The sequence below is a fragment of the Terasakiella sediminum genome (assembly GCF_033100395.1).
GTDB lineage: Bacteria > Pseudomonadota > Alphaproteobacteria > Rhodospirillales > Terasakiellaceae > Terasakiella.
The window spans coordinates 1-91,736 of record NZ_JAWLVJ010000019.1; the positions used below are offsets into that span (position 1 = coordinate 1).

General features: G+C 48.2%; 84 protein-coding genes. 59 read left to right on the forward strand and 25 right to left on the reverse strand.

Features of this window, described 5'->3' with window-relative positions; translation table 11 throughout:
* Positions 1-27: 27 nt before the first annotated feature.
* The 17 genes from RYZ26_RS14400 to RYZ26_RS14480 form a co-directional block, all read right to left on the reverse strand.
* Positions 28-930 carry a class I SAM-dependent methyltransferase gene (locus tag RYZ26_RS14400; protein ID WP_317683928.1) on the reverse strand — a complete coding sequence of 301 codons (903 nt, stop codon included), beginning with the start codon at positions 928-930 and terminating at the stop codon, positions 28-30.
* 46 nt (positions 931-976) lie between these two features.
* Positions 977-2,749, reverse strand: coding sequence for an LIC12162 family transferase (locus tag RYZ26_RS14405; RefSeq protein WP_317683929.1), 1,773 nt, complete (start codon positions 2,747-2,749; stop codon positions 977-979).
* Positions 2,743-3,567 (reverse strand): SDR family oxidoreductase, encoded by an 825-nt coding sequence (locus RYZ26_RS14410; RefSeq protein ID WP_317683930.1) that lies wholly within the window; start codon positions 3,565-3,567, stop codon positions 2,743-2,745. The genes RYZ26_RS14405 and RYZ26_RS14410 overlap by 7 nt, the downstream gene beginning before the upstream one ends.
* Positions 3,568-3,588: 21 nt before the next feature.
* The gene (locus tag RYZ26_RS14415; protein WP_317683931.1) at positions 3,589-4,344 is read right to left on the reverse strand and encodes an SDR family NAD(P)-dependent oxidoreductase; all 756 of its coding nucleotides are present in this window, start codon (positions 4,342-4,344) and stop codon (positions 3,589-3,591) included.
* On the reverse strand, positions 4,334-5,155 hold the full coding sequence (locus tag RYZ26_RS14420) for a sugar phosphate isomerase/epimerase family protein (RefSeq protein WP_317683932.1): 822 nt from the start codon (positions 5,153-5,155) through the stop codon (positions 4,334-4,336). Before RYZ26_RS14420 ends, RYZ26_RS14415 begins: the two co-directional genes overlap by 11 nt.
* A gap of 29 nt (positions 5,156-5,184) precedes the next feature.
* On the reverse strand, positions 5,185-6,024 hold the full coding sequence (locus RYZ26_RS14425) for an N-acetylneuraminate synthase family protein (protein ID WP_317683933.1): 840 nt from the start codon (positions 6,022-6,024) through the stop codon (positions 5,185-5,187).
* Positions 6,002-6,529 carry a KdsC family phosphatase gene (locus RYZ26_RS14430; RefSeq protein ID WP_317683934.1) on the reverse strand — a complete coding sequence of 176 codons (528 nt, stop codon included), beginning with the start codon at positions 6,527-6,529 and terminating at the stop codon, positions 6,002-6,004. Before RYZ26_RS14430 ends, RYZ26_RS14425 begins: the two co-directional genes overlap by 23 nt.
* Positions 6,530-6,551: 22 nt before the next feature.
* Entirely contained in the window at positions 6,552-7,130 is a 579-nt protein-coding gene (locus RYZ26_RS14435; protein WP_317683935.1) for a D-sedoheptulose-7-phosphate isomerase, read from the reverse strand.
* A 47-nt stretch (positions 7,131-7,177) separates the two neighbouring features.
* Complete coding sequence (locus tag RYZ26_RS14440; RefSeq protein ID WP_317683936.1) at positions 7,178-7,957, reverse strand: SDR family oxidoreductase; 780 nt, start codon at positions 7,955-7,957, stop codon at positions 7,178-7,180.
* Complete coding sequence (locus RYZ26_RS14445) at positions 7,941-8,633, reverse strand: acylneuraminate cytidylyltransferase family protein (RefSeq protein ID WP_317683937.1); 693 nt, start codon at positions 8,631-8,633, stop codon at positions 7,941-7,943. The genes RYZ26_RS14440 and RYZ26_RS14445 overlap by 17 nt, the downstream gene beginning before the upstream one ends.
* Positions 8,634-8,655: 22 nt before the next feature.
* On the reverse strand, positions 8,656-9,648 hold the full coding sequence (locus tag RYZ26_RS14450) for a class I SAM-dependent methyltransferase (protein WP_317683938.1): 993 nt from the start codon (positions 9,646-9,648) through the stop codon (positions 8,656-8,658).
* A gap of 56 nt (positions 9,649-9,704) precedes the next feature.
* The gene (locus tag RYZ26_RS14455; RefSeq protein WP_317683939.1) at positions 9,705-10,733 is read right to left on the reverse strand and encodes a radical SAM/SPASM domain-containing protein; all 1,029 of its coding nucleotides are present in this window, start codon (positions 10,731-10,733) and stop codon (positions 9,705-9,707) included.
* A gap of 272 nt (positions 10,734-11,005) precedes the next feature.
* The gene (locus RYZ26_RS14460; RefSeq protein ID WP_317683940.1) at positions 11,006-12,784 is read right to left on the reverse strand and encodes an ABC transporter ATP-binding protein; all 1,779 of its coding nucleotides are present in this window, start codon (positions 12,782-12,784) and stop codon (positions 11,006-11,008) included.
* A 194-nt stretch (positions 12,785-12,978) separates the two neighbouring features.
* Positions 12,979-13,665, reverse strand: coding sequence for an acylneuraminate cytidylyltransferase family protein (locus RYZ26_RS14465; RefSeq protein WP_317683941.1), 687 nt, complete (start codon positions 13,663-13,665; stop codon positions 12,979-12,981).
* Positions 13,666-13,677: 12 nt separating this feature from the next.
* On the reverse strand, positions 13,678-14,823 hold the full coding sequence (locus tag RYZ26_RS14470; protein ID WP_317683942.1) for an aminotransferase class I/II-fold pyridoxal phosphate-dependent enzyme: 1,146 nt from the start codon (positions 14,821-14,823) through the stop codon (positions 13,678-13,680).
* 4 nt (positions 14,824-14,827) lie between these two features.
* Positions 14,828-15,811 (reverse strand): SDR family NAD(P)-dependent oxidoreductase, encoded by a 984-nt coding sequence (locus tag RYZ26_RS14475; RefSeq protein ID WP_317683943.1) that lies wholly within the window; start codon positions 15,809-15,811, stop codon positions 14,828-14,830.
* A 1-nt stretch (position 15,812) separates the two neighbouring features.
* Positions 15,813-16,880, reverse strand: a complete 1,068-nt coding sequence (locus tag RYZ26_RS14480) for a nucleotidyltransferase family protein (RefSeq protein WP_317683944.1) — start codon at positions 16,878-16,880, stop codon at positions 15,813-15,815.
* A 424-nt stretch (positions 16,881-17,304) separates the two neighbouring features.
* Here RYZ26_RS14480 and RYZ26_RS14485 point away from each other — a divergent pair, with 424 nt between their 5' ends.
* The 23 genes from RYZ26_RS14485 to RYZ26_RS14595 all read left to right on the forward strand — a co-directional run bounded on the left by RYZ26_RS14485 (position 17,305) and on the right by RYZ26_RS14595 (position 44,159).
* Positions 17,305-18,297, forward strand: coding sequence for a phosphoglycerate dehydrogenase (locus tag RYZ26_RS14485; protein ID WP_317683945.1), 993 nt, complete (start codon positions 17,305-17,307; stop codon positions 18,295-18,297).
* 10 nt (positions 18,298-18,307) lie between these two features.
* A complete protein-coding gene (locus RYZ26_RS14490) occupies positions 18,308-19,210 on the forward strand; it encodes an NAD-dependent epimerase/dehydratase family protein (protein ID WP_317683946.1) in 903 nt (300 codons plus the stop codon).
* Between the two features lie 11 nt (positions 19,211-19,221).
* Positions 19,222-20,085 (forward strand): FkbM family methyltransferase, encoded by an 864-nt coding sequence (locus tag RYZ26_RS14495; protein WP_317683947.1) that lies wholly within the window; start codon positions 19,222-19,224, stop codon positions 20,083-20,085.
* A 294-nt stretch (positions 20,086-20,379) separates the two neighbouring features.
* Complete coding sequence (locus RYZ26_RS14500) at positions 20,380-21,114, forward strand: acylneuraminate cytidylyltransferase family protein (protein WP_317683948.1); 735 nt, start codon at positions 20,380-20,382, stop codon at positions 21,112-21,114.
* 75 nt (positions 21,115-21,189) lie between these two features.
* A complete protein-coding gene (locus RYZ26_RS14505) occupies positions 21,190-22,275 on the forward strand; it encodes a pyridoxal phosphate-dependent aminotransferase (protein ID WP_317683949.1) in 1,086 nt (361 codons plus the stop codon).
* 192 nt (positions 22,276-22,467) lie between these two features.
* Complete coding sequence (locus RYZ26_RS14510) at positions 22,468-23,877, forward strand: B12-binding domain-containing radical SAM protein (protein ID WP_411576874.1); 1,410 nt, start codon at positions 22,468-22,470, stop codon at positions 23,875-23,877.
* Positions 23,878-23,885: 8 nt separating this feature from the next.
* On the forward strand, positions 23,886-25,031 hold the full coding sequence (locus RYZ26_RS14515; RefSeq protein ID WP_317683950.1) for a radical SAM/SPASM domain-containing protein: 1,146 nt from the start codon (positions 23,886-23,888) through the stop codon (positions 25,029-25,031).
* Positions 25,032-25,035: 4 nt separating this feature from the next.
* Positions 25,036-26,877: a hypothetical protein gene (locus tag RYZ26_RS14520; protein WP_317683951.1), complete on the forward strand. Its 1,842-nt coding sequence runs from the start codon at positions 25,036-25,038 to the stop codon at positions 26,875-26,877.
* On the forward strand, positions 26,858-27,790 hold the full coding sequence (locus RYZ26_RS14525; protein WP_317683952.1) for a glycosyltransferase family 2 protein: 933 nt from the start codon (positions 26,858-26,860) through the stop codon (positions 27,788-27,790). Before RYZ26_RS14520 ends, RYZ26_RS14525 begins: the two co-directional genes overlap by 20 nt.
* Positions 27,791-27,868: 78 nt before the next feature.
* Complete coding sequence (locus RYZ26_RS14530) at positions 27,869-28,654, forward strand: glucose-1-phosphate cytidylyltransferase (protein ID WP_317683953.1); 786 nt, start codon at positions 27,869-27,871, stop codon at positions 28,652-28,654.
* Between the two features lie 8 nt (positions 28,655-28,662).
* On the forward strand, positions 28,663-29,724 hold the full coding sequence (gene rfbG / locus RYZ26_RS14535; protein ID WP_317683954.1) for a CDP-glucose 4,6-dehydratase: 1,062 nt from the start codon (positions 28,663-28,665) through the stop codon (positions 29,722-29,724).
* A complete protein-coding gene (locus RYZ26_RS14540; protein ID WP_317683955.1) occupies positions 29,721-30,149 on the forward strand; it encodes a dTDP-4-dehydrorhamnose 3,5-epimerase family protein in 429 nt (142 codons plus the stop codon). The genes rfbG and RYZ26_RS14540 overlap by 4 nt, the downstream gene beginning before the upstream one ends.
* Positions 30,150-30,155: 6 nt before the next feature.
* Positions 30,156-31,088, forward strand: a complete 933-nt coding sequence (locus RYZ26_RS14545) for an NAD-dependent epimerase/dehydratase family protein (protein WP_317683956.1) — start codon at positions 30,156-30,158, stop codon at positions 31,086-31,088.
* Entirely contained in the window at positions 31,081-31,965 is an 885-nt protein-coding gene (locus RYZ26_RS14550) for an NAD-dependent epimerase/dehydratase family protein (protein WP_317683957.1), read from the forward strand. Before RYZ26_RS14545 ends, RYZ26_RS14550 begins: the two co-directional genes overlap by 8 nt.
* Positions 31,966-33,894, forward strand: a complete 1,929-nt coding sequence (gene asnB, locus RYZ26_RS14555; RefSeq protein WP_317683958.1) for an asparagine synthase (glutamine-hydrolyzing) — start codon at positions 31,966-31,968, stop codon at positions 33,892-33,894.
* 3 nt (positions 33,895-33,897) lie between these two features.
* A complete protein-coding gene (locus RYZ26_RS14560) occupies positions 33,898-35,019 on the forward strand; it encodes a glycosyltransferase family 4 protein (protein ID WP_317683959.1) in 1,122 nt (373 codons plus the stop codon).
* Positions 35,020-35,109: 90 nt separating this feature from the next.
* The gene (gene asnB, locus RYZ26_RS14565) at positions 35,110-37,047 is read left to right on the forward strand and encodes an asparagine synthase (glutamine-hydrolyzing) (RefSeq protein WP_317683960.1); all 1,938 of its coding nucleotides are present in this window, start codon (positions 35,110-35,112) and stop codon (positions 37,045-37,047) included.
* Positions 37,044-38,147, forward strand: a complete 1,104-nt coding sequence (locus RYZ26_RS14570) for a glycosyltransferase family 4 protein (RefSeq protein WP_317683961.1) — start codon at positions 37,044-37,046, stop codon at positions 38,145-38,147. The genes asnB (RYZ26_RS14565) and RYZ26_RS14570 overlap by 4 nt, the downstream gene beginning before the upstream one ends.
* On the forward strand, positions 38,148-39,089 hold the full coding sequence (locus RYZ26_RS14575) for a Gfo/Idh/MocA family oxidoreductase (protein ID WP_317683962.1): 942 nt from the start codon (positions 38,148-38,150) through the stop codon (positions 39,087-39,089).
* A gap of 3 nt (positions 39,090-39,092) precedes the next feature.
* Positions 39,093-39,674, forward strand: coding sequence for an acyltransferase (locus RYZ26_RS14580; RefSeq protein ID WP_317683963.1), 582 nt, complete (start codon positions 39,093-39,095; stop codon positions 39,672-39,674).
* 4 nt (positions 39,675-39,678) lie between these two features.
* The gene (locus RYZ26_RS14585) at positions 39,679-40,797 is read left to right on the forward strand and encodes a DegT/DnrJ/EryC1/StrS family aminotransferase (RefSeq protein WP_317683964.1); all 1,119 of its coding nucleotides are present in this window, start codon (positions 39,679-39,681) and stop codon (positions 40,795-40,797) included.
* Positions 40,798-40,809: 12 nt separating this feature from the next.
* The gene (gene asnB / locus RYZ26_RS14590) at positions 40,810-42,681 is read left to right on the forward strand and encodes an asparagine synthase (glutamine-hydrolyzing) (RefSeq protein WP_317683965.1); all 1,872 of its coding nucleotides are present in this window, start codon (positions 40,810-40,812) and stop codon (positions 42,679-42,681) included.
* Positions 42,678-44,159 carry a hypothetical protein gene (locus RYZ26_RS14595; RefSeq protein WP_317683966.1) on the forward strand — a complete coding sequence of 494 codons (1,482 nt, stop codon included), beginning with the start codon at positions 42,678-42,680 and terminating at the stop codon, positions 44,157-44,159. The genes asnB (RYZ26_RS14590) and RYZ26_RS14595 overlap by 4 nt, the downstream gene beginning before the upstream one ends.
* Here the strand turns inward: RYZ26_RS14595 and RYZ26_RS14600 are convergent.
* Positions 44,110-44,481, reverse strand: a complete 372-nt coding sequence (locus tag RYZ26_RS14600; protein ID WP_317683967.1) for a GtrA family protein — start codon at positions 44,479-44,481, stop codon at positions 44,110-44,112. The genes RYZ26_RS14595 and RYZ26_RS14600 overlap by 50 nt on opposite strands.
* A gap of 99 nt (positions 44,482-44,580) precedes the next feature.
* On the opposite strand from RYZ26_RS14600, the gene RYZ26_RS14605 reads away from it, so the two are divergent.
* The 16 genes from RYZ26_RS14605 (at position 44,581) to purH (ending at position 62,763) form a co-directional block, all read left to right on the forward strand.
* Positions 44,581-46,059, forward strand: coding sequence for a hypothetical protein (locus RYZ26_RS14605; RefSeq protein WP_317683968.1), 1,479 nt, complete (start codon positions 44,581-44,583; stop codon positions 46,057-46,059).
* Between the two features lies 1 nt (position 46,060).
* Entirely contained in the window at positions 46,061-47,038 is a 978-nt protein-coding gene (locus RYZ26_RS14610) for a glycosyltransferase (RefSeq protein ID WP_317683969.1), read from the forward strand.
* Positions 47,039-47,047: 9 nt separating this feature from the next.
* The gene (asnB, locus tag RYZ26_RS14615) at positions 47,048-48,898 is read left to right on the forward strand and encodes an asparagine synthase (glutamine-hydrolyzing) (protein WP_317683970.1); all 1,851 of its coding nucleotides are present in this window, start codon (positions 47,048-47,050) and stop codon (positions 48,896-48,898) included.
* Positions 48,899-48,902: 4 nt separating this feature from the next.
* Positions 48,903-50,114 carry an SGNH/GDSL hydrolase family protein gene (locus RYZ26_RS14620; protein WP_317683971.1) on the forward strand — a complete coding sequence of 404 codons (1,212 nt, stop codon included), beginning with the start codon at positions 48,903-48,905 and terminating at the stop codon, positions 50,112-50,114.
* A 1-nt stretch (position 50,115) separates the two neighbouring features.
* Entirely contained in the window at positions 50,116-51,354 is a 1,239-nt protein-coding gene (locus RYZ26_RS14625) for a GDSL-type esterase/lipase family protein (RefSeq protein WP_317683972.1), read from the forward strand.
* A gap of 56 nt (positions 51,355-51,410) precedes the next feature.
* On the forward strand, positions 51,411-51,836 hold the full coding sequence (locus tag RYZ26_RS14630; protein ID WP_317683973.1) for an SxtJ family membrane protein: 426 nt from the start codon (positions 51,411-51,413) through the stop codon (positions 51,834-51,836).
* 15 nt (positions 51,837-51,851) lie between these two features.
* Positions 51,852-52,001 (forward strand): DUF5989 family protein, encoded by a 150-nt coding sequence (locus RYZ26_RS14635; RefSeq protein WP_317683974.1) that lies wholly within the window; start codon positions 51,852-51,854, stop codon positions 51,999-52,001.
* Between the two features lie 6 nt (positions 52,002-52,007).
* Positions 52,008-53,849 carry a carbamoyltransferase family protein gene (locus RYZ26_RS14640; protein WP_317683975.1) on the forward strand — a complete coding sequence of 614 codons (1,842 nt, stop codon included), beginning with the start codon at positions 52,008-52,010 and terminating at the stop codon, positions 53,847-53,849.
* Complete coding sequence (locus RYZ26_RS14645) at positions 53,849-54,304, forward strand: NUDIX domain-containing protein (protein ID WP_317683976.1); 456 nt, start codon at positions 53,849-53,851, stop codon at positions 54,302-54,304. The genes RYZ26_RS14640 and RYZ26_RS14645 overlap by 1 nt, the downstream gene beginning before the upstream one ends.
* Positions 54,305-54,383: 79 nt before the next feature.
* Positions 54,384-55,373, forward strand: coding sequence for an NAD(P)H-dependent glycerol-3-phosphate dehydrogenase (locus tag RYZ26_RS14650; protein WP_317683977.1), 990 nt, complete (start codon positions 54,384-54,386; stop codon positions 55,371-55,373).
* On the forward strand, positions 55,373-55,654 hold the full coding sequence (locus RYZ26_RS14655; RefSeq protein ID WP_317683978.1) for a YciI family protein: 282 nt from the start codon (positions 55,373-55,375) through the stop codon (positions 55,652-55,654). The genes RYZ26_RS14650 and RYZ26_RS14655 overlap by 1 nt, the downstream gene beginning before the upstream one ends.
* Positions 55,655-55,766: 112 nt before the next feature.
* Complete coding sequence (locus tag RYZ26_RS14660) at positions 55,767-56,180, forward strand: EVE domain-containing protein (protein ID WP_317683979.1); 414 nt, start codon at positions 55,767-55,769, stop codon at positions 56,178-56,180.
* Positions 56,177-56,518, forward strand: a complete 342-nt coding sequence (locus tag RYZ26_RS14665; RefSeq protein ID WP_317683980.1) for a Rieske (2Fe-2S) protein — start codon at positions 56,177-56,179, stop codon at positions 56,516-56,518. Before RYZ26_RS14660 ends, RYZ26_RS14665 begins: the two co-directional genes overlap by 4 nt.
* Positions 56,519-56,753: 235 nt before the next feature.
* Positions 56,754-58,688, forward strand: a complete 1,935-nt coding sequence (gene acs / locus RYZ26_RS14670; protein ID WP_317683981.1) for an acetate--CoA ligase — start codon at positions 56,754-56,756, stop codon at positions 58,686-58,688.
* A gap of 443 nt (positions 58,689-59,131) precedes the next feature.
* Positions 59,132-61,099, forward strand: a complete 1,968-nt coding sequence (locus RYZ26_RS14675; RefSeq protein ID WP_317683982.1) for a hybrid sensor histidine kinase/response regulator — start codon at positions 59,132-59,134, stop codon at positions 61,097-61,099.
* A 92-nt stretch (positions 61,100-61,191) separates the two neighbouring features.
* The gene (gene purH, locus RYZ26_RS14680) at positions 61,192-62,763 is read left to right on the forward strand and encodes a bifunctional phosphoribosylaminoimidazolecarboxamide formyltransferase/IMP cyclohydrolase (protein WP_317683983.1); all 1,572 of its coding nucleotides are present in this window, start codon (positions 61,192-61,194) and stop codon (positions 62,761-62,763) included.
* 89 nt (positions 62,764-62,852) lie between these two features.
* On the opposite strand, the gene RYZ26_RS14685 is transcribed toward purH, so the two are convergent.
* A complete protein-coding gene (locus tag RYZ26_RS14685; protein WP_317683984.1) occupies positions 62,853-65,543 on the reverse strand; it encodes a KGGVGR-motif variant AAA ATPase in 2,691 nt (896 codons plus the stop codon).
* Positions 65,540-65,959, reverse strand: a complete 420-nt coding sequence (locus tag RYZ26_RS14690; RefSeq protein ID WP_317683985.1) for a hypothetical protein — start codon at positions 65,957-65,959, stop codon at positions 65,540-65,542. The genes RYZ26_RS14685 and RYZ26_RS14690 overlap by 4 nt, the downstream gene beginning before the upstream one ends.
* A 178-nt stretch (positions 65,960-66,137) precedes the next feature.
* Here RYZ26_RS14690 and RYZ26_RS14695 point away from each other — a divergent pair, with 178 nt between their 5' ends.
* On the forward strand, positions 66,138-66,458 hold the full coding sequence (locus RYZ26_RS14695; RefSeq protein ID WP_317683986.1) for a heavy metal-binding domain-containing protein: 321 nt from the start codon (positions 66,138-66,140) through the stop codon (positions 66,456-66,458).
* 123 nt (positions 66,459-66,581) lie between these two features.
* On the opposite strand, the gene RYZ26_RS14700 is transcribed toward RYZ26_RS14695, so the two are convergent.
* Positions 66,582-67,802, reverse strand: coding sequence for an RsmB/NOP family class I SAM-dependent RNA methyltransferase (locus RYZ26_RS14700; protein WP_317683987.1), 1,221 nt, complete (start codon positions 67,800-67,802; stop codon positions 66,582-66,584).
* Positions 67,803-67,879: 77 nt separating this feature from the next.
* Positions 67,880-68,800: a zinc metalloprotease HtpX gene (gene htpX / locus RYZ26_RS14705; protein ID WP_317683988.1), complete on the reverse strand. Its 921-nt coding sequence runs from the start codon at positions 68,798-68,800 to the stop codon at positions 67,880-67,882.
* Positions 68,801-68,888: 88 nt separating this feature from the next.
* Here htpX and RYZ26_RS14710 point away from each other — a divergent pair, with 88 nt between their 5' ends.
* A complete protein-coding gene (locus RYZ26_RS14710) occupies positions 68,889-69,080 on the forward strand; it encodes a DUF1674 domain-containing protein (protein WP_317683989.1) in 192 nt (63 codons plus the stop codon).
* Positions 69,081-69,249: 169 nt separating this feature from the next.
* Positions 69,250-70,632 carry a hypothetical protein gene (locus RYZ26_RS14715; protein ID WP_317683990.1) on the forward strand — a complete coding sequence of 461 codons (1,383 nt, stop codon included), beginning with the start codon at positions 69,250-69,252 and terminating at the stop codon, positions 70,630-70,632.
* Here RYZ26_RS14715 and RYZ26_RS14720 read toward each other — a convergent pair.
* Both RYZ26_RS14720 and tsaD read right to left on the reverse strand, forming a co-directional pair.
* Entirely contained in the window at positions 70,624-71,283 is a 660-nt protein-coding gene (locus RYZ26_RS14720; protein ID WP_317683991.1) for an HAD family hydrolase, read from the reverse strand. The genes RYZ26_RS14715 and RYZ26_RS14720 overlap by 9 nt on opposite strands.
* On the reverse strand, positions 71,283-72,359 hold the full coding sequence (tsaD, locus tag RYZ26_RS14725; protein WP_317683992.1) for a tRNA (adenosine(37)-N6)-threonylcarbamoyltransferase complex transferase subunit TsaD: 1,077 nt from the start codon (positions 72,357-72,359) through the stop codon (positions 71,283-71,285). Before tsaD ends, RYZ26_RS14720 begins: the two co-directional genes overlap by 1 nt.
* An 82-nt stretch (positions 72,360-72,441) precedes the next feature.
* Here tsaD and hemC point away from each other — a divergent pair, with 82 nt between their 5' ends.
* The 15 genes from hemC (at position 72,442) to RYZ26_RS14800 (ending at position 89,675) form a co-directional block, all read left to right on the forward strand.
* Positions 72,442-73,386, forward strand: a complete 945-nt coding sequence (gene hemC / locus RYZ26_RS14730) for a hydroxymethylbilane synthase (protein WP_317683993.1) — start codon at positions 72,442-72,444, stop codon at positions 73,384-73,386.
* Between the two features lie 42 nt (positions 73,387-73,428).
* A complete protein-coding gene (locus RYZ26_RS14735; RefSeq protein WP_317683994.1) occupies positions 73,429-75,324 on the forward strand; it encodes a uroporphyrinogen-III synthase in 1,896 nt (631 codons plus the stop codon).
* Positions 75,324-76,691 carry a heme biosynthesis protein HemY gene (locus RYZ26_RS14740; protein ID WP_317683995.1) on the forward strand — a complete coding sequence of 456 codons (1,368 nt, stop codon included), beginning with the start codon at positions 75,324-75,326 and terminating at the stop codon, positions 76,689-76,691. Before RYZ26_RS14735 ends, RYZ26_RS14740 begins: the two co-directional genes overlap by 1 nt.
* A gap of 87 nt (positions 76,692-76,778) precedes the next feature.
* Positions 76,779-77,729, forward strand: coding sequence for a tRNA dihydrouridine synthase (locus tag RYZ26_RS14745; RefSeq protein ID WP_317683996.1), 951 nt, complete (start codon positions 76,779-76,781; stop codon positions 77,727-77,729).
* Positions 77,720-79,249, forward strand: a complete 1,530-nt coding sequence (locus RYZ26_RS14750; RefSeq protein ID WP_317683997.1) for an ABC transporter ATP-binding protein — start codon at positions 77,720-77,722, stop codon at positions 79,247-79,249. Before RYZ26_RS14745 ends, RYZ26_RS14750 begins: the two co-directional genes overlap by 10 nt.
* Entirely contained in the window at positions 79,246-80,316 is a 1,071-nt protein-coding gene (locus RYZ26_RS14755; RefSeq protein WP_317683998.1) for an ABC transporter permease, read from the forward strand. The genes RYZ26_RS14750 and RYZ26_RS14755 overlap by 4 nt, the downstream gene beginning before the upstream one ends.
* The gene (locus RYZ26_RS14760; RefSeq protein WP_317683999.1) at positions 80,313-81,248 is read left to right on the forward strand and encodes an ABC transporter permease; all 936 of its coding nucleotides are present in this window, start codon (positions 80,313-80,315) and stop codon (positions 81,246-81,248) included. The genes RYZ26_RS14755 and RYZ26_RS14760 overlap by 4 nt, the downstream gene beginning before the upstream one ends.
* Positions 81,249-81,295: 47 nt before the next feature.
* Positions 81,296-82,453: a BMP family ABC transporter substrate-binding protein gene (locus RYZ26_RS14765; RefSeq protein WP_317684000.1), complete on the forward strand. Its 1,158-nt coding sequence runs from the start codon at positions 81,296-81,298 to the stop codon at positions 82,451-82,453.
* Positions 82,454-82,533: 80 nt separating this feature from the next.
* On the forward strand, positions 82,534-83,415 hold the full coding sequence (locus RYZ26_RS14770) for an NAD-dependent epimerase/dehydratase family protein (RefSeq protein ID WP_317684001.1): 882 nt from the start codon (positions 82,534-82,536) through the stop codon (positions 83,413-83,415).
* Positions 83,412-84,896: a hypothetical protein gene (locus RYZ26_RS14775; protein ID WP_317684002.1), complete on the forward strand. Its 1,485-nt coding sequence runs from the start codon at positions 83,412-83,414 to the stop codon at positions 84,894-84,896. The genes RYZ26_RS14770 and RYZ26_RS14775 overlap by 4 nt, the downstream gene beginning before the upstream one ends.
* A 103-nt stretch (positions 84,897-84,999) precedes the next feature.
* On the forward strand, positions 85,000-85,191 hold the full coding sequence (locus RYZ26_RS14780; RefSeq protein WP_317684003.1) for a hypothetical protein: 192 nt from the start codon (positions 85,000-85,002) through the stop codon (positions 85,189-85,191).
* Between the two features lie 99 nt (positions 85,192-85,290).
* Positions 85,291-87,024 carry a tetratricopeptide repeat-containing sulfotransferase family protein gene (locus RYZ26_RS14785; protein ID WP_317684004.1) on the forward strand — a complete coding sequence of 578 codons (1,734 nt, stop codon included), beginning with the start codon at positions 85,291-85,293 and terminating at the stop codon, positions 87,022-87,024.
* Between the two features lie 87 nt (positions 87,025-87,111).
* Positions 87,112-87,318, forward strand: a complete 207-nt coding sequence (locus RYZ26_RS14790) for a hypothetical protein (protein ID WP_317684005.1) — start codon at positions 87,112-87,114, stop codon at positions 87,316-87,318.
* Between the two features lie 479 nt (positions 87,319-87,797).
* A complete protein-coding gene (locus RYZ26_RS14795) occupies positions 87,798-88,625 on the forward strand; it encodes a J domain-containing protein (protein WP_317684006.1) in 828 nt (275 codons plus the stop codon).
* A 96-nt stretch (positions 88,626-88,721) separates the two neighbouring features.
* Entirely contained in the window at positions 88,722-89,675 is a 954-nt protein-coding gene (locus RYZ26_RS14800) for a 2-hydroxyacid dehydrogenase (RefSeq protein WP_317684007.1), read from the forward strand.
* Positions 89,676-89,753: 78 nt separating this feature from the next.
* Here the strand turns inward: RYZ26_RS14800 and RYZ26_RS14805 are convergent, their stop codons facing one another.
* Positions 89,754-90,470 (reverse strand): Bax inhibitor-1/YccA family protein, encoded by a 717-nt coding sequence (locus tag RYZ26_RS14805; RefSeq protein WP_317684008.1) that lies wholly within the window; start codon positions 90,468-90,470, stop codon positions 89,754-89,756.
* 335 nt (positions 90,471-90,805) lie between these two features.
* Between RYZ26_RS14805 and RYZ26_RS14810 the strand changes: the two genes are divergently transcribed.
* A complete protein-coding gene (locus tag RYZ26_RS14810; protein ID WP_317684009.1) occupies positions 90,806-91,228 on the forward strand; it encodes a globin family protein in 423 nt (140 codons plus the stop codon).
* A gap of 130 nt (positions 91,229-91,358) precedes the next feature.
* Positions 91,359-91,688 carry a DUF2628 domain-containing protein gene (locus RYZ26_RS14815; RefSeq protein ID WP_317684010.1) on the forward strand — a complete coding sequence of 110 codons (330 nt, stop codon included), beginning with the start codon at positions 91,359-91,361 and terminating at the stop codon, positions 91,686-91,688.
* The last annotated feature ends 48 nt before the right edge of the window (positions 91,689-91,736 follow it).

Sequence of the window (91,736 nt, forward strand, 5' to 3'; positions counted from 1 at the left end):
ATAACGCCAAAACAGAAATTGCTGCAGTCAATCCAAAGGGCTGCATAACTGTCTACTTCTGAAGCCCCCTAAAAATGGGGGTATTACCCTAACGCGAGCATCGCTGACCATACAGATGGAGCGAATGAAGTCGTCGTTTTTAACGGCCTTAAGACCATTTTGATGCAGCAGTCGTTTAAAACTGTCTACGGAATAGTGATTCACATGCGAATTTTGAAAATAATTTAGAAAATCAAAATTATAGGCCCCTTGAGATACAGAATTAAGGGACGGAATTTCGATGTAGATATAGCCTTTGGGCTTGAGAATTTTCTTAATGTCTTGCAAGAATTTGGATGGGGTGACGATGTGTTCCAAAACATGTGAGACAATGACCAAGTTAAATTTTTCATCTTCTTTGATCATTTCAATACCGCCTTTACGGATATCCACCCCTTGAGAACGTCCATATTCGATATAACGATCATCAAAATCCAGACCAAGGGCGGTGTAGCCTGCCTCGTCTTGGAAAATTTTGGGAATGCCGCCTGCACCTGTACCAATTTCAAGAATGCGTGCGTCTTTTGGCAAAAATTCTTTACTAAATTCTAGGATATTGCGCCCTTTGACGACTTGGCCGTCAAAACATTCTATCGGTGTTTGGTCAGAATAGACATCACGAAAATAGCTGGAATAAAATAAAGCTAAGGATTCGTCATCATAATATTTGATCTGTTGCACATTACCGCATTTCGTACAGATGCCTGTGGGGTAATAAAACCCGTAACGGTCAACCTGGCCAATTTCCTCAAAGTCAGTATGATCGCAGACGAGGCAATTCAGCTTGATCATTTCATTGCGTTTTTGTTCAAATTCATCTCTTTGCTTGAGAGAATGCTCGCTCATCGGAAAGTGAGTTTGCTGACAAGGGAATGTATATCTTGTGTGCATTTTAATACTCCAGAATGACCTTTTATATCTCATCAATGGCAAAGATTTAAGGGGCAATTTTTGTGAAAGCTGTTTTTAGGCTATTCAGCAAGTCTTCTGGTAGATGACTATATTGATCGCTGAATTTTTTGATGACTTGGCGGACGTCTGGTGATGACCACCATTGATCTACATCATCCCAGATTTGGCTGACGTGTTCACTGGCGGATTGTGGGGAATGATGCATGATGCCGACACGGACAAGATCATCGAAAAAGGGGATGGCTTCTTGTCTTAATTCCCAATGTTTTGGATTCCAAAACATGACGGTGGGAACATCCATTGTAAATGTTTCCAGATAGGACGTGGCATTATAGGTGGTGACCACAACACGGCTGCTGGCGATGCGCTGGTCGATGGGAACAGTGCCAAAATCAAGATTGATATCGTCAAATTTGTCGCGCCATCGACGTTCTTGGCCCCAACCATAGTCATCACTATAGAGCCGCACTAAAAATGCTTGTCTGATTGGTTCTGGAAGATCGCCAATAAAAGCCAGCTGATCGTCAAAATAATCTAGCCATTGTCCGGCAATAATCATGCTGCGCAAAAAATAACTATAACGCGGAATCGCACATGTAATGAGCAAGCCATGGGGCTGTTGGGCATGATTAACCCCTAAGGGGCGCTTGTTTTTTAGTTGCCCGATGGGAACTGTTTGGGATCCTTTGGGCACATTATTCTTGGTCCATCCCCAGGTGAGATAGGCATCAGAAATTTTAATTTCATGTTCTTCCAGCGTCAAAATATCGGCAACCCCGTAAAGGCCACCATGTTGCCCGATCACAAGTTTGCTTTCTTTTTCTACAGCCTCTGCAACCCAAACTTTGAAAATTTCATCGTTGTTATGGGACATGCTGGTCCAGATGAACTTCGCTTTTTGCGGCCAGCCTAGTGCATGGGCCTGACGAACAATTTGTTTGTGGCCTTCTAAATAGGCGGTGGGGATAAAGCCCGGTATTAGAGCACTAAGCAGCGTTTCAAAGTCAGTGTCAGCCGGACCTAAATCCCAGTCACGCATGTGTTTTTCTTGGGGGAAAAAGTTCAACGTGCCTGTGTGCCAGATTTGTGGAATTTGCCCAAGCTTTAGCTGTAATTTCTTATCATCCCAAAATGATAAATAGCTATTGAAGATAATAGCCTTTTTATCAGACGAGAGAGCGCTGACAATAGCCCGATATATGTTTATAATTTTGCTTTTTAAAGAGCGTTTAACAGCGGGCTTTTGCAGACTGTTGAAAGCCGGAACTGGGGTTGAACGTTGCACGCTTGTCCAGTCAAAGAGACCAGATTTCTTAACGATCTCACCATATAAATATTCATTGCCCCAGTCACTTAGAATCAAATCGGTAAAATGGGGCATGCTTTGTGCGGTGACATGCGAAATGTCTGCATTGATGATGTTAACGTGGGTGATGTCATATAAGGACTTGGCTCGTTTCAGGCTTTCAAATCGATCAAAGCTTGTTTGAATAAAGCAGTTCAACCACGGACCAGCAATGATCCGCCAATAGCGCAAACCGTGACGGGCGCCATGAATGTCATTGAGTTTTTCGGCTAATTTGGGCAGGAAAGATTCATAGACCGATTGTAAATAGACATAGTCTTGTGAAATCTTTTGCCGATCATCCCAATGATAAGGAACCATTTCGCTATCACGTTGGTCCCATTGTTCTGATCGGTCGTATTTTGTGCACCATTTGCCAAGGAAAAGGACGGGGTCTTTGTTGTCGGGCCAAGTTTCTTCAAGGGCTGTTGTGACCAAACAACGGCTTACCATGTTGATCGTCCACCATCCATAACAATATTTTGACCATTCAGATAACGGGAGGCATCGGAACAAAGGAATTGAATAGCCCCATGATATTCATCTTTATCGGCCATACGACCTTGCGGGATCAAATTGGTCAGGCGGGTGACAAATTCATCTCCTTGACCATTAAAGACACCGCCGGGGGATAAGGCGTTGGAACGTACGCCCTTATCGGCCCAATAAGTTGCAAGATATCGTGTTAACCCTACAAGCCCGGCTTTAATTACAGAATAGGTGACAGGCTTGACCGGTTGAAGATGTTCTTCGACGCCTTCTTTACGATAGAGCCGTTGGTCGGGTGCAAAAACGGATAGGTCTGATGCGATATTCAAGATCACACCGCGGCCCATAGCGGCCATTTTTCTGCCAAAGACCTGACTACATAAAAAAGCCCCACTTAAACCGACCGAGACTTGTAAATCCCATTGTTCCAGCGGAAAATTTTCCAGACGCGAGGTTTCTTCAACGCCTTGGTCACCTTTGACCTTGGGATCGATTGCTGCGTTATTGACCAAGATATCGACGTTTAAACCGTCTTTATCCAGCTGATTGCTAACCGATTCAATGGAAGTTTTGCTTGAAACATCCATTTCGTAGGTATGAAGACGTGCGTTATCATATTCAGATGAAAGTTCACCAAGGGCGTCGGCTAACGCATGTGGGTTAAAGTCCGTTAAAACGACAGTGGCCCCTGCTGCCAATAAGGCTTTGGCATGTTCTTTTCCCAAAAGGCCAGCCGCACCTGTGATCAAGGCGGTTGAGCCTGTTAAATCAAATGTCTTCATTGTAATCCCCAGTTCATCTGATCAAGATCGCGTTTGACCGCCATCTAATGTCCAAATTTGTCCTGTTGCAAAAGAGGCTGTGTCAGAAGCCAAAAAGGCAACAAGGTCTGCCACTTCTTCTGGCGTGCCTAATCGCTTCAAGGCGACTTCTTTTTCCAGCATGGTTTCAACAGCTTGGCTATCTTCTTTTAATTTGCGTGCCCAGACCGATGTCTCAAACAAGATGTTGCCCGGTGCGACTGCATTAATGCGAATAGCCTGATCACCTAAAGGTCTGGCGATGGATTTGACATAGGCGTTTAATCCCGCCTTGGCGATGCTATAGGTTATGGGGGCACCGGGAATGGTTTCATTGCCACAGATCGATGAAATACAAACAATCGATCCTTTTTGTTCTGCCAAAGCCGAACGGGCAGCTTCCACCATATTGGTTGTGCTCCAAAGATTAAGGCCAAACACGCGTTGCCATTCGTCATATGTTTCTTGACCGGGAGGGACAGATGCACCGCTGCCGACATTGCAGACCAATAAATCCAAGCGGCCAAAGTGTGATAGGGTTTGGCTTATGACCGATTGTGCGCCTTTGGGTGTACTGACATCAGCTAAGGCAGCTTTGGCCCCGGCGATTTCTGTACATGCATCGTCTAAGCTAGCTTGTGTACGCCCGTTTAGCACAAGATCATAGCCAAGGCTTGAAAGCTTTTGTGCAATCGAAAAACCAATCCCCCTTGATCCACCTGTGACCAGAGCAACTTTTCTTGGCTCGTTAGGCCCCATGGCTTTCGATCCAGTTGGATGTCATGTCAAAGAATTTGGATAAAACACCTGCGTGATCATCATCTTCAGCACGGGCTGTTTGCAGGATGTAATTATTTTTATAGTTTTCATGTGCCAAGGCTTTAAAGACCGCATCAAAATCCGTGCTCCCGGTGCCCAACGCAACGGTGGTTCCGCCAAGAACACGGTCTTTGATATGTACGTTGATGATGCGTGAGCCGTATGTGGAAATTTCTTCTTCCGGGTTAAAGCCAAGGGCGGCGCTGTTTCCGGTATCATAGTTGATGCCGAAGCTATCGCCCTTCAGACGATGAATGAATTTTGCTAATTCTTTCGGGCCGAAATCAGATTCAAAAATGATTTTAAGGCCTTTTTCTTCGAAATAAGCTTCTTTTTCCAAGAGGAAGTTTACCAGGATATTTTCTTGTTCTTCTGTTTCGAGACTACCGTTATCGACCAGCGGTACGACAATCATCTCAATGCCGATGGCTTGGCAGGCATCGCAGATGGCCAGAAAATCTTTTTGTAAAGCGCTTGCTTCTTGTTCAGAGGCTGCCTTCCAGAAAGGGGCTTGCATAAAGCAATCCCCAGTCAGAGAAGGAATAGAAAAATCATGCTTTTCCATCAAAGAACGAATTTCTGCCTGATCGGCAGCAACCATTAAGGGGTTTTCGTACAATCGTTCCTGATCTAGGGTCCATTCCATTTTGGAAATACCTAATCTGGCTGCCTCGGCGATTTCTTCACGCCAATTTGTCCAAGGGAAAGATTGAATACGACCATCCACAATCGGTGACAACCGACCCTGCATGAAACCAATTCTTTGATTATTCGGCACGATTAGTCCTCAACATCAATGCGTAGTTTTTTGCGAACAGCTTCTTCGGCTTCAGAAATTTTCTTTTCGCCGCTGCCCATGATGTGCGGAACTTCGCGCAAAGTGGCGACAAACTTCTTCAACGCGTGCACTTCGACAGAAGCCGCCTGGTCAGACCCGTACATGGCACGATCCAGCGTAATGTGGCGTTCGATGCAGCTTGCGCCCAGAACAACAGCGGGCAGACAGACGGCGATCAAGGATGTCTCATGACCAGAATAGCCCACATCACAGCCATAACGGTCGCGCAGCATCGGGATGCAGTTGACGTTGGCATCTTCGACTTTCATGGGATATGTGCTGTTACAATGCATCAGTTCAAACGGGCAATTGCCTTTTTTGAACATTTCAACCACTTCGTCGATTTCTTCCATGGTCGCCATACCAGTTGAGATGAAGGTTTTGCGACCTTCAGAGATGATCTCTTTCAACAGTTTTTTATGGCCCAGCATGGCAGAAGCCACTTTGTTGAACGGCAAGTCGAACTGCTGCAGGAATTGTTGCGCAGGAACGTCCCAGGCCGACGCGGACCAATCAATGCCCAATTCTTTACAATAGGCAGCGATTTCCAAATATTCTTCTTTACCAAATTCCAGGCCACGCTTTTGCTCACCCTGTGTGGTGCCCCAAGGGCTTTCACGTGGGCTATCAAGAAATTCTTGCGTATAAACTTCTTCAATTGTCCGCTTTTGGAATTTAACAGCATCAAAACCGGCTTCGGCCGCCGCTGAAATCAATTCTTTGGCAATTTTCATGTCGCCATTGTGGTTAATGCCTATTTCAGCAATTAGATATAAGCTCATCGAGATCCCTATCTGTCATTTGGTTAATTCGAAGCAAACGCTCAACAAAAGCACGAACAAAGCCTTCACCGCCCCGTTCAGGCAACACCAGATCCGCAACATCTTTCACTTTTTGGTGCGCATCCGATGGTGCCACACCATAGCTAGCTTTTCGCATCAATGGCAAGTCATTTAAGTCATTTCCGACGTAAATAAATCCCTGCCAAATATCGCTGCGCGCCGGATGTTTTTCGCTTAGATATTTTTCCATATAGGTCAGTTTATTTTTTGTCGCATGCTGGCATTTCAGCTTCATTTTTGCCGCCCGGCGATTGACCACATCGTTGGTCTCTTTGGACAGAATAAAGATGTCTTCGGTCATCAGGCCCTTGGCTTGAAAGACCCGGACAAAATCAAAGGCCAACCCGTCGCCGCGGTCGCATCTGACACTTTCACGACCCGTCTCATCGACCCAGACTTTATTGTCCGTGAATATCCCGTCAAAATCGAAGGCGATGGTGTCCACATCAGCCAGTTCAGGTAAAGGCTTAGGCAAAACCCAATTCCTTTTCGATCAATTCACAGAACATATGGCCGATAAAGATATGGGCTTCCTGAATGCGCGCCGTTGTTTGTGAGGGAATAACCAGACTATGGGTTGCCAGTTCCTTGATCGGGCCACCGCCCTTGCCCAGAAGGGCCACACTGATGATGCCCATTTCGTTGGCGGCCTTGACCGCACGCAGAACGTTTTCGCTGTTGCCGGATGTGGAAATGGCAATCAGGATATCGCCTTTGCGGCCCACGGCCTTCACCTGGCGGATAAACACATCATCATAGCCATAATCGTTGGCGATACAGGTCAATACAGAGGTATCCGTGGTCAAGGCAACAGAACGCAGCGGTTCGCGGTTCTTTTTATAACGACCGACCAGTTCGGCTGCCAGATGCTGGCTGTCTGAGGCGCTGCCGCCATTGCCGCACCACATGATGGTTTTATCTTCACCCAAGGCTTTCGCCATCATTTTCGACAGGTCAACAATTTGCGCTGACATGTCGGACTTAACAGCCTCCATCACGGCGCGATGCTCATCAAAATGTTGTTCTACCAACGTGTTATTGTCCATTTCCCTGACCTTTTTAAATTAAGAAAATTAATAATTATACCGACTTATTAGCTAAGACCTTTAATAACCCAGCCGCCATCTACAAAAATTTCCTGCCCGGTAACATAGGCTGCGGCATTGCTGCATAAGAACACACAGGTTCCGATCATATCTTCAGGCTGCCCCCAACGCGGCAGGACCATGCGTGACAAACGGGCATCATGTGATTCAGGATCACCATAGCTCGCCCGGGTCATATCTGTATGAATATAACCTGGCGCAAGTGCATTAACCCGAATGTGATGCGTCCCCAAATCCACCGCAAGCGCCCGCGTCATGGCACTTAGTCCCCCTTTGGAAGCGACATAGCCCGGGTTGCCCGGAAAGCCCATGCGGCTGTTAATGCTAGTCACATTCACAATCGCCCCACCATTTTGCTGAGCTTTCATCACATCGACAGCCAGCATTGATGCCTGATATGCCCCTTGCAAATTGACATCAATGGTTTTTCGAAAACGCTCTACCCCAGACAATTCATCGCTGGGTGGAAAACTGACACCCGCTGCATTGACCAAAATATCTAGTTGGCCCTCTTTCGCAACGATCTCGTCCATCACGTTTTTCAGGGCCTGTTCATCCGTGACATCACAGGCCCGATAGGTCAATCGTTCACAATCTGCCAATTGCGGTTCACGGGAACGTCCAAGCCGATAGACACGTGCCCCGTGCGCCGCCAGCCCAAAAGCAAGTGCGGCCCCGATCCCGCGCGACCCGCCCGTTACAACAGCGACCTTGCCATCCAGCGAAAAAAAATCAGAAGAGGAAAACGGATTATCGGTCAAGGCCATGACCTTTCATCAAAGATTGGCAGATTTCCATATCTCCCCTCTCATCAATTTGCTGGGATTTGTATTTTTCCATGGCAAATGTTCCGATTTTCCCGCTTAAACGATTGTCATATTTGCGGATATCTTCGGGTCTGAAAATGTAAAAGGAGCCATTTTCCAGATATTTTTGCAACATTTCCTGACGACGCTGACGTGAACGATAGTCATAGCTTTGCGATTCCATCCCGCCGTCTTCGGTCTCGCTCCAAACCAGATAATCTTCAATTTTGACCGACGAGAACAGGCTATCCCAGCCATTTTCTTTTAAAGCGGCAAAAGCATGATCAAAATCATGCGGTTCGCGCACGGGGGATGTGGCCTGTAAACCAAAGGCCCAATCCACGGATTGGCCTGTTTTTTCAATCTCATCCAGGGCATGAATCCAGGCAGATTCAGATGTTGCCTGATCACCGGAAATATCAGCCGGACGCACAATCGTCTCGGCCCCGGCTTTGCGCGCGACTTCCAGAATTTCTTCAGAATCTGAACTGACCCAGACAGAGTCAATGGTTTGCGCCTGCAAAGCCTGACGGATGCTCCATTCGATCAGAGGGCGCCCGCAGATTTCAATAATATTTTTCCCTGGAATCCCTTTTGATCCGCCCCGTGCCGGAATAATTGCGACAGTTTCAGACATTCATCCCCCCAATTGATGCAGGTTATTTCTTTTGAAGCGTTAAACGGAAATGATTGCTTAGTCCCTGTTGATCGAGAATGGCCTGAACCCAGCGCATCATATCGTGCAATTTTTCCGTATAAGCAAAATTGTCTTCATGTTCTTTCATCAACAGATAATCCATGATGTCAAAGCCATAAGTTTCCAACGAATGGACATTGAACTCAGACTTTTCTGCCAGGAGGTTGAACGATTTCTCATCATAGAAGCAGACATGCTCGAACGGCAATAACACGTTTTCTGCCGCGCCCATCAATTCAAAGCTCAAGGAATGAATATTGGGCGTATATAGGATCAGATACCCATTGTCCTTTAGCTTTCTATTGGCTGTCTTCAGCAGTTCAACCGGGTTGTAGACATGTTCCAACACATCAAACATGACAATAACGTCATAGGTCCCATCCGCTTCATCGCCAAGATCGGTTGCGTCCACATTCAGTCCACGTTTTTGACAATATTGCGCTAACCCCTTGGTGACTTCAAGACCGCGGCAATCCACGCCATGGTCTGTCAGATAACTCAGGAAATAACCGGCCCCGCAGCCCACATCCAACAACTTGATTTCGCTTGGGTCCAGGTTTAATCGCTTGATGCAATACTTCAGACGTTCCTTGCCGAAAGTGTTTTTGCGATAATCATATTGGGCATGAATTTCGCGTTCCAACTTGTCCATGTACAGATTGGTGGCATAGACATTGTCGATATGGTCTTTTTCCTGTTCCGGCGAAATATTAGGGGAAACGGCACTACATTTTTCACAGTGATATAGCTGATATCCCGCTTCCCATTCCAGCAACAGCTTGCCTTTGTCATGCCCACATAAAACGCAACTGAACTGATCCGGCTTCTGGATGCGATATTCATGCAGCGGCAACAACTTTTTACGGTAATTGACAATACCCTCAAAAAATTTCTTGCCACGTAATGCATGCGCTTTCACATCAAAAAAACGCAGATTTTCAGTCGAAATAAACAAAATTCGTCTCCGGGATCATTAATTTGGTCTGTGGGTAAACAGTCTCAGGCACAATCTTAATTTTGCGGATAGATGAGACCGACACATTTTTTACACATCTCGTTTTTCTCATACTGACCGAGACGGTGAATCTCGCGCAATTCCTGCATATATTCATTATGCCAGGCTTCATAGATGGTTTGTGTGCGCAAATCGCCGATTTTCAACTTGCTGCTAAACACCACACAACACGGTGTGATGTCGTGATTTCGGATCACAACGCGTTGAAACGGCTGTGGACATTTAAAATCATCCATCCCAATATTTTCGAACTGTTGCTTGGGGTAGAAACGCGAATAGTCCCCCACGTCAACGGGCGGCACGAAAGTTTGGATCGATACCATATCCACTTTATCCTGCCAATAATTCTGGAAGGCTTCCACTTCATGTTCGTTATCCGCCAAACGGCACAGGCTCACCCCTGTAACGGGCAGCTTGTAGCCGCCCTTTTCCTTCAGTTCGAGGAAACGTTCAATATTGGCAACCACATTATCCAGTGGCTGGCTGCCCACACGGACCTTTGCATAGGTTTCCTGGGTAAAGGCATCCAGACTGAAGCGCAGTCGGGTGATTCCGGAATCCAGCAATTCCTGGGAGCGACGCTCCGTCAGGCCGGACGCATTGGTATTCATCATAATATCGATGAAGCCACGCTTGTGGGCGTATGAAATCCATTCGTGCAAATTCTTGATCAGCAAGGGCTCGTTACTGCCTTGCGGCGAAATGGATGGACAGCCATGTTCTGCCCCTTCATCGACGATCTTTTTAAACCCGTCAAAATCAATCTCTTCCGGCCCGTAATAATCTTTAATCAATTCCGGTGTGCCAACGATACAATGGGGGCATTTATAGTTACAGGTCTGATTCATATCGACTTGCAAAAACAGCGGAAAGTCCGTGACCAGTTCCAGCTTATTGGCCAGTTCCCATTGTTCACGATAAGCACTGAATTTGGGACCAATGATGTTTGCTAACTTGGTATTGATGTCTTCTTTTTTCGAGAAGTGAGTGACTTTACCATCTGTTGTATAGGCATGCGTTGTCATAAAAAATTTTCCATATTGTATAGCCGCGTTCACAGGTGATGAAAGGCTATGTGCTAATTCGGGATATAAGCGAACCACCTAAGCGGTGTTATTTTCCTTGCTAATCTTTTCACTATTAATTTGTTCACAATGTGACTGGCGAGCACGCTTACGAATGTAATGCTTAATATTCTTAAAAACCGCAAAATTAGTAGGCTTTCGGTGTGTTTGGAATAAGAAGCATTCATTTTATAACTATTCTAAATCAATCTAACTTCACCTTCGAGCATTATTTAACTCTCTTTGTCATCATAAACGAGATCGAGATTTTGATGAGCCACCATATTGGCATATTCACCTGAAAGAGCAATCAATTCACTGTGTGTGCCTTGTTCGACGATTATACCATCTTTTAACACGACGACAATGTCAGCACGTTGAATTGTTGAGAGTCTGTGCGCGATGACCAGAACGGTGCGATCTTTTCGTAATATTTCAACGGATTGCTGAATGGATTGTTCCGTAATGGTGTCAAGATGGCTGGTCGCTTCATCGAAAATAATAAGGTCGGGGTTGCGCAAGATGGCCCGCGCAATCGCAATACGTTGCTGCTGCCCACCGGAAAGCCTGATCCCGCGATCACCCAATTTAGTGTCATAGCCTTCGGATAATTCCATAATGAAGTCATGGGCTGATGCCATTTTGGCCGCTTGTTCGATATCTGCTTGGCTCACCCCTTCTGTTGAGAAGGACAGGTTGTTGGAGACTGTATCATTGAAGATAAAGATGTCCTGGCTCACCACACTGATTTTCTTTCTCAGTTCGTGAATGTTAATATCGTTCAAGGGGGTGCCATCAATCAAAATGTTGCCGCTTCTAGGGTCATAAAAGCGCATCAGCAAGGAAACCAAAGTGGTTTTACCTGCCCCTGACGGTCCAACGATCGCCACCATTTTGCCCGCTGGAATATCTAGATTGACGTTCTTAATTATGCTGTTGTTGCTTTCAACATAATTAAACTGCACGTCTTTGAAAGAAAGACCAGATGTGATCCCTTTGAAGGATTGGGGGCCGGTTGGTTGTTTTCTGTCAGACGTTTCTTTGAAAAATTCGTCGACCTGTTCAAAAACAAACATATGGCTAGTGATCTGGGCGCCTGAATAGCTAATCTTGGAAATGGGGGATAACAGCCGCATTAAAACAAACAAGAAAATCAACAGGCCTGAAACCCACTGTCCATTTCCTTCGTTGAGTTGGGAGCCGAAGAACAGTAAAAAACAAACAAAAATGCCGGCAAATGTCGTCAGAAATGGTGTTATAACAGACTGATATGTAATTAATTTTTGGTTTGTTGCGATTTTCTCATCTAATTTTTTAGTGTATCTGGGATACATAATATCTTCTGCGGCAACGGATTTAATCAATTTCATGCCGCTGATTGTTTCATAGATATGATGGGAAACTTCGGCCGTTTTTTCTGATAATTTGGCCCCTTCTTTTCGGAAAACATTATTTGTAAATGTTTTTAAGATCGTAAAGAGAAAAAGTGCAAAGATACATGCAATAATTGCCATTTTCCAAGAAAGTGAAATCATCAAGACCGTGTAAATTCCTAATAAAATCATGTTTTGGATAATGGAAATAAAGCTAGTCAATAAAATAGAGACGCGTTCGACCCAGTCAATAAGGCTATTAGAATGGTCACCTGCGGTTTTTTCTGAAAAGTAACTGAATTCAGCATTAATAAGTGATTTATACGTCTCTCTGAATAACGTTTTTTGCATCAAAAGCGGTATATATCCATTTAGATATTCTACCGTATACATCAAAAGACCACGAATAAGTAGCACAGCACCTAAAATGAGTGCCGTTTTCTGAAGTTTTTCAACTTCATCCATACCACAAAAATAAGAAGATACATGTTTCAGCAAAGGAATGCTGTTAAACACGCTATTATCTGATTGACCTTCAAGGATTGGAACAAGCATTGCAATGCTTATACCTTCTGTGATGGATGCAAGTAATGCCAACACAATAAATGAAATAAATAATAATTTATGCCCGGATAGCATTTCCAGACATCTTTTAAAAAATGATAAAAAATTATTTATCTTGTCTATGAGCATAACTGAATTATTCACTGGTTTTATATAAAAAAATAATGACTGATTCGTCTTGATCGTCTGGTCTAAGCCGTTTCAAGCTGAAAAAGGTCTACATCTCATTTAACAGGAGTGTTTGCGTGCTCTCTTATCACAGAAACTGTTTAAACACACTCGTTAAATAAATGAGAGTGCAGAAATGCTTGGGCAATTTGAAAATCACTTTCTGTATCAATATCAATGGAACGCGCAAACGGGATTTCATAAGCCGCGGTTTGACCTTCTGACCAGAAAGCCTGATGTTTTTTAAACCAAGCCACATCTGCAACATAAACGGCCCCATTGGGACGCAGCAAGGGTTTGTCGTCAGCCAGTCCTATTTTTTGTAAATACCCATCGGGGTTTTGACTAAACAGCCAGCTGGCAGGGAAACCAAGGGCGGTGACGCTTTCACATAAAGGGGCGGCTTTTTCAACGCACATAGTGACGCAGTTATCAATATCTTGTGCATTTCTAAGCGGTGAGGTGGGTTGCAGCAGAACCAAATAGCCTGTTTCAATATTGAGTTCTTCTAGCGCATGGAGTACGGCATCTGCGGAACTTGCATCATCTGATGCCAACGCGTCCGGTCGGCGAAAAGGAACTTCGCCGCCTGCTTTGCGAAAGGTATCCATAATATCTTGATCATCTGACGATAAAATCACCCGATCAATGGTTTTTGCGTTTTGGGCTGCCTGTAAGGTCCAGACAATTAACGGTTTATCGCCAAATTGTTTGATGTTCTTACCAGGGAGCCTCTTTGATCCGCCGCGTGCAAGAACGATGGCTATGACGGGCTTGTTATCAATCAAAACTAATCTTCTTTACTGGTTTGTAATATCAAGGAAAGACGCAATGACATGGTCTTGTTCGTCACGGGTTAACTGCGTTGAACAGGGTAATGTCAAAATGCGTGGCCAAATATTATCCGTTATATCCATGCTGGATTTAAAGCAATTTTGATAGGGCTTTTGTAAATGCATCGGTTTCCAAAAAGGGCGCGCGGCAATATCGCGGGTGCGCATGGCGGTGATATAATTTGTTACTGGTTTTAAGGGGGGGGATAATAATAGACCGCTAAACCAACAAGCGCTTTGCGCCCAGTCAGGGGCGGGAAAACTGTCAACACCTTCAATCCCTGATAAGGCATCATTATAGCGTCGTGCGATGTCTTTTTTGGCTTGAACGAAAATATCCAATTGCTCCATCTGCGCACAGCCCACGGCAGCTTGCAAATTGGTCATGCGATAATTAAAGCCAACCATATCGTGATCATAGGCATCACTGACGCGTGCAGTTGTGGTGATATGCTTCACTTTCTTTAAGGTTTTAGGGTCGCGTGCAATCACAGCCCCCCCACCGCCAGCGGTCACTGTCTTGTTGCCATTGAAAGACATAACTGCTGCATCTGCGCCGTGATCTGCTAGTTGGCGATTTTTATAGCGGGATCCAAAAGCTGCCGCCGCATCTGCAAGAACACTCAGGCCATACTTATGGGCGATTTCTGATATATGATCCATATCCGCAGGCATGCCTAACGTATAGACAGCAACAATCGCGCTAACACGTTTGTTGCTTTCGCGATGAAAAAGCTGACCATCGCGTTTGAACGTGTCACGTGCCAGCATGTTTTCTAGTATGTTTGGATTAAGTGTCCAGCTGTCTGCATCAATGTCAATCAACCAAGGTTCTGCCCCGCAATGGCTAACAGCATTTGCGCTGGCAATGAACGTATAAGACGGCACGATGACCAGATCGCTAGGCTGCACACCAAGAGCCAAGAGCGCAACATGCAAGCCATCTGTACCTGATGAAGTGACGACCGAAGCGTCTGCACCGGTTGCGGTGGCGACCATATCTTCAAGTTGATCTACAAAAGGACCAACAGAAGAGACGAAATTCATTTCAATACATTGATTGAGGTATTTTGCCTCATTTCCAGACATATTGGGGATGGCGAGTGGTATCATGTTTTTAAACAGTATATTGACCAACTTTGAATTTATCGATGTTGTCTTTCACCCATTCGATGGTCAGGCCGAGGCCTTGATCCAACGATGTTGCGGGTTGCCAGTTCATCAATTCTAGCGCCTTGCTGTTGTCAGAACAGAGTCTTTCAACTTCGCTGGCTTTGGGGCGCAGGCGTTCTTCGTCGCACAGAATTTCTACATCTCGTCCAATCAATTTGATGATTTTCTGTGCCAGATCACCAATGGAAATTTCTTTGCCTACACCCAAGTTAATGGTCTCCCCGATGACATTGTCACATTCTGCCATTCGGATGAAGCCATCGGCTGTATCATGAACAAAGGTTAGATCACGGGTTGGAGCAAGGCTGCCTAAGTGAATTTGATCTTTCACAAGCGCCTGGGAAATAACGGTCGGGATGATCGCGCGGGCGGATTGGCGTGGTCCATAGGTGTTAAACGGTCGGATCGTTGAGACCGGAAGTTCAAAAGAACGATAAAAAGATTCTGCCATCATATCTGCCCCAATCTTGGAAGCGGAATATGGGGATTGTCCGACAAGGGGGTGTTCTTCTGTAATGGGAACGAATTGGGCTGAGCCATAGACCTCGCTTGTCGATGTATGGATCACGCGTGAGACATTAAAATCACGGGCCAACTGTAAAACGTTTAAAGTCCCTTGCACGTTTGTTTGAACGTAAGACTGGGGCGAGCTATAGGAATAAGGAATGGCAATCAAGGCCCCCAGATGGAAAATAACATCGGCACCCTTAACCGCCTTAACCATGCTGTCACGATCCAAGAGGTCGCCTAAGGTGACATCGATTTGATCCAGGTAGGGCGAATGGTCCAGCCAATCGTTTGATCCCGCACTATTGTAAAGGACCAAAGCGCGCACATTTGCTCCGCGTTGAATCAATCTTTCACATAAATGGCTGCCAATAAAACCGCCGCCGCCTGTTACCAAAACTGTCTTATTTGACCAATCCATTTTACTTTCCTAGTTTATTTTTTACGTCTTCTTCAGCAGCTTCAAAATCTTGTGGCCGCCCGATGTCTTTCCAGTATTCATACAAGGGAAAGCAAACGACATTTTTATTGTTTTTGATTAATTCGTCCATCAAGGTCGGCATGTCGAAATATTGACCTTGGGGAATAAAATCAAAAGCTTCGGGTGTTAAAATATAAATGCCTGCATTTACCATCCAACGGTTGATCGGTTTTTCATGCACCCCTTTGACGAACACGCCATCGGTTTCCATGACCCCAAAGGGGACGGTGTATTCATATGGGCGTACCGCGACTGTCATTACCGCATTATTATCATTGTGGAACTTGCCGAACATGCGGAAATTCAATTCAGTAATGATATCCCCATTCATGACTAGAACCGGTTGTTTAGGTTTTTCGATCATGGACAAGGCGCCCGCAGTTCCCAGCGGGTTGTCTTCACGTACATAATCAATTTCCAACCCAAAATCCTGACCATCACCAAAGTGATTGACGATTTGGTCATGGCGGTAGTGGGTGGTCACGCTGACGCGCCCAATTCCATTTTCACGCAATTGGCCGATGATGCGTTCCATAATCGGTTTGCCGCCAATTTCTAACATGGGTTTGGGCGTTTCTTTGGTCATGGGCATCAGGCGTTTGCCGAAGCCACCCGCCATTAAAACGGCCGCAAGGCTGTTTTCATTTTCTAATACCAAATCATCTAGCAAAACCAAATCAACAATTCTATTATTTGCATCTACAAGGGGAATTTGGTGCAAGCGATGTTCTGTCATTAACGATAAAATCGTCGCATCATCTGTGCCAACGGGTGCAGAGATCGGCTGTTTTGGTGTTAATTCATCTTTGCTTTGAAGGATGGTGCCTGCGCTTATGGTCATGTCAATGCTTTGCATGAGGGCGCGGCGCACATCTCCATCGGTGACGGTGCCAGTTATATGGTAGTCTTTATCGATAACGATGACGATGCCGACAGCATTTTCATTCAGTAATTCGATTACTTTTGACAATGGGGTATCGGCAGAAATTAGTATCTTATCAAGGTTCATTCGTTTTCTTTAAGGTCTGAAGCTTTAGAGAAATACGCCGGGTGCAGTCGTCACGAAGCAGGGTGAATCGGGGTCTGAATTAAGGGGCCAAACCATTCGCTTATTTGATCCCATCATAGTTATCTTTTCCAAAGGCGTTTAATGTGATTGGCAATTGTAATTGTATCTAACGATATCGCAAAAAAATTACAAGCCTATTCCGCATAATTGGCTGCATTTTTATTGTGTTTTTGTGGGTGTTTTTGGCAATGTTTGCCGGGGTTTTTGTGGCTTGTCGGGTTTTTAAAATTTGAAACTAAAGTAAAATGAAGGTTTACTTGGACCGGGATTATTGAGATATGGTACTTCTTCCCTTCCCATCTTAATTGTCAGAACGTTAGATATAGATACGATGACGAAAAAATCATGGATAAAATGAGTTAACATGAAAGCTGTGATAACGACGGTTCCATTTGGGGCTATAGACGAGACACCTTTAGTATTGATGAAAGAAGCGGGTCTGGACTATGAGATCAATCCTTTGGGGCGAAAATTAAAACCCGAAGAAGTCGCCGGGGTCATTGGGTCGGCTGATATTGTGATTGCCGGGACCGAACGAATTGATAAAGCGGTTATGGATCAATGTCCAAACCTAAAGGCCATTTGCCGTGTCGGCATTGGCTTAGATAGCGTGGATTTGGTGGCGGCAAAAGAAAAAGAGATTTTGGTTTCATATACCCCTGATGCGCCATCACCTGCTGTGGCCGAATTGACCATAGGTTTGATGTTGGATGTTTTGCGCGGTGTTTCCAAAGCAGACCGCGATATTCGACAAGAAAATTGGCATCGTTTGGCCGGGCGTCGGTTGTCTGATTGTAAAGTCGGTATTTTAGGGTGTGGCCGCATTGGCGCGCGCGTGATCAAGCATCTTGCGATGGGGTTCCCCGGGGTGGATATCTGGGCAAATGATCTGTTGGATAAGCCAGAATTGGATGGTTTTGTCACTTGGGCGGACAAAAAAGATATTTTGCAACAGTGTGATGTCATCAGTTTGCATTTGCCCTTGACGCCGCAAACACAGAATTTGATTTCTGCACAAGAATTGTCTTTATTAAAGTCGGATGCGGTTTTGATTAATACGGCGCGTGGCGGCATGATTAACGAGAAAGCGTTGGCAGACGCGATTAAAAATGGACAATTGCATGGGGCTGCTATAGATGTGTTCGAACAAGAGCCATATTGCGGCGAATTAGCGGCGCTGGATAATCTTGTTTTGACATGCCATCTCGGGTCCATGACAAAAGACTGTCGTGCTCAGATGGAGATTGAGGCAACGGCAGAAGCGGTACGTTTTATGATGAAAGAGCAATTTCTCTCGCCTGTGCCTCAGGCTGAATATGATATGGCAGAATCTTTTGCTGTGAAACGAGGGGAGTGACGAGAGACTAATGAAAATTCTTGTTACAGGTGGGGCTGGTTTTTTGGGCAGCCACGTGGCAGATGCGCTAACGGAAGCAGGCCACGAGGTTTTTGTCTTCGATCTGGTTGAATCGGCTTATTTAAGGCCGGGACAAACGATGATCATCGGTGATGTCACGAATTTCGAGCATGTGTGTGATGCGGTCAAAGGGGTCGATGTGATCTATCATTTGGCGGCGTTAGCAGACATTGATAAAGCCATTGATCGTCCACGCGATACCATGTCTGTCAATTTAATGGGCACGGTCAATATGTTGGAAGCCGCCCGTCTTTGTAATGTTCAGCGGTTTATTTTTTCCAGCTCTATTTATGTTTATTCTGACCAAGGTTCGTTTTATCGGACGTCAAAACAGGCGTGTGAACACCTCATTCAGGACTATCACGACAGATATGGGCTGAATTACTCTATTGTGCGCTATGGCTCTCTTTATGGCCCGCGTGCGGACTCTTCCAATGCTGTCTTTAGAATGCTGAAATCGGCTTTGGAAAAAGGCGTGATCACCTATGGTGGATCTGGTAAAGAAGTGCGCGAATATATTCATATTCGTGACGCAGCGTTGATGAGTGCTGATGTTTTAGATGATCGTTTTGAAAATGCCATCTTGCATTTGACGGGTCGCGAAAGAATGACCACCGGAGAAATGCTGGAGATGATGAAAGAGATCCTCAACAATAAAGTTGATATTCAGCTGAATACACAATCTGTGACCGGGCATTATATTCAAACCCCTTATAACTATACGCCTCGTCTGGGACGCAAAATGACCCGCGAAACTTATATTGATATTGGTCTTGGGTTGCTGGATATGATTCAGTTTTTGGATCAGGATAACCCGGAAACACATCCGCCACACGGTTGCATTGAAGAGTAGATACTAAGATTATGAAACAGTTTATTAAAAAAAATCTTGTCGGTGTGGTGCGTTTTATGATCACAATTTTCGGCGAAGGATGGCGTCGAAAAGTTTCTTTGATCCTGCGTGAGGCTATGTCCAGACATGGGTTTGATGAAGTTATCAAGGTCATTGAAACCAAGCGTGGGAGAGTACGTTTTTATTGTCTGGATAGTCTGCCCTTATGGCGCGCTGAAACGTTGCTGACAAAAGAACCCGAGACCATTGAGTGGATTGACTCAATGGAAGATGGGGATGTTTTGTTTGATATCGGGGCGAATGTCGGGATTTATACAATTTATGCCGGGATCAAGAAATCCGTAAAGGTCAAAGCTTTTGAACCACTGGCAGCAAACTATTTTCTGATCAATCGCAATATTGAGGAAAATAACCTGTTTGAGAACGTACAAGCTTTTTGTTTGGCGCTAAATGACAAGGACATGTTAGGCAGTTTTCATGTTCAAAATACAGGTTTTGGATCGGCTGTATCAAGTTTCGATGTGCCGATTGATCATAACGGGGATCAATTTGAGGCCAAATTTGAACAAGGCATGGTTGGGATGACGCTTGATAATTTCGTTGAGAAATTCGAACCAGACTTCCCAACACATATCAAAATCGACGTTGATGGCATTGAAGACAAGATTATTAAAGGGGCGCTGAAAACATTGTCTGATGCGCGTGTCAAATCAGTTTCAATCGAACTTGATGAAAAACGTCCTGAATATACGAATGCGATTATTACAGATATTGAATCGGTTGGTTTCAGTTTGACAAGCAAACGACATAGTCCCATGTTTGATAAGACACAGTATTCAAATATCTTTAACTATCGTTTTGACCGTGCCGTTTGAAGTAGATTGGGGCCATATAGTCATGGCTTATGAACGATAGAAAAAATTCTATTCTTTCTCTGAATAAGGTGAATTTTGTAAAGTATTAAATTTTCAATGTTTTTCTTACCTGATTGGAAGTGTGCTGCTCATAACTATTATTGATTTAGGTGTTGATAGATATCTGGTCATTATTCTGGTGACGGCAATTTGCATCCCTATTAATTTCGTTGGACCCAGATGGGTTCTCGTTGGATCAAAGAGGACATGATCTGTATGTTATTTTTTATTTTACTAAAACAATTTGGGTGAAACATGATTGTTGCAATTTTAATTGGTCGCGCTGGATCAACTGGTTTTCCTGGAAAAAACCTTTACCCGGTACTTGGCATGCCTTTGGTTGCTTATCCTTTGATTGCTGCCCAGAATGCACCTTCAATTGATCGCATTTATGTTTCAACGGATAGCCAAGGTATTAAAGATGTCGCCGAAGAGTATGGTGCTGAAGTTATTGATCGTCCAGACTATTTGGCGGACAAGGCAGCTTTGGGAGAGGATGCTTATGTGCATGCCTACGAGATCATTAAAAAAGAATGCGAAGAACAGGGCGAGGAGCTCGAACTGCTTGTTCTGTTGATGGCAAATGCGCCTACCATTTCAGTTGCGCAACTGGAAGAAGGTATTCAGGTTTTGCGTGATCAGCCTGAAACGGACAGTGCTGTAAGTGTCAGCTGTTATAATATGTGGAGCCCACTACGTGCGCGTAAAACAGATGAAAGCGGTCATCTGCAGCCATTTGTCCCTTTTGAAACTTTTGGGAATCCCAAGACGTTGAACTGTGATCGGGACAGTCAGGGAGATGTTTTATTTGCTGATATGGGGGTTTCAGTCGTTCGTCCGCAAAATCTCGAGAACATGGAAGACGGTCTTTTGCCGCAGAAATGGATGGGCCGAAATATTTGGCCGATCCGTAATGAAGGCGGTCTTGATGTGGATTACGATTATCAAATGCCGCAAGCTGAATTCTGGATCAAGAAACACCTTTCTTGATTTTGTGTCCGGTCGACTGTCGGACAAACAACAAGATATGTACAGCAAAACAAATTTGGGATTAAAAGTGTTGCAGTGATTTTGCCAAACGAACATTTGATTGAGATTTCACGTGATAGTGACATTATTTCTGGTCGTGAAGGCATGGTCTGCCTAGATCGAAATGAACGGGTCAGTGAATTCCCATCTGACGTTTTTCAAGAGATGTTGCAACGGCAATCTTCGAGTCTGTTTAGTATTTATCCCGACTTAGGGCCATTGTATAAACGACTTTCCTGTCAGGAAGATTTGCCGCTGGAGCGACTTTCAGTTGGTGCCGGATCAGATGGTCTTATTCGCCGTGTATTTCAGGCTTTTTTGAGCCCTGGCGACCTTGTTTTAACACCGGACCCCACATATGGGATGTATGCTGTCTGGTCACGGATCTTTCAGGCAAATTATCTCGGTGTTCCTTATGGTGAGGGGCCGGATTTCAAGTTCAATCTTGATGATTTGCTTAATGGTATTCGAAAGGGAGCGCGATTGTGCTGTATTGCTAACCCCGATCAACCAACTGGCACAATTCTATCGCTTGAGGATTTGAGAAAAATAGCTGACGTTGCCCGGGATGCCGGAGCGCTTTTGTTGATAGATGAAGCCTATTATCCTTTTCACCCTGTCTCAGCACGCCCCCTGATAGACGAATATGATAATGTTGTTGTCTTGCGGACTTTTTCGAAAGTGGGTGGGCTTGCGGGCTTGCGGATAGGGTTTGCAATGGGGGACCGTTCTACTATGGCGGTGATTCAGAAGGTCAGAAGCCCAGGGGAGGTCAATTCAGTTGGCGCGGCGATGGCATGTTATCTGCTGGAAAACCCACATGTGATCGAGACATTTAAAAACGAAATCGAACGAAGCCGGGAACTGTTAATAAAAGCCATAGAAAAATTAGGTTTTGAAATTCCTGTCTGTGCTGCTAATTTCCAGCTTATGAAGACCCCCGGTGATATAAATCCTGCTCGGTTACTTGATGAGTTGGCGAACCGTGGCTATTTAATTAAAGGTGGCTTTGGACATAGTACCCTGAAAGAATATGTTCGTGTCAGTCTGGACGTTCCTTCAATTATAGAACCTTTCATAAAAGTTATGGAAGACGCTGTTGTTGAATTAAGACGTTCATAAAATTTATTGAAGTAGGAGATTAAAGTGGGAATTAATGTGTTGTTCGTTTATCCGAATACGTTTGGGATGAACATGCTCCCCCCCGCTATCGCACTTTTTTCATCTTTGTTGAAAAGAGAAGGTCACAATATCGAAGTCTTTGATGCGACCTATTATCAGACCGACTACGGGATTGATAGTGACGGTACCAAGATGGACTTTTTGAATGTTGTGCCTTACGACATGGACGGGCGTGGTATTAATCTTCGTACGACCGATTGGCGTCAGGACTTGGCAGAACAGGTCAAAAGATTTCAGCCAAACCTGATTGCAATATCTTCAACGGAAGATATGTGGGAATTGGGCATGCATATTCTGGAAGAAGTAAAGGAATATAAGCTCAAAAATCAAACCCCCGTAATTGCAGGAGGAGTGTTTCCTACTTTTGCACCAGATATTGCGATTAGCTGGCCGCTTGTGGATATGGTGTGTGTGGGCGAAGGCGAACATGCCTTGATCGACCTTTGTGAAAAACTTGAAAAAGGTCATAATTATAACGACGTAACAAATTTATGGGTCAAACAACCAAGTGGTTCCATTAAGAAAAATTCGGTAACAAAAGCTGTTGATATCAACGAGCTTCCGATGATTGATGTGGGAACTTTTGAGGATGCGCGCCTCTATCGGCCAATGTCTGGTCGTGTTTATCGCATGTTGCCGATCGAAACCATTCGTGGCTGTCCTTATAAATGCAGTTTCTGTAATTCACCGTCCCAGATGTCTTTCTATAAGGAAGAAACAAACTCTCGATTCTTGCGTAAAAAGAAGATGGACCTTGTTTATAAGGAACTTCGATATTTCAAGGACGAATTGAATCTTGAATATGCATATTTCTGGGCGGATACATTCTTGGCTATGAATTCACGTGAATTGGATGAATTCTGTGAAATGTATTCAGATATCAAGTTGCCCTTTTGGATGCAAACCCGACCGGAAACAATTAACCATGATAATATCCGCAAATTAAGTGAAGTCGGTTTGCATCGTATTTCTTTTGGGCTGGAACACGGGAATGAGAAATTCCGCTCTGAAATGTTAGATCGCCAATGGAAGAATGAAGATATTATCAAGGCGTTGCGTATTCCTCACCAATATGGGGTGCAATTCTCGGTGAACAATATTACAGGCTTCCCGAAGGAAACACGTGAGATCGCAATGGATACTGTCGAATTGAATCGTGAAATCATGGCGGATAATGCGAATATTTATTCGTTTGTGCCGTTTCATGGAACGCCTCTTCGCAAAATCTGTGAAGATTTGGGTCTTATCAAGCATGAAACCATTACAAAATGTCTGACAGATGCACCTGTCTTTGAAATGGAACAATATTCTATTGATGAGATTATGGGGCTGCGTAAGTGTTTTATTCTGTACACGACTTTCCCGAAAAGCCGATGGAAGGACATTGAGCGCGCTGAACCGGATACGCCTGAAGGGAACCGCATTTTTGCGGAGTTAAAAGAAGAGTATATGGACAGATATTTCAAGGCGCCGACTGATAATCCGAATGCTGAAATTGCACAGGTCGCGGACCTGGAATACGGCGTGCAGCAAAGCGGCTGACAACAAAAATGGAACAAAAAACCTATAAAAAAGACAACAGCTTTGTCGGTTTGTCGGGTATTGATACTGAAACGTCAGATATTTTAAAGCGTATTCAGACGATGGCGGATCGTTTGGACAGCTATAATTGGGAAGATGGACAGCAAGAGCTGATAATGCGTGCTGTATCAAGTCTGTCAGCTGGTAAGGGAAATAGTGAAGATAACTTTTGGCTTAGACCTCATATTGTTGAAGAGATCAATCGTCTGAGTGATGAGGAACTGCCACGTTATCTTTATTACAGATTTCGTTATGATGTTTTTCCCAGCACGCATGAACTAGACGCTTTTCCGCCCTGCGTGCAAATCGAGCCGACTTCGGTATGTAATTATCGTTGTGTGTTTTGTTATCAGACAGACAAGAAACTGACAGATAGTAAAGCCGGGCATAAAGGGCGTATGGACCTTGATCTGTTCAAGAAAATTGTAGATCAGATTCATGGACGTGTGGAGGCTGTTACGTTAGCATCACGCGGTGAACCCTTGTTGGCCAAGGACATCGTGAAGATGCTGGAATATGCTTCAGGAAAATTTTTAGGTCTGAAAGTGAATACCAATGCGTGGTATCTGACAGAAGAGAAGATACATGCATTACTGTCGGCAGAGCCCAACACAGTCGTGTTTTCAGCGGATGCGGCAGATGACGAACTTTATGCCAAGTTACGTGTGAATGGCCGTTTGGATAAAGTGCTTAAGAATGTTCAGATGTTTAGCGATATCAAGGCAAAACACTATTCTCAATCACGAACGATTACACGTGTTTCTGGCGTTAAATTTTCTGATCAGCAAGACTTTGATAAAATTGAAAGTTTTTGGAAAGACTATGTCGATCAGGTCGCGTTTGTGGATTACAACCCCTGGGAAAGCGTTTATGATGCGGAGGCTACAAATGTTTCACAACCTTGTTCGGACTTGTGGCGTCGTCTATTTGTCTGGTGGGATGGTCGTATAAACCCTTGTGATGTTGATTATTTGTCTTCCTTGGCCGTCGGGAATGTAAAGGACAAGGATATCAGCGAGCTTTGGACAGGGGAAGGCTACGATATGTTGCGTCAGCAACATCTTGCAGGAAATCGTGATAAGCTTATGCCATGTGTAAATTGTTCGCTGGTATAGATTTATGGCGGCCAATGTTGGGTATATTGACGTACTAACGTCTGATTTTGTGGCATCTCTTTCAAATCGTGTGACAGATGAACCAACGGATCTCTGGGTTTTTGGAGGGGCTGTTGCGGACTACAATATGTTAAAAAGTCAGGAAACTGACTTGATAAACATATGTATTCCGGGAGATTTGCTGAATAAATATTCAGATAAGATTGAAGATAATTTGCTGAATCTCGATGCCCAGCTGGGTTTGAATGATCAGGAATTTGATATCTGGCAAGCCAGTTTGAGTGCTGAGCGTAGTCCACTGGTTGGTAACTTACAGCTTAATGTGGCACGTTTTCTGGTGCTTCAAAAAGTTATTGATCCTGCACGCCGGCAAGTCTTCTTATTTGAAAATAAGGAAGTCGCGCAGGATTTCTATCTGGTTTGTCGAGCAAATAAAATCGCGATCAATTGTCGTTTTCAGATGAGTTCGACCCCACCTTCACCTCGCTTTACGAAAATGTTGCGTGCGCGTGTCTCAGCGTTAAAGCAAGTTCTGCAACAGAAATACCTTTCTTATCGTGTCAGAAAGCAACGCCCGCGTGCTGTGTGGCGTGATTTGAAAGAATGTGATGTTTTGCTTGTGGATTGGGTTGGTGAAAATAGTTTCAGTTTGGATCGACCAACAGAACGTTGTGGAAACTTGGAACGTATGGTGAGCTTATTGACTCAACGCGGTCTGAAAGTTGGTTTCCTTGCGCAGCCGTTGTGCTGGACACAAGATATTGGGAAAATTACAGAGAATCTGGTTCATGCGTTTGAGCCTGTTGTTTCTATTAATGAATGTCGATCTCTATTGTCGATTGTACACGCCTGTTTCTCCTCCTGGCGCATGAAGAAACTGTTGGGGCGGAAAATTAATATTCTTGGTTTTGATGTTTCGCGGTTCTTACATAATGAATTATGCAGGGACCTGGAAAAACCGCAGACCAGCATAGCCGCTTCTTATAAAGCCGTTGCACAGAACCTCGCTGCAAAAAATATCAATCCAAAAGCTATCATATACACATTTGAAAATCAGGGGTGGGAACGTGCGTTGGTGAGCGGGATACACAAATCCCTTCCGTCCACGAAGGCAATCGCATATCAGCATGCTCCTTTTGCCAGGCGCTATATTGGTTTTTTCTCTTCCCAAAAAGCTTTGAATGGTGGCAGTTTTCCAGATCAAATTTTGTTAATGGGTGAGATCTACAAGCAGTGGTTTTTAGAAAAAAGAGTACCTGATGGCAAACTGAACGTGGTTGGAAGTTTGCGATTTGAATCTTTATTAAATCAGGCATCGCTTGAAAGAGATGCTGGAAAGAATGTGATTTTATGTTGCGCACCAATTGATGTTGAAGAATCGTTATCTTTAGTGACAAAGGTGGCCAATGCTGTAAAAAGTATTGAAGGGATAAAATTAATTGTAAACCATCACCCTGTAGTCGGGCAGCATTACATTGATAACTTATCAGAGGCGTTGGCAGGTATTTTTGGCCGCCAATCTGATATGATTGAATTAAGTTCTGATAAGGCAGTTTCGCTTTTTCAGCGAGCAGACTTGATGGTCTATAGTACGACGGGTGTTGCAATTGAAGCTGTTATCAAGGGGATGCCTTGTGTTTGTGTTGAATCGGGTATGCATATTTCATTTGACAAGTTGCCAGATCAAATTCGCCATTCAGTATTGGAAAGTGAAGAACTTGTTACCTTCATTCAGGAGCATATGGCACAATCATCCCAAAATTTTGTAGTAGATAAAACAGTTGGTGGTTTGCTCGCACCTGTGTTGGAAGATGGGATAATTGAAAGTGTTGAAGCAAGACGATAAATACTCTCTTTCTGTTATTATGACGGTCTACAACGGAGAAGAATTTCTCAGCGAAACATTGGATGCGATCTTTGCCCAGACCTATAAGGATTTCGAACTTGTAGTTTGTAATAATGGGTCCACGGACAGCACGCAGGCGATCCTGGACAGTTATGATGATGCACGCCTGAAAGTAATTCATCAAACCCTTGAAAAACCAACCTTTGGGGATGGTATTCGTCTGGCTTATGCCAATGCATCTGGTGAATTTATTGCGGTGAATGATGGGGATGACGTCCCGACACCGGACCGTTTGGAAAAGCAGGTGGCCGCGCTTCGGGCCGATGAAAATCTGGCACTCGTCAGTGGATGGTTTGAAGAAATTGATGAAAATGGCAAGTTGGTGCAGACCTGTGAATTGCCGAAAAGTTTTGAGGGGCTGTTAGAGGCCTATCAGGGGAGCAATCCGCTGGCGCATTCCACATACATGTATCGCAAGTCCATTTCCGATAAAGTTGGCGGGTATGAGCCCAAATACCATTACGGGTCGGATTTTGCGCTGGCGCTGGAAATGATCAAGGCAGGTTATAAGATCAAGGTCTTGCCCAAGGTTGTTTTGAAACTGCGTGTTCATAGCGGTCAGGCATCAAACGCACCGGAACTGGGGTTGATGCGGGCCTATGAAGCGCGCGAATTGTTTCGCGAAGCTGCAAACCTACCGGGTCTTTCCGGCGCCGCAAAAGCGATGGGTCGCAAGAATGTAGCCAAGCGCACCGTGCAATATGCGTTTGCCCTGCTTCATGAGAAAAAATGGGGCAAAGGGCTGGGGCAGGTTTTTTCTGCTATTACCTATAGTCCGATCTATGGCACCATCTATTTTGGCTTTCGTCTGGCCTGTGCGTTAAGAATTGTGAAACATCCGGTATATTCCTAGTTTCTGAGGCTCAAACCCTTGACCCAAATGGCTGAAACCCTCATAAAGCTTCAAAGCTTTATTGTGTAGGAGCAGTTGATGAAAGTTGTCATTCTTTGTGGGGGTCAGGGGACCCGAATTCGCGGTGTTGATGACAGTTTACCCAAACCCATGATCCCGGTTGGGAATTATCCCATCGTGTGGCACATCATGCGCACCTACGCGCATTTTGGACATAAGGATTTCACCTTGTGTCTGGGATATAAAGGCGATGCGATCAAGAATTTCTTCCTGAACTACCGCGCTATGGTGTCCGATTTCACCATTGATTTCTCTCAAGGGCGCGAACTCAGCTTTGATAACGCGCAGGAACCTATCGACTGGAAAGTCACTTGTGCAGAAACAGGCCCGGATACACTGACCGGATCACGTATCAAGAAGATTGAACGCTATATCGGCGATGATGATATGTTCATGCTGACCTATGGCGATGGTGTGTGCGACATTGATATCAACGAATTGGTTGAATTCCATAAATCCCACGGCAAAATCCTGACGGTTTCTGGTGTGCGTCCCCCGGGCCGCTTTGGCGAACTGGAACATAACGGTGAAGGCCAGATCACAGAATTTAATGAAAAACCAAATGCATCCGGTGGCCGTATCTCCGGTGGTTATTTCGTTTGTAACCGCGAGATTTTCAAATATCTTGATGCATCGCGCGATGATGAAACGTTTGAAACCGACCCGATGCGCAACCTTGCGCGTGACGGCGAAATGATGATGTATAGCCATGACGGTTTCTGGCAGTGCATGGACACATACCGTGACTATGCGTTACTGAACAAGCTGTTGGAAAAAGGCGAAGCGCCCTGGATTAAGTGGTAAGGCGACCCATGGACTTTTCGATTTTTAAAGGCAAACGCGTTCTTGTCACAGGTTCGACCGGATTTAAAGGCAGCTGGTTGTGCACATGGTTGAACCAGCTGGGCGCTGATGTGGCGGGCTTTGCACTGCCGCCCAAAGATGATGCGCCGCTGTTTGATCAGCTGAAATTGCGTGAACGTATTGACCAGCATGACGGTGATATCCGTGATCTGGCAACTGTAAAGGCTGTGTTCGATAAGGTTCAGCCTGAAATCGTGATCCATCTTGCCGCACAAGCCCTGGTGCGTGACAGCTATGATGACCCGAAAACCACCTTTGATACCAACGTGGGTGGGGCGACGAACCTTTTGGAAGCCGTGAACGCTTGTGAAACCATTAAGGCACTGGTCTTTATCACGTCGGATAAATGTTACCGCAATAAAGAATGGATCTGGGGCTATCGGGAAAATGACGAACTGGGCGGTCATGACCCCTATTCAGGGTCCAAAGCAGCCGCTGAACTGGTTTTTGCCTCTTATCAAGATTCGTTTTTTGCCCATCGTGAAGGCTTTGCTGCTGCGACAACACGCGCAGGTAATGTCATTGGTGGCGGCGATTTCAGCGCCAACCGCATTGTGCCGGATTGCATCCGGTCCTTGCAGGCAGGTGAAGAGATTGTTCTGCGCAGCCCGAATGCGACCCGTCCGTGGCAGCATGTTCTGGAACCGCTATCCGGTTATCTGGTGATCGCGCGGGAACTGCTGTTGAATGCCGAAGCAACGCGCGGGGCCTGGAACTTCGGGCCGGAACCTGAAAATGTCCGTACCGTGGAAGAATTGACCCAGAAAGCCATTGATGTCTGGGGGGCAGGTGCTTTGCGTGTGGAAGCAGCGGACGCCAAATTCCACGAAGCCAACCTGTTGATGTTGAACATCGATAAAGCCAAGACCAAGGTTAACTGGCATCCGCAGTGGGATTTTGAAGAAGCGGTAGAAAAAACTGTTTCTTGGTACAAGCGCGTGGATGAAGGTGAAGACCCAATTGCGGTCACCGAAGAACAGCTGGCGACTTATCTGGATGGTGCCAAGTGATTGACGGTGTCGTCATAACGCCCTTAAAGCAAATCCATGATGAGCGCGGCGCAGTCTTTCACATGTTGCGCAAAGACGCCGATCATTTTGCCGATTTTGGCGAGGTTTATTTCTCTATCACCAATCCCGGTGTGATCAAGGGCTGGAAGAAACATACCGAAATGGTCAGTTCTCTCGCCTGTGTTCAGGGCCGTATGAAGCTTGTCTTGATGGATGAGGTATCAGGGCAGATTGATGAGATCATTCTGGGGGCAGAAGCAGCGGATTATAAGCTGGTGACCATTCCCCCCGGTGTCTGGACCGCCTTTACCTGCATCAGTGATGAGCCTGCCATGCTGGCAAATTGTGCCTCTATCCTGCATCGTGCGGACGAAGCAGAAGGCCGGGGGCTGGATAACCCGCCACTGGCTTATGAGTGGGGCTGATCGGTCATGAGAAAAGTTATTATCTCCGGCGTTTCAAGCTTTGTTGGTATGCATCTCGCCAAAGCTTTTGTGGAAGCAGGTTGGGGTGTCACTGCGCTGACCACCAAACGGGTCAATCAATATGACGGCATCCGTGCAGAACGTCTGAATGTGTTAAAGCCGCTGGTGACCTTTGAAGTCTGTGATGTGACGGATGCACAGGCGGTCGCCACATTGGTGGAAGAAGTTAAGCCGCAACTGTGGATTCAGCATGCGGGCTATGCCACCAATTATGCCTCGGCTGACTATGATCTGGCGCAATCTTTTGCCGTCAATGTTACACCGCTCAAGGCAATTTACGAAGCGCTGAACAAGGTTGGTGCCTGCATGATCCTGACGGGATCCAGCATGGAATATGGCTCCAGTAACGAAGCCAATAAAGAGGATGACCCCTGCTGGCCGGAAACACCTTATGGAGTTTCCAAGCTCGCGGAAACGGTGGAAGCCAAGCGTCTGGCTGCGCTTTATCGGGTGCGCACACGGGTGGCACGCCTTTATATCCCGGTGGGGACAATGGATGCGCCAGGCAAGTTGATGGATCATGTCATCACACAGCTAAAAGCTAGGGAAACTGTTGATTTATCGCCTTGTTCTCAAAAGCGTGACTTCTTAAGTGTTGAAGATATTAGTTCTGCTTATTTAGGACTGGCGGAAGATATGGCCCGTTGTGAGTTTGATATCTTTAATATCTGTTCAGGTCAGGCGACTTTGTTAAAGCATCTTTTGACCAGTCTTTGTCTTTATGCCGACCAGCCAGAAGAGCTGTTGAATTTTGGTGCCTTCCCCATGCGCGCGGGCGAGCCGATGATTTCTTATGGTGATAATGAGAAGGCAAAATCCTTGCTGAATTGGAAGCCGGGCAATCTCAACAAAGTGCTGTTGGAATTGCTTGATGACTGACCAGCCTGCCACAATCAATACCCTTGTAACCGGCGCCAGCGGCTTTATTGGGCGCGCGGTAACCAGACAGCTTGCGCCGGGAAGTTACATTGCGCTGGATCGTCATAACGTGGCTGAAAACGGTATCAATGCGGATTTAAGCCAGCCTGATTTACAGGTCGATCTGCCAGACACTATTAAAACCATCTATCATTTTGCCGGACAAATCTGGGGTGATGTGGCAACAGAATTGACCATGCTGGATAACGTGCTCGCTATGGCGAAGGCTTGCGGAGCTAAAAAGATCATCTATGCCTCTACCAGTGCGGTTTATGGGCAGGAAGTGATGGATCGCCCGGTGGAAGAAACTGCGCCTGTTGCCCCCATGTCCCCTTACGCGGAAGGCAAACTGCAGTGTGAGGCCAAACTGGCGGAAATTTCCAAGGGCTTGGGGATGGATGTGGCTGTGATGCGTTATTTCAACCCTTATGGTCTTGGACAGTTTGAAAAAATGGCCGTGCCTAATATGATGTCCAAAGCGCGTGCCGGGGAGAAGCTGGAAATTTTTGGCGATGGGGAACAGGTGCGTGATTTTATCTTCATCGACGATTTGGCCGCTGTGACCCTTAAGGTTGCTGAAACCATCCAGGGGTTTGAGATTTATAACGTGGGATCGGGCGAGGCTGCGAGCATCAATCAGCTGGCACAAGAGATTGTGGCTGCCACGAAATCGACCTCTCAGATCAATCACAGTGCCATCCCGGATGAGCGAAAAAATCTGGAAGTACATTATCGGGTTGCAAATATCGATAAAATTTCGTCACATACAGGCTGGACGCCGCAAACCTCTTTAAAAGAAGGAATTCGGCAAATCGTTGCAGCAAATGAGGCGGAATAAATGGGTGGTCTTGTTGCCCTGATCAATGCCAAAGGCGAGATTAACGCACAAACTCTCGTCGATATGACCCAGACCATCGCGCACCGCGGGCCCGATGGGGAAGGGTTTGCGCAACTGAGCCCCCAACGCGCCGGTCCGTTTGATCGCGAAGAAATCTCTGAAGACAGTGACTATTGTGTGGGTCTTGGTCATCGCCGTTTATCTGTCATTGATGTTTCAGACGGTGGCCATCAGCCCATGTGTGACCCCAATGGTCGCTACTGGATCACCTACAACGGCGAGATTTATAACTTTCTGGAATTGCGAAGTGAATTAATCGAACTGGGCCATCGCTTTAAAACCCACAGCGATACGGAAGTCCTGCTGACCGCCTGGACAGAATGGGGCAAAAACTGTCTTGATCGTCTAAATGGCATGTTCGCCTTTGTGATCTATGATCGCAAAACCAATGTGGTCACGGCTGTTCGGGATCGTTTTGGGGTGAAACCGCTTTACATGTGGCCCGGACCCAAGGGAATGTTGGCCTTTGCCTCTGAGATCAAGGCCTTTACGGTGCTGGACGGTTGGGGCCCTTATGTGGATGGGCAGGCCGCGTACGACTTTTTGGTCTGGGGGCTGAATGATCACAGCCGACGCACGATGTTTGCCAAGGTCGAACAGATTGCACCGGGCACACTGGCCGAGATCAAGATGGGTAAGCCACCACATCTGCAGAAATGGTATCAGGTTAAACCCAGTCGATTTACCCCCAAAGATTTCACTTTGGCGTGTGAACAGTTTCAGGACCTGTTTTTGAAATCCGTGCGTCTGCATCTGCGTGCTGATGTTCCCGTCGGTACGTCCCTGTCTGGCGGGTTGGATTCTTCGGCGATTACTTGTGCTACCCATGCCTTGCGCGAAGAAGGGGGTGCGGTATCGCGCCATGTGTTTTCAGCGCGTTCCAACCTCAACGCCTCGGATGATGGAGACTTGATAAAGGCGGTGGTTGCCAAAACAGATAGTGAGTCACATGAAATTCTGGCCGATGCGGACGGGTTTTTGTCCAATCTGGATAAAATGATCTGGCATTATGATGAACCATTCGGTTCTGCACAGGTTTTTGCGCAATGGAAAGCTTATGAAGCCGCAGGCAAAAGTGATGTGAAAGTTATGCTGGACGGCTATGGTGCGGATGAAACACTGCTGGGCAATAGCGCCATTTTGGGGCCGCATCTGGCAGGATTTATCAAACGGGGCCGCATAGAAGATTTTAAAAAAGAATGGGCCGTGCAGAAATCCATGTCGGGTCAGTCCAGTGAGGGATTGCGTGCCATGACCATGGACAATGTTTTGCCGGATTGGGCAGGTGGTGCCTTGCGCGGCCTGACCGGACGATCGCAAGCCACGCCCAACTGGGTGAATATCAAACAGCTGGATGTCAAACCCGGCGATCCCTTTGCCGCCCTTGGCGGGCGGGGCAAGGGGGTGATCATGACCTCCATCGCGCACTTATGTGCCTTAAGTCTGCCCATGCAGCTGAAATGGGCGGACCGTGCGGCCATGGCCCATGGTGTTGAAAATCGCGCACCGTTTTTGGATGCGGAACTGGTGGAATTTATCCTGGGCGCACCGATCAGCCACAAACTGCATCGCGGTGTCAGTAAACGTCTGCTACGCGACGGATTGTCTGATCTCTTGCCTGAAACAATCGTCAATCAGCGTGATAAAAAAGGGTTTGGGGCGGCAGAAGCATTTTGGGCAACCAAAGAAAAGCCCAATGATTTTTATAAATTTGTTGAAAAATCCGTGGGTGTTTCAAACGGTCTGTTAAAACCACAGGCCTTGAAAGTTGCACGTAATATCGCCAGTGGGTCTGATCCGTTTCACAACCGATTCATTCGGATGATGACGTTTGGTCTCTGGATGGAACGCTTTGGGGTAAAAGGATAAGTGATGGAAAAGCAGAAACTGAAAATCTGTTTGTTGGCAGCAGCAAACAGCAGTCATACCTACCTGCAATCTGGCATTTTACAAAGCTTTGGTCATGAGGTGACGTTGGTTTCCCCCGATGCAGGCCGTGTGCCCGACGGCGTGCGCCATGTGCCGTGTGCGGTTGAAAATACATCCGGGATCATGGGCAAGCTGAAGTGGCTTTATCAAATCTACAAGGGTGTACGCTCGGTCAAGGCGGATGTCTATCACGCTCATTACGCCGCAGAATTAACCACCTGGATGGCTGCCTTGGTGGGGAAGCGCCCGTTGGTCATCAGCTGTCTGGGTGGTGACGTTTTGTTTGAAGAACAGGGATCACAGGGCCCCATCGGGGAATGGTTGACCAAATGGTCCTTGAAGAAATGTGATCATATCACGGTTGTGTCCAATTTCTTAGGTGATGCGGTTGAAGGTTTTGGCATTTCGCGGTCTAAAATCCAACGGGTGGTCTGGGGCGTGAACCACACGATCTTTGGCCCTAAGGATGGGCAGAAAAATTACCGGGATCTGTGGCAGGTTGCAGATGATGCGCAGATTATTTTCAGCCCGCGTATGCTGAAACCTTTTTATAATCAGGCCATGATGGTGGATGCCCTAAAGCGGGTGGTGAAAGTCTGCCCCAAAGCCGTGCTGGTCTTTTCCACCTACAATCAGGATGAGGGTTTCCGAAAAGAGCTGGAAGCACAAATTTCTGCTGAAGGGCTGAGCGAAAACGTACGGTTCGCCCCACCCATGAACCAACAGGAAATGGTTATTGCCTATAACACGGCGGACCTGGTCTTAAGCCTGTCGCCATCGGATGGAACGCCTGTGTCGATTATGGAAGCCATGGCCTGTGGCACGCCCGTTGTGATGACTGATCTAGACCGTTATCAGGAATTTTTCACTCACGCTGAAACCGGCTATTTCACGCCATTGGATGCTGAAAAAGCGAGTGAAGGTATCATCGCGCTGTTGCAGGGTCGTACCTTATATGAGCGATTGCAGAGCCAGGCGATGGCTGTGGTGAAGGAAAAAGCTGATTTACATTCTCAGTCGCGTTTATTAGAAGAGTGTTCCTACCGTTTACTTGACCGCACATAGTTGGCTTTTCATGATTTTTCCACGCGCAATCAAATTTGTACCTGACGCTTTTGGCGTTGCGATTGTGTGTCAAATCCGGGGGAATAGCTGATGTGTGGCATTGCCGGGCTGCTTCTTCCCCAAGGAATAACGGTTGATCCCGCTGATCTGACCCTGTTTTCTGAAAAACAACACCATCGCGGGCCGGATGATTATGGCTTTCTGGGCTGGCAGCAGGGCAATCACCCCATTGAAATTTCGCGCAATGTTCAGCAGGTGGCAGAAAAAGCCAATGTGGCTTTTGTCCATCGCCGTCTGACCATCATTGATGAAACCGAAGGCGGGTGGCAGCCGATGAAAAGCCAGTGTGGCGGCTATGCTCTGTGCTTTAATGGGGAGATTTATAATTATCTCGAACTGAAGAAAGAACTTAAAGGACAAGGGGTTAGCTTTAAATCTCAAAGTGATACCGAAGTTCTGTTAAACGCCCTGATCCATTGGGGCGTAGAAAAGACTTTGCCGCGCCTGACAGGTATGTTTGCCTTTTCATTTTTAAATAGTAATGAACAGACAGTGACACTGGCACGCGACCCCTTTGGCATCAAGCCGATGTCTTATGTGGCCTATCAAAACGGCATTGCTTTTGCCTCTGAACTCACCACATTGCTGGCGTTGAATAGTTTTAAACGCACGATCAATGCGCAGGCTTTGTATAATTATCTGCGTTTTGGCTTTACCGATATGGGCGCAAAAACCCTGTTTGATGGGGTAAGCCATCTGCAGCCCGCCCATTACGCGGTTGTTGATCTGAATAATATCGCCATTAACCCACGGCGCTATTGGGCACCGACTATTCAGAAAACCACGGATATTTCCTATCAGGAAGCCACCAGCCATTTGCGCGACCTGTTTATGGACACGGTTAATCTGCATTTACGATCTGACGTTCCGGTTGGGGCGGCATTGTCCGGCGGGGTGGATTCTTCCGCTGTCGTAATGGCTATGCGTCAGTTAAAAGGTGATGACCTTAATCTCCATACGTTCAGCTTCATCGCACCGGGCGAAGCCATGGATGAAGAAAGCTGGGCGGATATTGTGGGCCAATCGGTGGGCGCGACCATGCATAAGGTTCAGTCCAACGGGCAGGAACTGATCAATGATCTGGACCATATCATTGAACGTCAGGGCGAACCGTTTGGCACCACCAGTATTTATGCCCAATATCGTGTTTTTGGTTTGGCAAGGTCAAAAAATGTCCCGGTTACGCTGGATGGGCAGGGGGCTGATGAAATTTTGGCCGGATATGTTCCTTTTATCGCGGCCAGATTGGCGACAATGCTGAAACGTGGGGAAATTTTGCGGGCAAAAGCCGTTCTGAACAATGCTTTGGCGACATCCGGGTCCAAATCCGGTGTGATTTTGCGCGCCATGCGGTTTTTGCTGCCCGGTGTTCTGCAGACCTTGGGACGGCGCATGGTTGGGGAAAAACTGGTGCCGGATTGGATGAATGCCAGCTGGTTTGAGGGGCGAAACGTTTCTTTGAAAGCCTTGCAAAAACCCATTCAGGGCGATGTGCTGCGTCATGAATTAAAAGAAAGTCTGGTCACCCGGGTTCTGCCGTCGCTTCTGCGTTATGAAGATAGAAATTCCATGGCCCATTCCATTGAAAGCCGGGTGCCGTTTCTGACAACGAAGATTGTCGATTTCCTTTACAGCCTGCCGGAAGACTATCTGATTGATGATCAGGGTCGGACCAAAGCTGTGTTCCGCGATGCGATGCGCGATATCGTTCCGGATTCGATTCTAGGTCGGCGTGACAAGATCGGTTTTGCGACACCAGAAGAAACCTGGATGGGGCAGGCGAAACCCTGGCTGGAAGATGTGCTGGCAAGTGATCGGGTGAAAGAACTGCCGTTTTTGCAGCAATCGGTCTTTCAGGCAGAAATTCAGGCCGTTCAGCGCGGGGACAAGGCCTTAAGTGGTGAAGTCTGGCGCTGGATCAATCTGGTCCGCTGGGCAGATACGTTTGATGTGGATTTTGTATCATGAAGTTAATTTATCTCAGTCCCGAACCGGAACGCCAAGGCCATGCGTCCTACACGCACGTGCATGAGATTATCAATAATCTCAAGAAAATGGACTGGGACATCGATCTTTATTGCCCGCGCTATGATGAAAAAGCCTTGCCCGGTGCGGTGTCTCGTTTGAAAGAGATTGGCAAGACCCTGTGGCGCGCGATGCGAGGGGGCAAACCAGATGCCTATTACATGCGCTGGCATTTTGCCGCCTGGCCGCTGGCTTTTTGGGCAAAATTGCGCGGCGTACCGTGTGTGATTGAAATCAACGGCCCGGTGGATGATCTGTTTATTGCCTGGCCGATTACGCGCAAAGCCAAATGGCTGTTTCGCTGGTTGATGGAAAGCCAACTAAAATGGGCAGCGGGATTGGTTCCTGTGACAGGTGGACTGGGTGAAGTTTGTCGCAAGGTTGTGGGTGACCAAAAACCCATGTCGGTGATCCCGAACGGGGCAAATACCGATCAGTTCAGCCCGGAAGCTGCTCATCAGGAAAATGACTATACCAGGGACTTGCCTGAAAAATTCTGCATTTTCTTTGGCACCATGGCGGCCTGGCAGGGGATCAGGACGGTTTTGGCGGCGGTGGAAAGTGATACATGGCCGAAAGACCTGCCGATTTATCTGGCAGGTGACGGGGCTGAGCGTCCTCATGTGGAAGAAGTGGCAGCGCGTCAGCCGGATCTGGTGAAATATCTGGGTCGCATCCCGTACGAACATTTGCCCAGCCTTGTGGCACGCGCTCAAACCTCCTTTATCTGTACAGAAAATCTGGAAGGACGCGGATCGACCGGATTGGCCCCGCTCAAGCTGTTTGAAAGCCTTGCCTGCGGGGTTGCGGTGGTCGCAACCGATATGCCGTTTCAGTCCGATGTTGTCAGGAATGGGCAATGCGGATACATTGTGCCTGCGGGCAGTCCGGATGAACTGGCAGCGACGGTAAACAAGCTTGTTTCAGGCGCAGATGAGCGGCTTGAAATGGGCAAAAATGCGCGGCGCGTGGCAGTGGAGGAACATTCCTGGTATGCGCGTGCGAAAGATACACACGACCTTTTAAAAACGGTAGTAAAATAAATGACGAATTATGCATTGATCGGCGCGGCGGGATATATTGCCCCCCGCCACATGAAAGCCATTAAGGAAACAGGCGGCGATCTTCTGGCGGCACTGGATACCAGCGACAGTGTTGGCATCATCGACAGCCATTTCCCCGATGCACGCTTTTTTACCGAATTTGAACGGTTCGACCGGCATATCGACAAGATCACACGTGCAGGCAACGGTCTTGATTATGTCAGCATCTGTTCGCCCAACTATCTGCATGATGCCCATTGCCGCTTTGGTCTGCGCAATGATGCCGACGTCATTTGTGAAAAACCATTGGTGCTGAACCCCTGGAACCTTGATGGTCTGGAAGAGATGGAACGCCACACAGGCAAGAAAGTCTATTCCATCCTGCAATTGCGCCTGCATGACGCCATCATCAAGCTGAAAGAAAAGATCGAAAGCGCGCCCAAAGATCATACATTCGATGTGGACCTGACATATATTACGTCACGCGGTGGCTGGTATCATGTGTCCTGGAAAGGGGATGAGCCAAAATCCGGCGGGATTGCGACCAACATCGGTGTGCATTTCTATGACATGTTGTCTTTCGTCTTTGGTCCGATGAAGACCAACGTGGTTCATCAGCGCACGGCCAAACATTCTGCAGGCTACCTTGAATTTGAACGCGCACGCGTGCGTTGGTTCCTGTCTGTGGACCGTAACGACCTGCCTGCCCATACGCCCGAAGGTCAGACGACATATCGTTCCATCACCGTTGATGGGGATGAGGTTGAATTTTCCGGTGGCTTTACCGATCTCCATACGCTTTCTTATCAGGATATCCTTGATGGCGGCGGCTTTGGTATTTCTGATGTGCGCCCGGCGATTGAACTGGTGGCCAACATCCGCACCATGGACCTGACACCACAAAAGGGTGAACAGCATCCCTTTGCCCAGGAAAAGGCCTGAGTGATGGGGAAAGCACCAAGTTTCGATGGCGTAACAATACATGAAAGCGCCTATGTGGATGAACCGTGTGAGATCGGGGCGGGGACCAAAATCTGGCACTTTTCCCACGTTCTTGGCAACACGACTATCGGTAAAAACTGCGTGCTGGGCCAGAATGTGGTGGCCGGACCCCATGTACAGATCGGCAACAACTGTAAAATCCAGAATAACGTCAGTGTCTATAAAGGCGTGGTGCTGGAAGACGGTGTGTTCTGTGGACCCTCTTGCGTTTTCACCAACGTAAATAACCCACGGGCCGAGATTGAACGCAAAGATGAGTTTCGCGAAACCCGGGTGAAACGCGGCACGACCATTGGCGCCAATGCGACTATTGTTTGTGGCGCAACCCTTGGCGAATATAGTTTTATTGCAGCTGGTGCCGTTGTGGCAGGCGATGTTGTACCTTATGCCTTGATGGCAGGCGTTCCGGCCAAACGCATCGGCTGGATGAGCAAGGCGGGTGGTAAGCTGGGCACAGATTTAAAATGCCCCATCGAGGGCACCCAATATCAGGAAACAGCAGACGGCCTGCTGATTGAGGCTTAAAACCATGGGTATTCCCTTTATCGACCTTCAGGCCCAACGTCGCGCCCTTGGTGACAAAATCAATCAGGCCATGCAGGATGTGCTGGAACGCGGGGATTTTATCCAGGGTCAGGCGGTCCGCACGTTCGAAGCGGAACTGGCAGAATTTACAGGCGTGGCCCATGTGGTCAGCTGTGCCAACGGAACGGACGCGCTGACCTTGGTTGGCATGGCCGAAGGGCTTGGTAAAGGCGATGCGGTGTTTGTGCCATCATTCACCTTCGTTGCAACAGCCGAAGCCTTTTCCTTGCTGGGTGTCACGCCCTTCTTTGTCGACGTGCTGCCCGATACTTATAATTTGGACCCACAAAGCCTGAAGCAGGCCATTACGGAAGCCAAACAATCTGGCCTGACCCCGCGTATGGTGGTGGCTGTTGATTTGTTCGGACAGCCAGCAAATTATCCTCAACTGGCTGAAATCACAAAAGAAAATGGTCTGATCCTGCTGGCAGATGCCGCGCAATCTTTGGGTGGGCAGATTGGTGATCAGAAAGTCGGTATCCTGGCCGATTACACCACCACAAGCTTTTTTCCGGCTAAGCCTTTGGGCTGTTATGGTGATGGCGGGGCGATCTTGTGTGAGGATGTAAACAAGGCTGCGCTATTGAAATCCCTGTCCCAGCATGGCAAAGGCACAGAGAAATACGATAATGTGTGCATCGGGCTGAACAGTCGCCTAGACACTCTGCAAGCTGCCATTCTTTCCGTGAAACTCTCTGTCTTTGCGGAAGAACTGGAAAAGCGCCAGATTGTGGCAGATCGCTATACCAACGCGCTGCATAATGTTGTCAAAACACCATTTGTTTCGGATGGGTATCAATCTGCCTGGGCGCAATATACCTTGCGTGTGGAAGACCGTGAGGGATTGAAAGCGCACCTGGCAGAAGCAGGCATCCCCAGTGCAGTCTATTACCCCATGCCCTTGAATAAACAAACCGGATATAAATCCGATCCGGTGGTCAGCACAGGTGTGGAAGTTTCAGAAGTGGCCGCAACGCAGGTGCTGAGCCTGCCCATGCATCCTTATCTGGAAGAAGACGTACAGTCCCAAATCATCACGGCCGTTGAGGCCTTTTATCGCTAGGAAATAAACGACATGTGTGGATTGGTTGGTTTTTTAGGGCAGGGCAAAGGCGCAGACGAGGCAGCCCAGCTGCTAGAAAAAATGACCGACCAGATCATTTCGCGTGGACCGGATGATCAGGGCCATTGGGTGGATGACACGGGCATTGCCCTTGGTTTTCGTCGTCTCTCTATTCAAGACTTATCGCAGGCCGGGCACCAACCCATGGCGTCCGCTTGCGGGCGTTATATGATGGTCTTTAACGGCGAAATTTATAATTTTCAGGACCTGCGCGCAGAGATTGAAGGTGAAAACTGGACAGGCCATAGCGATACCGAAGTTATCCTTGCACTGATCAGCCGTATCGGCTTTGAAGCCACGCTTGCAAAACTGAACGGCATGTTCGCCATTGCGCTTTGGGATAAGCAGGATCAGCGCCTGTTTCTGGCCCGTGATCGCATGGGGGAAAAGCCGCTTTATTATGGGTCAGAAAAGGGCACGTTCTTTTTTGCGTCTGAAGTCCGTGCCCTGAAACCCCATCCTGATTTTACGGCGACGATTAATCCCAAGGCTGCAAACGCGTACTTTCGCTTTGCCTATGTGCCGGACCCGCTCTGTATCTATGAAAATTTTGCTAAGCTGGAACCGGGGCATTTTCTGACGGTGAAAGCAGGCGAAGCGCCAAAGGTTCAGGCTTTCTGGAAGCCAGAAGATGAATTTATCAAGGCGCGTAGCAATCCATTTGCTGGTTCACGCGACGAAGCGACAGCAGAACTAAAGAAACGTCTGTTGAAAGGTGTGGAACAGCGCATGGTGGCTGACGTTCCGGTTGGTGCGTTTTTGTCGGGCGGGATCGACAGTTCCACCGTTGTCGGGCTGATGAATGATGTGGCTCCGGGTCGGGTGCGCAGTTTTGCCATCGGGTTTGATAATCCGCGCTTTGATGAAAGTCCACATGCCGAAGCGGTGGCCGAACATCTAAAGACCGATCACACCACTTTTAAAATGTCTGAACAGGATTGCCTGGATGTGATCCCGAGCTTGCAGGACGTCTATGACGAACCGTTTTCTGATCCATCGCAGGTGCCAACCACACTTTTGTGTCGTCTGGCGCGTCAACATGTGACGGTCACCATGGCAGGTGATGGCGGGGATGAACTTTTTGGCGGCTATGGGCGTTATTGGGATGCGGCGAAACATTGGCGCAAGGTTCATCACATGTCGGGCTTTCGAAAGGGCCTGAACAAGAAAATCCTCATGTCCATGGCCCATAGCCCGTCACGTATGGCGCGGCGTTTTCGCAAGAAACTCAATCGCTTGTATCATGAAACGCCAGCTGAGTATTACGCCAACCATATGAGCCGCTGGCGCATGGATGAAGGGCTGTACCGCGCAGATCAGCTGGCCCATAATATTTATGATGAACCGTTGGTGGATGGTGAGGACGTTTCGCTGGAACGTAGCCTGATGCATCGCGATACCGTGGCCTATTTGCCCAGCAATCTGTTGGTCAAGACAGATCGCGCCAGCATGTCCACCAGTCTGGAAATCCGCGCGCCTCTGCTGGATCATGACCTGATCGAATTTATCTGGTCTTTGCCCGATGCTTATACGGTCGATGATCATAAAAAGGGGATTTTGCGCGATGTGCTTTATCAATATGTTCCTCCTGCAATCGTAGATCGCCCTAAACAAGGGTTTGAACCTCCGCTGATTGACTGGCTGCGTGGGCCTTTAAAAGATTGGGGGGATGATTTGCTATCGATCAGCCGGATCAAGGATAATCCTTATTACAACGCCGATGTGGTGCAAAGCCGTTGGCAGGATCACCGTAGCGGCAAACGCGCTTGGACCTATCCTTTGTGGACGGTTTTGATGTTTGAAGCCTGGCTGGATCAACAATGAGCCTAACGGGGACGCACCAGAAAGTTCTTTGGGCTTTTTTTGCCGCAGTTGTGGGATTAAAAGCGGTTTTTCTCGCGATTTACGGCCCCATGCATTTGCCCGACAGCGGTGGCTACACGCGCTTTGCCGACTGGATTTTGAACGACACCCAATGGCGTACCAGCCTTGATCTGAAAGATTACTGGTATCCGCCGTCGGGTTTTCGATCCATCGGCTATCCAGCCTTTATTGCGCTGATGAAACTGATCGCCAGCAACAGTTATGACTGGCTGGTGGTTTTTGTACAGATGGGCCTGTCCCTGTTTGTGACTTATCGGCTGATCACACTTGCCCTGGCCTTGAAGCTGTCGTTTTATGTCGCCCTGTTTGTCGGGGCAACACATGCGATCAGCCTTGGGTTTTTGCTGGATCAATGTGTCTTAACCGACAGTCTGAATGCCAATATTTTGCTGTGCGCAACCTTGATCATGGCGCAGGGAATTGTGGAAAAACGCCCTGTAAACTGGCAGGCCATGATCACGGTCGGTTTATTGGTTGCGCTGGCGTTTCTGATCCGTGAAGCAGGCAGTTATCTGCAGTATCTTTATTGGCCGCTGGCGTTTTGGTGGTTGTTCAGGACGGTGGAACGCTGGAAACAACGCGCGCTGTTGTTTGCCTGTCTGATCCTGCCCATGATCATCTTTACCCAAAGTTATAAAACCTGGAACCAGATGCGCACGGGGGAACGGTTTGTCACCACGGCCGGGCAGACAACGGTCTTTTTCCCGGTGCTGGAATTGAAAAAGCGCGGAATCAATGCATTTGAAAATGATCCCTACCTGAAGGACATGCCGCCTTATCATGAACCGCTTTGGCGCGTGGCCCCGTTGCAGAATATCCGGGTTATCAATACTCATCTGGTCAAGGAACATGGCTGGGATGCGTTGGATGTGTCGCGCTATGCCTTTAAGACATTCTTCCGTTTATGGATGGAACGCCCCGCCGATATGGCGAAGATTACCATGGGGGCAATCTCTCTCAATCAGGCCTTCATGCCCTTGTCCCCTGTGGAAACCGCGCTGACCTATCCTTTCTGGGAAACGGAAAGAAAGCCGTTTTGGGATAAGATGGAACTGACCTACAAGGTAAGAGATTTTGGCCGTTATGATTTGCTGGCCGCTTACGTGGCACGTCATGCAGAACGAGTTGTCAGCTTTTTTATCACGATTTGTTTTGTGTTGGCTGTCCCGGTTTTGATCATCAGACAGGGGATTAAATCAGGTTTCAGATTTACCGAGATGGACCAGAATCTCGTTCTATTCGGCCTGTTTTGGCTGATATATATCGGTTTTACCGGGGCTTATGCGCTGGTAAATCTGGAACAGCGCTATCTCCTGTCAGTCTTTCCGCTTTGCACCTTGTCTGGTGTCTATCTCTGGACCCGGTTCTTTAGTTGCGAAGCGAGCCTTTTAGAACAAGGCGAGAGCCAACAAAGTTGATCGGGATGCCGACCAATGTGACGATCAGGATGGCAGGATAGCGATCGATCCCGGCGAGATCGACACAGACGTACAGTACGGTTCGCCCGATCAGGTAGGAAAATCCGTAGAAAGCAAAGTAAAGCATCAGCTTTCTGGCGTTTAGATCCACATCAAAGGTCTTTTTGGAATTGAGCGCCCAGGAAATACCTGTGCCCACTGCAAAGGCAATGGCAAAGGCGGGTTGGTGGCTCATAAACGATAAGGCCCCCCAATAGACCAGCCAGTGAATGACCGTATTGATAAGCCCGACGATGAGAAAACTGATCATCTCTTTTTTCATGGGGCGCACCTTATACCATGACTGCCAAAAGAAAAACCCTTTACCCCTTTTGTGATTGCATTATAAGTCACAACGGGTTTTATGAGGCTGGATATGGTTTTGAGCGATCAACAACGAAAAGTGTTTTGGGGTTTTGGCCTGGCGATCATTGCCATTAAGGCTGTGTTCTTGTTTGGTTATGGCCCCGTGATCTCGCCGGATAGTGCGGGATATACCAGTTACGCTGACATGATCCTGAATGAAACGGCCTGGATGCATAGCGTTGATCTGACCAATTATTGGTATCCGAAAACGGCTTTTCGGTCCATCGGCTATCCGGCTATCATTGCTTTTACCAAAATGCTATCGCCTGATTATTTCGGCTGGATCCTTGTGCTGGCCCAGATGGTCTTGTCGCTTTTCATCAGCTATATGCTGTTTAAACTGGCCCTGGACATGAGCAACCGCTTCGGCCTTGCCCTGTTTGTGGCGTTTGCCCACGCTATGGGGCATGGCTTGTTGCTGGATCAAAGTGTGCTGACTGACAGTCTGAATGCCAATTTGATCCTGCTTGCCTTGATTATTGTCGGGCGCGGGATTGTGGGGCGGATTGATCCAAAGGCGGGCCAATTGATCTTGGCTGGTTTATTGATAGCTATTGCATTTCTGATCCGTGAATCGGGTAACCAGTTGCAGATCCTATACTGGCCGTTTGTGATCTGGTGGCTGGTGTCCATTTCGCAAAGCTGGGGGCGTCGTATCGTCTTGTTTCTATGTTTCATCGCCCCGATGGTGATCTTTACTCAAGGATACAAGACTTGGAACGATTATCGCACGGGGGAACGCTTTATCACGACCGCAGGCCAGACCACCATGTTTTTTCCGGCGGTGGATATGCAGTCACGCGGCGTCAATGCCTTTGAAAACGACCCTTATCTGAAGGACAAACCGGCATATTTTCAACCGATGGACCAGCGTACTGATTTGCAGCATGTTGGTACGATCAATCACCATTTGGTCAAAACATATGGCTGGAACGCGCTGGATATTTCGCGCTATGGCTTTAAGAAATTTGTCGATTACTGGCTGGAATATCCCGTTGACATGCTGGTGGTGACCTTTTCCAATATCCGGGAAAAACAGGCCTTTAATGCCTTTATGCCATTTGAAGCAATGATGAGCATTGATTTCTGGGCAACGGGCACAAAACCATTTCAGAAAAAACGTGACCTGTTTGAAAAGGTGAAACAGGACAATCGCTATGATTTGCTGGCAGCCTATATCGGGCGCAATATTGCCCGCGTAATATCGATTGTGCTGACGGTTTGCCTGATCTTTGGGGTTCCATATTTTACAATTCGACATTTTATCGCCCAAAAATTCAGAGTTTCCGAAATCCGGCCTGATTGCATGCTGATTTTTATGTTTTGGCTGGTTTATTTGGGCTATACATTTGCCTTCGCGATGGTTCATCTGGAACAGCGTTATCTCATGCCGGTCATTCCTTTGGGGACATTGGCCGCGATGATGATTTTAACCGGACCATTTGATCGCATCAGAACAAAGCTTGGCGGGCTAAGAAACAGGGGATCGCGCTAACATGGCTATTGACGACAAAGCATCTGAAATTGAGCTTTCGGTTATTGTTCCGTTTTATAACGAGGAAGATAATATCCGCCCGCTTTATGAAGAAATTCGCGATATTCTGGTCAAAATTGGCCGCTCGTATGAAATGGTCTTTGTAAACGATGGTTCCAAGGACAAGACGCTGGAACGCGGCCTTGAGATCGCAAAAGAAGACCCGCATGTCCATATGATCGACCTGCTGCGCAACTATGGTCAGACAGCAGGCCTGATGGCAGGGCTGGATCATGCAAGCGGCAAGATCATTGTCTCCATGGATGGTGATGGTCAGAACGATCCGGGCGAAATCCCCAAGCTTCTGGAAAAACTGGATGAAGGTTATAGTGTGGTTTCCGGTTGGCGTGCAGACCGTCAGGACAAGGAATTTACCCGCAAGCTGCCCAGCCGTATTGCCAACTGGTTGATTTCAAAAGTGTCTGGCGTGCATCTGCATGACTATGGCTGTGCGTTGAAAGCTTATAAGCGCGAGGTGGTGGAACAGGTGCGCCTTTATGGGGAAATGCATCGCTTCATTCCGATCTATACCGTCTGGCAGGGTGGTAAGATCGCGGAAGTCCCGGTTAATCACCGCGCCCGTGTGCATGGGGAATCAAAATACGGGCTGAACCGAATTTTCAAGGTTTTGCTGGACCTGTTCCTGGTCATGTTTATGGAACGCTATATGACCAAGCCGATCTATATTTTCGGTGGCTTTGGTTTCCTGTCTTTGGCCCTTTCCGGTGGCTGTGCGCTCTGGGCGATTTGGTTGAAAATCTTTGATGGCACGTCCTTCATCCTGACGCCATTACCGACATTGGTCGGGACCTTCTTTACCACGGGCGTTTTGTGTATCCTTATGGGGTTATTGGCAGAATTGCTGATGCGGACCTATTTTGAAGCCCAGGATAAAAAGATTTACCAAGTTAAAACCCATAATAACTTCCCAAAAGAATAAGTAAAATTTATGTGTGGGATTGCAGGATTTTATGGTCCGGGTGACCGGGAAGACCTTCAGCGTATGGCAGATGCGATAAGGCATCGCGGGCCGGACGGGGACGGGTTTTATAAGGCCCCAGATCAACCCCTGCATCTGGCGCACCTTCGTCTGTCCATCATGGATTTGGAAGGCGGCAAACAGCCGATGACCAATGAAGATGGCACCGTCTGGGTGACTTTTAATGGGGAAATCTATAACCATGAAGAGCTGCGCGCTGAGCTGAAATCCAAAGGCCATGTCTTTGCCACCGATCACAGCGATACCGAAGTGCTGGTTCATGGTTGGGAAGAATGGGGGGAAGAATTGCCCCTTAAACTGAACGGTATGTTCGGTTTTTCCATTTATGACCAGAACCAAAACTGTCTGTTCTTGGCGCGCGACCGTTTTGGGGAAAAGCCGCTTTATTGGGCGCAGCAGGGTGACCTCTTTGCGTTTGGATCAGAACTGTCTGTTTTTGATCAGCATCGCCAGTTTAAAACTGCGATTGATCGCACGGCCCTGAAGAAGTTTTTCGCTTATGGCTACATCCCATCGCCTTACAGCTTTTATCAGAATTGCCAGAAGCTCAAACCGGGCCATTGGTTGCGCTTTGATCTGAAAGACCAGAAGGTTGATCTCAAGGCCTATTGGCAGTTCCGCATCAATGTGGCTGATAACCCGCCAAGCTTTGATGAAGCGGCAGAAGAGATTGAACATCTGCTGAAACAATCGGTTAAACGCCGTTTGATGAGTGACGTGCCCTTGGGTGTGTTCCTAAGCGGCGGCGTGGACAGTTCTGCCGTTGCTGCCGCCATGTGTTCCATGCGTGATCCGGCATCGGTTAAAAGCTTTGCCATCGGGTTTGAGGAAAAATCTTTTGATGAGTCTGAACATGCGCGCTTTATGGCCAATGCCTTGGGCAGCGATCATCATGAAAAAATCCTCGACTTCAATCAGGCGCGCGGGCTGATTGGCGATGTGTTTGCCAAGCTGGATGAACCGATGGGTGATGGCTCTCTTCTCCCCACCTATCTGTTATGCGAATTTGCCCGTCAGAAAGTCACCGTGGCCTTAAGCGGCGATGCGGGGGATGAAATCTTTGCAGGCTATGATCCGTTCAAAGCCCTGAAACCTGCGTGCCTCTATAACAGCGTCATGCCCGGCTTTGCCCATAAAGGCATGAAGGCCCTGGTTGATCTGATCCCGAAATCAGGTAAGAACATGAGTTTGGATTTCAAACTGCGCCGGGTCTTGATGGGGCTGGATTATGGCCCGGAGCTGTGGAACCCGGTCTGGATGTCACCGCTGACCAAATCCGATATTGATGATTTGTGTCATGAACCGACCAGCCTGGATGAAATCTACGGCGATGCCATGGCGCTTTGGCAGGAAGATGCCCATAAGGGTGTGGTGGATAAATCCTTGGAATTTTTCACCAATTTCTATTTGCCGGACGACATTCTGACCAAGGTGGATCGCGCTGCCATGATGAACGGTTTGGAGGCAAGATCCATCTTTCTGGATAATGATCTGGTAGATTTTGCCCGCACGCTTCCGGCGGAATACAAGTTCGATGGCAAGACCACCAAGAAAGTGCTCAAGAAAGCGGTGGAACGACTGGTGCCGCAGGATATCCTGAACCGACGCAAAAAAGGTTTTGGCATTCCGTTGATGGCCTGGATGAAGGATGTGGACTTATCCGCCAGCAAGGCTGTGGATTATGGCTTGAATGAAACCGTGGTCGCAGGCAATATTTCGGCCCATCAAAGCGGGCAAAAGGATTATCGTTTCTTTTTGTGGAACTGGATGATCCTGCAGAATTTCAAATCACAGGGGTAGGGTGATGTCGAAAAGTGTTTCTTATGCGCTAACCATTCTGGCGACGGTCTTTTTGGTGGCCTTGATTGCTGGGGGCTACTATCTGGGCAACAAGTTCGCTTTTAAGGATGTGGGCAAAGTGACGCGCAACATCAATATGCCCGTGACCCTTCATTTCGCCATGCACCGCCATGATGCTGATAAAATCGACGATCCGGCCATCGCCGATATGTATGCGAGCCTTTATGAGCTGGAAAAACCAACCCGCGAAAAGATTGAAACCACCCTGCAAAATGTGGTGTGGGAACCTGCTTTGACCCCGGAACCTTTTGTCGGCCACAAGCTGAAAAAAGACCAGCAAGGCCTGATGCAGGCCAATATCCATGGTTTCCGTGATGGACGTGATGATCTGTCAGTAAAGCCTGAGGATGTGGTGCGTATCTTTATCACAGGCGGGTCCGTGGCCTTTGGCGCGGGGGCAAAAAGCGACGCCGATACGATCTCTGCCTATTTCGAAAAGATGCTGAATGACGAGGTTGCGCCTAAAACAGGTTATCGTTATCAGGTCATCAACACAGGCATTCCGGCCTGGGCAACCACGCAGGAACGGATTTTGATCGAAAACAAACTGGTGGATTTGAAACCGGATGTGATCTTGATGTTTTCCGGCAATAACGATGTGCATTGGGCGCTGATTGAAACGGAAGATCCCGCCAATTTCTGGTCTTATTATGATCGCAACTTCGTTTTGCTGGTCAATAACACCAATCAGAAACTGGGCTATGGCCCGGCTGTGGCTGATTTCAGCCTGCAAAATGACCGTCCAAGCTGTGGTCGCGTGGCAGAAGTGGCCAAACGCAATGTGTCGCTGGCGGCGCACGTGACGGAAATGTCCGGGGCAAAATTGATCTTTGCTTTGCAGCCCAATATCTTTACCAGCGGGAAAATCCTGACAGCGGCAGAACAGAAGTTGGTGCAGCGTTATCGTGACGGGGCGAAGAAAGAAAAGCCGATCTGGTTGGAATGTTATCAGGATTTACGTGATGAACTCGGCGCGATTGATCAGGGAAATTATGAATTCCGCGATTTCTCAACCGCTTTTTCTCACATGAAGGATGACCGCGAAGTCTTTCTGGATGCCTATCACTTCGCCAATTTGGGCAATCGGGAAATTGCAAAAGCCTTTTTAAAGCAGATCGACTGGTCGATCCTCACACCTGCCGCAGGGATGAAGTAATATGAGCAACCAATTAAAACTCCTTCTCTGGATCGTAACTGGGTTGTTTGTGGCCGGGCTGTTGTTCTTTGGCGGGTTGCGTGTCATTGGTGCCCATAACAGGGATTGGGCCATTGGTGCAGGGGTGCTTTATGCCTTGCCGATTATCCTGATCCTGATCCCGCGTACCGGAACGCGTACCACTGGGGCGTGGATTGGGGTTTTCTTACTCATTGAATTTATCCTGTCCATCACCATTCATGATACGGACTATCACACCATGGTGCCGAACCTGGATGAAAAGCTGGAAGTCGTTGGGGATGTCATGCCTGGCTTTGCAGGCATTCAGCAAATCACCACGGATCATAAAGGTTTCCGCGTCACCCGTGATGTGGATTATGACAATAAACCGGACAATGCCTATCGTATCTTTGCTGTGGGGGCATCGACCACCGCGCAGGATTATCTGGGCGATGAAAAGACCTGGACCCATCAGTTGCAGCAGCATCTGCAGGCAGATATGGCGGACAAGCAGGTGGAGGTCATCAACACCGGGCTTTCGGGCCTGCGCGCTGAACAGAATGTCTCCACCTTGAAGAATATTCTGGCGTACGATCCGGACATGGTGGTGTTTTTGCTCGGCATCAATGACTGGAACCGTCAGATCCGCCATGAACTTTCCGATGGTCTGGCGCGCAAACATTTCTTTGAACAGTATCAGCCGGAAAAATCTTTGATCGGCACAGCCGTGCAGGCGATCCGGGCCAAGGTCCGTGCGGCCAGAAAAGCGGGGAAGCCCGTGCCCAAGAAAGAAATTCAGAAAGCGGATGGGAATTATTACGCCAAACACAATCGCTCGTTCGAGCGGCGCACGCTGAAACCTTTCGATGTGACAGCCGTGTCGGAAAACTATGATGATGCGGTCACCGATTTGATGGAATTGTGTCAGGCATTTGAGGTGAAATGCGTCTTTCTCACCCAGCCAACTGGATACCAAGAGGGGGCAGAAAAAGAAATTGTCGATCGTTTCTGGATGACTCCGCCGGAAGAGGCTTACACGGTTGGCATGACGGGTGTGCAGAAAATCTCTCAGCTCTATAACAATTATCTGATTGAAAAGTCGAAAGAATTCGGCCACCAAAGTTGTGATATCGCCAAAGATGTACCGCCGACCACCGAATATATGTATGACGATTGCCACTATAACGAAAATGGCGCACGCCATGTGGCAGAGCTTGTCTATCGCTGCATCGCCAAATAACTTGCTTTCATTATAAAGAATAGATAAAAAGCCTTAGCAGTTTTTAGGTGGGTAGAATGCACGAAGAACATCAGTCAACACATGAGATAGAAACCTCTTCGGATCGAAGCTTTGGTCTGACAGTAGGGGGGATTCTTGCTTTGATCGAGGCGTATCGCCTTTGGTCCAATGAAACGCTGGATACGCTAGGCATTGTCCTTTTGGCAATTGCGGCACCCTTGTTGCTGTTTGGTCTGATCTATCCGAAAATTCTGGCACCGCTCAATAAAGCCTGGATCAAGCTTGGCTTTATCATGTTCAAGATCGTCAATCCAATCATCATGTTCCTGATCTATGTGCTGACCATTGTGCCCATCGGCCTGATCATGCGTCTGTTTGGTAAAGACCCGATGCGCATGAAGCTTGAACCAGACGCTAAATCCTATTGGATCGAACGCGATCCGGCAGGTCCCAGCCCTGAATCCATGAAAAATCAATTCTAAAGAGATCGAAGAAAAATGGCCTTTATTGCAGAACTCTGGGCGTTCATGAAAGAGCGCAAAAAATTCTGGCTTTTGCCCATCATTGTTGTGATGGTCTTGTTTGGCGGCTTGTTGGTCTTGGCCCAGGGGTCTGCCGTTGCGCCATTTATTTATACGTTATTCTAGGATCATATGATGCGCATTCTCGGTATTTCCGCTTTTTATCACGATAGCGCTGCGGCCTTGCTTGTCGATGGCACCATTGTTGCCGCTGCACAGGAAGAACGTTTCACGCGTAAGAAACATGATCCGGGCTTCCCGAAAAATGCTATTGAATATTGCCTGGAAGAGGCAGGCATTACCATGGCGGATGTGGATTTTGTTGCTTTCTATGACAAGCCGTTCCTGAAATTTGAACGCCTGCTGGAAACCTATCTGGCCTTTGCGCCAAGCGGGTTTCGCTCGTTCAAAACAGCCATCCCCGTTTGGATGAAGGAAAAGCTCTTCCAGAAAGACTTCCTGCGCAAGGAATTCAAGAAATACGATCCTGACTTTGACTGGATGAACAAGCTTCTGTTTGCAGAACACCATCAAAGTCACGCAGCTTCTGCCTTTTATCCCAGCCCGTTCGAAGAAGCCGTTGTGCTGACCATGGATGGTGTGGGTGAATGGGCAACAACATCGGTTGCCATTGGCCGTGGCAACAAAATGGAGATGGTGAAGGAAATTCACTTCCCGCACTCGCTGGGTCTTCTCTATTCCGCTTTTACCTATTACACGGGTTTCCGGGTCAATTCCGGGGAATATAAAGTGATGGGTCTGGCCCCTTATGGGGAGCCTAAATATAAAGACCTGATCATGGAAAATATCATTGATGTGAAAGAGGATGGCTCTTTCCGTCTGGATATGTCCTATTTCAACTACTGTACCGGCCTGACCATGACGAACCAGAAGTTTGCAGATCTGTTTGGCAAACCTGTGCGCTCTCGTGACGGGGAAGACCTTGAACAGTTCCATATGGATATCGCGGCGTCCGTTCAGGCGGTCACCGAAGAAGTTGTCCTGCGTCTGACCAAGTCTTTGGCAGAAGAATACGGCATCAAGAACCTGTGTATGGCAGGCGGTGTGGCGCTGAACTGTGTGGCAAACGGTAAAGTCCTGCGCGACGGGGCGTTTGAAAATGTCTGGGTTCAGCCGGCCGCCGGGGATGCAGGTGGCGCATTGGGTGCGGCTATGACCGCACATTTCCACCATAAAGGCGGCGCGCGTGTTGCCGATACGGGTAAAGACTTTATGCGCGGATCATATCTGGGTCCGGTGTATGAGCAAAAAGATATTGAAAAACGCCTGACTGAGGCAGGTGCGGTGTTTGAAGTTATGTCTGATGAAGACACAATTTCTGCCACTGCAGATGCCATGGCTGCTGAACGTGCCATTGGCTGGATGCAAGGACGTATGGAATTTGGCCCGCGTGCGCTTGGTGGTCGATCCATCATTGCCGATCCTCGCTCACCAAAAATGCAGAAGACCTTGAACCTGAAGGTAAAATATCGTGAATCTTTCCGTCCGTTTGCGCCATCAGTGTTGGCAGAAGATGTGTCAGACTGGTTCCAGCTGGAAGGCGAAAGTCCATATATGCTGATGGTGGCGGATGTCCATAAGGACAAGCAAAAAGAAATGACGGCGGAACAGGAAGCCCTGTTTGGGATCGAAAAGCTGAACGTGCCACGTTCTGACATTCCGGCGGTAACTCACGTTGATTATTCTGCACGTATTCAGACCATTCATACCGATACCAACCCACGTTTCCATGCGGTTGTGTCTGCCTTTAAGGAACGCACAGGCTGCCCGGTGTCGGTGAACACCAGCTTTAACGTGCGCGGTGAACCAATCGTCAATACCCCGGAAGATGCGTTCCGCTGTTTTATGGGGACCGAGCTTGACAACCTGGTGGTTGGCAATTGTTTCCTGAAAAAAGAAGATCAGGACGAAAAGCTCAAGCTCGATTATAAAAATGCGTTTGAATTGGATTAATGGTCAATTCGTTTCTGGATAAATCATCTTTGAAAATGGGTGATGCGGTTGCCCTTATTCTTCTGACTGAAGACGGAGAATATGTGTTGCAGCATCGTGATGATATTGAAGGTATCTGGTATCCCAACAAATGGGGCTGCTTTGGTGGTGGTGTCGATGAAGGTGAGACACCGCAACAGGCGCTGGAACGGGAAGTCAGGGAAGAAATCGGTTTTGTACCGAAAAAAATGACACCCTTTTGCAGCCTTGATTTTGATTTAAGTGATGCGGGAGAACGTATCTATTATCGTAGATATTACACAGCAACATTAAATGCAGAAGAATTTCGTCAAATACAATTGGGTGAAGGACGTGCATTTGCGAGCTTTCAGCCAGAAAAACTGGATCAGGATGTGTCATTGACGCCGTATGACAGCTTCGCACTCTTGCTGCATTACAAAAAATCTGGACACTAAAGACGTAATGTTCCAATTTGTCGGTCAAACATTCTTAAATCGATAGTTCTTTAATAAATAACGTTCAAACAGGAAATCTATGGCAAAAGTTGGTGTGATCGGTGCAGGGGCGTGGGGGACGGCTCTCGCTTGTGCGGCTCAGCGTGCGGGGAATGACGTTCTTATTCAGGCCCATGAACCCGAAGTCGCCGAGGCGATCAACCGCAGCCATTCCAACCCGATTTATCTGCCCAATACAAGTCTGGATGCCAATATCAAGGCGACAGCTGACCTTGTCGATCTTTCTGACAGTGATGTGATCTTGATGGTTGCACCTGCCCAGTTTGTGCGCGCAACAGCCAAACAGCTTAAGTCTGTGATCAAGGTGGGCACACCGCTTTTGATCTGCGCCAAAGGGATTGAACTGGACAGCGGCAAGATCATGAGCGAGATTTTGGATGAAGAACTGCCCGATGTTGAAATCGGCATTCTGTCCGGCCCGACCTTTGCCAGTGAAGTTGCCAATGCGTTGCCCTCTGCCTGTACTCTTGCGATGGAAAGTATGGAACGGGCCATGGTGGTGGGTAAACTTGTCGGGTCCAACCGTTTTCGTATCTACGCCAGTGATGATGTGGTCGGCGCGCAAATTGGTGGGGCAGTGAAGAACGTTTTGGCCATTGCAAGTGGCATGGTGTCGGGCAAAGGTTTTGGTGATAATGCACGCGCGGCCCTGATTACCCGCGGGATTTCAGAACTGGCCCGTTTGGGTGTGGCCAAGGGTGCGAAATCAGAAACATTGATGGGATTATCCGGGATGGGCGATTTGACGCTGACCTGCAATTCCATGCAATCACGAAATTTCTCCCTCGGGGTGGCTTTGGGCCAGGGGGAAAAGCTGGATGATATCCTGAAGGTACGTAAAGCCGTGACCGAAGGGGTTTATACAGCACGTTCTGTCTGTAAACTGGCAGAAACACTTGGTGTGGAAATGCCGATCTGTATCGCTGTGAACAAAATTTTAAACGAGGGAGCTGACATCAATCAGGTGGTTGATAACCTGCTGGCCCGTCCATTTAAGGAAGAACTCTGATGCTTTATGTCATTAAATGCGTTGATAAGCCCGATCACCTCCAGGTGCGCCTGGACAACCGCCCCGCCCATGTGGATTACCTGAAATCTTACGGTGAAAAACTCTTTGCGGCAGGTCCGACCCTGGCGGAAGAAGATGACAATATGAATGGTTCTGTTGTGATCCTTGACCTGGAAAATTTGGCTGAAGCGCAGGATTTCTGTGATAACGATCCTTACGCCAAAGCAGGTCTGTTTGAATCTGTGAGCATTTCCAAATGGAAGAAAGTGCTGCCTGCATAACAAAATTGTCATCCCGCACTTGTTGCGGGACAATCTTTGGAAGGAAGGCAAATTTGCACAACAGGTTGTCCCGGAATAAATCCGGGATGACAGGTAGGGGTGAAGCGGAAAAATGAATTATTGGCTTGTTAAATCCGAACCCAACAGCTGGTCGTGGGACGATCAGGTGGCAAAGGGTGTGGAACATTGGGATGGCGTTCGCAATCACCAGGCCAGTAATTTCATGAAAGACATGGCTATTGGTGATCGCGCCTTCTTTTATCATTCCGGTAAGGAAAAAGGCGTCGTTGGTGTGGTTGAAGTGGTCAAAGAGGCTTATCCGGATCATACCGATGAAAGTGGTCGTTTCGTCATGGTGGATTTTAAGGCACTGTATCCTTTTACTCGGATGGTCTCCTTAAAAGAGATCAAGGCGGAACCACGCCTCAGTGAGATCGCCTTGTTAAAACAGTCCCGGCTGTCGGTCATGCCGATCCCGGCCGAGGCCTGGAAAATTATTTGTGAAATGGGAGAGACAGACGCATGAGTGATCATCGCCTTTGCAACATCAACGATGTGGAAGAAGAAGACAGCAAAGAATTTGTCATTCCCAACGAAGAAAACGGCACCTCCGTCTTGGCTGTCAAAAAGGATGGCATCTTCGCCGTCTACAAAAATATCTGCCCGCATCTGGGTGTGCCGATGAACCTGGAACCGGACCGATTCTTGGATGTTGAAAAGAATTTTATCCTCTGTTCCACTCATGGCGCTCTATTTAAAATTGATGATGGGGAATGCGTTCACGGCCCTTGCCTGGGCAAATCCCTTACCCGGATACCGTTCGAGTTGCGCGGTGAAGAAGTCTTTGTAGCCAAGGACTTGTAAGCCCTTTTAGACAGAGGGTTTTAGGGCTTATCTGTACGTAGTAATTGGTATCACCTATTTTAAAATTTTGTTGCGTTTGCGAAGAGTGATTTATTCACTTGTTTCGTGTGAACTTTCTGACATAATCAGGCCTCAGTGCAGTGCGAAACAAAAAGCGATGCACAGGCACATAAGTTTAACCGAAGCACGAAAATACGTGCTCACAACTCGACACACCTAGGGAGATTCGCAAGAAATGTCCGACATTTATCCTGTCAATCCAGAAATTGCCGCTAAAGCCCATGCAGATAACGACAAGTATCTGGAAATGTATAAACAGTCCGTTGATGATCCAGAAGCATTCTGGGGCGAACACGGCAAGCGAATCGATTGGTTCAAGCCATATACGAAAGTTAAAAATTCCTCATTTGACGGCAACGTAGACATCAAATGGTACGAAGACGGTACCACAAACGTCGCGCACAACTGCCTGGATCGTCACCTCGAAAAGCGTGGTGATCAGGTTGCTATCATCTGGGAAGGCGACGACCCATCTGATTCTGAAAACATCACATATAAAGATCTTCACGAACGTGTGTGTAAGCTGGCAAATGCCATGAAAGCACAAGGCGTTGGCAAAGGTGACCGTGTAACACTTTACCTGCCAATGATCCCTGAAGCTGCTGTTGCGATGCTCGCTTGTGCGCGTATCGGTGCGATCCACGCAATTGTATTTGGTGGGTTCTCACCTGACGCCCTGGCTGACCGTATCAAAGGGTCTGGTTCCAAAATGGTAATCACAGCGGACGAAGGTCTGCGTGGTGGCCGTAAGGTTCCATTGAAAGCCAACGCTGACATCGCCATGGACCGCGAAGGCGTTGAGTCTTGTATCGTTGTAAAACGTACAGGCGGCGACATCGACATGAAAGACGGTCGTGACGTATGGTACGAAGAAGTAACGGGTGCAGCGTCTGCTGATTGCCCGGCTGAAGAAATGAACGCGGAAGACCCACTGTTCATTCTTTACACTTCTGGTTCTACAGGCATGCCAAAAGGTGTTCAGCACTGTACAGGTGGTTACCTCGTATATGCAGCTATGACACACCAGTACATCTTTGATTACCATGAAGGCGACATCTACTGGTGTACAGCTGACGTGGGTTGGGTAACCGGTCACTCCTACATCGTTTATGGTCCGCTGGCGAACGGCGCGACAACACTGATGTTTGAAGGTGTTCCAAACTATCCTTCCTTCTCCCGTTTCTGGGACGTTTGTGAAAAGCACAAAGTAAATATCTTCTACACGGCACCAACTGCGATCCGCTCGCTGATGCGTGAAGGTCCTGAGCATGTAGAAAAAGCTGATCTGTCCAGCTTGCGCGTTCTGGGTTCTGTAGGTGAACCGATCAACCCTGAAGCCTGGAACTGGTACAACGAAGTTGTCGGTAAAGGTAAATGCCCAATCGTTGATACATGGTGGCAGACTGAAACTGGCGGGATCCTGATCTCACCACTGCCAGGTGCGACAGACCTGAAACCAGGTTCTGCAACACGTCCATTCTTCGGTGTTGAACCACAACTGGTTGACAATGACGGCAACGTTCTTGAAGGCGCAACAGACGGTAACCTGTGTATGACAACCTCCTGGCCTGGCATGATGCGTACATGTTTCGGTGATCACGAGCGTTTCATCCAGACGTACTTCTCTACATATGCTGGCAAGTACTTCACAGGTGACGGCGCACGTCGTGACGAAGACGGCTACTACTGGATCACAGGTCGTGTTGATGACGTGATCAACGTATCCGGTCACCGTATGGGGACAGCTGAAGTCGAATCTGCACTGGTTGCGCACCCGAAAGTGGCAGAAGCCGCTGTTGTTGGTGCACCACACGACCTTAAAGGTCAGGGCATCTACGTTTACGTAACGCTGAACGCAGGTGAAGAACCATCTGATGATCTGAAGAAAGAGCTGGTCAAATGGGTTCGTGCCGAGATCGGCCCGATCGCTTCACCTGATTGGCTGCAGTGGGCACCAGGCCTGCCGAAAACACGTTCCGGTAAAATCATGCGCCGTATCCTGCGCAAGATCGCCGAAGACGATTTCGGCTCCCTGGGTGATACATCCACACTGGCAGACCCAGGCGTTGTTGATGAACTGATCGACAACCGTCAGAACCGTCAGGACTAATTTTAGTCACTGATCTAACGGTCTATTCTAAGTTAAAGACCTTCTCGCTTGCGGGCGTGGAGGTCTTTTTCTTTGACGTAAATCGACTTAGGGTCAGGACCTACTAATTTAATGCGTTTGGCAGAGATAAATTTCAAGGAGGATTAGGCATGGAAACCGCCGCAATGCATTTCATTGCAAGGGTTTCATAACGACAGCCTCCTTGAAATTTATCCTGTCCCGAAGGGATTTGTCAAAAATGGCACAAATGCAGTGTCATAAACTTTTGCAAGTACATAAAGTACTTGCTGCAAGCCATTCCTTGCCTTGTGACATTTTTGATAAACCAAACACAATAAATTAGTAGGTCCTGATCCTGAGTTTGATTCAAGTCAATGGCTTTTGCACGGCATTGTATGTATAATAAGCAGAATTAAAAAGCGGATTTCTGGGGGGAAGTCCTAATGAGCGATCAAGTGGATAGACATAGGGTTTTCTTTGAAGCCTCGGCAGACGCCATGTTGATTATCGACAATGGTGTGTTTGTGGATTGTAACCAGTCTACGCTGGATATGCTTGGCATGGGCTCGCGCGAAGAATTCTTTAAAACCCATCCGGCTGATCTGTCGCCTGAAACTCAGCCCGATGGTCGTGACTCTTTTGAAAAAGCAGATGAGATGATTGCTATTGCCATGCGTGAAGGCAGTAATCGATTCCATTGGGTGCATAAACGGGTAAATGGGGAAACCTTCCCGGTGGAAGTGCTGTTGACAGCTGTTCCATACGACGACCATACCACCATCAATGTGGTCTGGCGTGATATCTCCGATCGACTGGCGCTGGAAAAAGAATTGATGTCCAGGCGTGATCAGCTGGAAGAACAGGTGAAATCCAGAACGGAAGAACTGGAACAGGCCCTTCATGGGGCACGCCTGTTGGGGGAAGCGGTCAGCCAGTCTGGGGCCAGCACCATCATCACCGACCCGCGCGGTCGCATTGAATATGTCAATCCGGCCTTTACCTATATGAATGGCTACACACCGGAAGAAATTTTCGGCAAGACGCCCAGTATCTTAAACGCAGGCGTGCAGCCGGAACTGTTTTATCAGGATATGTGGGCGACCATTACATCAGGTAAAGTCTGGAGCGGGACGCTTAAAAATAAACGTAAAAATGGGGAAATGTATTGGGCGCGGCTTAAAATTGCCCCAGTGACGAATGAGAATGGTCATATCCTGCATTATGTGGGCATCGAAACAGATATTACCGATTTTATTGAGGCAAAAGAAAAAGCCGAACATGCCAATAAAGCAAAATCGGCCTTTTTATCGGCGATGAGCCATGAACTTCGCACGCCGCTAAACGCCATTATGGGTTTTTCCCAATTGCTGGATATGGACAGCCAGACGCCATTGACGGAAAAACAACGTTCGTTCGTATCCAACATTAAATCTGCCAGTGATCATCTGCTCGGTCTGATTGATGAAGTGCTGGATCTGGCGCGGGTCGAAGCGGGTAAGCTGGTCTTTAACATTCAAAGCGTTGATCTGCGTGACATGCTGGATGAATGTCTGAAATTGTCTGATGGCTCCTTCAATGCGCTGAATGTGGAGATCATTGATGAAACCCGAAGTGCATTGCCCGTCTTGAAGGCGGATCCTTTGCGGGTCAAGCAGGTGATTTTGAACCTGATTTCAAACGCCAAAAAATACAATGTGGAAAATGGCAAAGTCTATATCAGTGGGGAGTTGCGCGAAGGCGGCCTGTATCGCCTGCGGGTGCGCGACACAGGCGTGGGGATTGCTGATGATCAGCGTGATAACCTGTTTAAACCGTTCCATCGACTGGGGGCAGAAAATACCGAGGTGGAAGGCACAGGTATCGGCCTTTTGTTGACCAAACAAATTGTCGAAGGCATGAACGGTGCCATTGGGTTTGAAAGTGATGAGGGCGAAGGCACGACCTTCTGGATTGATATTCCGTCCTATGGGGTGCAGGCCGCACGACCCACGACATTTGATATTCGCCGCAAAGATGAGATTGCGCTGGAATGTTGTTCTGGCCTACATACGCTTTTGTATGTGGAAGATATCGCAGCCAACCGCGATTTGATGACGGCTTTGGTCGATGGCATTCCGAATTTGCAGCTTGTCTGTGCCAAGACGGCCGAAGAAGGGATCAGGATTGCAAAGGCGGAAAAACCCCACCTGATATTGATGGATATCAACCTGCCGGATATGAGCGGATTCGACGCGTTTGAACAATTGCGTGATATGGAAGCAACGCGCCAAATCCCGGTTGTGGCCCTTAGCGCGAATGCCATGAGTGATGCTAAAGACAAGGCCAGGGACCTGGGCTTTCTGGACTATATGACCAAGCCGTTTGATGTCACCGACCTTATCCATGTTTTAAATACGGTTATTGAGGGATAAACACCCCACAGTGCATTGCACAAGGCCAGGACTTCTGCTATAGAGCGCGCAAGTTTTTTACCCCATCATATCTTGCAGGAGCTTGTGTCCTTATGGCTACTCCCATCCGTCGTGCGTTACTTTCGGTTTCTGATAAAACCGGACTTGTTGAATTTGGTCAGGCACTCGCCGCCAAAGGTGTTGAACTGCTGTCCACAGGTGGCACGTACAAAGCACTGGCGGATGCTGGCGTTCCGGTGATCGAGGTTTCAGCCCATACAGGTTTCCCGGAAATTATGGATGGTCGCGTCAAGACCCTGCACCCAAAAATCCACGGTGGCCTGTTGGCACTGCGTGACAATGATGATCACGTCGCTGCGATGGAAACACACGACATTGCCCCGATCGATCTGCTGGCTGTAAACCTTTATCCGTTCGAATCCACTGTTGCTGCAGGTGCTGACTTTGACACCTGTATCGAAAATATCGACATCGGCGGTCCGGCGATGATCCGTGCAGCTGCGAAAAACTGGCAGGGCGTTTGTACGGTTGTTGACGTTGAAGATTACGCTTTGGTTCTGGAAGAACTGGAAGCAAACGGCGGCACAACCCCAGAGTTCCGCAAGAAAATGTCGGCAACGGCTTATGCGCGCACAGGTGCTTATGATGCGGCTATTTCAAACTGGTATGCTGAACAGCTGGAGATCGACTATCCAAAACGCAAAGTGTTCGCAGGTGAGCTCAAGCAAACCATGCGCTACGGTGAAAACTCTCACCAGTCTGCCGCTTTCTATACAACTGGCGAAAACCGCCCGGGTGTGGCAACGGCGGAACAGCTGAACGGGAAAGAGCTGTCCTACAACAACGCCAACGACACCGATGCCGCGTTCGAACTGGTCTCCGAATTCAAAGACGATGTGGCTTGTGTGATCGTGAAACACGCCAACCCTTGCGGTGTGGCCATTGGCGACAACATGAAAGACGCTTACTTGCGTGCTTATTCCTGCGATACGGAAAGTGCCTTTGGTGGCATTGTTGCCTTTAACCAGAAACTGAACACAGAAACGGCGGAAGAGCTGGCTAAAATCTTCCTCGAAGTGGTGATCGCACCTGACTTTGACGATGATGCGCTGGAAGTTCTGAAAGCCAAGAAGAACGTTCGTGTTCTCAAAACAGGCGGCATGCCGAACCCGGATGATACCGCTGATATGGTGAAGACGCTGTCCGGCAGCTTGCTGGTTCAGTCCAAAGATAACGAGATTTTCTCCGACGACTTCAAGGTTGTGACCGAACGCAAGCCAACCGAAGAAGAAATGAAAGATCTGAAATTCGCTTTCACCGTCTGTAAGCACGTAAAATCCAACGCCATCATCTATTGCAAAGACAATATGACCGTCGGCGTGGGCGCAGGCCAGATGAGCCGTGTGAATTCATGTCGCATCGCAGCCTTCCGTGCGGAACAAGCAGCCAAGACAGCAGGCGATAGCGAAAGCTGGGCCAAAGGCTCCGTTGTGGCATCAGACGCTTTCTTCCCGTTTGCGGACGGTTTGATTGAAGCCGCTGAAGCGGGTGCAACCTGCGTTATCCAGCCTGGTGGCTCTATCCGTGATGAAGAAGTGATTGCCGCAGCCAACGAGCGCGGCCTCGCCATGGTCTTCACCGGCATGCGCCACTTCCGTCACTAAGACGGGATCGGTTCTGAAATAAAAAGCCCCGCCTTTTGTGATAAAAGGGCGGGGCTTTTTTGTGAAATCTGAAATATGTGTATCGAAACTTATACTCGGGAGCGAACGCGGCGGATCAAACCAATTGAATTTGGTCTATGCCCTTTCTTGCGTGTCAAATTTAAACCCAGTCTAAAGATTTCTGGCATTTGTAAGAGGTCATCAACCTGCAAAACGACGCCTTCATTTTCGAGAAGACGGACTTCATCCGGAGTTAGTTTATCTTTTACCTCATCTTCATTCGCTGGAATGGTAAAATCGTCACTATTTTTCAGTTTTTTGAAAATGTTGCCTAGTTTTCTATTTTCTTGTGAGAGTTCTTCTACTTTCACTTTCCCGATTTTTTCAATAGAACGTTTAATTGCTGTTGGGTGTAAAACTCGGTCACGGTACCCTTCTTTATTGTTTGACTCTGCAGCTGAGTAGTGCAAAAACCTCATGAAATCGCGTGCGAGCAAGCGAATTTTCAGGTCTGAGAGAAAAGCGAGAACCCATTCTGCAGAAAAGGCTTCTTTCGACGTCTTGCTCCCCAGTTTGGTCCCCCATAGTGGATAAAGCAATTTGATCTGTTCTTCTTCAGATAATTTTTTGAAATTTTCATTCCAGATTGGCTCGGAGAAAATATTTGCCTGTTTCGAAACCCAAGCTGCAAGTTCTAGAACCTCACTTCGTGACCATTTAAGCGCGTAGGGGCGATAAGCATCCATCACTTGCCCAAGGTTTTGAGGAATTGAAGCCTCAACGAGGTCTTGTCTGACAAAGGCGACAAGTCCGACAGGCCTGCCGAGCTCTGATTTGAGGTATTGTGGCACGTCAACAATAAGGGTTCTGATTGCTGTTTGTTGTTTTGTATTGTTGGAGAAATCAACAAACAGTTCTTCCAAACCATCAAATACGGCGACGATTTTTGTATTTTTTGAGTTTAAAGAAGCTAACAATTCTTTCCATTTTTCAGGCTTATCCGAAGAAATGCCATGTCGTAAAGCAATTGTATTCAACCAGGTTTGAACCCAGTCAGCATCTGTTTTATTACTTTCTTCTGCCTCTCTTATGTAAGTTTTTAGTTCGGTTTGGTTAAAGGTGGGTTGGCCATCAATCTCCATAGTTTGTGGGGCAAGGATGGGAACAACTTTCGCCTTCACCTCACTTGGGACCTCAGAAATAAGCTTACTAAAACCTTCCCATGTTTCAGAGGTGATGAGTTTTTTATATGTAAATGTTTTGCCGGCTCCTTTCGCACCGACAATTGCGACGACGGGCAGTTTTTGGCGAAAATCATCTACGAGATTGCTTAACGGTTCAATTGATAGAATAGGAAGTTCAGACTGTTCACCGAAAATCATGTTTTCGGCATATTCAGAAAGCTTACTTCTAGCTTTTTCGATGTTCAATTCTGTTGAAGCGGGCTCTGCAATTGTATTTTCTGAGTTATCAATATTACTATTGGTAATGTCTTCAAGCCAGATGGAGAGTGGTGTTAACAGATTTCTTCCGAAGTTAAAATTTTCCAATGTTCTGGAGTATTCATCCCAATTTACAGCCATTGTTAACAAGGCTTCATGATGAATTTGGGTTACAACGGGAATTGTTTGCTCGGTATCTTCCTCTGTTTCAATTTCAAGGCTGTCCAATAGTGTCGTGCGTAGTGCTTCTACCTGCGTTGCATATTGAGGGAGTGTAGAGTAGGAGTAGGGGACTTGAGACATTATAATTGCAGGAATAGATGCTTTGTCCAAGACGTTGAATTCACGCATTTGCGTACCAATGTATTGGGCAATCTCTTTACTTGCCTCAAATGCTTGCCCTGATGGAGTTGTAACGAAAACCCGGTGTATTGACGGGTCCATTAAAAAGGGTGCTGACAACTCAGTAAAGCCCGCTCGTAAATCAACAACGACGTATTTGCATCCCAGAGTATCAGCAATTTTTCTGAGAACTTCGGAAATTATAAAAGGGCTTCGGGTTTTGCTTTTACCAATATCCTCTGGCCTGATTTCAAGACTGGAGCAGTGTCCTGTCTCTCTAAAACAAGGTAAGACAAAAACGTTATCAATTTGATGTTCTTTAAGCGCAGTAGAAGTGAGAGCGATAGCTTCATCAGGAAAAGCTTTGTCTTCTGAATGCACCAGGGCGAGTAAATCAGCGAAGCTAATGGATGGTGATGGTTTTTTTGACTTAAAGAGCACGCTGATTCCAGGGGCTTCAAAATCGGCATCGACGATCAGAACTTTCTCATTGGTTTTGTTGTTCTTAAATTTATTTGCAAGCTCCAATGCTAATGACATTGCTGAGGTTGTACGGCCCACACCACCCTTTACCGAATAAAATGCAATTATTTCGGCGTTATGTTTTTGTTGTGTTGGTTGATTAATGTTTGTATCGCGCCATTTAAACCAAATAGAACTTCCTTTCCCAAACGAAGGTCTGAATTCCTTTTCAGGGAGATGATTCAGTTCTTGCTCTGGAATTTCTTCGTATTCGATCAGAAGGCGACGGTCTTCACCTGTACCGTCTAAAATTAGAAATCTGGTGTCATCTTCGTTAATAAATCTTGAGCCGAAAATGTTTTTTAGCCAATTGTCAATTGAGACGATTCCACCTTCCTCGGTTCCTATAAGGAGTTCATCCCAATAGGGTGACGCCCAAATGAGTTCGTTCGGAATATTGTTTTTTTGCTCTCTAGCTTTGAAGAGAACATTTGAGATATCAACCCAAGTATATAAATTTTCAAATAAAATCATGTGTTCAAAACTTCTTTTTTGAGGAGTTCAGAGGCATTTTGTAGCCAGTCTTTCAATTTTTTCTGATCTTCTTCTTCTATTTCAACACCGTAGCGCCAGGCTTCATGAGCTTGTTTAATGTGTAACGGATTCCGAGTGTTTTTTAAGCGAAAGTTGGGAACGTCTGCGTTATTAAGTCCAACTCCTTCGAGTCTTAAATCTATTATGGTTTGTCTAATGTCGTGTGTTAATTGAATATTGTTGTCTTGGAGCTCATTGCTATCTTTGAGTTTTAATTTTTTGAGATGTAAATATTTTAAGGCACATTCAATTGAGTAAAAATTCAACATTTCAGATATAGGAGATTTACAAGCTGCTGAAGCATCATTATTTCTTCTCCACCCTCGTCTGTAGTCCTTAACAGTTGTGTTTATCAAAATTTCCTCCCACTTAGACCGCGCAAGCATAGGGCTTTCAGTTGTAAAAAAAAAGTAGAATTCAATTTGCTTGTAGTTAGGAACGATCAAAAAAAGGTTTCGAACTTTTCCCCTTCCCAAAATCCCTTCTCATGATATCCTTTTTGAAATTCAATTTATTAATAAAGGATCAGGGACCATGATTACGACGACGACGGATAATGTAGACGGTAAGACAGTTTCACAATATTGCGGGATTGTTTCAGGCGAAGCTATTTTGGGGGCGAACCTTTTTAAGGATTTCTTTGCAGGTATCCGTGATGTTGTCGGTGGTCGCTCTGGCGCCTATGAAAAAGAATTTCGCAAAGCCAAGGAAGCAGCCATGGAAGATATGATCGCCGAAGCCCAGGAACTGGGTGCGGATGCGGTTGTGGGGATCGATCTGGATTATGAAGTGATCGGTGGTGATCAGAAGACCATGCTGATGGTCTCTGCCAACGGCACTGCGGTCAAGTTTTAAAACTTCGTTTTATCTCAAAATGTTACGTCAGCCCGCACTTGTTGCGGGCTCAGGGGTGGAGGGCGCGTTCTGGCTTCCACCCATTATGGCGCAACGCGTGCGCCATGACGGTATTTTTGTGAACTAGCTGACCCGCTTCACAGCCACGGCAAAGAAGCCGTCTTTGCCTTCATGCGGCAGGAAGCGCAACGGCGCATCACCCACCATCTCAAAGTTCTTGTGACCTTTTAAGAAGGCTTTGAGCATAAGCTCGCCTTCTTCGGGCTGTAAGGAACAGGTGCAATAGACAATCACGCCGCCCGGTTTGACCCAGCCACTGGCGCGGTGCCACAAGGTGCCTTGAATATCCGCCACCGCTTTGATGTCTTCTGCGCGTTTGGTCCAAAGCCCATCGGGATGACGGCGCAAGGTCCCGGTTGCTGTACAGGGCGCATCCAGCAAGATCGCGTCAACCTCACCGTCCGGTTGCCAGTCCATCAGGTCAGCGGCAACAATCTCGGCCTTCAGTTTGGTGCGTTCCAGATTTTCTGTGACGCGTTTTAGGCGGTTTTCGTTTTTATCAAGGGCGATGACTTTAGCCCCCGCTGCGGCCAGTTGCATGGTCTTGCCACCAGGTGCGGCACACAGGTCCAGAACCGTCTTGCCCTTAACGTCACCCAGCAATTTCGCTGGTTCAGCAGCAGCGGCATCCTGCACCCACCAGGACCCGTTGCTGTAACCGTCCAACTCTTCAATTCGGCCACCCGCGGCCAGACGCAGGCTGCCGTTTGCGAGTTTTTCTGCGCCCAGGCGTTTGGCCCAGATGTCGGCTTCGTCGTCATATTTTGGTGTGATGTCCAGCGGGGCTTCTTTTAAGTGGGCCTCCGCAATTTTCTGTGCGGTCTCTTCACCATAGGCATTGACCCAGCTTTCCATCAGCCAGACCGGGATATTATGTTTGGCAATCTCTGCTGCTGGATATTCTTTTTTCTCACGCTCAATTCGGCGCAGCACCGCGTTGATGAGCTTTTTATACTGGATCAGCTTGGCATAGTTGGTGAGATTGAGCGACTCGTTAACCGCCGCGTGCGCTGGTACATTCATGAAGTAAAGTTGTGCCACGCCCAGGCGCATGATGTTTAAAACATTGCGCGCTTGACCTTTGGGGCGTTTATCCAGACAGGCATCAATCAGATGGTCGATAAAGCCCTTGTTGCGGATCGCACTTGTCACCACCGCACGGGAAAAAGCTTTGGCCTTGGGCGAGAGTTTTTCCAGATGGGGATGGCTGTTGAAAGCTTCATCCAGCGGACGTTTTTTACCAAGAACCTGGCAGAGAACATCATAGGCAATACGTCTGGGCATCGGGCGCTCTTTTCATCAAGGATTGTCTGAGAATGTGCGCCTTATAACTGACCTCGTCCAGAATAGCCAGCCAAAGCTTAGTCCCAAGGGCCTTTCACAGACTTATCCGTGCTGGGGATTTTTGAACTTCCACGTCGTTTTGGTGATGTTGGCGGTTTTGACGCTGCCATTTCTTTTAAGGCATTGATGCGGTTTTCCATATTGGGATGGGTGGAAAACAGGCTGTCCATCTTACGTGTGTGAAGCGGATTGACGATAAACATATGGGCGGTGGCCGGATTATTTTCTGCGGCATGGTTATCGACCAAACTGGCCCCTTTATCCAGTTTGTTCAAAGCGCTTGCCAGCCACATGGGGTTGCCGCAGATCTCAGCACCAATGCGGTCGGCTTCATATTCGCGTGTTCGGGAAATCAGCATTTGCACGACCATGGCCGCCATGGGCGCAAGGATCATGATCAGGATGGTGCCGACAATGCCCAACGGATTGTTGCGATCACTGCTGTTGCCAAAGAACATGGCGAAATTGGCGATCATGGAAATGGCCCCGGCGATGGTTGCCGTGATGGTCATGATTAGTGTGTCGCGGTTTTTAACATGGGCCAGTTCATGCGCCATCACGCCTGCGATTTCTTCGCGTGATAGCATATTCAAAAGGCCTGTGGTTGCAGCAACGGCAGCATTTTCCGGATTGCGGCCCGTGGCAAAAGCATTGGGCTGGGAATTTTCCATCACATAGACTTTGGGCATGGGTAGCTCGGCCCGGCGTGCAAGGTCGGCAACCATATTATAAAAGTCCGGTGCGCTTCGGGCATCGACTTCGCGTGCGCCATACATGCGCAGGATGGCCTTGTCGGAATTCCAATAGGCAAAGACATTCATGCCAAGCGCGATCAGAAGCGCAATCATCATCCCGCCTTCACCGCCCAGCATAAAACCGATGGCGAGGAACAGTCCGGTCATCCCGGCCAGTAACAGTGCGGTGCGTGCGTAGCTCATGATCTGCCAAACCCATTGCAATTATAGTCTTCTATGAGTATTTAGTAAGGAGTCGATCATTAACGCAAGCCCTTCTTTGAGGTAGACCATGTCTAAATTCAAATCTACAGATGCACCCAGCATGAAAGAAGGACGCCCCATCGCGCCCCAGCCACCCAAAAAGTTTGAACCCATGTCCGATCAGGTGGATGAGGTCAAAGAAGTCGGCGGACGTAAAGATGGCCCCAACCCAACCCGTTATGGCGATTGGGAAAAAGGTGGTCGCTGCGTCGATTTTTGATCTCGTGAACAAAGAAAGTCTTGAGAGACACGATCACGGGAAAAAACATGGCAGTCGCTGCCATTAATCTTATTTCAAACCTTTTTGCATTAAGGTATTCCTAGATGAGTTTTTCTGTCATTTGGGTTGCTGAATGCTATCGATTTTTAATCGTTTTATAGACTGGTTTATGATGCGCGATGAAAGTGGTGATGCGCAGCCGACCAGTCCTGCCCAAATCATGCAGGGCCTGAGCGATGTGAATGTGCTGATTGCTCAGCCTGACGGAAAATTCGCCAGTGATGAAGCTATGCAGGCTCTATTGCAAAGTATTATCGATCCGCTTAATGAGAAACCGGGCCTGTCCCTGCGGCTGATTGATAAATCTCTGAAACGATCCCGAAAGGGGACGTTGGCTGAACAGGTCGAGTCTGTGGTCGAGCAGGGACGCAAATGGCTGGAAGAACAGCAGTGTGACTTGTTGCTGTGGGGACAAGTGGAACTGGAAGATCAGGCCGTGCGCTGGTATTTCCTGTCGGCGCGCGAAGGCGAGGCAAATCTGGGGATACCGGGCAAGCTGGAAAACATCCTGGTGCCCTTTGCGCCTGAAAAAGCCACGCTGGATGTGCTTTATGCTGCGATTTTTGCGGCAACCACGCCCAATCATCCATCACACGCTGCAAAGATTGGGGAATATCTGTTGGGGGCAGTCGAACCACTGACGAAGCTGCCAAGTGGTCTTTCAAATCGCAAAACCACACCAGCGGCCAAAACATCGACCATGGGGATGTGTTCGGTTGTTCTGGCCAATATTGCCCGCAGGGGTCAGGAACTCGGCTGGTTTGACCCGGCGATCAAGGCGTTTGAGACCTGGGACGAGCTGGTGGATAAAGAAAAGACACCGCTGGAATGGGCCTTTGTTAAAAATCATCAGGGCTGGCTTTATGAAGAAATGACCAACCATGAAGATGATGAACTGGTCATGGAACATATCGCCAAAGCCATCGGCATTTTTGAAGATGTTTGCACCGTCTTTACAGAGAAAAAATATCCGTTGGAATGGGCATCGGTTCAGCAACGTATCGCCATGACCTGTGCAAAGATCGGGCGACAGAAGGGGGATGCAGAATATCTGCAGAAAGCAGCGCGCTATTATAAAAAATCCCTGAATGTTTATAGCCAGGCTGAATATCCGCTCAATTGGGCGGACGGCATGTCGCGCATGGCAAAAACCATGATGTTGCATGGTCAGTTGATGAAAGGCGCGCAATCACTGGAGCAAGCAGGTGTGGCTTTTCAGGCGGTGCTAAAAGTCTATTCAGTTGAAAAATATCCTGCCCAACGTGCCAGTACGCAGAACAATTTGGGCGCAACGCTTTTCGCGCTCGCCAAGCGTGACCCGTCCACACCGCAATGGATTGAACATGCGCTGGTGTGTTTTCGTGAAGCGCGTGCTTACTATGAAGAAAACGGCAAAGCCAAGATGGCGCATGTGATTGACAAAAATATCGCACGCGCCGAAGTTCTGAAAGATCAGATTGAAGAGAGTTTGGCGGATAATCTGTTAGAGTGATTTCAGTTCTGAGAGGTTTTTGATGATGCGAACCTCTTTTTTATCCGAAAAGAAGGTTTTCCATTCCTTAAATTCAGTCCAGTCATAGGCAAAGATGAAGTCCAGCCCGTATTTGGAGGCCATTTTATAGTCATAGAGCGAATCGCCAATATAAACGGCTGATTTTTTAATGCCGCCAGTGTCGCATTCCCGCTTGAAAATTACATCCTTGTTGTCTGGGCTGCCAAAGACATTGTCGAAATATTTCAGGATACCGCGTTGATCCATGACGTTGCGCAGTTCCGCTTGCATGCTGCCGGAAATGACGGTGCAGGGAAGTTCTGACAGTGGGCCTTCCATCAGAGTGGCAAAGTCAGGCGTCTGGCGGCACGTCAGCATGCCTTGGGTGACGGCTTTGGCAAAATCATCAAGGGCCTGATCAATTTCACCTTCCTTGGGCGCGCGACCCAGAATGGTTTCAAAGAAATATTCAAACTTTACAAAACGGGAAATCCCGCCATGGGCGACGTGATAGGTACAGAGCGCATCTGCTTCTTTTTTGCCATAAGGCAGGGCCACCTGATGAAAAGCTTCAGTTTTCAGATTATTGGAATCAAGGATGACCCCGTCAAAATCAAAGACCCAGGATTCATATTGATCAAAGATAGACATCAGGCTTTTTTTCCTCCGGCAAAGGCAGCTTTGGGGGCGTTTGGGTCGAGCGGCCAGCGGGGGCGGGGGGCAAAGGAGAGGTCATTCGTTTTGCCCGCTTTGAAAGCTTCCAGCCCCGCCCAGGCGATCATGGCCCCGTTGTCGGTACAAAGCTTCAGGGGCGGGGCGACCATCTGCATATTTTCTTTGGCGCACAGCTTTTCCAGATGGCCACGAATGGCCTGATTGGCGGCAACACCGCCTGCAACCACCAAGGTATTTCCCGTTGGATAGTCAGCCTTGAACATTTTGATCGCGTTTTTGCAGCGATTAACCAGACTGTCACCTGCTGCGGTCTGGAAAGCAGCACAGAGATCGTTGAGGTCTTCTTCTTTAAACGGGCCGGGTGGCAAGGCTTCGGCAGCTTGACGCACCGCTGTTTTCAGACCGGAAAAGGAAAAGTCACAGCCCGGCTTGCCCTTCATGGGGCTTGGCAATTTGAACCGGGTGGGGTCGGTGGCCTTTAGCGCTGCTTTTTCGACATGGGGGCCACCGGGATAGCCAAGGCCCAGCAATTTTGCAGATTTGTCAAAGGCTTCACCTAACGCATCATCAATGGTGGTGCCCAGACGTTTGTATTTCCCGACCGCTTCGACAGCCAGCAACTGGCAGTGCCCGCCGGAAACCAGCAACAACAGATACGGGAATTCAACCTGATCGGTCATGCGCACGGTTAAGGCGTGGCCTTCCAGATGGTTGACGGCGACAAAAGGCAGCTTGTGGGTGAGCGCAATGGCCTTCGCGGTCATAACACCGACGATGACACCACCGATCAAACCGGGGCCGCCTGTGGCAGCCACCGCATCCAGGTCTTTAAAATCAACCCCTGCCTCGGTCATGGCTTCATCAACGATGCGGTCGATGTGATCCAGGTGGGAGCGTGCAGCAATTTCCGGCACAACACCGCCAAAGGGACGGTGTTCATCCAGTTGGGAAAGTACGACGTTGGATAGAATACGTGCTTCGCCTTGCCCTTCATCGGTTATGACGGAAGCAGCCGTTTCATCACAACTGGTTTCGATGCCTAGTATTTTCACGCGATTTAGCCCTAATGCTGTCACAATTATCAGGCAGAGATAGCACGAAATTAAGCACCACGAAAAGATAGAGATTAAAATCATGTCCGATAAACCAAAACTCGTCATCGGTACGCGCGGAAGCCCCCTTGCACTGGCCCAAGCCTACGAAACCCGTGAACGCCTGCAGGCCGCCCATGAAGACTTACGGGGCGACGGCATGATTGAGATCGAAGTCATCAAGACAACAGGGGACATGATTCTGGATCGCCCATTGGCTGAAATTGGTGGGAAAGGTCTGTTTACCAAAGAAATCGATGATGCGCAGTTGGATGGCCGGGTGGATATTGCGGTTCATTCCATGAAAGATGTGCCGACCTGGTTGCCGGACGGCATTTGCCTGCCATGCATTTTGCCGCGCGAAGATGTGCGCGATGTGTTTATCTCAAACAAAGCCAAGACACTGGCAGATTTGCCGGAAGGCTCGGTCGTGGGCACAGCGTCGCTGCGCCGTCAGGCTCAGATCAAGGCAACCTATCCGCATCTGAAGGTCGAAACTTTCCGTGGCAACGTTCAAAGCCGTTTGCGTAAACTGGAAGAAGGCGTTGTGGATGCGACTCTTTTGGCAAATGCCGGGATGCGTCGCCTTAAGAATGAAGATGCCATTACGTCCGTGATTGATGAAGATGTCATGCTGCCCGCTGTGGCCCAGGGCGCCATTGGCATTACATGTCGCACCAATGATGAAACCATGCTGAACTATCTGGCTGCACTCAACTGTCAGACGTCCAAAACCCGGATTGAAGCAGAACGTGCGCTTCTGCGCGTGCTGGACGGATCCTGCCGTACACCGATTGCAGCCCTGGCCGTGATTGAGGGTGAAGAGATTGTTTTGAAAGGTCTTCTGGCAAAACCGGATGGATCGGAAGTGCTGACCAATGAAATGCGTGGGCCTGTCAATGACCCCGATACATTGGGCACCAAAGCCGGGCAGGAATTAAAAGAGCGTGCAGGTGAAGATTTCCTTTGTGAAGTGACCCAAGCCTAGGCCATAATATGCACAACTAGGACTTACTTACATGGGGGAAACATGCGTTTACTTGTCACACGACCAAAAGAAGATGCTGATCCCCTTGTTAAAATCCTGAAATCCAAAGGACATGAGGCTGTCACCTTTCCGCTTCTGACCATCAAGGGCGAAGCGGACGGGGCAAAAGCGCTGGCCGATCTGAAAGTGGCTGATATTCAGGCGATTTTGGTGACCAGTGCCAATGGCGTGCGTCATCTGGCAAGTGCCGATAAACGCCGCAGCTTCAAAATCCTTGCTGTCGGGGACGCCTCTGCCAAGGCCGCAAGCGAAGCGGGCTTTAAATCGGTTGAAAGTGCTACAGGTGATGTGGAAGCTTTGGCGAAACTTGCCAAGGAAAAATGTGACCCTAAAAAAGGCAAGCTCATCCATGTGGCGGGGTCGCGCATCGCAGGGGACCTGAAAGGCCTGCTTGAAAAAGACGGGTTTGAATATGTCCGCGTTGTGCTTTACAGCGCGGATAAAACAACCGATCTCAGCCTAACCCTTAAAAAAGATATCTCAGCCGGAACCATCAACGGCGTGCTGCTTTATTCTCCGCGCACGGCCACGGCTTTCGTGGAATTGGCGGAAAAAGCCAAGATCAAATCCAGCCTGAAGAATCTAAGCGCTTTCTGCCTGAGCAAGGCGGTGGCCGACAAGCTGAAAGATGCTGGTTTTAAAGAAATTATAACAGCCAAGACACCGGATCAGGATGCGCTTGTCGCATGCCTGTCAGCAAAGGACGAAGTGATGACGACCAAAAAAGAAGAACCAGTAAAATCGGCAGCCAAGAAAGAAGATGTAAAAAACGATACTGCGCCCAAGAAAGCCAGTGCGGCCAGCACGACAGATGCCAAAAAGGCGGACGACCCGGTTGAAAAGGCGTTGAAGGAAAAGCCAGCTGCCCCGGTTAAAAAGAAAGGTTCCTTCAAGGCGAAACTACTTGTCGCTTCTGTTGTAATCGTTGCTGGTGCAGCAGTCGGGGGACACTTCACCAAGGATATGTGGCTGCCGCAATTGAAAGCTGAACTCGCTGATCGTCTGAAGGTGGAGCCAAGCCAGGAAGTGCAACAGTATATGGCGAGCATTTCCAAACGGATGGCTGATCTGGAAAAGCTGCAGAAAGAACAGAAGCCACAAGATGTTGATTTAACACCTGTTTTGGATAAAGTCGCCGCCCTTGAAGCGGAATTTTCCAGTGTAAAATCGGAAATTTCAACTATTGAAATTTCTAATGTTCCAGCTGGAGAAGTAGTGGGCCTTAAGGAATTGGCCGCACTGAAAGAAGAAAACAAGCGCCTGTCCCAATTGGTGACGGAACTGAACAACCGTCTGGCTGATGTGGAAGCAGCGCGCCTTCAGGCACGCAGTTCATCTGATAACGCGCAAGCCCTGATCGCAAGCTTAAGTGCCTTGCGTGAAGTGGTGCGCACGTCATCGCCTTACGGGCCGGAGTTGAAAACGCTGGCAGCGCTGGCGCAAGGGGATGTCAGTCTGGAACTGGCTGTGGATAGCCTGAAAGCCCATGCCGGTGATGGTATTCCTTCCCAAAGTGCGCTGATCAGCTCGTTCGACAAAACAGCCAACGATATTGTGCGCGCAGTTGCGGTGCCGGAAGGGGCAGACTGGATGGAACAGACGGTGAAGAATATCACCTCGCTGGTCAATATCCGCCGTGCTCCTGGCAATTTGGATGGTGAGGGTGCATTAGGTGTTGTGGCACGCGCCGAACATAATGTGAATAACGGTGATCTGGCCGCAGCGATTAAAGAATTGAATACGCTGGAAGGCAACCCGCTGGATGCTGCCAAAGGCTGGATCGATCAGGCGCAGGCCCGACTGGATGCGCAGGCCGCCCTTTCTAAGATGCAGGCGCATATCTTATCGTTGCTGGGTGGGACAGGAGGCCAAGGCTAATGTTTGGTCGTATCGTTAAATATATTGTCCTGCTGCTGATCTTCGTTGCGATCGGCATCTGGTTTGCGGAAAACCCCGGTCAGGTTTCGGTTGAATGGCAGGGTGTCATCGTGGATGTGCCCATCGCGCTTGCCCTTGTGGCCGTTTTGGTCGTGGTTGGATTTTGTGCGCTTTTGTATCGTGGCTGGCTGTTTATTCGCCGTTCGCCCAAAATATTTGGTCATTACCGCAGCGAAAAGCGCACGCACAAAGGTTATGAATCGCTCACCAAAGGCTTGGTTGCTGTGGCGGCGGGCGAATCGGGCGAAGCGATCAAACATGCGCGCAAAGCCAATCAATTGCTGAAAGATCCAAGCCTCACCATGTTGCTTTCCGCGCAGGCCGCGCAGTTGGAAGGCGATGATCAGGCCGCAACCCGGTTTTTTGATGAAATGTCCAAAACCAAGGGGATGGAATTCCTGGGCTTGCGCGGTCTGTTAAACCAGGCCATAGCCCGGGGTGATACGGATGAAGCCCTGATGCTGGCGAAGAAAGCTTATCAGTTAAAGCCAAAGACAGAGTGGCTCGCCCACAACCTGTTTGAACTGCAACTGGAAAAAGGTCAGTGGGCGGAAGCCGAATCGACACTGGATACATCGGTGAAGCACAAATTGGTGGATGCGAGTAAAGGCAAGACGCAAAAAGCCGCTTTGATGGTGGAACGTGCGCGCCAGGCTGAAGAAGAAGGTTCCGTTGACGGGGCCATCCGCTTGTTGGGTCTGGCATTAAAACAAGACCCGATGATGGCGCCCGCTGCTTTGATGGAAGCGCGTTTGCTCGCGAAAACCAATAAATTGCGCAAAGCCTATAGCGTGATTGAAGAGATGTGGGCACGCAATCCGCATCCTGCGCTTTATGATCTGTATCAGGAGCTTCACGCCGAACCGGATGCGTTGAAGCGGGTGAAACTGGCGGAAAAACTGGCAGGCAAATACCGCACACATATCGAAAGCCGGGTGATTATCGCCCGTGCGGCACTGGAAGCCCAGTTGTGGGGCGAGGCGCGTGATGAGTTGACTGTTCTGTTAACCGAAGCGCCAAGTGCCCGGGTCTTTGCGCTGCAGGCACAATTGGTTGAAACCGAAAATGGCGATATGGCGGGTGCGCGAGAATGGTTGCGAAAAGCGACCGAAGCAGCAGCGAATCCCGCCTGGGTCTGTCAGTCCTGTGGTGATGTGTCGGCGGACTGGTCGGCAGTCTGTGGAAAATGCGGTGGTTTTGACAGTAAAAAATGGCAAACCCCACCGCAAGCCATCGTTGCTGAACTGGAAGCCCCCATTGAAGCCGAACTGGTCAAAGAGGTGGTCAAGCCAAGCGCTGCAGAATGATCGGTTTGTTGCACTTTCTTTAAAGACAAGCCTGTTGTGATTTGCTAAAAGCTTTTTTTTACCAAGCGGTCAAGGATTTGGGAATCGATGACCATCACACTGGCCCCGATGGAAGGGGTTGTTGACGTCCATATGCGCGATATGCTGACACGGATCACAGGGTTCGACCTGTGTGTGACAGAATTCGTGCGCGTCTCCCAAGTGGTGGCCCCGGCAGAATGGTTCTTTAAATACTGCCCCGAACTTTCCAATAATTGTGAAACCCAGTCTGGCATTCCGGTCCATGTACAGTTGATGGGCGGTGAAGCCGATGTGGTTGCCGCCAATGCTGCCTTTGCAGTGGAACTGGGCGCAACCGGGATTGATCTGAACTTCGGCTGTCCGGCAAAGACGGTGAACCGCCATATGGCAGGTGCTGCTTTGCTGCAATGGCCGGAAAAACTGTTTGAAATTTGCTCTGCCGTTAAAGCGGCCCTGCCGGATCACATCCCTTTAAGCGCCAAGATGCGCTTAGGCTTTGAAGATAAAACGCTGTGTTTGGATAATGCGAAAGCCCTGGAAGAAGCAGGCGCTGAAAAGCTGACCGTTCATGCGCGTACCAAGCTGGAAGGCTATAAAGCGCCTGCGCATTGGGAATGGATTGCCAAAATTTGTGAGGTGATCGACATCCCGGTTGTGGCAAATGGCGAGATCTGGACGCCTGAAGATGCGGCGAAATGCCGGGAAATCAGTGGCTGTGACGACATTATGATCGGACGCGGCGCCATTGCACGTCCATCCTTGGCACGTGAGATCAAGGGTGGGGAGTTTGCCGATTGGGTCGAAATGCTCGGTTGGCTGGATATCTATTGTGATCTGATGCAGGACACCAAACGCCCGAAATGGGGTGAAGGCCGCATGAAACAATGGATCAAGCTGCTGGGCCGCACCTACCCGGAAGCAAAAGAATTGTTTAAAGAGATCAAACTGATCAAGGACCCGGTTGCCATTCAGGCGGTCGTTCGAAATAAAGTGCGTGAGGTTGGCTTATGCGCCTAGAACTCTCCGGCATTACAAAGGCCTTTCCTGCCTGTATCGCCAATGACCATGTGGACTTTAACGTCAAGCCGGGGGAAATCCATGCGCTTCTGGGCGAAAACGGCGCGGGTAAATCCACGCTGGTGAAAATGATCTATGGGATTATGCAGCCCGATGAAGGCCAGATCATCTGGGAAGGTCATCCGGTTCAGATCGATAACCCGGGCAATGCGCGCAAATTGGGCATCGGCATGGTGTTCCAGCATTTTTCCCTCTTTGAATCCATGACCGTGCTGGAAAATGTCGCCCTGGGGATCAATGAGAAAGGCTCGCTTAAAGAACTTGCCAAGCGCATCATTGAGGTTTCAGAAAAATACGGTCTGCCGCTGGACCCGGTGCGTCATATCCATACGTTATCGGTGGGCGAGCGCCAACGCGTGGAGATTGTGCGCTGTCTGTTGCAGGACCCGAGCCTGATCATTATGGATGAACCGACCTCGGTTCTGACACCGCAGGAAGTGGATAAGCTGTTTGTGACGCTGCGCCGCTTGCGTGAAGAAGGCCGATCCATCCTCTATATCTCCCACAAGCTGGATGAGATCAAAGCCTTATGTGATCGCGCAACCATCCTGCGCGCAGGCAAGGTTGTGGGCGGGTGTGATCCATCGCAAGAAAGTGCGCGATCCATGGCACAGATGATGGTGGGCGAAGAAATTCAGACACCGGAAAAGAATGCCAATGTCACAGCGGGCGAAGATCGTCTGGTGGTGGAAAATCTATCCATGTCCACCGATGATGTATTTGTGGCTGATCTGGACAGTGTTGGTTTCAGCGTGAAATCTGGCGAAATCTTTGGCATTGCGGGCGTTGCGGGCAATGGACAGAACAATCTTCTGTCTTTGTTGTCCGGTGAACGTCTGTGCCCCAGCGATAATGCCATCCGCATTGATGGCGTGCCTGTTGCGCATTTAGGTCCACAGAAACGCCGTAAGATGGGCATGGCCTTTGTGCCGGAAGAACGACTTGGGCATGGCACCGTGCCGGAAATGTCACTGGCGGATAACACGGTCCTGTCCGGGCATGGGGTATCTGATCTGGTGCAAATGGGCTGGTTACGCTTTTCAAAAGCACATGCACTGGCAAAAAAGATTATCGAAGCTTTCGATGTGCGAACGGGCGGGTCGAAATCCGAAGCGAAATCTCTTTCTGGCGGGAACCTGCAGAAATTTATCATCGGGCGTGAATTGTTAAAAAGCCCGCGTCTTTTGATCGTTGCCCAACCCACTTGGGGTGTGGATGCAGGCGCAGCTGCGGCCATTCATCAGGCCCTGATGGATTTGCGCGATGAAGGCTGTGCCATCTTGGTGGTGTCCCAAGATCTGGATGAACTGTTTGCCATTACCGATCGCATGGCGGTGATTTCTCATGGGCGATTGTCCGAAGCGCGAGAAACCCATGAGACCTCGGTTGAACAGGTTGGTTTGTTGATGGGCGGTCTGTTTGATCAGGTCGATGCCTGGGATGAGGAGGCCCGCACATGATCCGATTTGAACCGCGTCTGGCCCCTTCGCGCATGATGGTTTATGGGGCACCCTTGCTGGCGGTTGTCCTGACATTGGTCGCCGGGGCGATGATGTTTTCTGCCCTGGGATATAACGCAGGTCAATCATTATACTTATTCTTCATTAAACCTATCAGTGATTCTTATGGTATAACCGAGCTGCTGTTAAAGGCCACACCCCTGACGCTCTGCGCGGTTGGGCTCGCTTTGGGCTTTCGCGGCAACGTCTGGAATATCGGGGCGGAAGGTCAGTTGACCATGGGGGCGATTACGGCCGGGGCCATTGCGGTCACCTGGCATGAAAGCACCAGTTCTTTGATGATCCCCATCATGATTGTTGCGGGCATTGCAGGCGGTATGGCCTGGGCTGCGATCCCGGCTTTTTTGAAAACACGCTTTCACGCTAATGAAATTCTGACCAGTCTGATGCTGACCTATGTGGCGACGTTGTTCTTAGGGTATCTGGTTAACGGTCCGCTTCGTAATCCGGAAGGTTTTAACTTCCCGGAATCACGTACCTTTGGTGAGGCGGCGATCCTGCCTTTATTGGTCGAGGGTTCCCGCCTTCATATCGGGGCGTTGATCGCTTTATTCGTTGTGATCCTTGGCTGGATATTGATCAGCCGCACCTTGATCGGTTTTCAGGTCAAGGTCGTGGGCCTGACTCCACTGGCTGCAAGCTATGCTGGCTTTAGCCCGAAAAAAGTTGTGTGGATGAGCCTTTTGTTGGGCGGGGGGCTGGCAGGTTTGGCAGGCATGTTTGAAGTGGCCGGACCGATCGGACAGTTACAGCCGATCATTTCCCCCGGTTACGGCTTTACCGCCATTATCGTTGCCTTTTTGGGGCGTCTGCATCCGATGGGAATTTTGATGGCGGCTTTGTTGATTGCGCTTTCTTATCTCGGTGGAGAAACCGTGCAGATGGAATTGAGCCTGCCTTTGGCTGTAACGGGCGTTTTTCAGGGCATGCTTTTGTTCTTCCTGCTGGCCTCTGATGTGTTGATCAATTACCGCCTGGTCCTTGGTTTTAAGAGGAAAGCCGCATGATCGGATTTGAAGTTGAAACCATTGTCGCCATCTTGCTGGGCGTTGCACGCGGGGCGACCCCGCTGGTGTTTGCTGCCATTGGTGAATTGATCACGGAAAAATCCGGTGTGTTGAACCTGGGTGTGGAAGGCATGATGCTGGTTGGCGCGGTTGCTGGTTTTATTGCCGTTGTGGCTACGGGCAGTTCAACATTGGGGATTTTTGCCGCCATGTTGGCGGGGGCCTTGCTCTCCAGTCTGTTTGCGGTATTGGTCTTATTCCTCCATACCAATCAGGTGGCAAGTGGCCTGGCGCTCACCATCTTTGGCGTTGGCGTTTCCGCCTTTTTCGGACTGAGTTATCAGGGCACGCCGATTGAGGGGCTGCAGGCGATCCATATCCCGGGTCTGAGCGATATTCCGGTCTTTGGGCCGTTGCTGTTTGGCCATGACATTATGGTTTATGTCGCCTTTATTCTGGTGGCTGCGACCGCCTGGTTCTTAAACAGTTCGCGCTGGGGCATGATTTTGCGCGCGGTGGGCGAATCCCATCATGCTGCGCATGCCATTGGCTATCCGGTTGTGACCATCCGTTTTTGCGCCATCCTGTTTGGCGGGGCTATGTCGGGTCTGGCAGGCGCCTATATCTCGTTGATTTATACGCCGATGTGGGGCGAAAACATGACAGCGGGGCGCGGATGGATCGCGCTTGCGTTGGTGGTTTTTGCCACCTGGAAGCCATCACGTGCGCTGATCGGAGCGTATTTGTTTGGCGGGGTGACGATTTTACAGTTAAATGTCCAAAGTCTGGGCGTAGATATCTCGGCGCATCTGATGAATATGCTGCCGTATATCGCAACAATTCTGGTTTTGGTGATCATCTCGCGCGATGAAACCAAAATCCGGCTGAATGCACCGGCCTGTCTGGGGAAACCTTTCAGGGCGGATGGATAATTGGGAAAGAGAGACCTTTTAAAAATTTAGGTTAGGAGTTGAATTTAATGCGAAATTTCAAGGCGATCATGGCGGCAGCTGCCGTTTCATTGACCCTGGTAGCTTGTGGCGAAAGTGACGAGCCCAAAAAGGCGGCTGAAGAAGCCCCGGCGAAAAAAGAAATGGTCGAGAAAAAAGCAGAACCTGCCCCAGCAGCAGCTGGCCCGGCAAAAGTTGGTTTTGTTTATGTCTCCCCTGTGGGTGATGCGGGCTACACTTACCAGCATGACCTGGGTCGTAAAGCCATTGAAGAAAAATTTGGCGATAAAATTAAAGTCAGCTTCGTTGAATCTGTGGCTGAAGGCCCGGATTCAGAACGTGTGATCATGAATTTTGCGAAAGGCGATTATAAAGCGATTTTCGCAACGTCCTTTGGTTACATGAACCCAACTTTGAAAGTGGCGAAGCAGTTCCCAAACACAGCGTTTGAACATGCAACAGGCTACAAACGTGCGGCAAACGTCAATACGTATCTGGCGCGTTTCTACGAAGGACGTTACCTGGTGGGTCTGGTTGCGGGCAAAATGACCAAATCCAACGTCATCGGTTATGTGGCTGCTTTCCCGATCCCTGAGGTTGTGCGCGGCATCAACGCCTTTACACAAGGTATTCGTGCTGTAAACCCAGAAGCGGAAGTTCGCGTGATCTGGACAAACTCCTGGTATGACCCGGGTAAGGAACGTCAGGCAGCAGACACATTGATCGGTCAGGGCGCAGACGTTTTGAACCTGCACGCAGATAGCCCGGCCACCATTCAGGCGGCTGAAGATGCAGGCGTTTATGCCATCGGTTATAACTCCGATCTGTCCAAGTTCGGCCCGAAAGCACACCTGACAGCGTCTATGACCAACTGGGCACCTTACTATGTGAAACGTGTGGAAGAAGTTCTGGCTGGTTCCTGGAAAGGGGATCGCGACACATGGGATGGTCTGAAGGAAAATATGGTTCAGATCGCACCGTTTAACGAAGCGGTTCCACAGGACGTTCAGGACTTGGTGAATAAAGCCAAAGCTGACATTATCGCTGGCACCTTGCACCCGTTTGCAGGTCCGATCAAAGATAACGAAGGCAACGAAAAAGTGGCTGCGGGCACAACAATGTCTGATGGGGATATGCTGGGCTTTAACTGGTATGTCGAAGGCGTGGTTGGTAAATTGCCAAACTAAGTCTTTCTATATAAAGTGAGGGAGGGCTGTACCAACGGGTGCGGCCCTTTTTCTTTGTGTGAATTTTTAATTGGTGTAGAGTGCGCCAGAATGAAGTTAAAGGGGCACAGATGGTGAAGGTTGTCGTAACAGGGGCGCATTCAGGTATTGGTCAGGATCTGATTAAATCCGTTTGTGAGAAGGGTGTCGAGGTTCTTGCACTTATCACCCCTTGGGCGAAACAGGACGGGCTTTATCAGAAAGACGGTTCCGTCATTTATATCCCGTGTGATCTTCAAAAAACAGTTCCGGCTGACATTGTCGATCAGTGCAAGGATGCGGAAATTCTGGTCCATCTGGCTTGGGCGCGACCAAAAGATGTCAGCAAGGCCACATCGGATAACCTCGATCTCTATCAGAATTTAACAACGGCCCTTCCTGATGACATCAAGACGGTCTTTATGTCGTCGGTTTGTGCAACCGATGTGAACCCCAGTTATTACGGGCAGGCGAAATTTGCCTTGGCGCAAAAAATGGATCGATCACGCACGGTCGAAATCATTGCGGGCCTTGTGATGTCGGAACCTGCCATGGGGCCGTATCTTGCTTTGCAGAATTTTGTCTGCAAGCTGCATGGGGCCTTTAAATTCTTGCCGTCGCCCATGGCGGTGGTGGCGGATGCGGATCAGGTGATGCAGGCCTTGGAAAAATCGGTGCTGGATTTTGATAATTGCCCGCGACTGGTGGCTGCTTATCGACCCGAAGCTGTGCGGCTAAACGATCTGATTGTCGATATTCTGAAAGTTAAGAAAGTCAGTGGTCTGCCCATCCCGGTGCCCAATGGCCTGACGGTTGCGATGCTGTATCTGGTGCGTAAATTGGTGCCATCAATGTCAATCGCGGATCGATTGATTACGCTCTTGACCGTCAGTCCCGAAGCGGTTGAAAAACGCGTGGTCCTTGAAAATAAGGACGGGGCATGAGTGGGCCTGAAAAAATAGCCATCATCGGCAGTGGCCCGGCCGGCTTTGGTGCGCTGGCCCGGCTGGTGGCGTTGAAACGGGCAGGGCGCGATCTGGAAATTACCGTTTTTGCCAGCGGGAATGCGGATCAGGAAGCCCGCGTTCAGGCTGATTATAAAGAACGGTTTGATGCAAGGGATATCAATCAAACCCTGAAATCATCCAAAGCTTTGGGCGAAGGTGGTTTGCTGCCGCCACGATGTTTTAACAATGAACCTGTGACAAGCCATCGCGGGCATGATGGATTAAAGACCGAGATTAAAATTTCCGACAGTTTCGGCGGTATCGGGAATTATTGGAGCAGTTCTGTCTTCCCCAATCACCACCTGCATGACCCGGTGGTGAATAAATTGGGGGATCTGAAAGACCATTATGACTTTATCGCAGACCTGATCCCTGTTGCAGGACAAAAGGACGATCCACTGTCGTGCTTTTTTGATGAAAGTAGTTTGAATCAGCCGGGCCTTGACCTTGATCCGGCACTGGATGATTTGCGCGGAACAGCAAAGAAAGAGTCTTTTGATCTTGCCATCGGGGCCAATCGTTTTGCATTAAAGACCGAAGCTTCTGATCAAAACGCCTGTATCGCCTGTGGGGACTGCATGTATGGCTGTCCACGCGATGCGATTTTTCGGGCTGCCCGTCCGATCTGGGAAATGGCACAGGAAGGGTTGTGTCAGATCATCTATGAAGAAGTCGTGCAGTTTTCCGGCACAGATTTGAAGACAGTAACGCAAACTCAGACATTCGATAAAATCTTTGTCTGTGGCGGAGCGTTGGGGTCATCACAGCTGGTGCGTAACAGTCTGGGTAAACCGGAAAAACAGATTGAATTATATGACACCATGCTCTGGTATTTCCCGGCTCTTTCTTTTTGGCCGAAAAAGACGGGACGGGCAGATCGCGGGATCGCTTTTGCCGAACTGGCAGGCGGGCTTTGTGAGACAGAGACCAAAAGTTATAATCATTTGCTGGTTTCGCGCTTTCCCAATGCCATTGTGGATAATGTGCTTGGACGCAGTGATTTTTCCCAGCTTATGGCGAGTCTGGGCGGCAAGTTTGCCTTGATCGCTGCCATGTATGGATCGGATCAGGAATACATCACATATGGGCTGGAAGAACGTGACGGCAGCCTGAAAGCGGTCTCAAAGACAAAATCGGTTGAGCACATGGATGAAGCCAAGTTCAAAGCCTTTGCCGGATATCTGTCTGACAAGGGATGGTACGCTCATAAAAAACTGGTGATGGAAAATGCTACCAGCAGCCATTATGCGGCTAATCTTGGCTTTGCATATGGGATTGATGGATTGCCTCAACATGGCCAGATTTCGCCCAACATATATATATGTGATAGCGCCGGGTGGGACGGACCATCTATGTCGCAACAACATAGTTTTACCATTATGGCGAATGCGTCGCGATTGGTGCAGCAGACTTTGTAACTTAGACCTGTTACAATCTGTTACAAAAAAGAACTGGCTAAGTCATAATTAGGTTACAGTTTGTCTGTTAAATATATGACAGGGTCAACGAAGAGGGTATGTCATGGCTGGATCAGACAAAACACCGCGCATCTTGCGTAACCTGCATTGGATTATTGCAGGGGTGTTTGTGGTTGCCATGTCCGTAAGCCCCAAACTGTTTGCTGTTGCCGAACGCATGTGGTTTGAAACGGTTTCTTTGATCACAAAATTACCCGATCTTCTGATCTGGGTCTGGCTTCCCTATATTTTTTAAACTGCTTCTTTTCGGCGATTCCGGATTGGGCTACTATCGCGCAAACCTCATGTCACAGGGTGTGGGGAAGATTTATTCTATAGCGCAGATGGCTTTCTCATGACTAATCCCGCACTTGATCAGCTTCACCGTCAGGCAATTCAATTTTATCAGCAAGGTCAATTTACCAAAGCGATGGAATGTGCGCAGTCTGTCTTTAAGGTGCAGAAACGCGATCCGCATATTATGAACACTATTGGCCTGATTTATGCGGCCATGGGGGATCATAAAAAAGCCATCGCTTCATACAAAAAAGCGGTTAAAATTCAAGGGCGTGATCCCATGATGTGGCAGAACTATGCGGCATCGTTAAGTGCGTCAGGCAATCTGTCTCAAGCCAAATCCGCTTATCAGTCAGCGCTTAAGCTGGATGGCAATAATTATGCGACGCTGAATAATCTGGCCCATCTGTTGTTGCAGCTTAAACAATATGGTCAGATCGAAGAATATCTGAACAAAGCCATCACGTTGGATGCCAACCGTCCGGAAGCACACAATAATCTGGGGCTTTATCTGGAAGATATGAATGATCTGGAAGGTGCGGCAAACGCCTATCGGGAAGCGATCAACCGTCAGTCCAATCATCCTTTGTTCTGGCATCACCTTGCCCAGGTACAGGCCAAGCAGGATTTGCATGATGATGCGGTGGCTTCCTGTAAAAAAGCCATTGAACTCGCGCCAAACTTTGACATGGCCCATAAAAAGCTTGGTCGTCTCTATATCGAAGCCGGGCAGTTAAAAGAAGCCGAAGAGTCTTTGCGCAAAGCTTTGTCCATAGCGCCCAATTGTGATGCGTTTTTCCAATTGGCGGGTCTTGATTGTGTGGCACTGGATGATCCTATTTTCGTTCAGATGCGTGCGCATTATGAGACTGCGGACTTATCCAATATCGATCGGGAGCTTCTGGGGTTTGCGTTGGCACGTATTCTGGACAAGAACGCTTTTTATGATGTGGCTTTTGATTATCTGCTGAAAGCCAACAAAATCCGCCGTCAATCCTTCAAATATAATGTGAAACAAAGTGAAGGTTATTTTGACGCGGTCACTCAGCTTTATGATGCTGACTATCTGGCCGCACATGTTTGTGAAAGTGATAATTCGCTTCAGCCGATCTTTGTGCTCGGGATGCCACGATCAGGCACGACCCTGGTGGAACAAATTCTTGCGTCTCACCCTGGTGTGTCCGGGGCGGGGGAAGTGACGTATCTGAAAGAGGCGATTCAGGCCCATTATCCGGATTACTTTAAAGGCAAGCCGGTTTCCGAGATGGCAAAGATTGCACAGGTCGGGGCAGATTATCTCTCTCAGCTTTCCTATCATGCCGCTGGGAAGAAAATTGTCACAGATAAATTCACCAATAACTTTGAATTCATCGGGCTGATCAAACAGGCTTTGCCGAATGCAAAGACCATTCATGTGATGCGTGATGCGAAAGATACCTGTCTTTCCTGTTTCATGCAGAGCTTTGGCAGTGACATGCCCTTTATCTATGATCTGGCAGAGCTGGGTCGATATTATAAGGCCTATGAAAAACTGATGGCCCATTGGTCTGAACTGTTGGGTGATGAGATTTATCATATCTCTTATGAACAGCTGATCGAAGATCGCGACGGCGAAGTGGCCAAGCTTCTGGATTTCTGTGATCTGGAATTTGCCGAAGAATGTCATCAATTCCATGAACAGAAGCGCCGGGTCAAGACCGCAAGCTATGTTCAGGTGCGCCAACCGATCTATCGTAAGTCTATGCAGCGCTGGAAGAATTACGAAACCCATCTGGATGCCTTGTCTTTCTAGATAGGTAGGAATGCGTAAATGTGTTGGCGGTCACATCCCCAGGTGTTGTGACCTGTCTTAATCTGTCTGTAATTAAAGGAGACAGAGATGAGACGCTATCCCACACCAGCCCCCTATAAACTGATCAGTGATATGGCACGCGACCTGATTTGGATGGCGGCTGCCCAGGAAGGTCCGGAAAGCTGGCACCAACGTCACCATCATGTCCGTCTTTTTGCGCAAAATCTTTACGGCGACTGTGAAGAAGCCGACTTGTTAGGGGCGATGATGAGCCTGCAGGAGGATCGGGTCTAAAAGTCTGAAAGAAAAGACAAAACCACCATCAAACAAATTACATAAAATTTTATCTAAGTTTCGTATGCGGTACGTTTCTGCTTGAGAGTATGTTTTTTGCCTTTGTGGATAAGCTTATTTTATATTTAAAATCAATGATTTAATCTGTGGATAAATTGTAGCTTCAGAAGTTTATAAAAGGTTAAAGAAGGCAACTGCGCGTGCAGATTTCAGCCATTTTGGACGCATTTTCAGGGGCTTGAAAAGGGGCAGAGCGGGGGAACAACTACGTTTGAATCTAGATAGATAAAATTTGAGAAAAAATTATCTGCATTGGTAGGTAACACTTTTTTTACAAAGAATCAGTATCTTAGAAGGTAGAGTTCAGGCCTTTCCTTCATTTTTGAGCTGAAGGAGTAAGGTCGGACATGATGTTTAACAACATTCGTAGTTGACGGTGGGCGGTAACTCCACCCATAATGAAGAAATGGATATAAAAAGTGTTAGATAGTTCGGCGCAATCTGCTTCACAAACCCGTAACCATGAAGCCACCGCTTCCATGAGTGCGGGGGAAGAAGTTAAAGAACAAGATGATCATGTGAAAATGAAAAAAGCAAAACCTAAATCATCAAATTTAAAACACTCCTACACCATTCCCTGCACCAGTCAGTTCCGTGACCGGGTCAGTCATCTGGCCGATCAGAAAAAAGTTAACGTGGCTGATCTTGCTCGTTCCGTCTTGTTGATGGTCAGTGATGCTGACATATCTGCCTTTGCCGATCCAGGTGACCCGGACGCCCAGGATCGTGAAACCGTGATCCTGAAATCGGGTCCGAGCAAAGGGCGTCCCTGGCGACGTAAACCGCGCCTGCAAGTACGTATGGCCCCAGGGTATGACGTGCTGCACATTCGTAAGGCACTAAACCTTGCCTTGTATATGGAAGAAGGAAAAGCAGAGGTCCGTGTCCATACTGAAGAAAGCCTGCGTGCCCAGAAAGCCGAGTTGGAAGCCATGAAAAAACAGGTGGAAGAACAGGCAAAAGCACAAAATAATATTCATAATCTTCCCGAAACAATCGAGGAAATGGAAAGATTACGAGCGATTGTTTCGGTCTTGTCGTTTGAGCCGTTGCATGAAGGGGTACAGGACCGTAGTGATGCGTTACACATCCTTGGTTTCCCACCCAAAACATACCCGGGACGATCTGAACTTACCGCGCGTTTTCGCATGCTGGCAACTATTCACCACCCAGACGGGAAATATGGTAGCCACGAACGCATGAGCCAATTGAACCAGGCGATGGCAATTTTACGCTCTGCAAGCTGACTTATCCACAGGGCTGTGGATAAAATTCAAGCGCCGTTCTGTCTTCGGAACGGCGTTTTTTATGTTATGGTGTTTGTCTGAAAAAAGGAAAATCAGATGCCAAATCCAAAAATTCTCGTGACCAGAAAATTACCCACAGATGTCGAAAATCGTTTGATGGATACATTTGAAACTATTTTAAATCCGACAGATGAAGCTTACGATTCAGAAAAGTTAATTCAACAAGCCGAAAATGTAGATGCGATTTTATGCACGCCCTGTGATCAAATCGGTGCCGATTTGATTGCGAAACTTCCGGATCGAATTCGCATCATTTCCACCTTCTCCGTCGGCTATGAACATATCGATATTGCTGCCGCGATGAAACGCGGTATTACGGTGACCAACACGCCGGGTGTTTTGACCGATGCGACCGCCGATATCGCCCTGCTTTTATTGTTAGGGGCATCACGCCGGGCCCATGAAGGGGAACGTCTTATCCGGGAAGACAGCTGGACGGGCTGGAACCCGACCCAATTGATGGGCATTGGACTTCAGGGTAAACGTCTGGGCATTCTGGGCATGGGCCGCATCGGTCAGGCCGTAGCGGATCGTGCCAAAGCCTTTGGTATGGAGATCCATTATCATAACCGCCGCACTCTTGATTATGATGCGATTTATCATGACAGCCCGGAAAGTCTGTTGGGAGTCAGTGACTTCCTGTCGCTTCATTTCCCACTGACGGATCAGACGAAGAAATTCCTGAATGAAGAACGCATCAACCTGCTGCCGGACAATGCCGTGGTGATTAATACCGCGCGTGGCGGGGTGGTCGATGATGAGGCGCTGATCAATGCCCTTAAAAGCGGTCGCGTTGCAGCTGCCGGTCTGGATGTGTTTGACGGGGAGCCAAAGCTGCATGAAGGCTATCGTGGCCTATCCAATTGCTTCTTGCTGCCGCATCTCGGCAGTGCGACCATCGAGACCCGAAACGCCATGGGCTTTTGTGCCATCGATAATCTGGAAGCCTTCTTTAAAGGCGAGGATGTGCCGAACCCGGTGACGGCTTAACCGCAATATCCAGACATCAAAAAAACCCGGCCCCTGAATGTCAGGCAGGCCGGGTTTTTCTATTCAGATCAGATGATCCTATTCACGTTCGCCCAGGAAGCTGAGCAAGAACTGGAACATCAGGATGAAGTCGAGGTACAGTTCCAAGGCACCCATAATGGCCTTTTTGCCCGCGATCTCGGACCCGTCCATCGCGTTATATGTGTCTTTGATCTTTTGTGTGTCATAAGCGGTCAGGCCCGCAACGATCAACACACCAACCGCAGAAATCACCAGATGCATAATTGGGCTTTGCAGGAACCAGTTTACGACACTGGCAATGATGAGACCAAATAGACCCATGATCAGGAAAGTGCCCATACCGGACAGGTCACGTTTGGTGGTGTACCCATAAAGGCTCAAAGCACCAAAAGAAGCAGCTGTGATAAAGAGCGTGCGCGCAACACTGACACCTGTGTAGGCCAGCAGGATGTAAGAAAGCGACAGACCCATCAGGCTTGCATAAGTCCAGAAAGTCATCTGTGCAGTTTGCGCAGACATTTTATGGATGCGAACGCTTAAGAAGATCACCACACCAAGCGGTGCCAGCATGACAACCCATTTCAAAGGCGTGCCATGGATCAGGTTCATCAATGGTGCGGATGTTGAGGCCAACATCGCAACGATACCTGTAAGTGCGATGGCGGCCGCCATGTAGTTATAGACGCCCAGCATATATTTACGTAGGCCCACATCATACTGTGCAACACGTGCATCAGCTTGTGACATGGTTTGACGGTCATTACCGAATTGCATTTTGATCCTCTTAGGAGCTGTGAAAAACTCAATGAAATTGAAAATAGTTAGTATTCAATATGTCATGAAATGCAGCTTTTGCAAGTGAAACCAATATGAATCCATAAGGTTTCGATAGATTTTTACGGTTGTTTTTAATAGTTTTTAACTATGATTTCTGGGTTATATTTTGTGCAGTGCAGCAATATTGATGCTGATTAATCAGGCAATCCAGGTTTTCTATATTAATGGTCCATGGCCTAAAGCCCTGATTCACCGGACTTTCACATTTTTGGCATGAACCTTGTGTATAGATTCCCTATATTGGAACTTCACCCATGTGAAAGGATCAGCCTATGACCCCTGAAACCATCAAACTTGTACAAGATAGCTTTCAGAAAGTTGTACCGATTGCGGATACGGCCGCAGATATTTTTTATACACACCTTTTTGAAACTTCGCCCGAACTGCGCCCCCTCTTCCCAAATGAGATGGCAAGTCAGAAGGTGAAGCTGATGCAGGTGCTGGGTGGGGCCATTGCCAATCTTCATCAGGTCGATAGTGTAATTGCCAGCGTTCAGGACCTGGGCCGCCGTCATGTGGCTTATGGGGTGACGGATGAACATTACGATCTTGTTGGTGCTTCACTTCTTTATACATTGGAAAAGGGCTTAGGCCCTGCATGGAATGATGATCTTGCCGACGCTTGGACAGAAGTTTATGCCACCGTTGCCACAGTGATGAAAGCAGCAGCAGCCGAAGTTGAAGCGGCAGAATAATCAACAATGATGGGGCACCTCTGTTCCCACTTAATCCCGGTGGTCCGGTTTATGTAAACTTGGTTGTATCAATTTACACCATTTAGTAGTGTGTGGTTCATCTTTTGAATCAATGGGGTAGGGGCGTTTCATGACGCAAGTTGAAAATGCAGAGACGTTGCAGGAAGATACGGTTCTAGACCAGTCTGACGCACAAGAGTTTGTGCAAGATGAAGAACAGCAATTCAGAACGTTTGTTGGTCCTAATGCTGACAAATTTATGAAAGTGTATGATGCTGTAAAGAATAAAAAAAATACTTCTTCTTCGAATTGGATAATGCTGATCGGCATATTGCCTTGGTTCTTTTACCGCAAAATGTATCTTTTGGGTCTGTTGCTTTTCTTCGTCCCAATTGTGATCATTCTGATATTTCCAGATTTAGGTTCTGTTGACAAAGTGCTTTACCCAAACCCGAATTGATGTGACCTGAACGAAGCCGAGAAAGCTTAACATCGTTTTGTCATATCG

What these genes read in the sequence shown, in the direction of transcription:
- RYZ26_RS14675 (WP_317683982.1), top strand. Translation starts at nt 59,132, where the DNA reads ATGAGCGATCAAGTGGATAGACATAGGGTTTTCTTTGAAGCCTCGGCA.
- RYZ26_RS14530 (WP_317683953.1), top strand. Translation starts at nt 27,869, where the DNA reads ATGAAAGTTGTCATTCTTTGTGGGGGTCAGGGGACCCGAATTCGCGGT.
- RYZ26_RS14595 (WP_317683966.1), top strand. Translation starts at nt 42,678, where the DNA reads ATGAGCCTAACGGGGACGCACCAGAAAGTTCTTTGGGCTTTTTTTGCC.
- RYZ26_RS14410 (WP_317683930.1), bottom strand. Translation starts at nt 3,567, where the DNA reads ATGAAGACATTTGATTTAACAGGCTCAACCGCCTTGATCACAGGTGCG.
- RYZ26_RS14620 (WP_317683971.1), top strand. Translation starts at nt 48,903, where the DNA reads ATGTCGAAAAGTGTTTCTTATGCGCTAACCATTCTGGCGACGGTCTTT.
- RYZ26_RS14405 (WP_317683929.1), bottom strand. Translation starts at nt 2,749, where the DNA reads ATGGTAAGCCGTTGTTTGGTCACAACAGCCCTTGAAGAAACTTGGCCC.
- RYZ26_RS14610 (WP_317683969.1), top strand. Translation starts at nt 46,061, where the DNA reads ATGGCTATTGACGACAAAGCATCTGAAATTGAGCTTTCGGTTATTGTT.
- RYZ26_RS14640 (WP_317683975.1), top strand. Translation starts at nt 52,008, where the DNA reads ATGATGCGCATTCTCGGTATTTCCGCTTTTTATCACGATAGCGCTGCG.
- RYZ26_RS14645 (WP_317683976.1), top strand. Translation starts at nt 53,849, where the DNA reads ATGGTCAATTCGTTTCTGGATAAATCATCTTTGAAAATGGGTGATGCG.
- RYZ26_RS14635 (WP_317683974.1), top strand. Translation starts at nt 51,852, where the DNA reads ATGGCCTTTATTGCAGAACTCTGGGCGTTCATGAAAGAGCGCAAAAAA.
- RYZ26_RS14495 (WP_317683947.1), top strand. Translation starts at nt 19,222, where the DNA reads ATGAAACAGTTTATTAAAAAAAATCTTGTCGGTGTGGTGCGTTTTATG.
- RYZ26_RS14545 (WP_317683956.1), top strand. Translation starts at nt 30,156, where the DNA reads ATGAGAAAAGTTATTATCTCCGGCGTTTCAAGCTTTGTTGGTATGCAT.
- RYZ26_RS14785 (WP_317684004.1), top strand. Translation starts at nt 85,291, where the DNA reads ATGACTAATCCCGCACTTGATCAGCTTCACCGTCAGGCAATTCAATTT.
- RYZ26_RS14415 (WP_317683931.1), bottom strand. Translation starts at nt 4,344, where the DNA reads ATGGGGCCTAACGAGCCAAGAAAAGTTGCTCTGGTCACAGGTGGATCA.
- RYZ26_RS14695 (WP_317683986.1), top strand. Translation starts at nt 66,138, where the DNA reads ATGATTACGACGACGACGGATAATGTAGACGGTAAGACAGTTTCACAA.
- RYZ26_RS14520 (WP_317683951.1), top strand. Translation starts at nt 25,036, where the DNA reads ATGGCGGCCAATGTTGGGTATATTGACGTACTAACGTCTGATTTTGTG.
- RYZ26_RS14625 (WP_317683972.1), top strand. Translation starts at nt 50,116, where the DNA reads ATGAGCAACCAATTAAAACTCCTTCTCTGGATCGTAACTGGGTTGTTT.
- RYZ26_RS14480 (WP_317683944.1), bottom strand. Translation starts at nt 16,880, where the DNA reads ATGAACCTTGATAAGATACTAATTTCTGCCGATACCCCATTGTCAAAA.
- RYZ26_RS14710 (WP_317683989.1), top strand. Translation starts at nt 68,889, where the DNA reads ATGTCTAAATTCAAATCTACAGATGCACCCAGCATGAAAGAAGGACGC.
- RYZ26_RS14420 (WP_317683932.1), bottom strand. Translation starts at nt 5,155, where the DNA reads ATGCAGGGTCGGTTGTCACCGATTGTGGATGGTCGTATTCAATCTTTC.
- RYZ26_RS14400 (WP_317683928.1), bottom strand. Translation starts at nt 930, where the DNA reads ATGCACACAAGATATACATTCCCTTGTCAGCAAACTCACTTTCCGATG.
- RYZ26_RS14790 (WP_317684005.1), top strand. Translation starts at nt 87,112, where the DNA reads ATGAGACGCTATCCCACACCAGCCCCCTATAAACTGATCAGTGATATG.
- RYZ26_RS14570 (WP_317683961.1), top strand. Translation starts at nt 37,044, where the DNA reads ATGAAGTTAATTTATCTCAGTCCCGAACCGGAACGCCAAGGCCATGCG.
- RYZ26_RS14490 (WP_317683946.1), top strand. Translation starts at nt 18,308, where the DNA reads ATGAAAATTCTTGTTACAGGTGGGGCTGGTTTTTTGGGCAGCCACGTG.
- RYZ26_RS14575 (WP_317683962.1), top strand. Translation starts at nt 38,148, where the DNA reads ATGACGAATTATGCATTGATCGGCGCGGCGGGATATATTGCCCCCCGC.
- purH (WP_317683983.1), top strand. Translation starts at nt 61,192, where the DNA reads ATGGCTACTCCCATCCGTCGTGCGTTACTTTCGGTTTCTGATAAAACC.
- RYZ26_RS14775 (WP_317684002.1), top strand. Translation starts at nt 83,412, where the DNA reads ATGAGTGGGCCTGAAAAAATAGCCATCATCGGCAGTGGCCCGGCCGGC.
- RYZ26_RS14630 (WP_317683973.1), top strand. Translation starts at nt 51,411, where the DNA reads ATGCACGAAGAACATCAGTCAACACATGAGATAGAAACCTCTTCGGAT.
- RYZ26_RS14440 (WP_317683936.1), bottom strand. Translation starts at nt 7,957, where the DNA reads ATGGCCTTGACCGATAATCCGTTTTCCTCTTCTGATTTTTTTTCGCTG.
- RYZ26_RS14815 (WP_317684010.1), top strand. Translation starts at nt 91,359, where the DNA reads ATGACGCAAGTTGAAAATGCAGAGACGTTGCAGGAAGATACGGTTCTA.
- RYZ26_RS14805 (WP_317684008.1), bottom strand. Translation starts at nt 90,470, where the DNA reads ATGCAATTCGGTAATGACCGTCAAACCATGTCACAAGCTGATGCACGT.
- RYZ26_RS14425 (WP_317683933.1), bottom strand. Translation starts at nt 6,024, where the DNA reads ATGAGCTTATATCTAATTGCTGAAATAGGCATTAACCACAATGGCGAC.
- RYZ26_RS14755 (WP_317683998.1), top strand. Translation starts at nt 79,246, where the DNA reads ATGATCCGATTTGAACCGCGTCTGGCCCCTTCGCGCATGATGGTTTAT.
- RYZ26_RS14460 (WP_317683940.1), bottom strand. Translation starts at nt 12,784, where the DNA reads ATGCTATCCGGGCATAAATTATTATTTATTTCATTTATTGTGTTGGCA.
- RYZ26_RS14700 (WP_317683987.1), bottom strand. Translation starts at nt 67,802, where the DNA reads ATGCCCAGACGTATTGCCTATGATGTTCTCTGCCAGGTTCTTGGTAAA.
- RYZ26_RS14810 (WP_317684009.1), top strand. Translation starts at nt 90,806, where the DNA reads ATGACCCCTGAAACCATCAAACTTGTACAAGATAGCTTTCAGAAAGTT.
- RYZ26_RS14455 (WP_317683939.1), bottom strand. Translation starts at nt 10,733, where the DNA reads ATGACAACGCATGCCTATACAACAGATGGTAAAGTCACTCACTTCTCG.
- RYZ26_RS14550 (WP_317683957.1), top strand. Translation starts at nt 31,081, where the DNA reads ATGACTGACCAGCCTGCCACAATCAATACCCTTGTAACCGGCGCCAGC.
- RYZ26_RS14650 (WP_317683977.1), top strand. Translation starts at nt 54,384, where the DNA reads ATGGCAAAAGTTGGTGTGATCGGTGCAGGGGCGTGGGGGACGGCTCTC.
- RYZ26_RS14665 (WP_317683980.1), top strand. Translation starts at nt 56,177, where the DNA reads ATGAGTGATCATCGCCTTTGCAACATCAACGATGTGGAAGAAGAAGAC.
- acs (WP_317683981.1), top strand. Translation starts at nt 56,754, where the DNA reads ATGTCCGACATTTATCCTGTCAATCCAGAAATTGCCGCTAAAGCCCAT.
- RYZ26_RS14445 (WP_317683937.1), bottom strand. Translation starts at nt 8,633, where the DNA reads ATGTCTGAAACTGTCGCAATTATTCCGGCACGGGGCGGATCAAAAGGG.
- hemC (WP_317683993.1), top strand. Translation starts at nt 72,442, where the DNA reads ATGTCCGATAAACCAAAACTCGTCATCGGTACGCGCGGAAGCCCCCTT.
- RYZ26_RS14745 (WP_317683996.1), top strand. Translation starts at nt 76,779, where the DNA reads ATGACCATCACACTGGCCCCGATGGAAGGGGTTGTTGACGTCCATATG.
- RYZ26_RS14740 (WP_317683995.1), top strand. Translation starts at nt 75,324, where the DNA reads ATGTTTGGTCGTATCGTTAAATATATTGTCCTGCTGCTGATCTTCGTT.
- RYZ26_RS14580 (WP_317683963.1), top strand. Translation starts at nt 39,093, where the DNA reads ATGGGGAAAGCACCAAGTTTCGATGGCGTAACAATACATGAAAGCGCC.
- RYZ26_RS14515 (WP_317683950.1), top strand. Translation starts at nt 23,886, where the DNA reads ATGGAACAAAAAACCTATAAAAAAGACAACAGCTTTGTCGGTTTGTCG.
- asnB (WP_317683965.1), top strand. Translation starts at nt 40,810, where the DNA reads ATGTGTGGATTGGTTGGTTTTTTAGGGCAGGGCAAAGGCGCAGACGAG.
- RYZ26_RS14780 (WP_317684003.1), top strand. Translation starts at nt 85,000, where the DNA reads ATGGCTGGATCAGACAAAACACCGCGCATCTTGCGTAACCTGCATTGG.
- RYZ26_RS14560 (WP_317683959.1), top strand. Translation starts at nt 33,898, where the DNA reads ATGGAAAAGCAGAAACTGAAAATCTGTTTGTTGGCAGCAGCAAACAGC.
- RYZ26_RS14470 (WP_317683942.1), bottom strand. Translation starts at nt 14,823, where the DNA reads ATGATACCACTCGCCATCCCCAATATGTCTGGAAATGAGGCAAAATAC.
- RYZ26_RS14435 (WP_317683935.1), bottom strand. Translation starts at nt 7,130, where the DNA reads ATGGACAATAACACGTTGGTAGAACAACATTTTGATGAGCATCGCGCC.
- RYZ26_RS14800 (WP_317684007.1), top strand. Translation starts at nt 88,722, where the DNA reads ATGCCAAATCCAAAAATTCTCGTGACCAGAAAATTACCCACAGATGTC.
- rfbG (WP_317683954.1), top strand. Translation starts at nt 28,663, where the DNA reads ATGGACTTTTCGATTTTTAAAGGCAAACGCGTTCTTGTCACAGGTTCG.
- RYZ26_RS14600 (WP_317683967.1), bottom strand. Translation starts at nt 44,481, where the DNA reads ATGAAAAAAGAGATGATCAGTTTTCTCATCGTCGGGCTTATCAATACG.
- RYZ26_RS14685 (WP_317683984.1), bottom strand. Translation starts at nt 65,543, where the DNA reads ATGATTTTATTTGAAAATTTATATACTTGGGTTGATATCTCAAATGTT.
- RYZ26_RS14510 (WP_411576874.1), top strand. Translation starts at nt 22,468, where the DNA reads ATGGACTTTTTGAATGTTGTGCCTTACGACATGGACGGGCGTGGTATT.
- RYZ26_RS14735 (WP_317683994.1), top strand. Translation starts at nt 73,429, where the DNA reads ATGCGTTTACTTGTCACACGACCAAAAGAAGATGCTGATCCCCTTGTT.
- RYZ26_RS14475 (WP_317683943.1), bottom strand. Translation starts at nt 15,811, where the DNA reads ATGGATTGGTCAAATAAGACAGTTTTGGTAACAGGCGGCGGCGGTTTT.
- htpX (WP_317683988.1), bottom strand. Translation starts at nt 68,800, where the DNA reads ATGAGCTACGCACGCACCGCACTGTTACTGGCCGGGATGACCGGACTG.
- asnB (WP_317683970.1), top strand. Translation starts at nt 47,048, where the DNA reads ATGTGTGGGATTGCAGGATTTTATGGTCCGGGTGACCGGGAAGACCTT.
- RYZ26_RS14715 (WP_317683990.1), top strand. Translation starts at nt 69,250, where the DNA reads ATGATGCGCGATGAAAGTGGTGATGCGCAGCCGACCAGTCCTGCCCAA.
- RYZ26_RS14720 (WP_317683991.1), bottom strand. Translation starts at nt 71,283, where the DNA reads ATGTCTATCTTTGATCAATATGAATCCTGGGTCTTTGATTTTGACGGG.
- RYZ26_RS14750 (WP_317683997.1), top strand. Translation starts at nt 77,720, where the DNA reads ATGCGCCTAGAACTCTCCGGCATTACAAAGGCCTTTCCTGCCTGTATC.
- RYZ26_RS14760 (WP_317683999.1), top strand. Translation starts at nt 80,313, where the DNA reads ATGATCGGATTTGAAGTTGAAACCATTGTCGCCATCTTGCTGGGCGTT.
- RYZ26_RS14765 (WP_317684000.1), top strand. Translation starts at nt 81,296, where the DNA reads ATGCGAAATTTCAAGGCGATCATGGCGGCAGCTGCCGTTTCATTGACC.
- RYZ26_RS14660 (WP_317683979.1), top strand. Translation starts at nt 55,767, where the DNA reads ATGAATTATTGGCTTGTTAAATCCGAACCCAACAGCTGGTCGTGGGAC.
- asnB (WP_317683960.1), top strand. Translation starts at nt 35,110, where the DNA reads ATGTGTGGCATTGCCGGGCTGCTTCTTCCCCAAGGAATAACGGTTGAT.
- RYZ26_RS14585 (WP_317683964.1), top strand. Translation starts at nt 39,679, where the DNA reads ATGGGTATTCCCTTTATCGACCTTCAGGCCCAACGTCGCGCCCTTGGT.
- RYZ26_RS14655 (WP_317683978.1), top strand. Translation starts at nt 55,373, where the DNA reads ATGCTTTATGTCATTAAATGCGTTGATAAGCCCGATCACCTCCAGGTG.
- RYZ26_RS14500 (WP_317683948.1), top strand. Translation starts at nt 20,380, where the DNA reads ATGATTGTTGCAATTTTAATTGGTCGCGCTGGATCAACTGGTTTTCCT.
- asnB (WP_317683958.1), top strand. Translation starts at nt 31,966, where the DNA reads ATGGGTGGTCTTGTTGCCCTGATCAATGCCAAAGGCGAGATTAACGCA.
- RYZ26_RS14485 (WP_317683945.1), top strand. Translation starts at nt 17,305, where the DNA reads ATGAAAGCTGTGATAACGACGGTTCCATTTGGGGCTATAGACGAGACA.